Here is a 90,067-nt window from a genome sequence, read left to right on the forward strand (position 1 = left end):
GTGCGATCCGGCCTGGATCACCACCGGCGTGAGTGCGGCCGCGGTGCCAGCCGTGTCGCCCTCGGCGCGACGGCTGAGCTTGCCCATGGTCGAGCCGCTGTCGGGCATGTTGCTGGTCGCCGAATCGCGTGCGCTGCGATACGCCGCGGCCGGGTCGTAGGTCACGCCGATGGAGAAGCCGCTGGACTTGCTCGACTGATTGGACTGGTTGTCCACCGTGTCCTGGGCCGCGAGCAACGCGATGTCCTTGGCCGCCAGGGTCAGATCCTTGCCGGCGGCGACGTCGGAGGCACCGATGGTCAGTTGATCGCCGGCACTGATCAGCAGATTGCCGTTCTTGGCACCGACCGCCGAGGCCACCTGGGTCGTGCTCTCGGTACTGCTGTCGCTGCTGCTGCGCGACTTGCCATAGCCGAGGCTAGCCACGCCGCCGGAGAAGCTGGCGCTGAAGCCGGACTTCTTCTGGGCGCTGCTGTGCGCCTCGCCGCTCTGGTCCTGCGCCGAGACGATGGCCACGTCGTTGCCTGCCACCAGGCGCGCGTCCTGCTGGGCCAGCACGGTCGAGCCGACCACGGCGATGTCGTTGCCTGCCTTGATCTGCACGCTGCCAGCGTCCAGCGAGGTGCCGACGGCCAGGCTGTCGTGCCACTCGTCATGCGTGGTCGTGGTCTTGCTGGACAGGAAGCCCTTTTTCTTTTTCTGCATGTCCTGCACGGCATCGTGCTGCTCCTGCTCGGCGAGCAGGTTGACGTCGTTGCCGGCGGACAAAGCCAGTGCGCCCTTGTCAGTGAATGCATTGACCGCAGTCAGGTTCAAGTCGTGGCCGGCGCTGAGCACCAAGTTGCCGCCGGCGATAAGCGTCTGCTGGTCGATGTTCTGGGTCGTGGTGGTCGTGACGACCTTGGTCTTGCCCTGGTGGGTCTGGTCGGCGACGGTGCGGCTTCGTCTAGCACCTCTAAAGCACTGTGCTACCTAAAACCGAGAAGGCATCAATAACAGCGATAATGCACGCGCGCATTTAAAATGGATTTTCAGCACCTCAAGACCTAAAGCGGTCAAATCGAGGAGAAGTACGCCAATCTATGGATATGTTAATCAGCCACACGCGGATCCGTGGCTCGTACAGATACCACCCCTAATCTGCGACAGTTACATCAAATACACCATCGCCATTTTTTATTTCATAAGCATGCCTAAATGATCCATCTGGATAATATACGATATAGCTACCTGTAGCCATTTCAACATCCATAATGTAGTCCCCGATTACGACTTCTGTTTTTAGAGCGCTAGAAATGCGAGAGGCGAACTCCCCAAGTGACTCGCCGTACAAATCAACGCAGCAGACGCCATTAATTAAAGTTTTGTAACCAATACTAGAGTATATAACCTCAATCCCAACTGAAATTTCTTGCTCCTCCAGGGAAAGAGAAAAAAATGAATCATAGTCGACCGTGGATTTTACGTTTCCGCCCATGCAGGCCAATACAACTGAGCCCACTTCCGTAAAATTAAATATTTCTCTTAGGGAAATTTCGAAAAGGGAAATGCTCATTTCTTACTCCCAAATAATTCAGCAAGCTTTTCTTCAGAAAATTCATCACCCCCCTTGTTCCCAGCTTTCAAAGTAGCCTGGAGACACTCCGGGAAGTAAGCCAAACCAGAGTTATCGATGTCAGTACCCCTAGGCACGTCCGATTCATCTTTCTATTTTAAAAATTCCTTGGTAGTCACCGAATTCAGAAAATTTCTCGTAGTTTTTATCAGGATTGAATTTTGAATTCGCAACCTCAGACTCGCGAGGATTGAACTTATCCCGCCTAATAAAAAGATCACCTTCTGGTTTAAAAATATAAGTGTCAGCAGCCGTAATTTCCTGTGCTTCGGCAATATAGTTTCTATAAACCGCCATTACCAAGAACCAACACCCCCCTTCAATGAGCTTGAATTGATACGAGATATATTCCCTAAGTAAATTGTCCAGAAAGCCGACGCAAACAAATCCTTTTTTTAAAAAAATCTCTGCAAACGCTGACGGAGAGGAAGCCGAATTGACCAGCACTGTGTATGGCTCACGTTGCTCATGCCGACTTTCGGCGACTTCCTTCGAATAAATTTCCAAAGGAATTTTTTCAGATTTAGACCAAGCACGGGAGTAATATAAATTCACTTGTACACCTTTGCCCAGCGGCGCGCCGTCGCCGCAGACCACCTGCGGCAGCACCTGCCGTCGGCTTTACGCGACTTGGCTACTGCGCTTGGTAGCAGCATATGACGCCCAATTACCTTAGTCGCTGACCCAGCTTAAGTTCGGCGTTGTTCTGCCAAAAAACTGCTTTATCGCAGATTTCACCAAATCAATGGAAACAACCATATTTTTGTCGTATTCGCCAAACTGCCCACCAGCACAAATTTCTACAAGACCGCCCTTTTTTTCTCCATTTTCAAGATGGAAATTTTTGAAGTCAGAGGAAGTCATAGTCACGATATATTTTCCCGCTCCTCCTCCGACTAACATCTGAGACCCATCTGACTTTTCGATAGAAACCAGCGTATGCCTATTACCATCCAGTCGATCTACCAGTTCAAAAACTTTTTCAAAATCCTCCGTTTCAAAGATATTCTCATTATTCATTGTTCCATTTCTAGAGTCGATTGAGATAATCATGTCACGGCCTTATAATAACAATTCCATCAGGGCCCACAACTTTCAGTTCAGAAAGACCCAGCTGCCTAACCATAGATCGAATGCCCCCATTTTGTCCACAAGCCGTAAATGGTTGTCTATCGACGTACAAAGTTAGGCTCTGACCGCTGACATCAATCTTCATAGTTTTTATCTGGTTTAAAGCATCAATCTCCGCATGAGTTTTTGATATTGAATTAACACCACTAACTTCCGTACCATGGGCATTTATTCCATATATTTTCTTTCCGTCAACCTCGATAACGGCAAGAGTACTCCTGTCAGCGGCAGAGCCGGACTTAGGCAACCCTATATCTTCTCTAAAATTCGCCAAATCTAAAACAGCACTTTCGTGATCTGCTATGTGTATTGAGTTATCGGATGGATATATTTTTCCAGACGAACTCTGTATTACAACTTCGCCATCGGCATTGACAATGCGCCTAAATCCATCAGGCAACCCACCCGTTTCATTCGCGGCCGCTCCTCCAGACTTCAACGTACTGTAGCCAGCAGGCACTTCAGGGAAGCCAGCCAAACCAGAGGTATCGATTCCATTACCTCTGGGCACATCCACCACGCTGTTCGGGTTAGGCGCCTCTGGCTTCAACAACGCCACTTCAGTGAGTACATCCCCGTGGTACCAGTCGTTGCAGTCTCCTTCACCACCAACGGCAGCACTGAATCAGAAGCGCCCTTGGTTGAATTCAACGCTTCCTTGATGATGGTGACAGCCTTGCCGGCAACGATTCCGCCCAACTCACCGACCTTGGACGGCACCACGGCGCCAGCGACCGCACTGAGAGCGCCCTTTGCATCTCCCGTCGCCAGCTTGTGCGTTACATCCGCGACGAACCCAACATCGCCAGTGAAGGTCGTCCCGATGGCCCATGCGTCTCGGTTCAAGACACCATGGACATAGTCATCCGTCCAGCCAGCATCCGTGCGGTTAAGCGCCTGCAGCAAGTGGCGCTGGTCGTCCTGACTAGTTGCCGTGCGCAGCACTGCGCCGTAAACCTGATCAAGCGCTGGTGTACCGCGCAAGGCGTCGGCGAACATCGAGTGATCGTTGTACTGCGCCCAGTCGGCAGAGAAATCTGTGTAGCCGGGCTTACTCTGCTTGAGAGCGTCTAGGAAACTGAGCGCGTTTCCATCCTGGGCGACTAACCCGCCCATGCCAAGGATGTCGTTCCAACGGCTGTCCGTTTGACGCATGGCCTGGACGATCAGGCGCTGTCGTGCGGCTTCCACCTGTTGTGGTGTGCATGCATCGCCACATTCCATCGCTGCGAACGTGCCAGCATTGGCATTGATCTTCTTCAGCTCGTCCGGATGCAGCTGCCGGTTGAAGTTCTCTCCATCCACAGCAACGCCGGCACCAGTCTCGCCACCGGCGACTCCGCCGACCAACGCGCTGACCAGGTTCTGCACAAGTTTCGATTCACCCTCGGTAAGAGGGCGCGCAAGTTCTGCGGCGCCCGCACCTAGCGCGCCTTGCATCGCGTTTCCGCCACCAAGGCTCGCAGCGACCGCACCCGCCACGGCGTGCATCAGCGTCTTGCCGGTTCCGCCGTCCTTCCAGAGATCGTTTTGCTCCTGGTACGCCGCCATGGTGGCTTTGGCAGTGTCCAGGTTCTGCTGGATTAGGGCACGCTGCTCCGGAGTCAGGTCGTCACGCTTCAATTGCCTTTTAGCGCCATCCGCAACGAGTGCGGCGTCCTTGTATTTGCTGGTCAGCGCATCTCCAATGGCTCCAACCGTGCGGAAGCCAACCTCCCCCGCGACCTTGGCCATCTCCATTTGATCTTGGACTTTACGTTCGTCGAAGATCTGCTTCAGACCCGACTGCTGCAGCTCAGTCGCGTTACGATCCAGGTTTGCGACCGCCGAGTCGTCTCCGTTGCGAACTTCGATCGTCCCTGCGGAGACGCTGCTCTTGGTGACGCTGGTGGTGTTGCCGTTCTGACCTCCAGCCAGACTCAGGGCGGCTCCAAGCGCTGCCTTCGTCGCACTGGACGCCATGTCCGAGCTAACACCGACGCTGCTGGCTTGGTACTCCGCCTTGTTCTGCACGTCCTGGACCGTCAGGCTATTGGTGGTCAGGCGGTTCTTCTCGGCATCGGCCGTGCTGGCGATGGCGCCGCCGATCAGGTGCGTGTCGCCGCCAACGGTCACGTCAAACCCACCGTTACCAGCCTGGATGCCGCTCTGCTCCTTGACGCTGGTGTAGCTGCTGTCGATCTTCTGCTGACTGTAATAGCCGCTGGCGTTGCCCCCGGTGCTATAGCCGTAGACCAATTGCACGCCTGCCTGCTGCTGCTTGCTCTTGTAGTCGTTGGTATCCTGCTCGCTCTGGATCAGCAGGTCGCCGCCGACCTTGGCCAGTACTTTGTCGCCGATCGCCTGTGCGCCTTTGATCGTTGTGTCGTTGCCGCTGGCCAGGATCAGCGTGTCCTTGGCCGTGACCACACTTTCGGTATGCAGTTCGCTATTGCCCTTGGCACTGCCCTTGCCGGCGTATGCAGTCAGGTAGACGCCAGTGGTGGTGCCAACGCTCACATCGATCTCGCCGCCGGCGTTCCGCGGTCAGGTTCACGTCTTGGCCGGACTGCAGGGCGATGTCGCCGCCGGCGGTGAACTCGGTGCCTTGGACGGTCTCATCGCGGGTGCTGGTGGTCTGCTTGAAGCGCTTGCGCGTTTCTACGGTGGTACTTGTATCGACCGTGGTCAGGCTGGTGCTGTTGAGGTCGTTGCCGGCGACCACGGCCAGGCCATTGCCGGCGTCGAGCTTGGCGATCAGCCGCTAGATTTTTTGCGACCCGGCCAGCTATTTTTTCAAATAACTTCCGGAGAACTGAATTTATGCATCAGCCTAAACTATCGACCAAGACCGCAACTACGCCATTTTTTGCGCGAAACATTGCTCACAGGCATGGATTTTCCCGTTCCTAGCTGATAATTATGGATGCTAATTTTATCTTATATACAACGACTGAAAGCCAGTCGCAGACCGGCGCCGATCTCGCCCGGCGTGGCATCATCATTCAATGTTACACAATCATTATCAGATATCCCCTCGCCGCTCCACCCTTCAAGTTTTTCGTGCTTACTTGGAGTGATTGATATTTTATGATCGAATTTTTCAATGTCACAATTTTTCATGCCCTTAAATAGTGACTTCCGATTTTTATAATTAAACATCTCGCTCATATTTTTAACCCAATTTTCATAGTGTTGTTTTATGTGTTGAATGTCATATAGTTTTTTGTCAAATTCAACTTCCGGTCGGACAAATAACCCTTCTCGCGGCTCTGCCAGAACAAATCTACTTTTTGAAAGCGCGCCGACAACTGCCTCACCCAATTCCACGTCGCCGACATCCGGCGATAACACATAGATATTGCCCTTGTAATCTGCCCGAGCGCTACGATATCCCGAGTAAGTCTCAATGGAAATGAATTCATTATTTATTTTTGCATTTGCTCTAAATATTATCTTAACATCACTCATTTTACTTTACCTCAAATATTTTTACTATTACACCATTGTTTTTCCCATATTCAATAGCTCTGCTTATTTCAGTCCACTGCTCCGCAGTTGTATTGGAAGGTATGGCCACTTGCAATTCGCGAGTCGCTATTTGGCTCGATTTCAGCGAAACGCCACTTAGCCCATATTTACTAAAATCCTTGATTGCATCAATGTTTGACTTAAGAGAAGAATAAACCTGTGCTGGATTCGCGACCTTCGCAGCTGTTGTCGTATCTAGCGTTTTGGCACTCATAGCAAACCCGGTGACATCGTCAAAGAAGTCAAATGTCTTGAAGTTCTGAGGGAGCCGTGATTCTGCAGGCAGTTGAGTCGCGAGATAATTCTCCCAAGGCATACCCTGCCCTTTAATTCCTTTACCCCACTCGATCCCGGTCTCCGCGCGGCTCAGCGTACTACCAATTGTCCTTCCAATGCCCTCTTCAACAACGGTCGCTACGCCGCCAGATGGAAGAACCGGAGTGAGGCTATGGCCCCCCGTTGCGCCACCTGAAGCTATCTCCACGGCTCCGATACCCATCAAGTTGCAGGCATATGGATTACTGAGGCAGGCAGTCACCAGGGCAGGTACGGCTTCAACCGCAACACCTAACAGCATTCCTGCCCCCGGAACAGCTAGCGCACCCCGCCCTGACGCCCCGATCTGCGTCTGCGCAAACGTCAGCAATTCGGGGTTGTAGTTCGCCTGCAGGGTATCCTTGCGAATACCGGCCTGGTAGAGGCTGTTGTAGACCGTGAGGAAGTTGTCCGGACTGGATGCCAGCTCGTTTCCGTAAAAATGGAAGTTGTTGTATTCGGCGTCGGTCGCCTGGAACGCACGCTCCCCAGCATAATCGTTGGTATTGGTACTGAGGAATGCTTGCGCACTCTCATCGACATTGGTGTTGCCAATAAGCCCGTTGATCTTTGCATCCACGCGCGCTGCCGCTTCCACCGTCAGGCGACGCTTCGCTTCCTCCTCGCTGATTCCTTCCTGGAACGCGAATGCCGCAGCGTTCTGACGGATCCAGGTCACCTCTTCCGGATGCAACTGTCGATTGAATCGATCGCCCGATAGCGCCGTGTTGGCTCCGTCCTGTCGACCCAACACACCGCCGATCGCCGCGCTGCCCAACTCCATTAAGGCGTTGTACGTTTCCTTGTCCGTCACCCCGTGGGCGACCAGATAGTCCGACATCGCGCTCTTGGCAGCTTCAGCGCCAGCAGCGGCTGCAGCACCTTGCAGCGCGCCGTCACCGCCCAGTGCAGCGACGGCGGCGCCCGTCAAGCCATGCAGCAGTATCTTGTTCGCTCCCCCATCGCTCCACGACTCAAGACGGGCTTGCGCCGCTTTTCGCGTCTCCTCGTCCGGCGCATTGATCAAATCCTGCTGCGCCTTAAGTTGCATCGCCGACGCAACATCGCCAGCAGCACGGAACCCGACCTCGCCCGCCACGGCGGCCAACTCCTTCTGCTCTGCCAGCTTCTTCTCGTCGAAGATTTCCTTCAGGCCCGACTGCTGCAACTCGGTGGCCTTGCGGTCCAGGCCAGACAGCGCTGCGGTATCGCCGTTGCGCACCTCCACCGTGCCAGCGGCGATGTCACTCTTGGTGGTGCTACTGCTGCTGTCGCTGCTGTTACCCAGCATGCTCAGCCCGGTACGCGCGGCAACACTGACCATGCTGCTTCCGGTCCCACCGCCGACCGACACGCCACTGCTCTTGTACTCGGCCTTGTTCTGCAGGTCCTCCACCGTCAAACCGTTGGTGGACAGACGGTTCTTGTCAGCGTCGGCGGCACTGGCGATTGCGGCGCCAATGAGATGGGTGTCGCCGCCGACGGTGATATCGAATCCGCCATTGCCCGCCTGGATGCCACTTTGCTCCTTGACGCTGGTATAGCTGCTGTTGACCTTCTGCTGGCTGTAGCTGCCACCACTCCCGGAGCCGGTCGCCAGGGTCAGGCTGGCCTGCTGCTGCTTGCTCTTGTAGTCGTTGGTGTCCTGCTCGCTCTGGATCAGCAAGTCGCCGCCGACCTTGGCCAGCACGGTGTCGCCGATCGCCTGCGCACCCTTGATCGTGGTGTCGTTGCCGCTGGCCAAGGTCAGCGTGTCGTTGGCCGTGACCACGCTTTCGGTGTGGAGGTTGCTGTTGCCCTTGGCGTTGCCCTTGCCGGCCGACACGGTCAGGTAGTAGCCGGTCGTTGCGCCGACGCTGACACCGATCTCGCCGCCGGCGTTCTTGTTTTCCGACCTGGTCGTGTTGGTTTCCTGCTGACTCAGCAGGTTCAGGTTGTTCGCCGCCGCCAATGCGACGTTGTCGCCGGCGATCTTGCTGCCGATGACGTTGAGATCGCCGCCCGTGGCCGCGATGGTCACATTGCCGTCGCTGAGGATGCGGCTGCCGCCGGTGGTCTCTTCGTGGGTCGTCGTCTTGCTGGACGAGCTGCTGGCACCGATGCCGATGCGCAGGCTCACGCCGGTGGCATTGGCCGCTCCCTGGGCACCATCGGCTGACGCCTCTCCGGTTTTCGTCATGTTGCCGGCAACTGCTTCGCCGTTGTAACCCTTCAGGCCGTTGCTGGCCAGACCAGCCGCATCGCCGATCGCGTAACCGGCCTTCGCCGCGTAAAGCGCCTTGAGCCGATCGTCGTCTACGTCCGAGCCACGCTTGACCGCCCCATACGCGGTTTGCGCCGCATCGACCAAGCCACCGGTCAATCCAAGGGTGATCCCCGCACTCTGCTGCTTGGACGTTTGCACCGTATCCACGCGGTTCTCGACCGCGGCAATGGTGACGTCCTTGCCGACGATGGCGGTGCCTGCCTTGCTCAGAACGTCGCTGCCAGTGATCGCCACGGCATTGCCGGCGGTGAGCGTGACCGAACCGTCGGTGCTGCCCACCAGGCTACCGCTCTGGCTCACCTCGGTGGTGTCGAGCGTGTTGGTCTGCTTGCTCGCACCCAGGGTGACGCTGAAGCCGCCGCCGCTATACAGACCGGTCTTCTTGACCTTCTTGTCGTGCTCCTCGCTATGCGTGTTCTGCGCCGTCTCCAGCGTCAGGTCGTTGCCGGCGGCCACCACCACGTTGCCGGTGCCGGCAACCTGCGCACCTTGCGAGAGCAGATCGTGGCCGGCGGCGATCTGCACGGTGTCGCCGCTGAGCGTGGTCGCCACGGCGGTGCTGTCGTGCCACTCGTCATGCGTGGTCGTGGTCTTGCTGGACAGGAAGCCGGTTTTCTTCTTCTGCATGTCCTGCACGGCGTCGTGCTGCTCCTGCTCGGCAAGCAGATTGACGTCGTTGCCGGCGGACACGGCCAGCGCACCGGTCTCGGTGAACGCCTTGGCCGCGGTCAGGTTCACGTCGTGGCCGGACTGCAGGGCGATGTCGCCGCCAGCGGTGAACTCACTGCCGTGGACGGTCTCGTCGCGGGTGCGGGTGGTCTGCTTGAAGCGCTTGCGCGTCTCCAGGGTGGTGCTGCTGTCGACCGTGGTCAGCGTGGTGCTGTTGAGGTCGTTGCCGGCGACCACGGCCAGACCATTGCCGGCGTCGAGCTTGGCAGCGGTCAGGTTGACGTCGTGGCCGGCGCTGAGCACCAGGTTGCCGCCAGCGGTGAGCGCCTGCTGGTCGATGTCCTGGGTGGTCGTGGTGGTGACGACCCTGGTCTTGCCCTGGCGGGTCTGGTCGGTGACGCTGCGGCTGTCGCCCAGCACCGAGGTCACGTTGAGGTCGTGCCCGGCCGCGGCGATCAGGTTGCCATCGGCCTTCACCTGCGCTTGGCGGATGGTGAGGTCGTTGCCGGCGGCCAGTTGCAGGCTGCCGCCGGTGGCGATGCTGGTGCGCACCGTGGCCTTGCCGTTGGCGTCGGTGACCGGGGTCAGCGACAGGTCGTGGCCGGCCTGCAGTGCGGCGTCGCCGCCGGCAGCGATCGCCACACCGTGCAGTTGCAGGTCGTTGCCGGCCTGCAGGGACAGGTTGTTGCCGACGGTCAGGCTGGTGCCATCGCCGCCGCGCATCAACCCGCCTTCGTTGCGCAGGGCGGTCGGCTGCAACGTGAGGTTGTTGCCCGCCAGCAGCGCCGCGCTGTTGCCCGCCTGCACGGTGGTGCCGGTGAGGCTGAGGTCGCGGCCGGCCTGCAGCAGCAGGTTGTTGCCGGCGGTGATGCCCGAACGCAGGTCGCCGCCGGCGAGGGCGTCGCGGGTGGTGCTGGTCAGGTCGCGACCGGCACTGAGCAGCACGTCGCGGCCGGCGATCTGGCCGCCGAGGTTGAGCAGGTCCTGATTGGCCTGCAACTGCACGGTGCCGCTGGACACGATGCGGCCCTGGTTGAGCAAGTTGCCGACGTTGGCGCTGACATTGGCGCCGCTGATGGTGCCGGTGTTGCTCAGGCCGGCCGTAGCGTTGAGGGAGACGTCGCCGTTGTCGCTGGCCAGCAGCGCGCCATCGCTGCGCAGGGTCAGCGCGGTCTTCGACGACAGGTACACCACCGGCACCAGCACCTTCTGGCCCTGGTACTCCTGTTCGACCATCCACACGATGTCGTGGGTCAGCGCGGCGACCTGATCGGCGGTCAGCGCCACGCCCACGCTCAGGTGCAGGGTGCCGGCCTCGGCCACGCCGCCATCGAGCAGTGCGCGGTACTGGGCCACGCCGTCGGCGTAGTTGCCCAGGTAGCGGCGGCCGGTGAGCTGGGTGATCTGGTCCAGCACCAGGCGCTGTTCGTAGAAACCGTCGCCCAGACGGGTCTGGGTCCATTGCGGATCGACGCCGAGCTTGTCCAACAGGTAGTCGCTGCTGATGAAGTTGTCGTAGTCGACGAAGCGCGGATCGGTCTCGATCAGATAGCGGCGGCCGGGGGCGCTGGTGTTGGCCTTGACTCCGCCCAGGCCGTTGGCGGCCCGGCCCAGCGTGTTGACGCTGGCGCCGTTGCTGCCGACCAGGCGGTAAAGCCCGCCCATCGGCAGCACGATGTTGCCCAGCGGCGCGCCGACGCCACCGACCACCTGCGGCACCTGGCCGGTGCCCGGGTCGATCTGCTGGTACTGGGTGGGAACGCTGCCGGCGGTCAGCACCGCCTGCGCGGTGCCGGCCTGAACCTGGCTGCGGCTGCCGCTGCCGGCACCGCCGAGTTGGGCCTGCACGCCGCTGGCCTGGACCTGGGATGCATTGGCGTTGCTGCCGCCGGCCAGGGTGGCCTGGCCGTCGTCGATGCGGATGGCACCCAGGCTGGCGGTGGCGATGTGGTTGCCGACGTTGGCTTTGGTGGGCGTCGCAGCGGTCTGCGCCTGCACGGCGATACCACCAGCGCTGTCGGCGCTCATCGTGCCGTACCGGTTCAGGGCCCCGCCCTGAGTGGCGTTGAAGGACGCGCCGCCGATACTGCGGCCGTCGCTGCCGACCGCGCCGTTGCTGATGGTGGCGCCGCTGATCGCCACGCCCTGGCCGCCGGTCATGTTGGCGGCGAGGGCGATGTAGCTGGAGTCGACCGTCGTCGAGGAAATCGGCTTTTCTTCGGTGTCGTAGTAACACACCATGCGCTTGCCGTTGGAAGTCTGCGCGCAGTCGTCGACCACGCCTTTGACGACGTACTCCACGTCCGACTGCTTCACCACCTGCTTGAGCGCCAGCGCCTGGTTCGCCACGGACTCGCCGCCCGTGATCATGCCGTCGGCCATGCCGCCGACACCGCGCTGATTGACCATCAACGCACCTGCAGCGGCGATAGTCGACACGTTGTTGGTCACGCTGCCGGACAGGGCGATATTGCCGCCCGCCACGATACGACCCTCGGCGCTGGCAGCAAGCAGGCTCTCGCGCTCCTCCACCGAGTACTCGCGATAGACGCCCGGCTGCTTGCCCTGGTACGGGAAACGCGCCGAGGTATTGGCCGGCATCTTGATGCTGCGCGCTTCAATCAGCTCGCTCGGCATCGCCGCATTGGCCGCGGCCTTGTCCGCATCCGACAGCGGGCCGGTCTTGGTATTGAGTACCCGCCGCCGGTTATTGATCTGATTGGCCCCGATCAGGATGCTGCCATCGGCCTCGATGCTGCCGGACACGTTGTCCAGCGTGCCGGTGCGCGCGATGAGCGTGCCGCTGCCGTCGCGCGCGGCGCCGATGGCGATGTTGCCGAGGCTGAAGATCTTCGCGTCGCGGTTGACCAACTGGTCGCGCACCAGCAGGGTCATGCCGCTGGTGGCGCCGATCAGCGCACTGCCATAGGTGGCGTTGTCGGTGGCGCCGCCCAGGTCGGCACCGTTGACCAGGGTGCCGGTATCCACCAGCACGTTGCCGCCGACCAGGCTACCGGTGTTTGCTACCGATCCGGCGGTGACCTGCAGGTTGCCGCTGGCGGAGATGTCGCCGGCGTTGCTGACGCTGCCGCCGGTGTTCAACTGCACGTTGCCCGAACGCATGCTGGCGCCGGCAAGATTGCTGATGTTGCTGGCGTTGACGCCGAGGCTGCGCCCGGCCTGCAGGGTCGAGGCGTTGACGAAGTTGCCGCCCACCGCCAGGCGGAAGTCGCCGTTGCTACTGATGTCGGCACCGGCGCGGTGGGTGTAGTCGCTGCGGATGGTGAGGTCGAGCAGGTTCTGGCCGAGGATGCTGCCGCCGCCGTCGAAGCCGACGGTGTCGATGACCACATCGCCCGCGCCGCCAGCGCTGCTGCCGGCGCCGATCTGGCCGCCGCTGTTGCTCAGGCTCTGCAAGTTCAGGCGCACCGCCTGCTCGGCCTTGATCTTGCCGTTGCGGTTGTCGAGCGTGGCGCCGCCCCGCTGCAGCAGCATGCTGCCGCCGGCGTAGACGCTGCCGCCCTGGTTGTCGAGCGCATTGGTGTTGGCGATCAGGTCGCCGCCGGCCACCAGTTGCCCGCTGCCGTTGGCGATGCTGGCGGCGTCGAGCACCACGCTGCCGCGCCCGCCCAGGCTGCCGCCGACGTTGCGCAAGTCGCCGCCGGTGGTGAGCCGGATCAGGCCGCCGCCGTTGTTGACGATGCTGCCCTGGCTGTTGTCGATGCGGCCACCGGACAGGGTCATGGCGTTGCCGCTGTCGAGCTGGCCGCCGCTGTTGAGCAGCGCGCCGGTGACGGCGACGCTGAGATCGCGGGCGGCACCGATGCGGCCGCTCTGGTGGTTGTCGAGCTGGCCGCGCGCGGTCAGCGCGAGGTCGCGACCGGCCTGCACGGTGCCGGCGGCGTTACTGACGTTCTCTGCGCCGAGGGTGAGATCGCTGCTGGCGCCGAGCAGGCCGCCGTCATTGGTCAGCGCATGCGCCAGATCGGCGCGCAGGTCGCCACCGGCACCGTTGACGCTCACCGCCTGCAGCGTGCCGCCGCGGTTGTCGACGCTGTCGGCGCGCAGCACGAGGCTGCCACCAGCGGCCTGCAGCACACCGCTGCGGTTGTCGAGCGCGCCGCTGCCCAGTTGCAGGTTCAGCCCACGGGCGGAAACGCTGCCGCCGACGTTGCCCAGGCCGGCCGCGGTGACACTGGCATCGCCGGCCGCCGCGATGACGCCGCCCTGGTTGTCGAGCGTGTTGCCGGTGCTGAGCTGCAGCTGGCCCTGGGTAAGGATGCGACCGCCGGCATTGCCGAGGGCGCCGCTGCTGCTGACCGTGAGCGTGCCGCTACCGGCGTGTTCGATGCGCCCTTGCGCGTTGTTGATCGACGCCGCGCCCAGTTGCAGGTCACTGCCGTTGCTGACCAGGCGGCCGCTGCCGTTGTCGAACGCACCGGTGACGGCGATGCGGGTGGTGCCGCTTCCGCTCTGCACCAGGCTGCCGCTGCCGTTGCGCAACGTGGCTGCGCCCAGGTCCAGGCCCGCCGCCTGCAGCGTGCCGCCGACGCCGTTGAGCGCGCTGTTGTCCAGCGCGCCACCGGCGCGCACGGTGAGCAGGCCGCCGGCCAGCAGGTCGGCGCCGCGGTGATCCACGTCGCCGCTCGCGGTCAGCGCGACGTCGCCGCCGACGCGGGCGGTGCTGCCGGCCAGCGCGAGTTGCGTGGCATCGGCGGCGAGGTTGCCGGCGGCGATCAGACGGCCGCTGGCGCTGAGCGTGCCATCGGCATGCAGGGTCAGCACGCCGCTGTTGCCGAGGCTGCCATCGGCGCGCACGCCCGCCGCCGCCACACCGCCGATGGCGACGTTGTCGCCGCTCAGGCGCAGGTTGCCGCTGGACAGAGTCTGCCCGGCGTTGTCGATGCGCTGGCCCTGCAGCGCGATGTCCGCACCGCTGACGGTGCCTTGCTGCAGCACGCCGGCGTCGCTGCCGAGCAGGACTTGGTTGGCGTTGAGGGTGCCAGCCACGGTCAGGTCGCCATGCGCCTGCAGTTGCAGCGTGGTCGCCGCGCTCAAGGCGCCGCTCTGGTTGAGCGCGCCGCCGGCCTGTGCGCTGAAGGCGCCGGCCGAGGCCAGGGTGCCGCCGAGATTCAGATCGCCCTGGCTGACCAGGGCCACGTCGCCGGTTTCGCTGCCGAGTTGGCCGCTGCTGGCGACGCTGGCCGCCTGCACGCGCAGGGCGCTGCCGGCAATCAGATCGCCGCGGTTGTCGACGGCGCCATTGGCGGTCAGCGCCAGGCGCTGCACGCCGTAGCTGCGGCCGGTCTGCTGCAGCGAACCCACGTCCAGTTGCAGGCGCTGGCGCGCACGCAGCGCGCCGGCGTTGCTGAGCAGGCCGCTCACGGTGAAGGTGCCGTTGCCCAGGGCGGCGAGCAGGCCGCTGCCGCTGTTGGTGGCACTGGCGGCGGTGAGGCTCAGGTCGCTGCCGGCGACCACCTGGGCGGCGTTGTCGAAGGCGCCGGTGGCGCGGAGGTCGAGCGTTGAAGCGGACTGCACCAAGCCGCCGAGAGCGAGATCGCCCGTGCTGGTCATCGCCAGGGTGGTGCCGGCGTCGACGGTGCCCTGGCTGTCGATGGCCGCGCCGTTCAGGCGCAGCGCGCCGGCGCTGTGCAGCACGCTCTGGCTGCCGCCGCGCAGGGCGCCGCCGGCTTGCAGGGTGGCGTCCTGGCCGGCGCTGACGCTGGCGTTCACCTGCAGGTCGCGCTGCGCCTGCGCCTGCAGGCCTTGCGTCGTGGCGAGCTGGCCGCCCAGGGTCAGATCGCGGCCGGCGCGCAGGTCCAGTGCCTGCGCGCTGAGCGTGCCGGTCTGCAGCAGATCGCCCTGCGCCTGCGCGCTGAGCTGGGTGGCCGCGGCCACCGTGCCGCCCAGCGTCAGGTCGCCCTGGCTGGTCAGTGTCACCTGGCCGCTCTGGCTGCCGAGTTGGCCGGTGCTGGCGATGCGCGCGGCGTCGAGCTGCAGGTCGTGCCTGGCGATCAGTTCGCCCTGGCTGTCGATGGCGCCGCTGGCGCGCAGGCTCAGGGTGTCGCCGGCGTAGGCCTGGCCGCTGTGCTGCAGATCGCCGACCTGCAGGGTCATGGCCTGGCCGGACTGCAAGGTGCCGGCGTTGGCGAGGGTGCCGGCGGTGGTCAGGGCCAGCGCACCCTTCGCGGCGAGGCTGCCGCCTTGGGCATTGGCGATGCCGGCGGCATTGATGGTGAGATCGCGCCCGGCCAGCACCTGCGCGGCATTGGCCAGTTGGGTGCCCGCGGCGAGCGCGACGTCGCGCCCAGCCTGGGCCACGCCGGCCACGGCCAGGGCACCATCGCTGCGCAGGGCCAGATCGGTGGCGGCGTCGAGCGTGCCGCGGCTGTCGAGGCTGCCGCCTTGCAGGGTGATGGCGCCGGCCGCGCTCTGCAGTACCGCCGCGTTGCCGGTGGCGACGCTGGCGCCCTGCAATTGCAGATCGCCGGTGGTCAGGGCCTGGCCGTCGACGCGCAGCGCGCGTTGCGCCTGCAGCGTCGCGCTGGTCGCGCTCTGCAACGCACCGGCGACGCCGACATCGCGCCCGCTCAGGGCGATCGCGCGCGCCTTGGCCACGCCGTCCAGGCGCAGGTCGCCCAGCGCGGTGGCATTCAATGCCTGCGCGGCGATCACGCTGCCGCCCAGCTGCAGGTCGCCCTGGCTGGTGAGCGTGACCTGACCGTTCTGGCTGCCGAGCTGGCCGCTGTTGTTGAGGTTGCCCACGTCCACCAGCAGGTCGCCACCGGCGATCACGTTGCCGCGGTTATCGACCGCGCCGCTGCTGCGCAGCGTCAGCGCCTGGCCGGTGGAGAGCGTGCCGCTTTGCTGCAGGCTGCCGGCCTGCAGGGTCAGCGCCTGCTCGCCGCGCAGCAGGCCGGCGTTGTCGAGCAATCCATCGACGTGCAGATCCAGCCCGCGGCCGGCGGCCAGCGTGCCGGCAACGCGGTTGACCGCGCTGCCCGCCTGCACCTGCAGATCGCGTCCGGCCACCACACGGGCTCTGTTGTCGAACGCCCCCGCGGCGCTCAGCAGCACGTCGTTGCCAGCCTGGGCGATGCCGGCCAGGCGCAACGCGCCCTGACTGTGCAGGGTCAGGTCGGTACCGGCGTCGAGCGCACCCTGGCTGTCGATGCTGCCGCCGTCCACGGCGATGTCCGCGGTGCTCTGCAGCACCGCGGCGCTGCCGGTGCCGACGCTGGCAGCGCGCAACTGCACGCTACCGCCGGCCAGCGCCTGCCCGTCCAGTTGCAGCGTGCGCAGCGCCTGCGCCTGCAGGGTCGACGCACTTTGCACCGTGCCGGCCATGCTCAGATCGCGTCCTGCATCCAGTTGCACGGACTGCGCCTTGCTGGTGCCGCCGAGCAGCAGATCGCCCGCCGCCTGCACGCGCAGCGCGGTGCCGGCGATCTGGATGCCGGTCACTTGCAGATCGCCGGCGCTGACGACGCCGAGCTGTCCATCCTGGCTGCCGAGCTGGCCGCTGCTGGTCACGCTGCCGGCGGTGATCGCCACATCGTGCTTGCCGATCAGGTCGCCGCTGTTGGTCAGTGCGTTGGCCGCCTGCACGGTCAACGCGTCGCCGGCATAGGTGCGGCCACTCTGCTGCAGGCTGCCCACGGTCAGGGTCGCGGCCTGGCCGGCCTGCACCAGACCGGCGTTGTCGAAGATGCCCCGCACGTTGGCGTCGAGCGTCGTCTGCGCGAGCCACTGGCCTTGCGCCTGGTTGCTGGCGCTGGCCGCGGTGAGCTGCAGCGCGCGCCCGGCGAACACCTTGGCCTGGTTGGCGAGGGTGCCATCGGCCAGCACCGCGACGTCGCGCCCGGCCTGGGCCAGGCCAGCCAGGTGCATGTCGCCCGTGCTGTGCAGGCGTAGATCGGTGCCCGCGTCCAGCGTGCCCTGGCTGTCCAGCGCGGCGGTGTCCAGCTGCAGGGCGGTCGCACTCTGCACGATGGCGCCACTGCCCAGCGCGACGCTGGCGGCGTTGACGTCGACCGCGCCGCTCGCGCTGGCCTGGCCGTCCACGCGCAGCGCACGTTGCGCCTGCAGTTGCAGGCTGTCGGTGCTCTGCACGGTGCCGGCTACGCCCAGGTCGCCCCCGGCAGCGAGTTGTACGCCGGCCGCACGCAGGCTGCCACGCTGCTGCAGATCCCCCAGCGCCTGCGCGTTCAAGGCGCCGGCGGCCACGACCACGCCATCGAGTTGCACGTCGCCGCGGCTGTTCAGCACGACCTGTCCGCGCTGGCTGCCGAGCTGGCCGCTGCTGGCGAGACTGCCGGCATCGAGCCGCACATCGTCACCGCCGACCAGATCGCCCTGGTTGGCGACGGCGCCATCGACGTTCACCGTCAGCGTCGTGCCGGCATTGGCCGAGCCGGTCTGCGCGAGGCTGCCGGCGCGCAGGCCGAGCGCGCCACCGGCGTACAGGTGGCCGTCGTTGGAAAGCACGGTCGCGCTGCTCAGGCTGGCATCGCCCAGGGCCGACAGGCTGGCGCCGGCGGCGTTACTCAGATTGCCGGCACTGACGCTGAGCGCGCCGCCGGCTACGACCTGCGCCTGGTTCTGCAGCGCCCCGGCGCTGCTCAGTGCGAGGTCGCCACGCGACTGCACCGTGCCGGCCAGCGACAGGTCGCCGGCGCTGCGCAGGGCCAGGGTCGTGCCTGCGTCGAGTACGCCGGCCTCGGCGATGCTGGCGCCGTCCAGCGCCAGTGCGCCGCCGGTCTGCACCTGCCCGCTCTGCAGCAACGCACCCTGCGCGTGCAGCGTGGCGTTGCCGCCGGCCGCCAGGGTGGCGCTGCTGCGCAGCTGGCCATCGGCGCTCAACTGCAGATCGCCATCGGTGCGGATCACACCGTCCAGCGTGGCGTCGCCGACCGCCTGCAGTTGCGCGCTGCCTGCGCCCAGGGTGCCCGATTGCAGCAGCGCGCCGCCAGCCTGCGCGGTCAGCGCGCCCTTCGCCGCAACCTGCCCGGCCAGGGCCAGGTCGCCGCGGCTGCGCAGGGCGACGTTGCCGCCCTGGCTGCCGAGTTCGCCGCTGCTGAGGAGTTGCGCCGCGTCCACGCTCAGCGCCGCGCCGGCCACCAGGCTGCCGCTGTTGCGCAGCGTCGCAGTGGTGGCGAGCGTGGCGTTGCGCCCGGCGTAGCTGCCACCGGTGTTGCCGACGCTGGCCGCGTCGATGCGCAGGTCGCGTCCGGCATACAGGGTGCCGGCGTTGTCGAGCGCGCCCGGCGTCGCCAGCGCGACGTCGCCGCCGGCCGAGACCACCGCACCGGCCGCATTGCCGATCGCCGCCGCGCCCAGGTCCAGGCGCCCGCCGGCGCTGAGCTGGCCGAGCGTGTCCAGGCGTCCGCCGGCCTGCACGCTGGCGTCCTGCCAGGATTGGGCAAGGCCGGACAGGCGCATGTCGGCATCGCTGCGCAGGCTGAGGCCGGCGCCGGCGTCGAGCACACCGGCGGCCTCGATCCGCGCCGCCTGCACCGCCAGGCTGCCGGCGCTCTGCACGGTGCCGCCGCGCTGCAGCCAGGCCGCGCCAGCCTGCAGTTGCGCCGCGCCGCCGGCGTAGGCGCTGCCGCTGCTGCGCAACTCGCCGCTGGCGCTCAACGCCAGATCGCCGCCGCTGTAGAGGCTGCCGCCGGCGTCCAGTTCCGAACCGAACAGGGTGATGGCGCCGGCGCTGCTGCGCCCGCTGTGCGCCAGCGCGCCGCCGGCGGCGGCGTCGAGCAGGCCATGCGCGATGGTGTCGCCGCTCAGCGCCAGTTGCGCGGCGCGCAGGCGCACGCCTGCCTGCTGCGAGCCGAGGACGCCTTGCTGGCTCAGCGTACCGGCCGCGCGCAGGTCGACGTCGTCGCGGGCCACCGCGGTGCCGCCCAGGCTGAGCTGGCCGGCGCTGTCGATCTGCAGACTGCCGCTCTGCGCGGACAGGGTGCCGCGGCTGACCACGCCCACCCCGGCCTCGGTGGCGATCAGGCGGATGCGGTCGGCATACATGCCGCCCAGGTACGCCACGTCGATGCCGATCGCCGGCGGTGCACCGTCGCTGCCGGGCAGCACCTCCAGCAGCATGCCGTCGTAGCCGATGCGCTGCGCACCGGCGCTGGCCAGCAGGTCCTTGGCCCACACCGAGCCATTCACGCTCAACTGCCGCGACAGCAGATCCAGGCGGTCGACGTTGTACGCGTCCAGGCCGTTGCTGCCGATGCTCAGCGCGCCGCCGGTGATGGAGAAGCCGTTCAAGGCGCCATCGGCGCCGAGCAGCGGGGTGCCGGTGGCCAGGGTGACGCGCGAGGTGTTGAGGAAGCCGCAGCCGTCGCAGACGATGCCGTTGGGGTTGGCGATCACCAACTGCGCCTTGGCGCCGGCGATTTCGGTATAGCCCTGCAGGCGGCTGGTGGTGGAGGTGACTTCGTTGAGGATCAGCGTGGCCGCGCCGCTGTTCTTCAGGTTGTCGTTGCCGGCGATATAGCCGCCCAGCTCGGTCTTGGAGATCTGCGCGCTGTTGTTGAGGATCAGGCCGTTGCTGCCGACGTCGAAGCGCGAGTAGCGGTTGTGCGAGACGCCGCGTGCGTTGGGAGCGACGATGTCGACCACCGGCACGCCGTTGGCGGCGGCCTGCTGTCCGGGCTGGCGTCCGTCCGGATTGGCGACCGGTGCGACCTGCGCGTACAGCGGCAGCGAGGTCCAGGTGACGGTGCAGCACAACAGCGCGGCCAGGCTGCGCTTGAGCGGCTCGAGCAGGCGGTGGCGGCGGTCGTCGGTACGGTCCATGTGCATCGTCGTCTCTCTCGTGCCGCGCACCGCGGCAAAAACCCATCGCGTTGCCTGCCGCCGGACGGCGACAGGACGTGTCAGAACTGGTAGATCAGGCGCACGCCGTAGGCCGGCTGCGCGCTATGGAAGCCGCGCGGCGCGTGCAGGTCCCAGCCGGCGAAGCCATCCCAACTGAGCCCGCCATGCGTACCGCGCACGCCGACGAAGCCACCGACCAGGCTGCGCCCGGCCTGGCCGGCGGCGCTGGGCCCGGCAATGCGGCCGGCATCCACGCCCAGGTACGGGGTGATGCCCAGCCGCTGCACCGGCAGGTTGAGGCTGTTGCGCCAGTACGCGCCGCGTTCGGCGCCGAGGGTGCGTTCACCGTCGAAGCCGCGCACGCTGTAGCGCCCGCCCAGGGTGATGAACTCCGAGCCCAGCAGCAGCTGCGGGGAGGTCTGCGCGTGCAGGCTGCTGTCCCAGCTCATCGCCACCGGGCCCAGCGCGAACGGCAGGCCGGCGCTGACGTCCAGGGTGGTGACGCCGTAGCGGTAGCCGGGGAAACCAACGGCTGGGTCGTAGCCGGTCCACTGCCCGTCGAACCACGGCGTGCCACGGCGGTGGCCCAGCCGCGTGTCCAGCTGCAGCTTGCCCAGGTAATGGCGATGGCTGAGGTAGAGCTCGGCGCTGGTGGTGTGGCGGCGCTGGATGCCGATCTCCACACCGTCCAGGTAGCTGCGTGCCGCGCGCTTGGCCACCACCATGCCCAGCGTGGTCTTGCTGGTGCCGGTGCGGTGGATCACCCGCTGCAGATCCAGTTGCGCGCTGTCGGAGCTGCCGCTGGACTGGAAGCTCTGGCGGAACCCGTCCACCTGCTGGTGGTAGCGGTAGGACGACAGCGACAGCGAGGCCGTCCACCAGCCCCAGGGCACGCTGTAGGACAGGCTGTTGCCGCGGGTGCCGCGCGCGGCGCCGTCGTCGACCAGATCGTGGTTGTAGCCGATCGAGAGCAGGTCGTTGACGCCCAGCGGCGCATCCAGGGCGAAGTCGACGCCGCCCTGGTAACGCCCGGTCGCCTGCACGCCCGAGTCGTCGGCGTTGAGCACCGCGCGCCAGCGCTTGCTGCGCTGCACGGTGATCAGCAGGTCCGACTCGCCCGGCTGCTCGCCCGGGGCGATGTCGATCTTGGCGTCCTGCGACGGCACCCGCTTGAACTGCTCCACGCCCTGTTCGATGGCACGCAGGTCGAGCACGTCGCCCGGGCGCAGCGGCAGCGCCCCGCGCCAGAACACGCGGCCGTCCGCCGACTGCACGCGCACCTGGCGCAGGCGCCCGGGCAGCAGTTCGAAGCGCAGCTCGCCGCGGGACAGGTCCTGCGCGGGCACGCCGAGGCGGGTGGTGACGAAGCCGCGCGCGACCAGTTGGTCCAGCGCACGGCGGCGGATCAGGTCGATGCCGGCCGTGCCGATGCAGCGGCCTTCGTAGCGACGCAGCGACTGCCACAGCCAGGAAAAACGCGCCGCGTCCGGGCCACCGCCGTTGAGGCGGACGCGCTGGATCGGGAAGCACAGGGCTTCGGTCGGCAGACTGGTGCTGCGCATGTCGGCCGGCGCTTCGGCCTCGCGCGGGCCCACGAACGGCGCCTGCCGATCCTGCTCCTGTTGCCGCTGCACCTGCTCGGCCTGGCGCAGTTGTTCCTGGCGGTCGAGCGTGCTTGGCGGTTCCTGCGCCTGCGCTTGCGCCATGGGCACGCCGCCAAGCAGGCACGCAGCCAGCACAATGCGAGAAGCTCCTTTTCTCCAGCGATCCACTGCAACGTCCCTTGTGACGCGTCCCGCGTTTGCCTGCAGGTGCAGGCGCGATCGCGCTGCAGCGCACCAGGCGCCGCGTCGCGCGGTTTTCCGTACTGGGAAGTGTGGTGCAAACCACAGCGCAGCGACATCCGGAGGCTCCCCACATGCTGTCGGGAAATTCCCTGCAAAACAGACACTTACGTGAATCGCGTCACTTTCACAAAGGATGCACGTCACAACTGGCGCGCCATCCGCCGCGACTGCCACACTCGCGGCTCACACCTCGAAGGCCTCGCATGCTGCCGCTCCTCCTCCTGCTGGCCCTGGCCTCGCCCGCTGCGTCCGGCGCCGTGCCAACCCATGCCGCCGCGACGCCAACGCCGACGGACTGCCGCGCGGCAGCGGCCACCCCGGCCGATGCCGACGTCTGCGATCCACGCCGCGGCCTGCTGCATCTTGCCTATCGCGCCGGCCGCGTCGTGCTGCAGCTGCCGGGACGCGCGCCGACCGTGCTGGAGACCATCCCGCGCGCCTACGCACCGGAACTGATCGGCACCGAGCACGCCATCCGCCTGCTGCCGACCGCATTGCAGCCGTATCTGGGGCACGACCGCCTGCTGTACCTGTCCGTGCGCCGGTCCTCGCCCGGGGACGGACAGGGCTATTGCGGCGCCGGTGCGGAGATGGCGCTGACCGTGGTCGACCTGCACGGCACGCCTTCGATCCTGGCACGGGTGCCGGTGTCCAGTTGCCTGGACAACATCGACCTGGACGCACCCGACCTCGGCGACCCGCATCCCTACACCGTGCGCGATGGCCGCCTGCGCATCCGCTTCAGCACCTATGCCGGCCAGGACAGTGCCGGCCCGGTCGAGGCGGTGCTCGCCCCGGATCTGCGCGCACTGACGTTCGTGCCCTGAGCGCGGCGGCCTGCCTGCGCCGCGCCCGTCATCGCAACCGGCTAAAATCCGTGGTTCATTTGCCCAGGTTCCCACGCCCGATGACGCCGATCGCCCGCACCGCACTGGCCTGCGCCGTGCTTGCCCTGTCCGCCTGCAAGCCGCAGGCGCAGGTCGCCGACCCCGCCGCCAAGCCGGCTGCCACCGCCACTGCCGCGTCGACCGCGTCCGCTGCCGCTCCGGGCGCCGCCGACGACAACCTCAACGCGGTGCTGTGGATGCAGCGCTCGGCCGAGTACCAGGCCCTGGCCGAGCAGACCTATCGCGCCGCCGCCGACCGCCTGGATGCGGCGCTGAAGGAGCCGAACTGGGACGCGCTGGTGCCGGAGGAGCGCGGCAACGCCGCCACCGGATTGAAGCCGGCGGTAGTGATGGACGTGGACGAAACCGTGCTGGACAACTCGCCGTACCAGGCGCGGCTGATCCGCAACGGCAAGGAATACGACGAGGTCACCTGGGACCAGTGGGTGGCCGAGAAGAAGGCCAAGCCGATTCCCGGCGTGGTCGATTTCGCCAAGGCCGCCACCGCCAAGGGCATCACCGTGCTGTACGTGACCAATCGCGCCGTGCACCTGACCGACGCGACCCTGGCCAACCTGCGCAGCGCCGGCCTGCCGGTGGCCGACAACAGCGTGCTGCTGGGCCTGGGCACGGTGGTCAAGGATTGCGAGCAGAACGGCTCGGAGAAGAACTGCCGGCGCAAGCTGGTCGGCCAGCAGTACCGCGTGCTGATGCAGTTCGGCGACCAGCTCGGCGACTTCGCGCAGGTGGTGGCCAACACCCCGGAAGGCCGCGCGCAGTTGCTGCAGCAGTACCACGACTGGTTCGGCGAGCGCTGGTGGATGCTGCCCAACCCCAGCTACGGGTCCTGGGAACCGGCGCTGTTCAACAACGACTTCACCCAGTCGCGCGCCGCCCGCCACCAGGCCAAGGTGCAGGCGCTGGAGCTGGCGCAGTGAGCCGCGCGCCGCTGGCGCTGGCGCCGCACGAGCGCCTGATCTTCGCCCTCGACGTGCCCGGGCGCAGTGAGGCGCTGGAGTGGATCGAGCGGCTCGGCGATGCGGTGGCCTTCTACAAGATCGGCATGGAGCTGCTGGCCTCGGGCGAATACTTCGACGTGCTGGACACGCTGGCCGGGCGCGGCAAGCGCGTGTTCGTGGACCTGAAGTTCTTCGACATCCCGGCCACGGTGGGCGGGGTGATCCGGCGGCTGTCGCAGTGGCCGGTGGACTACTGCACCATCCATGGCTGGCACCCGCCGATGATGCAGGCCGCAGCCGAGGCCAACGGCAGCGACATGCGCCTGCTGGCGGTGACCGTGCTGACCTCGATGGGCCGCGCCGACCTGGCGTCGATGGGCATCGACCGCGCACCTGAGGACGTGGTGGTGGAGCGCGCGCTGGCTGCGCAGGCGGCGGGCATCGATGGCGTGATCGCCTCCGGCCAGGAAGCGGCGCCGATCCGCCGCGCCACCGGCGCCGGCTTCTCCATCGTCTGCCCCGGCATCCGCCCCGGCGGCCCGGTCGGCGACGACCAGCAGCGCACCGTGGACGTGGCCCAGGCCTTCGCCGACGGCGCCGATGCGATCGTGGTCGGCCGGCCGATCCGCCAGGCGGCCGATCCGCGCGCTGCGGCCGAGGCAATTCAGCGGGAGATCGCGCTGTCATTGTCTGGTGACGCTGTTCGCTGATTTTAAATCAATGACTTAGCTGACAACTTCTAACGTATTGCTTTAGCTTCGGCATGCCGGTAGCATGCCCAGCGTCCGGCCCTGCCGGAGATGTGCCATACCGTTCTCCGGCTTCGGTCGGATTTGAAGAGGCCCGCGCCTGGTGCGCGTGGCCTCTTTTTTTGTGCCCGCGTCGCGCTCAGGCGGCCCGGGCCGCGCAATAGCGGTCGATGAAAGCCTGGTGCGGCGGCATCGCGTCGGCGCAATGGCCGATGGTCTGCTCGACGCTGGCCATGAAGCGCTCCAGGTCGGCCTGCGGCACCTGGTCCACCAGCGGGTGGTAGGCGCGCGGCAGGATGCCCTGCCCGACCAGCACCTGTACCCAGCTGATCTCGGCGAACATCTCATCGCCATTGCGGTAGAAGCGGCCGCTGTCGCGGAACAGCTCCAGCGTCTCCTGCAGTTCCGGGGTGATCGGCATGTGGCGGCAGTGCCGCCAGAACGCACTGTCGTCGCGCTCGGTGGCGTGGTAGTGCAGCAGCAGGAAATCGCGGATGCGGTCGAACTCGAAGGCGATTCGTTCGTTGTAGCGCCGCACCAGCACCGGGCTGGTGCCCTCGCGCGGGAACAGCTCCAGCAGCTTGGAGATGCCGGACTGGACCAGGTGGATGCTGGTCGATTCCAGCGGTTCCATGAAGCCGCTGGCCAGGCCCAGCGCGACCACGTTGCGGTTCCACACCTGCTTGCGGCGGCCGGTGACGAAGCGCAGCGGGCGCGGATCAGCCAGGGCCTGGCCGTCGAGGTTGGCCAGCAGCGTGGCCGCGGCCTCGTCGTCGCTGATGTGCGCGCTGCAGTACACGTAGCCGTTGCCGGTGCGGTGCTGCAGCGGGATGCGCCACTGCCAGCCGGCCGCGCGCGCGGTGGCGCGGGTGTACGGCGTGGGCGGGCCGACCTTGGCGCAGGGCACCGCCAGCGCACGGTCGCACGGCAGCCAGTGGCTGAAATCGTGGTAGCCGGTATGCAGCGCCTGCTCGATCAGCAGGCCGCGGAAGCCGGAGCAATCGATGAACAGGTCGCCGGCGATCGCCTCGCCCGAGGCCAGGCGCACCGCGCGCACGTCGCCCGATTCCGGATGCAGCTGCACCTCCTCGACGATGCCCTCGCGCCGGGTCACCCCGCGCTGCTCGGCGTAGCCGCGCAGGAAGCCCGCGTACAGCGCCGCATCGAAATGGTAGGCGTAGGCGATGTTGGCCAGCGGCGAATTCGGCGGCACGTCGGTGGCCGAGGTCATGAACCGGTCGCGCTTGGCGGCGACGGTGTTGAGCGTATAGGCACCCAGCGGCTTCGCCTTGCCGGCCAGCGCCTGCTTGAACCAGTACTGCTGGAACGGCAGCAGCCCGAGCGGATGCCCGATCTCGGTGCCGAAGCCGTGCACGTAGGACGTCCCCGGGCGCTGCCAGTCGGCGAACTCGATGCCGAGCTTGAAGCTGCCCTGGGTGTGGCGCACGAACTCGGCCTCGTTGATGCCGAGCAGATTGTTGAAGGCCTTGATGTGCGGCACGGTGGCCTCTCCGACGCCGACGATGCCGATCTGCTCGGACTCGATCAAGGTGATGCGGTAGTCGGGGCCCAGCACACGCGCCAGCGCGGCAGCGGCCATCCAGCCGGCGGTGCCGCCGCCGACGATGACCAGGTTGCGAAGAGGGGCGGCGATCATGCGTGCGTGGTCCTGTACCGAAGAAAGGGGCGACCGCAAACGCGGACGGGGCCACGCGGCCCCGTCCGTTGAAACCCCACGCGCGCCGGTCGGGCACGCGCGTGGGTCATGCAGTGGATCAGAACTTGGCGCCGATCTCGAAGGTCACGGTGCGCGGCACGTACATGATGTCGCCGGTCTTGTTGATGCTGATGTTGGGATCGTACCGGCCGTTGCTGCCGAAGTCGTTGTAGACGTACGTGTTGTAGTTCTTGAAGTTGAAGGCGTTGAGCAGATTCACGCGCGCCGACAGCTTGAAGTCCTTGTACACGGTGAAGTCCTTCGACGCCTGGAAGTCGACCGTGCGATAGCCCCAGATCTTGCCGCCGACCAGGAACTTGCCATTGCCCGGCGGAATCGCCGCGACCTGCTGGCAGGTCGCACCGTCGGGATCGGTCTTGCCGTAGCACGCGATGGTGTTGATCGGTTCCGGCGTCGCCAGCACCACCTTGGCGCCGAAGGTCATGCCCCACGGGCCGTCGATCGAGCCGGAGGCGACGAAACGGTGGCCCGCCACGGCGTCGGACTTCACGAACGGATAGTCGTGGATGGTGGCCTTGTCGAAGCCGAAGGGCTCGTCGATGTTGCGGTTCTGACGCGCATTGGTGTGCGTGTAGGACAGGGTCAGGCCCCAGCCCGATTCCTTGGTGTAGGGCTTCTCCGCCGACAGCAGCACCTGGGTGGTGCGCTGCTCCAGGCCGTTCATGCCGATGATGGTGTTCTTGTAGCCCGGCACCGGCTGACCCCACGGCGCGCTACCGGTCGCATCGAAGTAGGAACCGTCCGGATAGCGGTTGATCAGCGACATGGCGAAACCGTCGTAGCTCAGGTTGCGCTGCACGGTCACGTCGGTCAGCCAGTCGCCGACCTGGTTGCTGATACCGATGCTGTACTGGTCGCTGTACGGGGTCTTCAGGTGATTGTTGAACATGAACAGCTCGCCGCTGCCGCTGACGCCGGCGATCGCATTGAGGTTGTCCATGCCGTTGAGGTACTTCGTATCCCACGGCACGCACACGCGGTCGCTGCGATAGCACTGGCCGGTGACCGGGTTCTGGAAGAACACCGCAACCGGCGACAGCGCCGCCTTGCTGGTCTCGTACGCCATCTGCTCGAACAGATTGCGGTCGTACGACCGCCCGGCACCGCCGTGCAGCACCGCGGACTGATCGCCGAAGAAGTCATAGGAGAAGCCCAGGCGCGGCTGCCAGGCATCCTTGAAGTTCTTGCGGTTGTGGCCGTTGCTGATGTAGTCGGCGGCGTTGACGCCGCTCGGCAGCAGGCGATCGGCCCAGGGATGGCCGGGGTTCGCCGGATCGTCGGAGTACAGCGCCTGCACGAAGGCGGCCGAGGTGACGAAGTCGGTGTAGGCCGGGTTGTCCTCGTAGTCCCAACGCATGCCGATATTGAGCATCAGCTTGTCGTTGACCGCCCAGTCGTCCTGCAAGTAGATGCCGTACTGCTTGGCCTTGGTGGACACCACCGCGCTCTGACCCGGGGTGGCATACGGCGAATAGAAGTCAACGCGGTAGGGCGTGGAGGCCACGCCGTTGGCGTCGACCGAGTAGCTGAACTGCGGGTTCAAGGACGCGGCATCCTGCGCCGTCAGCTTGATGTCCTTGTAGTTCACGCCCATCTTGATGGTGTGGTCGCCATGCCATTGGAAGCTGGTGAAGGTCAGGTCGTTCTGCAGCGACCAACCCTCCTGCTGACGCTTCTGCACGCTGGCGCCACCGGCCGGTCCCGTGGACAGGAAGTTGTACTCGCCGATGTTCGGATCGGTGTAATCCAGGTAGTTGTAGATCACGCCGTTGCCGGTGCTCATCGGCAGCGGATCGTTGCGGCCGTCCTCGCGGCTGACGATCAACTCGTTGTACCAGGCATCGGCGCTGTGCGCCCAGCGCAGCGCGACACGCTTGTCCTTGTTGATCTTGTCCAGGCCGTGATCGGTCGCGTTCTGCCCACCGACGTTGTCGGTCTGGGTCTCGTCGCGGACCTGTGCGCTCAGTTCGAAACGGTCGCGGTCGGTCGGCTCGAAATCGATCTTGCCGAAGTACAGGTCTTCGGTGAACGGCAGGTTGGCCGCGCCGTACTGGCTCGACAGGTTCGCCGGCAGGAAGCCGACATACGGCGCCGCCTTGGCATCGGGATAGATCGTGCGCGGCACGACGTTGTCCTTGCCTTCGTAGGCGAAGAAGAAGTGCATGCGATCCTGCAGGATCGGGCCGCCGATCGCGAAGCCGTATTCCTTGGTCTGCGAGTCCACCTTGTTGCCGGTCGCTTCCTCGGCCGGGCTCTTGTCGCGCAGATCCTGGTCGGTGTAGCGGTAGAACACCTCGCCGTGGAACTCGTTGGTGCCGGACTTGGTGGCCGCGGTGACCGCCGCGCCGCTCACCTGGCCGAACTCGGCCTTGTAGTTGGAGGTGATGACCTTGTACTCGCCGATCGCCAGCTGCGGGAACGGGTTGCCCTGGCTGTCGTTCTGGCCGGCGATACCGCCCTTGGCCACGTAGCTCTTCTGGCTGACGCCGTCGATGTACAGATTGCCGGCGCTGCTGTTGGAGGCGCCACCGCGCAGCGTGGTGTGACCCTGCGAATCGATCTGGAACACCATGCCCGGCACGGTGTCGGCGAACTCCAGGAAGTTGCGGGTGGCCTGCGGCAGCTGCTCGATCTGGTGCAGCGACACCACGTTGCCGACTTCCGAGGTCTTGACGTCCTTCAGCAGCGGGGCGCTGACAGTGATCGTGTCCAGAGTGGTCGCGTTGCCGCCGGCGGCCGGGGTCGCGGCGTCGAGATCGACGGTGGACGAGGACGCCACCTGCAGGGTCACGGTCTTGGTGATGCCGTTGGCCTCGACCTTGTAGGTGCCCGGCGGCAGGCCGACCACGGTGTAGCTGCCGTTGGCGGCGACCGGCGCGCGGCGCACCGAGCCGGTGGCGATGTTGGTGACGGTAACCTCGGTGCCGGCCTGGGCGGCGGCGACCTGACCACGCAGCGTGGCGTTGCTGGACTGGGCCATCGCCGGCATCGTGGCGAACAGGCAGGTGGCCAGCGCGCAGCACAGCAGGCTGCGTGCGGGCAGGTTGGAGGCGGAACGCGGTTTCTTCATGACGAAAGCCCTCCCAGGGCGGTCAACGGGATCATTGTTGTGTTCTTCTAGGTGCTGCAGAAAACGACATCGGTGCTGCATGCGTCGGTGTCAGTCCATGGCGGTCCCTCGCTGGGCACTGGAAGCACGAACGATGAGTTGCGGGGCGATCGCGCCAGCCGACGCTGCCGACACCGCCGGAGCGGCGTGCGGCTCCAGTGCGGCGAGCAGCAACTGCATGGCGCGGGCGCCGAAGCCGGCGATGTCCACGCGCATGGTCGTCAGGGCCGGATGCACGTAGCGTGCCATCGGCACGTCGTCGAAGCCGGCCAGGGCGATGTCCTCGGGCACGCGCAGCCCGGCATGGGTGAAGGCGAACAGGCAGCCCAGCGCCATCATGTCGTTGGCGGCGAACACCACGTCCGGCCGTTGGCCCTGCAGCAGGGCTTCGCCGGCGCGGTAGCCGGAGGCCTCGTCGAAGGCGCCAGGGAGCACCAGCGGCGCCACCTGCGGGCAGCGCTCGCGCAATTCGTCGCGGTAGCCGCGCAGGCGCTCGCGCGCGTCGAAGTTGTCGTCCGGCCCGGCGATGAAGGCGATGCGGCGATGGCCTACGTCCAGCAGGTGGCGGGTCATGGCGCGCGCGCCGCCGTAGTTGTCGACGTTGAGCACCTGCGCCTCGCCGATGCGCTCGGCGCAGTTCATCAGCACCGCCGGCAGCGTGCCGGGCAGCATGTCGGCCGGATCCTCGGTATCGCTGGCCAGGGACGGCGACATGATCAGCAAGCCGTCGACGCGCCCGGGCATGCGCCGTACCGCCAGCCGCTGCTGCTCCGGTTCGCCGTGGTAGCTGGACACCAGCAGGTGCAGGCCGCGCTCACGCGCCACCGTATCGATGCCGCGGATCAGTTCGGAGAAGAACTCGCCGTGCAGGTCCGGCAGCACCACGCCGATGGTGTGGGTGCGGCGGCTGCTCAGGCTGCGCGCCGCGTGATGCGGCACGTAGTGCAGGGTGCGCGCGGCTTCCAGCACGCGCGCGCGCACCGACTCGGCCACGTGCTGGTGGCCGTTCATGGTGCGCGACACCGTGGCCACCGACACGTTGGCCAGGCGCGCCACGTCCTTGATGGTGATGTTGGCGCGCTGGTCCGGCGCCATGACGGGGGGCGGGCTCACCAGCGTGCCTCCAGGGTCCGGAACGGCTTGGACAGGGTCACGCCGCCGGCGTCGTAGTGGTCGATCCGGCGGCCGTCCACGCGTACCTGGGTCGGCCGCATGCGCGTCGGCCAGACCACGCGCACGGCGGTGCCGGCGCGCAGGCCGCTGTCGAGTTCGACCCGCAGCCGCCCGTCGCGCTGGCGCGCGCGCAGGCCGAGCGTGCCGTAGGCGGTGGGCAGGCGCTGCACGGCCAGGCCGTCGTCGGCCAGCCAGGCCGGCGGCACGCCGGGCAGCAGCACCAGCGCATCGTCGCCCTCGTGCATGAGCATGCCGAACAGCGTGCGCGCGTACTCGGCGCCGATCCAGGTATGCGGCATGTCGCCCAGGTAGCGCGGGAAGCGCAGCCGCGATTGCACCACCTCGGCCAGCACCTGCCATTCGAACGGGCGACGGTCGCGCAGCAGGTCCTGCAGCAGTTCGTCGGCCACCTGCGGCTGGTCCAGGTGCACGTAGGTCAGCACGTTGCGCATCTCGTACGGGGTGTAGGCCCACAGCGCATTGGGTTGCTTGCGCTGGCGCACGTCCTCCAGATAACGCGCGAAGGTGGTGCGCAGCGCCGCCTCCGGCAGCAGGTCTTGCTGGCCGGTGGGATCCAGCGCGATCGAGACGCTGGTCGGATCGCCGTCGCCCAGGTCGGCCGCAGCGGGAATGGTGTCCGCGCCCTTCCACGCCATGGTGGCGCGGATGGACGCGGCCAGCGAGGTGCGCAGCGCACCGTACTGTTCGCGCGCCCACGCGGCGGTGGCGGCATCGCCCAGCGATGCGGCCAGCCAGGCGCCGTCGTGCCAGCCCTTCAGCGCCCAGTAGTCGTCCCAGTAGCTGTGGGTGGGGCTGGAATAGCCTTCGTGGCTGATCGACGGGGCGAGGATGCCGCGGAAGCGTTCCGGCGCCGGCTGCTCGGCCATGTAGCCCGGGACCAGGGTGCGCTCGCGCAGCTCCTGCAGGAACTGCATCGCCAGCTTCACCTTCGGCAGGTAGGCGCGCACGCTTTCCGGGCCGCCGTCCAGCCGCGCCACGTCGGCGACCAGGGTGATGTACTCGCCCTGGCTGTCGTACTCCAGGTCCGAGCCGAAGCCGTCGTTGACGCTGCCGTCGTCGTTGAGGATCGGCGAGACCAACCCGTTCGGGTGCACCGCGTGGTCGCTGTACCACTGCAGGTAGTCGCGCGCGACCTGCGCCTGGCCCATGCGCAGCAGGATCGCCGAGGTGGCCATGCCGTCGCGGATGAAGGAGCGGTTGTAGTTGCGCGGTCCCGGCTGCATCGCCGGGCCGGTCTGGTTGATCAGCATGTACGCGGCCTGCGCGCGCAGCATGTCCACCAGGCTGGCGTCGGGCAGGCGCAGGCCGACGTTGCCCAGGCGCTGTTGCCAGTGCGCGGAGACCTGCTCGGCCAGCGCGTCGAAGCTGCGGCCCGCATCGCCGCGGCCGGCGGCGAGCAGCGCGTCGCGGTGCAGCGGCGGCGCCGGCGGCAGGCGGCCCTGGGCGTCGGCGCTGGCGGTGCCCAGCGGGAACGCCAGCACCACGTCCTGTTGCGCACCCGGCGCCAGGCGCACCGTGTAGTTCAGCATCGCCGCGGCCAGGCCGTCGGCGTCGTGCGCCTGGCGCTGCGTCGGCAGCGTGCCGGCGGCGACATGGCGGGTGATCTCGGTGGCGCCGTTCGCGCCGAACGCTTCGGCGCCGACCCCGCTGGGCGCGCTCAACGACGTCAGCAGCGCGCGGCCATTGACCTGCACGGTGCCGCCGTCGACCGCGATATCGTGGATCGGCGACAGGCCGCCGTTCTGCCACGGCGGATTCATCTGCATCGGCCGCACCAGCAGCGACAGGGTGCCGCTGACCGGCGTGGTGCCGGTGTTGCGCAGGCGATGGCGCAGCAGCGTCACCGGCTGGCCGTCGCGTTCGATCGCGAAGGTCTCGCTGCGCAGTTCCAGCCCCGGCTGCGGCGACCAGCGCACCGACGGCATCGGCTTCCAGCCGTCGCGCAGGGCGTGGCTCAGCGCATGGCCATCGGCGCCGGCGGCCGTGCCGGAGGCGTCGCGCCACAGCGGCTGCACCAGCGGCGCGCCCTTCCACGCCTCCAGGTTGCCGTACTCGTCGAAGATCGATTTCTGCCGGCCGGCGTGGATGCCGACCGCGGTCCAATAGGTCTGCTGCATGTGCAGCGAGGCCGGGAACAACGCGCGGGTGGCGCCGCGCTGCGCGGCGACCTGGTAGCGCTTCATCGGCGTCATCACCGCCTTCGGCCCCAGCAGACGCAGGCGCGACAGAGTCGGTACGACGCCACCGGGCGCGGTGTCGACGCGCAGGCGCAGCGCGCGAATCTGCAACGGCGCGGTGCCCGCCAGATAGGCGCTGTCGCTGTCGCCGGCCTGCGGGTCGTCGGCCAGCGTGCGCCAGCGGCCCGCGGCGTCCTGCGCCTGCAGCTGCGCCGGGCCATGCGCACCGGCGAACTCGACGATCAGGCCGGCGCTGTCGAACGCGCGCGGGAAGGCGATCTCCAGTTGCCGCGCCTGCGCGCCGGAGCCCGGCATCGCCACCGCGGCACCGCCCTGCCACAGCGCCGCGGCGTCTGCCGCGGACACGCCACGCAACTGCGCGGCGCTGGCACCCAGCGGCTCCATCTCGTAGATCGACACGCCCCAGTCGGCGCTGCGCGCGGGCGCAGCCAGGCGCAGGTAGCGGGCCAGCTGCGGCGCGAAGAACACGGTTTCGGTGCCGCCCAGCGAGTCGGCCATCGTGTAGACCGTGTCCCAGCGCTGGCCATCGCGCGAGGTCTGCAGCAGGAAGCCTTCCGGATTGGAGGTGTCCCACTGCAGGCGCACGCCGCCGACCTGCGCGGCACGGCCCAGGTCGATCTGGAACCAGTGGCCGGGACTGAAGGCGCCGGCGGTGCGGGTGCTGGCGTCGCCGTCGATCAGATAGCCGATCGCCTGCGCCTTGACCTGCTTGGAGGAACTGGCCGCCTGCCATTGCGCACGCGGCGGCAGGCGGCCTTCCTGCGCCTGCACCGGGGCCGTCATCGCAAGTCCGCACAGGACTGCAGACAACACCCAGGCGCAGCGGCGCGCGCCACCGTGACCGAGCACTCGGATGATCTCTGACGAATATCGCACTGGGTCCCCCGGCCAGCACCGCCTCAATCGAGGTGGGCGGACGTTAGCAGCAACTGCAAGCGGTTACATGATGCGTTGCAACATGTGCAATCCCCTGGCACGTCTGGTCATACGCCGACATGCCTGTCCCGACGGTCCCAAGCCGGGTCATGAAATGTCCTGCCGCGACAAGCCCAGCCCCCTGGATGCCTGCCAGTGCTCCCCGCCCCACACCCCCGCCCGGCTTGCCGGAATCGCCCGCGCCCAGCAAGATGCGGGACGTTTTGGGGAACGAGCCCGCACCGTATGCCGTCCTGCCCGACCCGGGTCATCTCCTCGCGCGCGCTGTGCGTCCTGCTGTTGGCGATGCTCGCCCTGGCCGTGGGCGGATGCAAGCGCACGCCCGCCGAACTGCCCGGCGCCAGCGCCGAGCCGGCCGCCGCGGTGCGCACGCTGGCGCGCGCGCTGCAGCGCAACGACCTGCTCGGCTACGCCCAGGCCGCGGTGCCGCCGGCCCAGTACCAGCGCCTGCAGCAGGCCTGGAGCGAGGACCGCAGCCGCTGGCCGCTGACCGAACTGCCGCTGGCCGAACGCCTGCCCGAGGTGCTCGACACCCTTGCCGCGCCGGACGCCGAGCGCCAGCTGCAGCGCGCCTTCGACGCGCAGTTCGGCGGCCAGGCGACGAGCCTGAAGCAGGCGGCGCACTCGCTGGGCCTGTTCGGCGTGCAGTTCCTGCGCAACCAGGGCCACTACACGCCCGAGCAGCGCGGCCATTACGTGCAGCTGGTGCAGGCGCTGAGCGCCTGGGCCGCGCGCGCGCCGCTGTCCGAGCGCAAGCGCGCGCAGGCGGCGCTCGCGCGGCTGTGCGCGGGCGCGCGCCGCACCGGCGTGCGCAGCGATGCCGACCTGCGCACCCTGGGCATGGACGAGAGCCTGCGCCGGCTGGGTCCGTTCCTGGCCGATCTCAAGGCGGTGCTGGCCGACTACGGCCTGGACCTGGACGCCAGCGCCGGCGCGCTGCGCACCGGTCTGGTCAACCAGCAGGGCGACCAGGCGGTGGTGCGCATCCAGTACCCGCTGGACGGCGAACAGATCGACACCACCGCGGTGCTGGTGCGCCGCGACGGGCACTGGTACCTGCGCGACACCCTCAGCGAGGTGGATGCGCTGCTGGCGGCCAGCGCCGGCACCGCCGCCCCGGCCGCGGCACCCGCCGCCGACCCCGCCCCGCCGGCTAAGCGATAATGGCCCCGATGCCAGAACAAAATCCCCTCCCCTTCCCCGACGACGCCGCGGCCCGTACGCCCGCCGACGCGTCCCCGGCCGATCCCGGCGCCGCGCCCTCTTCGACCGTCGTCCCCTCCACCCTGCCCGTGGCCGCGACCGCCGCGCGCCAGGGCAAGGGGCCGCTGTGGGCGCGCCTGCTCGGGCGCCTGGCCGACCCCTGGCTGGGCCTGAAGATCGAACCGGCCGAGCCCGGCCAGTACAACGATGGCCGGCCGGTGGTGTACGTGCTCGAGGACTACGGCCTGTCCAACGCGCTGATCCTGGACAAGGCCTGCCGCGAATCCGGCCTGCCGTCGCCGCTGGTGCCGCTGCCCGGCGACCCGCTGGGCCGCAAGCGCGCCTACCTGGCGCTGTCCCGGCGCAGCAGCAACCACGCGCTGCTGCCGGAGCAACGCGGCGCCAAGACCCACTCCGATTCGCTGGCCAAGCTGCTGCAGGCGCACCGCGAGCGCCCGGACCTGGACATCCACCTGGTGCCGGTGTCGATCTTCGTCGGCCGCGCCCCGGACAAGCAGAGCGGCTGGTTCGCCGTGCTGTTCTCGGAAAACTGGGCGCTGGTGGGCAGCTTCCGGCGCCTGCTCGGCGTGCTGCTCAACGGCCGCAGCACCATCGTGCGCTTCGCCCCGCCGGTGTCGATGCGGCAGACGGTGGAGGAAGGGCTGCCGCCCGAACGCACCGTGCGCAAGCTGCAGCGCGTGCTGCGCACCCACTTCCGGCGCATCCGCGAGGCGGTGATCGGCCCCGACCTGTCGACCCGGCGCCTGCTGGTGGACCAGGTGCTGGCCGCCGAGCCGGTACGCGAGGCGATCGCCGCGCAGGCCAAGCGCGACAACAGCAAGCCGGTGGACGCCTGGCGCAAGGCGCACGCCTACGCCTGGGAGATCGCCGCCGACTATTCCAGCCCGGTGGTGCGCTCGGCCAGCTTCCTGCTGACCCACGTGTGGAACCGCATCTATGCCGGCGTGCTGGTCCACCACCTGGACAAGCTCAAGGACGCCGCGCCCGGGCACGAAGTGATCTACGTGCCCAGCCACCGCAGCCACATGGACTACCTGCTGCTGTCCTACCTGCTGTACGAACGCGGCATCGTGCCGCCGCACATCGTGGCCGGCATCAACCTCAACCTGCCGGTGGTCGGTACCCTGCTGCGCAAGGGCGGCGCGTTCTTCATCCGCCGCTCGATCAAGGGCAACGCGCTGTACTCGGCGGTGCTCAGCGAATACGTGGCGCAGCTGGTGGCCGGCGGCTACTCGATCGAGTACTTCGTCGAAGGCGGGCGCTCGCGCACCGGCCGCCTGCTGCAGCCCAAGGGCGGCATGATCGCGATGACCCTGCGCGCGTTCCTGCGCCAGCCGCGCAAGCCGGTGCTGTTCCAGCCGATCTATGTCGGCTACGAGAAGCTGATGGAGGGCAACAGCTACCTCGACGAACTCAGCGGCCGGCCCAAGGAGAAGGAATCGATCTGGGCGCTGCTGTGGGGCATCCCCAAGGTGCTCAAGCAGAACTACGGGCAGGTGGTGGTGAACTTCGGCGAGCCGATCCCGCTGAGCCAGGTGCTGGCGCAGCGCGCGCCGGAATGGGACGGCCAGCCGCTGGGCGAGGACGAGAAGCCGGCCTGGTTGAACGGCACCGTCGATGCGCTGGCGCAGCAGATCCAGGTGCACATCAACGCCGCCGCCGACGTCAATCCGGTCAACCTGCTGGCGCTGGCGCTGCTGTCCACGCCCAAGCACGCCATGGGCGAGGCCGACCTGATCGCGCAGATCGAGCTGTGCAAGAAGCTGCTGGCGGAACTGCCGTACTCGGACCGGGTCACGGTGACCCCGCATTCGCCCGAGCGCATCATCGCCCACGCCGAAGAGATCAACGTGCTGACCCGCACGCCGCATCCGCTCGGCGACGTGCTCAGCGTCAACGGCGACAACGCGGTGTTGCTGAGCTACTTCCGCAACAACGTGCTGCACCTGTTCACCGCGTCCTCGTGGGTGGCGTGCTGTTTCCAGAACAACCGCCGCATGAGCCGCACCGGCCTGCTGCGGCTGGGCCGCACCGTGTACCCGTTCCTGCAGGCGGAACTGTTCCTGCCGTGGAGCGAGGACCAGTTCGCCGAACGCATCGAACGCACCATCGAGGTGTTCGTGCGCGAAGGCCTGCTGCTGCAGCTCAACGAGGACGACGGCAGCGTGCTGGCGCGCAACACCGGCCAGACCGACGAGGTGTTCCGTCTGCGCGCCATCGGCCACTCGCTGCAACAGGCGTTCGAGCGCTATTACATCGCCATCTCGGTGCTGGTGAAGAACGGCCCGGGCAAGCTCGGCGCCGGCGAACTGGAGAGCCTGTGCCAGCAGGCCGCGCAACGCCTGAGCCTGCTGTACGCACCGGCCGCGCCGGAGTTCTTCGACAAGACCCTGTTCCGCGGCTTCATCCAGAAGCTGCGCGAACTGAAGCTGGTGTGGCCGGACGAGAACAGCAAGCTGGTGTTCGACGAACGGCTGGATGCGTGGGCGAAGGATGCGAAGTTCATTCTTGGCCGCGAGTTGCGCCACACCATCGAACGGGTCAGCCCGGAGGCGGCCAAGGTGGAGGAGCCGCCGGTTCCGCAGGACTGAGGCAACGCCCACCTCCGACCGCCGTGCGGTGGCATTGTGGCGCGTGGCGACGCGCCATGCATAAAGGCGCCCCGCTATCACTAGCGCGTGGCGAAGCGCCGGACATCAGGTCGCCCCTGCGGCGCGGCGGGTGACGCCGCGGCACAGTGACTTCCGACACGCGACCCAGGGGCCGGTGCGGCCCGAGCATGTTTGAAACTCCCTGCTGCGGGTTCCGGCGATGCGCACAGCTCCTCTTTTCGCTCTGTTGCTGTTTGCCGCCTCCAGCGGGCCCGCGTGGGCCGACCAGGGCGACGACGCTGGCAAGCACGACCATCGGCCGCAGGTGTCCTCGCGCCAGTGCGGCCTGAGCACGCCGTTCAACGTGCTCGCCGACACTGGCGGCATCTGGCTGACCCGCAGCGATGGCGACGGGCCGCGCGAGATCTTCTTCCATGCCGGCGAATTGAGCGTGGATCGCCGGGTGCAGCAGATCGGCGCCGCCGATGCGCAACGGCTGCTGGAGATGGAACGCGAAACCCGCGCGCTGATGCCGCAGGTGGCCGACCTCTCGCACGAGGTGGTCGATCTCAGCTACGACGTGCTCGGCTCGGTGGTGGAGATGCTGACCGGCAGCGCCGGCAACGCGCGCAAGATCGAACGGCTGCGCATGCATGCCAACGCCTACGTCGACGGCACGCTCGGTAAGGGGCGCTGGGACCAGGAGGCGTTCGACGACCGGTTCGAGGACTACGTCGAGACGCAGACGGAGAGCTTCGTGGGCAGCATCACCCGTCACGTGCTCTGGCAGGTCGTGACGGGCCGCGCGGAGGCCATCGGCGAACGCGCCGACCGCATGGATGCCGCCCTGGAGGCACGGCTGGATGCGCGCAGCAAGGGGATCGAGAGCAAAGCGCAGGCGCTGTGCGCGCGGGTGGCGCGGCTGGATCAGCTGCAGCAGGCGCTGGAGTACCGCTATCGCGGCCAGCCCTTGCGCCTGCTCGCCGCCACCCAGGACGGTGCGCCGGGACAGAGCACCGCCACCCTCGTCGGCACCGACGATACGCCGCGGAGCAATGCGGTCGCGGTGCCAACGGTCCCGACGCATTGAGCTAGACGCCGCAGCTGGCGCGCGGCGACGCACCAGCCGCGCTGGCGGCCGGCGGCGACGGCAGCACCGCTCAGGCCTCGAACAGGTCCCCGGTGCGCGGTCCGGCATCCGCCGCATCCGACGGATAGACCAACTGCCCCTGCGCATCGCTGCGCGCGGCCGGGTTCAACGTGGCCGGTTCCTGGCGACCGACGTCGATCAGGTGCACCACCGGGTGGCCGTGGTGCAGCAGGTGGTCGCAGACGATCTGGCGGTGGCACTGCCGCCAGTAGGCCTCGGCGCACATCACCGCGCACGCGCCGTCCTCGCCGAAGGCCTGCAACTCGGTCAGGGCCTCGCCGAATTCGCTGCCCAGCGCGTAGTCGGCGTAGTTGTGGAAGCTGACGCTGCGCCAGTGGCCGTTGCGCTGCGGATCGACGCCCGGCTGCTTGCCGCGGCGCCCGCCCAGGGCGCGGAAGTGCCGGTAGGCGATGCCCGCGGCGGCCAGCGCCGGCGCCAGTGCGCTACCGTCGAACTGCGGGAACCGCCGCGAATACGGAAACGCCCGCACGTCGGCCAGGCGGGTGACGCCGGCGCCCTGCAGGATCTGCAGGAAGGTCTCCAGGCTGCGCGTGGAATGGCCGACGCTGAAGAAGGTCGCCGCGCTCACGCCGGTTCGTCGGGGATCAGCAGGTGCTCCAGGCGCATGATGCAGTCCTTCAGTTGCAGCTTGCGCTTCTTCAGCCGCTTGGCTTCCAGCTCGTCGTCCAGATTGGCCGGGATGCGCTGCAGCTGTTCGTCGAGCGCGCGGTGCTCGCGACGCAGGGCGTCGATGCGCAGGGAGATCTCGGCGGGCGTCAGGGTGTCCACGAGGTTCGAGCATACACAGGCCAGCGGTCCGCCGTCACCGTGCAACGCGCCGCTATCCCGGGCGCAGGCCAGCCGGCACAATGCGCGCGGGCGCCGCGGCGGAGGCGGCGCCCTCCCACCCTCGTGCCACCTGCGGCAGGATCGCCGCGCCGAAAGGAGTCAGCCATGCGTTCGTTCCGTTCCCCGTTCGTTCTCGCCCTCGCCCTGGCGGCAGCCTTGCCGCACCTGGCCGCGGCCGCCGATCCCAAGTTCTCCGGCTTCCTGTGCTGCAACATGCGCAGCGATGGCAGCTGGATCAGCGACAGCAACTACGCCGAAGACGGCAAGCAGGTGGTTCCGGCCGGCACGCCGGTGCAGGTGACCGGCTACGGTCGCTACCGCGTCAATGTGCTGATCGACGGCAAGAAGCAGTCGATCGGCAACGACTACAGCCGCGACCTGGGCAACGAGGCCTTCGCCCAGCGCTACGTGGTCGCGCAGGATCCCAAGGCGAAGCTGGCGGCGTACCCGCCGAAGATCCGCGAGGCGATCGCCGCCAACCGCGTGACCAAGGGCATGACCCGCGAACAGGTGCTGATGGCGCTGGGCTATCCGATCACCAGCGAGAACCCGAGCCTGGACGCGCCGCTGTGGCGCTACTGGCTCGACAGCTTCAACGAGTTCCAGGTGTCCTTCGACGGCACCGGCAAGGTCGAGAAGGTCACCGCCGACCCGAAGACCCAGAACCTGGTCTGGCAGCCGTAAGACCAGCCCGCCCTGGCGCCGCACTCCCGACGCGACGGGAGGCGGCGCGAACGGTGCGCCCTGGCCGCGGCCTGCCGCGACCAGGGTCCAAGAAGGCGGCGGTACCGCGTGCGCACCGCCGCCCTGCTGCGCTCAGCGGCTCAGCACCTGCGGCGGATCGCTCCGCGTCGGGCCTTGTTGCGAGGCCTGCAGGGCCTGTTCCTGCTCCTGTGCCTGGCGCTGCGCCTGCCCCTGCTGCACTCCCAGTTGCTGCAGTTGCTGGTAGGTCTCCTGCGCCGGCCGCGCGATCGCCTCGCTGGTCGGCATGTGCGCGCGGTTGGCGTAGGGATCGGGCGAAAGATCGCCGCCGCTGCGGTACACGAACGCCAGTTCGCCGCCCTGATGGGAAGCGGTCGGTCGGTTGAAGCCCACCGCCAGCTGGTCGCGCTCGCTGAAGCCGTTCTGCCTGGCCAACAGGGTCAGGCTGGCGGTCATGCGCTCGCTGTTGTCGTCCCAGCCCTTGCCGATCGCCTGTTCGGCCTGGGCCACGCCGTTGCGGACCCGCTCGTGCAGGGCGCGGTCTGCGGCACCCGGCGCGGCGGTCGGCTCGCTGGCGCGCGGCGCAGGCGCTTCGGGTTGCGGCGCCGGTGCGGAACCGTCGCGGAATCCCGCCGGCAGCATATCGCGCGGCACCTGCGCGGCATCGATGCCGACCGCCTTCAGGTCGGCATGCACCACCGGCGGCGTGCGCTCGGGGTGCTGCGCCTGCGCCCGGTCCTCGGCATCGGCGATCTGCGCCAGCGCGCGTTCGCCATAGTTCTGCGGGTAGCCGCGCGCGTCGTAGAACAGCTTGCCCATCGCCTCCACGTTGCGCGGATTGTCGGCGTCGATCTTCAGATCCTTGCCGAAGCTCAGCCCGTCCTTGGGAGTGTAGGTGGCCTTGCTGCCCACGCCCTGCTTGTCGATGTAGCTCGCCATCTCGCTGCTGGCGTTGTACAGGTCCTTGAGCGTGGCCTTGGGATTGGTGCGGGTGACGTAGTCGGCCAGCGTGTTGACCCCGGCGATCTCGTCCTTGGCCTCGCGGGTGCGCTGTTCCTGCCCGTAGGCCTTGAGCGTGGCGGTGTAGTCGTGCGGCGAGGGCGAGGCGGCGATGCCGTCGACCTTGGCAGCGAACGCGGCATCGCTGCGGTCGATGGCGGCCTTGTTGATGGCATGGCCGATCTCGTGGCCCAGCACGATGCGGGCGGTGTTGGCCGAATCGTCGCGCGGCGCGTTCATCTTCGCCGTGGCCAGCACGTCCATCGGCAACTCGATCTGCCCGGTGCGCGGGCTGTACGAGCCGGTGCCCGCCTCCGGACTGGGCGCAAAGCCGGACAGCTGCTGTTGCCCGATCGCCTGCTCCACCCGCGAGCGCAGCTCCGGCGTGTTGTCCAGCATCTGCCGCAGCGCCTGGCCTTCCTTCGGATGCGCCTGCGCGAACGTGTCGACCATGCCCTTCAGGCGTTCGTCGTCGTGTGCCATCTCCGCTCTCCTTAGCCGTCGACCAGGATCTGCAGCATCTCCACGCACGCCTGCGCATCGTGCTCGCCGACGTCCTTGCCGACGAAGGCATACACGGCGACGGCGCCGCGTTCGAAATGCCAGCGGCCGGCGCTGCCCTGGCGCGGCGGCGCGATCCAGCGCGGCACGAAGCCGGCCGCGACCAGCGCCTGGCGATACGCGGCCAACGATTGCGTGCATTGCGCCGGCGCCGCGCCCGGCGCGGGGGTGAAGCGCAGGTCCAGCCGCGACGGCGGGGCATCGTCGGCATCGGCGACCGATTCCAGCGTGTAGCCGCCACCGCCGGCGAGCGTGCCGGACGCGCTGAACGCATGTCCGCCTTCGTCCTCGACCTGCAGACCGGTCTGCGCCGCGACCTGCGCGGCGACCAGATCCTGCCTGCCGCCGATCGCCAGGATCAACCGTACTACGCCTTGTGCCAGGTGCTCTGGCGTCATCTCCGACATGCTCCGCTCCGTGTGTGCAGGGGTGATCGAGGGGGAAGAGGAATGCGCGCCGGCACAGGCGGCCAGCAGCGCGGTGGCCAGCAGTAGGGCTGTGCGCCGCGCCAGGCGTGTGCCGGCGGCGCGCCGCGGCATGCGGCCATTGCGATGAAACATCCGCTCCATGAAACGCCTCTCCGTCGAGCGCCTGCCGCGCACCGCAGCGCGGCCAGGCTTGGGTGTGCGATTGTAGCCAGCGCACCAGCACCGCGCAGCCCGCCGCTGCGCCGGCGCGTCAGTCCCAGTCAGCGCGACGCTGCCAGACAAAGCCGGGCAGATCGAGACGCTTGCGCGGCGTGCCGTCCCAGTCCACGGTGAAGCCGGCCGCGCGCAACGCCGCGGCGACCTGCTGGCCGACCGCCAGATCCGCCTCCTCGCGCCCTTCGAGATCGCCGAACGCCAGCATCAGCCCGCCGCCGTCGATCGCGCGCTCCATGTCCTGGCCGTGATAGAAGCAGTAGCCGTGGTAGCGCCGGTCCGGCGCGTCGGCCACCGCCTGGTTCACTTCGACGTGACCGTCGGACATGGTGTAGCCGGCATTGGCCAGCGCGCAGATCCCGGCGTCGTGCAGCCGCTCGAACAGCGCATCGAGCCGGTCGCAATCGGTCTGCGCCGGCCAGGTCTGCTCCGCCTGCTGCTTGGCCTGCCACTGGCTGGCGACCGAGGCGCGCAGCATCGTCTCGTCGCAGTCGTCCTCAAGGATGTCCTCGATCATTTCCTGGATCTCGTCCTGGGAATAGAACCCGGACCAGACCCACTTGCGGATCTCGTCGTACACGTAGGCATCGGATTCGTTCACGGTCGCTCCTGCGGTCTTCGGCGCATGCCGCGCGCACTGTAGCAGGGCCGTCGATCTGCTCTACGCGTTCATCTTGACGCTGCTGTCGCTGCCGACCTTGGGATTAGACTGATGCCCGGGATCTTTCCAGGGAACGGCGCTTGATGAGGCCCGTCTTCGGCTGGTTGTCGCTCGTGTCCGGCAGTTGGCTACTGAGCGCCGTTCTGAACGAACTCGCATCGCGTCACGGCCTGATCGCGCTGGCCCACGATCGCCGTGGCGAATGGTCCGTGGTGACGACACCCATCATCGCGAGTGTCGGCGTGTTGTCGAGTTACTGCGGTGCGCGTTGGCTGATCCTGAAGCACACCTGCAGGCCATGGCACGTCGCCGGCGCTGCCGTTCTGGTGGTGATCATCTCATTCTGTTGGCTGACGTGGCGCTTCCACCACGCCGTCTGATGATGGACGTTCAACCGCCCACAGCGTGGCACCGGCGGAGGCGTTGGCGGCGGTGTCGTTGCGGACCACGATTCCGCGCTGCGAACGTACGCCGTGCCCCCTTCTCCCCGGGGAACCCGGGGAGAGGCGTGGCGAGCGCGCTGCGGTCAGCAGCGCGCGCCGTCTCTGCGTCCTTAGCAGGCGTGTTCGACCAGTAACGGCGCCAGCTGACGCGGACCACGCCGGGAGGTCGAGGTACCGGCAGTGCCAAAGGGCTTGGCCTGGCGCCGCGCCGTCAGGTCCCCGTTGCTGCCGGACAGGACGAATACCTTCACCGCATCGCTCAGCTGGATCGCCTGCTCCTCCATCGCCTGGGCCGCCGCCGAGGCTTCTTCCACCAGGGCGGCGTTCTGCTGGGTGGCCTGGTCCATGTGGGTGATTGTCTGGGTGACCTGTTCGATGCCGCTCGACTGCTCCTGCGAGGCGGCCGAGATCTCGGTCATGAAGTCGGTCACGCGCTGCACGCTGACGACGATCTCGTGCATGGTGCTGCCGGCGCTGTTGACCAGGACCGAGCCGGCGTCCACCTTGCTCACCGAGTCGTCGATCAGCTGCTTGATCTCCTTGGCCGCATCGGCCGAGCGCTGCGCCAGTACCCGCACTTCGCTGGCGACCACGGCAAAACCGCGGCCCTGCTCCCCAGCACGCGCCGCCTCCACCGCGGCGTTGAGCGCGAGGATGTTGGTCTGGAAGGCGATGCCGTCGATCACGCCGATGATGTCGGCGATCCGCCTGGACGAGGTCTGGATGCCGTTCATCGTGTCGATGACCTGCGCCACCACCGCGCCGCCTTGCGACGCCACCGCGGTCGCGCCGATGGCCAACTGATTGGCCTGGCTGGCGCGTTCGGCATTCTGGCGCACGGTGGAGGTCAGCTCTTCCATCGAGGCGGCGGTTTCCTCCAGGCTGGCGGCCTGCTGCTCGGTGCGGCGCGACAGATCGGCGTTGCCGGCAGCGATCTCGCCGGCGGCGCCGGTGATCTGCCCGGACGCATGCTGGATGCGGCCGACGATCCCGGTCAGCTGGGCCACGGTGGCATCGGCATCCTCGCGCATCTGCGCGAACACGCCCTGGAACTGCCCCTCCATGCGCGTGGTCAGGTCGCCGCTGGCGATGTCCTGCAGCAGCTTGGACAGGGCCTGCAGATTGCCGTCGGTGGTCGCCATCAACTGGTTCAAGCCGTCGACCATGTCGCGGAAGTCGTACTGGAAGCGCGCGGTGTCGCCGCGCACGGCGAAATCGCCGGCGGCCGCGGCGTCGACCAGTTGCCCGATCTCGGCATTCATCGCCGACAGATTGCGCTTGACCTGATCCATGGTCTCGGTGAGCGCGGCCTGCTCGCCAGGCAGCCGATCCATGTCCTGCGACAGATCACCGATCGCATAGCGTCCCATGATCTCGAGCAGGCGCTGCTGGAGGCGCACGTGCATGTCGAGCAACGCATTGCTCTCCCGCACCATGCGGGCGTATTCGCCGGGAAACGCCTGCTCGTCCATGCGCTGGCTGACGTCGCCGCGCTCGTGGTGCCTGGCCACCTGCGACTGCGCCGCCATCACCGCCTGCAGCTGCGCCTGCATGCGGTCCATGCTGGTCAGCAGTCGGCCGGTCTCGTCCTTGGGCTGCGGCGGGATCCGATGATCAAGCCGGCCCTGGGCGATGGATTCGGCGATTTCGGTCGCGCGCCCGAGCGGCCCGGCCAGGCTGCGGGTGATCAGCACGCTCAAGGTCGCGCCGAGCACCGCAGCCAGCAGGCCGAACCCGATCAAGGCGCGATTGCTGAAGACCAGGGCCGCCTGGATCTGCTCGGAGCTGAGCGCGTTCTGCCGGATCTGCAGATCGACCGCGTTCTGGATCACCTCCACGCGCCGCGCCAGCAACGGCGCGGCATCGCCGTACAGCAGTTGCCTGGCCGCCTCGATCTCGCCGGCACCGGCCAACGCCAACACCCGGCTGTTGACCGACCGTGCGGCCGCCTGCGCGGCATGGATCTGCTTGCGCATGGCCAGACCTTCCGGCGTGCCTGGCAGGGCGTCCAGGGCCTGGCGAAGGCGGTCGTTGTCGGCACGGATCTCCTGGATCTTGGCGGCGATCGCCGGACGCTTGTCGGCCGGCGACAGCATCATGTCGCGCAGGTAGCGCTCGGCGCTCATATTGTTGCGCAGCATGGTGTACAGCAGGCCGGTCTTCTGATTGTTTTCGTGGACGATCTTGTCGACCGCCTGGCGCACGTTGTGGAACTGATAGAGCGCCAAGGTAGAGGACGCGCCAAGCAGGACGATCAGCAGGCCGAACGACAGCGCAAGGCGTTGACTCACCTTGAAGGAGTGAAAGAAGTGCACGTGTGGGGGACTCGCAAGGGGGGGTACCTCTATCGGTCTCAGCCCCGCGAACTTGACCCCAAGCGAGCGACCCAGGTCCCAAATCCGGAAAGTCGCAGGCGCAGACGTCGCAGCGCTGCACCACCGCGCGGCGCAGCCGATGCCCAGGAAAGCAGATACGCCACCGTATCGTCCGCAGCGCGCGCGGCAGGCGCGAACGGCGTTGTCGGCGCACACCGCTACGCGCGTGATGCCTGCAACGGCGAGGTCCGCGCGACATCGGCCGCCGCCTGGCAGACGTCGTCAGGCGCACCGGACAAGCTGTGGCGCATGCAGAGCGCACGGTCGCGGCGCGATCGCTCGGCGTTGCGGCCGCATGCGACGCGGGCTGGTCTGCGGCACGACGGCAGCGTCGCGCCGCCCGTGCCGCATTGCCGTGCGCCTGACGACGGCAGATCGACTTACTTGACCTCCACCGCGCCCAGGTCGCACACCGCGGTGTTGCGGGGATTGCCGCGCTGGTCGATGGCGGTGCAGCCGCTGCCGGCATTCAACGCCGGGCTGTTGGCCGCAGGCAGTTGGGTGAGGGTCGGTCCGCCGTTGTTGGCCGGGGTCGACAGCAGCGGATCGGCCGCTTTCACGTTGCCCGCGGCCAGGCAGGCGTTCGGCCAGACCGCGCCCTTGGCCGAGTACTCGATGAGGTTGTTGCCGGTGTTGCTCTGGTTGTTGCAGAACACGCGTTCGGTCTTGGAATACAGGATGCTGTTGCGCAGATCGAACCTGTCGCCGAACAGCGTCACCCACGGCGTGTTCTCGGCGAAGGTGACGTTGTTGAAGCGCACGCTGGGGCTGCCCTGGTCGCCGTTGGCCGGCTGCCAGCCGACATGCTGGATGGCCGCGCCCACGCCTTTCGCATAGTTGCCGTAGAAGGTGCTGTTGCTGACGTCGCAGGCACCGTAGCAATCCAGGTACAACGCGCCGGCATTGCCCTGTTCGGCCTTATTGGACAGGAAGCTGGTCTCGGCGACGTTGATGGTGCCCGGCGTGGTGATGGCGGTACCGGCATGCGAGGTGTAGGTGAAGCCCATGCTGATGCGCGCGCCGCCGCCCGGGCCGCCGGTGGCGACGTTGTTGGCGAAGGTCGAGTACTTCACGTCGATGGTGTCCGGCGCGTACGCCCACAGCGTGGCGCCGCCGGAGCCGTTGGCGGCGACGTTGTTGCGGACCACGGTGCCGCACATCGCCAGCGTGCCGCCGCTGCCGACGCCGCCCTTCAGGTAACCGGTCAGGGACGCGCCGTCGGTGTCGATCGCGCCGCCGCCACCGAAGTTGCCGGCATCGGGGAACCCTTGCGGCGCATTGATCGCCTGGTTGTTGGCGAATTCCGAGCCGACGATGGTCAGCCGGCTGAGCTGGGTGTACAGCGCGCCGCCAAGCCAGGAACTGTTCTTGTAGAAGCCGCTGCGGACGATGGTCACCTCGGCGTCGCTGCCGGCGAAGATGGCGCCGCCGCCGATGCTGCTGCGGTTGGCCAGGAACTGGCTGTTGATGACTTCCAGCTTGCCGCGGTAGCCGACCTTGATCGCGCCGCCGCCCCAGGTGCCCGGATCGTAGGCCTGGTTGGATGCCGGCTGCACCGAGCTGCCGTTCTGCAGTTTCAGGTTGCGCACCGACAGTGCGCTGCCGGCGTTGACCAGCAGGATCCGGGCGGACTGGCGGCCATCCAGGGTGATCCTGCCCTGGCCGTCGATCACGGTGGGTGCCGCCGCCGCGATGACGATCGAACGGTCCACGGCGATGCTGGTCGGCTTGGTGCCGCAGTTGAAGGTGATGTAGCCGCCTTGCGCGGCAGCGGTAGCCAGCGCGCTGGCGGTGCAACTGGCCTGCGTGCCGTTGCCGACCACGGTGGTCGCGGCCGGCAGCGCCCAGGCCTGCGGCACGCTGCATTGTGGCGCCGCGGGGACGGCGGCGATCGCCGTGGCGGTGGGCATGAGGGCGAAGACACCCAGCGCGCGTGCGCCGGTGATGAGGGAGAACGTCGTGGTCATGATCATGCTCGATAGGGTTGCGGGGGAAACAACACGACGCGCGACCGTCATTCGACTGTCATCCGCGTCGCTGACACCTCGAGTGCAACCGGCAGCTGCGCCGACCGGCGGCACAGGGTGCTTGAGCGCGTGTGGAGCGACCACAACGCAGGTAGCAGATCGCGCAATTGCGCGTCGCCCCGATGCGACAGTGTGCCGATCCGCGGCGCACGGCACGGTCTGGATGCGTCGCAAGGCACGTTCCCGTGCCGCACCCGATCGCGGCGTGCATGCGCGAGGCACCCGGCCCGCGCTACAGCGTGTCCAGGCGTTCGCGCAACTGCTGCGCCTGCGTCCGCAGCGCCTGCAGTTGCGCGGCCGGCAGCTTGCGCAACTGGCGGTAGACCATGTCCAGGCGGCGATTGCGGCCCAGCGTGTCCTGGTGCCGCGCGAAGAAGTCCCAGTACAGCGCGTTGTACGGACACGCACGCGCGCCGGTCTTCTGCCTGCGGTCGTAGCGGCAGCCCTGGCAGTAATCGCTCATCCGGTCGATGTAGGCCGCGCTGCTGACGTAGGGCTTGGTCGCGAGCAGGCCGCCGTCGGCGAACTGGCTCATGCCGACGGTGTTGGGCAGCTCGACCCATTCGAACGCATCGATGTAGACGCCCAGGTACCAGCGATGCACCGCCGCCGGGTCCAGGCCGGCGAGCAGGGCGAAGTTGCCGATCACCATCAGCCGCTGGATATGGTGCGCGTACGCGTCCTGCAGAGACTGGCCGATGGCGTGCTGCAGGCAGCGCATGTGGGTCTCGCCGGTCCAGAACCAGGCCGGCAGCGGCGTGTCGTGGCCGAGCGCATTGCGCGCGGCATAACCGGGCATGTGCGCCCAGTAGATGCCGCGCACGTACTCGCGCCAGCCGAGGATCTGCCGCACGAAACCCTCCACCGCCGCCAGCGGCGCGGCGCCGGCGCCGTAGGCCGCCAGCGCGCGCTGCACCACTTCCTGGGGCCGCAACATCTTGGTGTTGAGGGCGAAGGAAAGCTGCGCATGGAACAGGCGCGGACTGCGCGTGCTCATCGCGTCCTCGTAGCGACCGAAATGCGGCAGGCCCTCCGCGATGAAGCGATCAAGGCAGGCCAGCGCCTCGGCCCGGTTCAGCGGCCAGCGCAGCGCCTGGGCCTGCGGCTGGCCGAAACTGTCCACGCCGGCGGCCTGGATGGTGCTCCACAACGCGCGGTGGTCGTGCGTGGGACGCATATCCGGCGGAGCGGGCGGCTCGCCATGCCAGGGCTGGCGATTGTCGTGGTCGTAGTTCCACTGCCCGCCCTCCGGCGTGCCGTCATCCGCCAGCAGGATCCGGTGGCGCTTGCGCATGTGCCGGTAGAAGTGCTCCATCAACCACTGCGGGCGCCCGCGGAAGACATCCGCCACCTCGCCGCGGCGCGTGTAGAAGTGCATGCTGTCCACCGCCTCGACGACGAAGGCCTGCGCCGCACCCCACTGCCGCAGTTGCTGGTCCAGGCGCCATTCGTCCGGGTCCTGGTACTGCAGGCGCTGCGCACCGTAGTGCGCCATCAGCGCACCGAGATTGGCGGGGATGGACTGGCGGTTGCTGGCATCGTCGATGGCCACATAGCGCACGCGGTGGCCGGCGCCGCGCAGGTGCCGGGCGAAGTCGCGCATCGCGGCGAACACCGCCAGGATCTTCTGCGCATGGTGCAGGACGTAGTCGGTCTCCTGCCGGACTTCCATCAGCACATGCACCACGCCGGGATCGCGCACGGCGAACCAGGCGTGTTCGGGATCGAGCTGGTCGCCGAGCACCAGGCGCAGGGTGTGGGCGGTGGAGAGCACCGGACTCATGCAGGGCGGCACGCCTGCGGGCATGCGGTGCGCCAGCGCACGGCCCGGCGACTCATGGCGCCTCCGGCGCGCGCACGCGCTTGCGCTCGCCACGGCAACGGTCGGAGCAGTACTTCACCTCGTCCCAGACCTTCTCCCACTTCTTGCGCCAACGGAACGGCCGGCCGCAGTGCAGGCAGGGCTTTTCCGGCAGATCGTGTTTCTTGCGCATGCGCGATCCGCAGTTCACTCAGAGTCGCTGTCGCTTACGGCTGCGCCGGCCACTCGCGGAACACCACGCAGACCGTGCTGGGGTCGAGCATCGCGAACTCGCGTGCGCCCCAGGGCTTGAGCGCGACGGTACGGCAATTCGGATGCAGCCACTGCGGCGCACGTGCGGACAACTCCGCATAGATCGTGTCGATGCTGTCGGTTTCGATGCCCAGTTCCGGCCGGTCCTTCGCCGCCCACTCGGCGTTTTCCACCAGATAGGCCTTGGCGCCGTCGCGTGCGATCACGGCCATCGTGGCGTCCTGGTACAGCACCTGGAATCCCAGGCCGCCGACGAAGAAGTCCAGCCCGTCCTGCATGCGCGCGTAGAAGATCTTGGGGATGAGGTTCTTGAACATGGGGCGACCTTGCGTCCGTGACCAGCGGCGAGTGTAGCGGGCCGGTCCCGGCGCGGCATGGCGACAAAAAAAGCAGGGTCGCCGGATGCGTGCCGCGCGCCGAGGCTGGCGATGCCGCAGGCGGCTACACTGGCCAGCCTCCTTTCCGCCTCGATCCCAGCCATGACGTTCCGCTTCACCTGCAGCGCCTGCGATCAAGTCCACGAAGGCATGCCCGGCTTCAGCGTGGCGGCGCCACTGAGCTATGCGCTGATTCCGGAGGAGCAGCGCGCCGCCCGCTGCGAGCTGGGCTCGGACGATTGCGTGATCGACGAGGCTCACTTCTTCGTCCGCGGCTGCATCGAGATTCCCGTGCATGGCCACGCCGAGCCGTTTTCCTGGGGCGTGTGGGTCTCGCTCAGCGAGGCCAGCTACCTGCAGTGGATCCGCTGTTCCGATCAGCCGCAGCGTGCGCATGTGGGGCCGTTCTTCGGCTGGTTGAACACCCGCCTGTCGCCGTATCCGGACACCGCCGGCCTCAAGACACAGGTCCATCTGCGCAACGACGGCATTCGCCCATGGATCGAACTGGAGGCGACCGCGCATCCGCTCGCGGTCGAACAGCGTGAAGGCATCTCCGCGCAGCGGGTGGCCGAACTGTATGCGCTGATGACGCACACATCCATCTCCGTCGCGACGAACCTGGGGACGACGCCATGACGCTGTCGGGCGACGTCGCACGCCGCATAGGCACCGCCCCGAATCGGAGCAACACATGGGACATGAGTATCGCCTGACGTTTGCCGGCGCCGATCCAGCAAAGACACGGCATGCCATCGGCCAGCTGCCGGGCCTGGAAGATGCCGAGTCACGCGATGCCGGCGCCGCCGCCGCGCCGGCACGACCGATGCCGGACGCGATGATGTGGTGCACGGCCGATGGCCTGCTCTTCTGCGCAAACACCAGCGAGGGACCGCGCTGCCTCGGCACCGTCATCGCCCGCCTGACCAGCACGTTCGGGACGGTCGAGGTGGCGGAATTGGAGTGACCCGCAACGCCGCCCGCGCGGTGCTGTGCCAGCCCCGCCGACTACACTACCGTCGATGACCTCGCCCCTGCCCCTGCCGCCGCTGCAGCCGCTCGCCGACCCCGCACCGCCTGCCGGCCGCAACCCCGCGGCACTGGGCAAGCGCCTGTGCCGGCAGGTCGGCCAGGCCATCGCCGATTTCGGCATGATCGGCGCCGGCGACAAGGTCATGGTGTGCCTGTCCGGCGGCAAGGACAGCTACACCCTGCTGGACATCCTGCTGCAGCTGCAGCGCAAGGCGCCGGTGCCGTTCGAGCTGGTGGCGGTGAACCTGGACCAGAAGCAGCCGGGCTTTCCCGCCGATGTGCTGCCGACCTACCTGCGCCAGCGCGGCGTGCCCTGGCATGTGATCGAGCAGGACACCTATTCGGTGGTCACCCGGGTGGTGCCGGAAGGCAAGACCCTGTGTTCGCTGTGCTCGCGGCTGCGCCGAGGCGCGCTGTACCGCTACGCGGCGGAGCACGGCTTCACCAAGATCGCGCTGGGCCACCACCGCGACGACATCGTCGCCACGTTCTTCATGAACCTGTTCTTCCACGCCAAGCTGGCGGCGATGGCCCCGGTGCTGCGCAGCGACGATGGCCGCCACGTGGTGATCCGGCCGCTGGCCTATGTGCGCGAGGCCGACATCGCCGCCTACGCGCAGGCGCAGGCCTTCCCGCTGATCCCGTGCACGCTGTGCGGCAGCCAGGAGACGCTGCAGCGCCGCCAGGTCGGGCAACTGCTGCAGCAATGGGACCGGGAGCATCCGGGGCGGGTGGAGCAGATCGCCCGCGCGCTGGGCAACGTGCATCCGGCGCAACTGGCCGACCGCGCGCTGTTCGACTTCGCCGCGCTCGGCGGCGCCGCCATGGCGCCGGCCGGCGCCTGGACGGACGAGGCGCCGGGCTGAGCCACCTCGCTGAACCGCCCGATGCGGTACCCGGGCGGGCACGATGCGACAATGGCCACCGCTCCCCGGCGCGCGCCGCCGGACCGTTCCGTTTCCTTCCGCTGGATGCTCGATGTTCTTTCGCAATCTGACCCTGTTCCGCTTTCCCGCCACGCTCGACTTCTCCGAGGTCGAAAAGCTCCTGCCGGAGGCCCAGCTCAAATCGGTCGGCCCGCTGGAAATGAGTTCGCGCGGCTTCATCTCCCCGTTCGGCCGCGACGAGCAGGAAGCGCTGTCGCACCGCATCGCCGATTTCCTGTGGCTGACCGTCGGCGGCGAGGACAAGATCCTGCCCGGCTCGGTGGTCAACGACCTGCTCGCGCGCAAGGTCGCCGAGATCGAGGAGAAGGAAGGCCGGCGCCCCGGCGGCCGCGCGCGCAAGCGGCTCAAGGACGACCTGATCCATGAACTGCTGCCGCGCGCCTTCGTCAAGTCCTCGCGCACCGACGCCATGCTCGACCTGCAGCACGGCTATGTCGCCGTGGACACCTCCAGCCGCAAGACCGGCGAGAACGTGATGTCTGAGATCCGCGGCCTGCTCGGCAGCTTCCCGGCGCTGCCGCTGAACGCCGAGGTGGCGCCGCGCTCGATCCTCACCGGCTGGATCGCCGGCGAACCGCTGCCCGAAGGCCTGAGCCTGGGCGAAGAATGCGAGATGAAGGATCCGATCGAAGGCGGCGCGGTGGTCAAGTGCCAGCACCAGGAACTGCGCTGCGACGAGATCGACAAGCACCTGGAAGCCGGCAAGCAGGTCACCAAGCTGGCGCTGGTGCTCGACGACCACGTGTCCTTCGTGCTCGGCGACGACCTGGTGATCCGCAAGCTGAAGTTCCTCGACGGTGCGCTGGACCAGCTCGAGCATGCCGACCAGGACGGCATGCGCGCCGAACTGGACGCGCGCTTCGCGCTGATGAGCGCCGAGGTGCGGCGCCTGTTCCTGCTGCTGGAAGCGGCGCTGAAGCTGAGCAAGGCCGACTGATGCCGCGGCGGAGGCGGCCGCACGCGGCTGTCACCGTGCGCACCCGCACCGGCGGTATGCTGTGCCCATGCCCGATCTGCTCCGTCGCCTGATCGCGCCGCCCCCGGCGGCCGTCGAACGCGACCTCGTCCGCTTCCGCCTGGACGAGCGCGATGTCGAGGTGCTGCGCGTGCGCGACCCGCGCGCGCGCCGCATCAAGCTCAGCGTGGACGAGCGCGGCGCGCGCCTGACCCTGCCGCTGCGCGCCAGCCTGGTCGCCGGCGAGCGCTTCCTGCTGGAGAACCGGCAGTGGCTGGCGCAGCAACTGTCGCGCTATGTCGCCGCCGAGACGCTGGCGCCGCTGCGCCCGGGCGAGGCTGGCGAACTGCCGCTGCGCGGGCAATCGCTGCCGGTGGCCTGGCACGACGCCCGCTACGCGCGCATCGCGCTCGTCGATGGCGTGGCCCAGGTGCACCTGCCGCCGCGCGGCGGCGATGCGGCGCTGCGCCGCGCGCTGCGCGATTTCTACGAAGCGCAGGCCCGCGCCGACGTCGGCCGCTGGCTGCCGCGCTACCTGCCGTCGCTGCCGCGCGCCCCGCGCGCGGTGCGCTACAAGGTGATGTCCTCGCAGTGGGGCTCGCTGGCGCCCGACGGCAGCATGGCGCTGGACCTGGCACTGGTGCTGGGGCGGCCCTCGGCGTTCGAGTACGTGCTGGTGCACGAGCTCTGCCACCTGATCCAGGCCAACCACTCGCCGGCGTTCTGGCACGAAGTGGAAGCGCGCTTCCCGGATTGGCGCGCCGAGCGCACCTGGTTCCACCAGCACGGCCGCCAGCTCAAGGCGCATCTGCGCTGGCTGCTGCGGCCGGAGCGCGACTGAAACGCGCATCCACGAACGGTGGGAAACGCGCCGTAGGAGCGGCTTCGGCCGCGACGGGCGTTCTCGGTAAGGCCCGTCGCGGCTGAAGCCGCTCCTACAAGCCAGGCTGCACACGACAGGCTTGGGCGAAAGCACGTTCTTCGGAGCGCTTGAAGACGCTGCGGCTGGTGTGCCCAGACCGCGGCTGAACACCGAACATCGCGGTGCGCGCGGCGTCAGCGGCGAGGGTGCGGTGGGGTCGCGAATCGGACAAGCATGCTGCGCTGCGGCACGAGATGGCGCGACGCGGATGCGAACAGGCGGGATACAGAAGGTGGGTCGGTGCGCCACTGCGGGCGCATCGCGGTGGGTTGGCCCAGCGCTGCGGAAGCAGAACTCCATGCAGCGCCCGGTAGGCCCCCTCTCCTCCCGCCTACCGCAAATCAGGCGCGACCTCCGGCGCCAGCGAGGCGGTACGGTCCGAGCGGCGCTACGCCGGCATGTCAGGACGCCGGGATCGAGCCGCGAACACAGGACGTATCGCGTCTACGCCTGTTGACGGCAGGCGCGGGCGCAACTTAAGCGAAAATTCTTTTACACACAAGCTTCACGATCAGTGTGTAGGGGGCGCCCCGACAGCGCTGTCCGCAGGCCCCTGACACGCGCGGATGCGAGGTGGCGATGGACGACCACGGGTCGCTGCCCGCGCTGCGCCCGACGTCCCGCTGACACCGCCGCATCAAGCGCTGCGCGCGTACTCGAAGCCGACCGGCGCAGGCTGGATTGCCAGCGCCGGCAGTTCCTCCTCCGCACGCAGCACCGACGGCGCAGTACCGGCCAGCCGGAACACCGCCACCGCTTCGCTCAGGCTGCCGGCCTGCTGCTCCAAGGCGTGCGACGCCGCAGTGGCCTGTTCCACCAACGCCAGGTTCTGCTGGGTGCTGCGGTCCATCTGCGCCATCGCCTGGCCCACTTCTTCGATGCCGGCGGCCTGTTCCTGCGAGGCCGCCGCGATCCCCGCCATCAACGCATTGACCTCGCTCACCGAGGCCAGCACGCGGCCCATGGTGCGGCCGGCGTCGTGCACCTGCGCCGAGGCCACCGCCACCTGGTCCACCGACGCCTCGATCAGGCGCTTGATCTCCTTGGCCGCATCGGCCGAGCGCTGCGCCAGCGCGCGCACCTCGCTGGCGACCACCGCGAAGCCGCGGCCCTGCTCGCCGGCGCGCGCGGCTTCCACCGCCGCATTGAGCGCGAGGATGTTGGTCTGGAAGGCGATGCCGTCGATCACCCCGATGATCTCGCCGATCTTGCGCGAGGCCGCTTCCACGCCCTGCATCGTACCGACCGCCGCATCGATCGACGCCCCGCCTTGGCCGGCCACGGTCGCCGCCGCATCGGCCAGCGCGTTGGCGTGGTGCGCATGCGTGGCGTTCTGGCGCACGGTCTCGGTCAGGCGCGCCGCGGCGCGTGCGGTGCGCTCCAGCGTGCCGGCCTGTTCGGCGCTGCGCTGCGACAGGTCCTGGTGGCCGCCGGCGATGGCGCCTGCCTCGGCGTCGATCGCCGCGGCCGCGTGCTGGATGCCGGCCACGATCGACGCCAGTTGGTCGGCGCTGGCGTTGGCGTCGTCGCGCATGTCGGCGAACACGCCGCGGAAGTCGCCGTGCATGCGCACACCCAGGTCGCCGCTGGCGATGGCGCGCAGCAACCCGGACAACTGGCCCAGGTTGCCATCCACCGTCGCCATCAGCTGGTTGAGGCTCTCGAGCATGATGCGGAAATCGTGCTGATGCGCGCCTAGGTCGGCGCGTGCGCTGAAGTCGCCGGCCGCGGCGGCCTCGGCCAGGTGCCAGATGTCGCGGCTGAGCGTGCCGAGGTTGGCCTTGATCGCATCCATCGCCTCGGAGATCGCGGCCTGCTCGCCGGGCAGGCGCGGCATGTCCTCGCTGAGATCGCCGATGGCGTAGCGCCGCATCAGCGCCACCATCGACTGCGCGGTGCCCACGTGCAGGTCGACCAGCGCATTGGCGTCGCGCAGCAACTGGCCGTAGTCGCCCGGGAACGCCGCCGCCTCGCCGCGGCAGGCGATGGCACCGTCGGCATGCCGTTGCGCCATCCGCCGCTGCTCCGCGAGCACGGCGCGCAGCTGGGTCTGCATGGTCTGCATGCTGCGCAGCAGGTCGGCGGCCTCGTCGTTGCCCTGTGCCGGCACCACGGCATCGAGTTGTCCGGCGGCGATGGCCGCGGCGACGCGGGTGCCTTCGCGCAGCGGCCGCACCAGGCTCTGGGTGATGCACCAGCCCAGCCAGGCGCTGACCGCCAGCAACAGGCCGCCGCCGAGCAGCAGCAACCAGCGCGCGCGGGCCATGGTGGTCACCGCCTGCGCATAGGAGCCGTCGCTGAGCGTGCGCAGGTGCGCCGCATTGCGCTGGATCGCCTGTTGCCACTGCGCCAGCAGCGGCTGCAGCGTGTACAGGTGCAGGGTCTGCGCATCCAGGTTCTGGTTGTCGGCGGCCAGGGCCAGCACCTGCGACTGGAACGGCTGCACCTGCACGTAGGCCTTGTCGATCGCCGCGCGCAGCTGCGCACCGGTGCGGTCGGCCGGGTCCAGGCGCAGCGCGAACAGTGTGCGCCGCGCCTGCGTGTAGTCGCGCTGGGCGTCGCCGATGGCGCGCACCACCGCCTGCTTCTCGTCGGGATTGGTCAGGATCACATCGTTGAGCAGGCCGATCTCCAGCCGCGCCTGCGCCGCGACCATGGCGTTGGACAGGCGGATCTTCTCCATCTTGTCCAGTGCGATGTCGTCGAGCTGCTGCCGCGCCAGCGCCATCGACGCCAGGCTGGCCACGATCAGGGCGCCGCAGATCAACAGCAGGGCAGCGAAGGCGAAGGTCAGGCGCGGGCCGACCCGGTAGCGGCGAAGGAGGTGGATCATGGGAAGCGCGGCGTAGGGCGGAAGGTGCGCGCTACGCTGTGCGCGGAAGTTTTCCGAACCGCGACGGCACGGCGACAACATGCCGAACTGTGACGCCGGAAAGCGCACGAGCGCGGCGGGCTGCACAGCGCCGGTGAGGCCTGCGTTGCAGTCCGCGTGCGCGGTGCGCGACGGAGCGATGGCGCCGCAGGCGCGCACTGCGGCGCGGCCGCCTCAGAGGAAGTCGTGCAGCAACGCGGCCACTGCCGCCGGTTGTTCCATGTGCAGGTGGTGGGTGCCGGGCAGCGTGTGCACCCGGCCGTCGCGCAGGCACGCGGCGCGCTGCAGGCGCAGCGGCTCGGGCAGCATGTCCTGGGCCGGATCGGCGAACACCACCGCGGTCGGGCATTCGATGCCGCGCAGCAGCGCCTGCATCTGCGACTCGGTCGCGCGGATCGCCGTCGGCAGGGTCAGGCGGCGGTCGCTGCGCCATACGTAGCCGCCGTCCACCGCGCGCACGCCGCGTTCCACCAGCAGCCGCGCCGCCGGCTCGCTGAGCTGGTTGGCCAGCATCCGCGCCCGTACCGGCGCGGCCAGGTCGGGGAACACGCGCAACGGCGTGGCGCTGGCGCGGCGCGTGCTGGCGACGCTGTTGCGCAGCCGCTCCACCGCGCCGGCCTCGCTCTCGGCCAGGCCGCCCAACATCTCGATCGCCACGAACTTGGCGATGCGCTGCGGCGCTGCGGCCGCGAGCAGGCTGGCGATGGCCGCGCCCATCGAGTGGCCGATCAGCACGAAGCGCTCCCAGCCCAGCGCATCGGCCGCGTCCAGCACCGGGTGCAGGGCGCTGGCCAGCAGGTACTCGGCGCCATCGGGCAGATCACTGCTGTGGCCGTGGCCGGGCAGGTCCAGCATCACCAGATCCCACTGCGGCAGGTGCCGGCTCAGCGGCACGAAGCTGGCGGCGTTGTCGAGCCAGCCGTGCAAGGCCAGCGCCTTCGGCCCCTGCGGATCGCCGCTGCGCAATCCGGCCAGCGCGCCCACCCGCGACGGGCAGGCGAAAGGGCGCACGCTCATGCGGCGCGGGCCGCCAGTTGCGCCAGCGCGCGCGCGTGCGCCGGGGCGTCGTTGAGGCAGGGGATGTAGCGCACCTGCATGCCGCGTTCGGCGCAGGTCTCGACGAAGCCCATCGCCACTTCTTCCAGAGTTTCCAGGCAATCGGTGGCGAAGCCGGGACAGAGCACGTCCACCTGCTTGACCCCCTGCGCGGCCAGTTCCCACAGCCGCGGCTCGGCATACGGGCGCAGCCAGCGCTCGGCGCCGAAGCGCGACTGGTAGCCCAGCTCCCACTGCCCGGCCCCCAGGCCCAGCGCGGCGGCGATCGCCTGCGCGCTGGCTTCGCAGCGCTGCGGGTAGGGATCGCCGTTGTTGGCCACGCGCTGCGGCAGGCCGTGGAAGGAGAAGAACAGGCGCTCGCCGCGGCCGTGCTGCGCCCAGTGCGCGCGCACGCTGTCGGCCACCGCGGCGACCCAGGCCGGATCGGTCGGGTAGTCCTCGATCAGGTGCACCGGCAGCTGCGGATGGCGCGCCTGCCAGGCCTGCACCACGTCCTCGATCGAGGCGGTGGTGGTGGTCGAATACTGCGGGTACAGCGGCAGCACCACGATCCGGCGCACGCCCGCCTCGCGCAGCGCGTCCAGGGCCGGCGCCAGCGCCGGCGCGCCGTAGCGCATCGCCCAGGCCACACGGTGCCCGGGCAACTCGCGCTGCATGCCCTCGGCCAGGCGCCGGGTATACACCGCCAGCGGCGAGCCGTCCGCCAGCCACACCTGCGCGTACTTCTCGGCCGACTTGGGCGAGCGCCGCGGCAGGATCACCCAGTGCAGCAACGGCCACCAGAACAGCCGCGGGATCGCGACCACGCGCTTGTCGCCGAGGAACTCGGCCAGGTAACGGGCGACCGCAGGCGCGGTGGGCGCCTCGGGCGTGCCTAGATTCACCACCAGGATGGCGGTCTCGGGTGCGTCGGACATGCGCGCATTGTGGCAGAGCGGGCGCGCCGCGGCGTGTCGATCCGCTCGATCGCGGCGATCGACGGCATCTGCATGCGGTGCCGGCACCACTCATTGCCGATTCATTGCCCTGTGACTAAGTTCAAGCACTTGCAGTATCTTGCTGCGGACCTACTTCGGAGCCCGCTATGCCCCTCCTGCCGCGCCTCGCCCTGTTGTTGAGCACCGTGTTGTTCGCTGGCCACGCCGTGGCCGGACCGGAAGAGGACGAGCGCGCCCGCAACGCGCTGCGCGTGCTGACCGACATCCAGCGGATCCCCGAACAGTCCATCCCCGACAAGCTGCTCGACGAGGGCCGCGCCATCGTGGTGATCCCGGACACGCTCAAGGCCGGGCTGGTGATCGGCGGGCGTCGCGGCCACGGCCTGATGTCGGTCAAGCGCCCCGACGGCACCTGGTCCAACCCGGTGTTCGTCAAGCTCACCGGCGGCAGCATCGGCTTCCAGGTCGGCGTGCAGTCCTCCGACGTGGTGCTGGTGTTCCGCAACGACCGCAGCCTGGACAACATCGTCAACGGCAAGTTCACCCTCGGCGCCGATGCCGGCGTCGCCGCCGGCCCGGTCGGGCGCAACGCCGCCGCCGCCACCGACGGCCAGCTCAAGGCCGAGATCTGGTCGTGGTCGCGCGCCCGCGGCCTGTTCGCCGGCGTCGCCCTCGACGGCGCCGCGCTGCAGATCGACGATGCCGCCGACCTCAATGCCTACGGCCCCAACACCACTCCGCGGATGATCTTCGAGGGCCGCACCGCGAACCGGCCGTCCAACGACATCGTCGCCTTCCGCGACAAGCTCGAGGAAGCCACCTACGCCGCGCGGCAGAGCCGTGGCACCGATGGCAGCGGCAACCCGGTCGCCGCCCCGGCACAGGCTGTTCCGGCGCCGCAGGCCACGCCGGAACCGACCGTCGCGCCCGACGCCGCCGCCAGCACCGTGCCCCTGCAGGGCCAGACGCAGCCGGCGCAGCAGGGCTTCCAGCCGGTGTCCGACGGCGAGATCCGCACCGAGAAGCTCGACGGCGATCGCTGAGCGCCGTTCCCAACGCCACCTGTCCATCCCGCCGTGCAGGCACGCCTGCATGGCAGGGAAAGGTAACGCGGCGCGGCGCGGTGCGTTATCCTGCGGGTTCCTTACGACTTTTCTGCGAGCGGATCATGGGCAGTCTTAGCATCTGGCACTGGCTGGTCGTGCTGGTGATCGTGCTGCTGGTGTTCGGCACCAAGCGGCTGACGAGCGGCGCCAAGGATCTGGGCAACGCGGTCAAGGAATTCAAGAAAGGCATGCGCGACGACGACAAGCCCGCCGGCCAGCTCGGCGACGAGACGCGCAGCAGCAGCGAGCCGTCCCGCCAGACCCAGGCCGAACGCGACCGCGACGCGCACTGACGGGACCCCGCCGGCGTGTTCGATATCGGATTCAGCGAACTGCTGGTGATCGCGGTGGTGGCCCTGGTGGTGCTGGGGCCCGAACGCCTGCCCAAGGCGGCGCGCTTCGCCGGGTTGTGGGTGCGCCGCGCCCGCGCGCAATGGGACTCGGTGAAGCAGGAACTGGAACGCGAACTGGAAGCCGAGGAACTCAAGCGCAGCCTGCACGACGTGCAGAGTTCCCTGCGCCAGGCCGAGACCGAACTGCGCGACAGCGGCCAGGAATTGCAGCGGCAGACCGAGGCGCTGCGCCGCGAGATCGATCCGAATCCTCCGGTGGCGCCTGCCGACACCACGCTGACGGTCGCGCCGGCAGCGGCCACGGCCACCGTCACGGCCGACAGCTCGATGCCGCACGCTGCCGACACGGCCACGTCCCTGCCGACGCCGCCGCCCGCGGTCGCGCCCGCAACGTCCGCCGTGCCGGCCGCCGCGCGCGGTGCGGCCGCACCGCATCCGGCGCCCACGCCCGCGACCGTGCAGACCGGCCAACCGCTCTCCGATGACCCGGAGGCGCCGCGATGAACGTCGAAGCCGAAAGCAGCCTGATCGAACACCTGATCGAACTGCGCGCGCGGCTGATGCGCGCGCTGATCGGCCTGGGCGTGGTGGTGGTGGCGCTGCTGCCCTTCTCCAAGCGCCTGTACTCCTGGCTGGCCGAGCCGATGCTGGCGCAGTTGCCGGTGGGCCAGAGCGTGATCGCCACGCACCCGGCCGGCGCGGTCATCGCCCCGCTGAAGCTGGCGTTCTTCCTGGCGCTGTTCCTGTCCGCACCGTGGCTGCTGTACCAGGCCTGGGCCTTCGTCGCCCCCGGCCTGTACCAGCGCGAGAAGCGCCTGGCGCTGCCGCTGCTCGCTTCGGCGGTGGTGCTGTTCTACCTCGGCTGCGGCTTCGCCTACTTTCTGGTGTTGCCGGCGGTGTTCCACTTCCTGACCACGTTCAAGCCGGACGTGATCCAGCTCACCCCCGATGCCGGCGCCTACCTGGACTTCGTGCTGGCGATCTTCTTCGCCTTCGGCGCCAGCTTCGAGTTGCCGGTCGCCCTGGTGATCCTGTCCCTGCTCGGCTGGGTCACGCCGCAGCAACTGCGCGAGGGCCGCGGCTACGCGGTGGTCGGCATCTTCGTGCTGGCCGCGGTGCTGACGCCACCGGACGTGGTCTCGCAACTGATGCTGGCGATCCCGATGTGCCTGCTGTACGAGCTGGGCATCCTGGCGTCGAGCTGGCTGGTGTCGAGCCAGGCGCGTACGCAGTAAGCGAATGCGGCGGTAGACCGCGCGAGCGCTTGCGGTGATCTGGGATGCGAATTACGGCACCACCGTAGCGGGTGACGTATAAAAGTCCCCACGGCCGGCTGCACGCCGTCGTTCCGAACACACCGCAACGGACGCCCCCCTCGGGGCCGCGAGTACGCCAAGGAAGGTGCCGCGTGCGAATGACTGCCGGTACACACGACCAAGACCATTCCCTTGCGCGCATGCCGATCGCGCATGCGCGGGTGCTGTCGCTTGCGCGACGACGTGGTCTGCGCATTCAGCGGTGCGATGCGCTACCACAGCGCGGCGCGGACCCCGTTACGGCGCGCCATGCGCAGCCATTTCGCCAACACCACGCCTGAGTAAGAGGGATGTGTTGTCGGCGCGTGCCGGCGCCGGATCGCGCGCTCCGCGCACACGGCGTCGGAGCCGTATCCGATCACAGGAGCATCGGCACCGGGCCGCATTCCGGCCCTGCCGACACGGTCATGGAAGACCGTATTCGTGGCGGTGCGCACTTCCACGCCGCCACACCCCCGGTCCCTAGCGGACGGGCAGGCCGGGAGCGCGCAGGAGGTCGCGTCGACCCGGCTTCTCTCGCAATGAAGCAGTATCCCAATGACCAAGGAGCACGTCATGAAACGTCTGGCTGCACTGGGATTTACCTTGCTGGTATCGACCGCGGCGACCGCGGGGACGCCATCGTTCCAGAAAATGGACGGGAAAGCGAAGTTCATCAACGGCGACAATCTGGTGACCGGCGTGTCCGCGGAAACGGCACCGCCGACGGACACGCGCTTGCAGAGCCCGCAACAGAAGGCCGCTGGCCTGAGCGCGGTGATGGTCACCCGCAATGGCGACCAGTACGCGTCGCCGGCAAGCGCGGAGGACGCGGCACTCTTCGAAGAGGCGATCAAGGCGATGGAACTGCTCGGCCGCATGCCGAACGCCGTGCCCGGCACGCCGCCGCTGCGTCCCACCGACCACGGTGACGGCCGCGCCGTCCCCAACGTGGTGATCGGGACCGACGAGCGGGCACAGGTGACCACCACCACCGCCGCGCCGTACTGGCACATCGGGCGCATCGCCATCGGCTGCACCGGAACGCTGATCGGGCCCAAGCACGTCCTGACCGCCGGCCACTGCGTGTCCAATGGCGCGGGCAGCTGGTATTCCAGCCTCGACTTCACGGTGGCCCAGAACGGCAGCTACCAGCCGTGGGGAACGGCGACGTGGGCGCGTGCCATCACCACGACGGCGTGGCTCAACAACGGCGACAGCAACTACGACTACGCGCTGATCGTCCTGAGCACGGCGCCCCATGGCGGCAATGCGGGCTGGGGCACCTACTCGGGAGGCACCCACACCATCACCGGATATCCGGGCGACAAGCCGTTCGGAACGATGTGGAGTGCGTCCGGGGGCGTCTCCACCAGCGGCTCCTACCGGCTCTGCTACACCATCGACACCAGCGGCGGCAACAGCGGGAGCGGCATCTACGACAGCGGCTACGTCGTCCGCGGCGTCCACACCACCGGCTCGTCGAGCCAGAACTGCGGGACGCGGCTGACCAGCACCGTCTTCAACACGCTGCAGAACTGGATCGCCGACAACCCGTGACGCGCACAAGGTCCCGATCCTGAGTGACAGCGCCGTGGTGCAGCGGGCGACTGCGCACCACGGCGTTGGCCGAACCCGCGATGCAGGAGGAGGTGGAGATGAGACAAGTGCTTGCCGCGACGCTGCTACTGCTGGCCGGCTGCAGCCTCGGCGGCAGCCCGGCCGCCGATCGCGAGCCGCTGGAGTCCGCGCTGATTGTCGGCAGCGCGCAATCCCCGGACCCCGTGCTGGCCCGGGTCATGGAACTGAAGGCGCGGGGCGTGGTGGAGGACGTCGTGGTGTACGAGTCGTTCCCCGTGCAGATCCGCCTGCGCGCATCCCGGCGGGTGATCGACGAACTGCAGGCGATTCCGCGGGCGGCCCAGCGCGCTCCCGGCGACGGCAGCGGCCGCCGCTGAGTCAGCCGCGATCAGGCTTCGATGACATTCGCTGGCGGCGCGACGGCTGCAGCATCGCCGGCGTGCACGAACATCTGCTTCCAGGCCACGTACACGATGCCGGCGATCGTCGGCGCCAGCACCGCCATCAGCAGCACCTGGATGATCAGGGCCGTCATCGTGGTGCCGACCAGCAACTGCAGCACCAGCATCACCACGGCCAGCGCGAAGTAGAACGCGAACATGGCGAGGAAGGCGAGCACGAAGAACACCAGCATCGCCGGCAGGTTGTGCAGGCAGGCGCGCAGGCCGTGACCGATGGCGGCCACGCCATTGCGGCCGTCGAACATCACCTGCGGCGCGAACAGGAACAGGGTCAGCGCCACACCCACCACACCCACCGCCACCAGCATCAGCCACAGCACGATGCGCAGCGCCGGCAGGGTCGCGATCAGCTCCTCCACCTGCTTCGGATCCGGCTGCGCGCCGGACTGGCCCAGTTCGTTGAGCTTGAGCATCACCGTGTTCAGCTGCATCAGCCCCTCCGGACGGATCACCACGACGGCGAGGATGGCCAACACCAATCCGGCGATCGCCTGCGGCAGCACCGCCACCAGCAGGTTCGGCGCGCGGCTGCCGTGCAGGCCCTGCAGCAGGTGCGCCGGCTCGGCGCTGCGGCCTTGGTCGACCTCGCGCACGGCCCACACCAGCCCGCCGAACAACAGCGGCCCGGCCAGCCCGATGAGCAGTTGCGCGAGCATGCCCAGGATCGGGTGGAGGGCGCTCAGGAACACCGCAAGCAGTGTCGCCAGGCCCCAGATCACCCCCAGCCGGCCCAGCGCCCACGGCGCCCGTCGCAGCAGGGACACACCACCCAACAGCCATTCCGCGCCGGCCGAGGCCGGCAGCTTGCGAATCTCGATCATTGCCAATCCGAAGTGGGAGACGCCGTACAGCGCGGCGACTGCACAGATTATCGCGGTTTTGCCTGGCCGCTGCTGTGCTGCCCGCGTGCGTGCTGAACGAAGCGCCGCAACAGTTTGCGCGCCAGCGGTGCGGCGCTGACCTCGCGGGCGATGGTACGGGCGCAGCGTCCGGCGCTGCGTAGACAGTCCGCGCGCGCCTGCACGTAGCCGCGCATGTGGTGGGTGGCGAACTCCGGATGGAACTGCACGCCCCAGGTCGCCTCGCCCCAGCGGAACGCGTGGCACTGGTCCTGCGCCGAGCGGGCCAGCACCGTGGCGCCGGCCGGGGCGCGCAGCACCGTCTGCAGATGCGTGGCATGCGCGGGGAAGCGCTCAGGCAGGCCGGCGAACAGCGGGTCTTCGGCCGCCGGCGGATGCAGTTCGATATGCACGGTGCCCGATTCGCGCCCGGCCGGGTTGTAGGCCACCTCCCCGCCCAGCGCGTGCGCCAGCAGCTGGTGGCCGTAGCAGATGCCCAGCAGCGGCGTGCCGTCCTCGGCGGCCGCGCGCAGCCAGTCGGCCGAGCGCTCGCTCCAGTCGGCGCGGTCGGTGACGAACGCCGCCGAGCCGGTGACGATCACCCCGGCGAAGTCGTCCCGCGCCGGCAAGGCTTCCCCGGCGGCGACATTGGCCACCACCGTGTCGCGCTCGGCCAGGCCGGCGGCGACGCGGATCCAGTGCGGGAAGCGTCCGTAGCGCCGCATCGTCGCCACCGGTTCGCCGGTTTCGAGGATCAGGAAGGGCGCAGCACGGCGACGGACGGGAGAAACGAACGGCATGGTGGGATTCTAGACGCCGTCGCCATGGATTGTTCAAGGCCGCGCGGCGGTGGCGGCATAGCCATATAACTGGCGATCATGAGGCGGGGAAGCCCCCTGCGCTCACTCCCGCGGCGGCAGCACCGACAGCACTTCCTCGATGGTGGTCAGCCCGGCGGCCACCTTTTCCAGGCCCGCACGGCGCAGGGTGCGCACACCCTCGGCCTGCGCGGCACGGCTGAAGCCGGCCAGGTCCATGTCGGCGCGGATCAGGGTGCGCAGGCGCGGGGTCACCGGCAACAGCTCGTACAGGCCGACCCGGCCCAGGTAGCCGGTGCGGCGGCACTCCAGGCAGCCGACCGGGGCGTAGGGTTGCGGCGTCTCGGGCAGGGCCTCGCCCGGCTCGCGCAGCGCGTCCCACTCGTGGGCGTCGAGGGTGTGCGGGCGCTTGCAGTGGCCGCACAGGGTGCGCACCAGGCGCTGCGCCAGCACGCCGTTGAGGGTGGAGGCGACCAGGTAGTGCGGCACGCCCAGGTCGAGCAGGCGGGTGATCGCCGAGGGCGCATCGTTGGTGTGCAGGGTCGACAGCACCAGGTGCCCGGTCAGCGAGGCCTGCACCGCCATCTGCGCGGTTTCCAGGTCGCGGATCTCGCCGATCATGATGATGTCCGGGTCCTGCCGCAGCAGGGTGCGCACGCCGCTGGCGAAATCCAGGTCGATGTTGGTCTGCACCTGCATCTGGTTGAACTCGGTGGCGATCATCTCGATCGGATCCTCCACGCTGCACACGTTCACGTCCGGCGTGGCCAGGCGCTTGAGCGTGGAGTACAGCGTGGTGGTCTTGCCCGAGCCGGTGGGGCCGGTGACCAGCACGATGCCGTGCGGGCGTTCCACCAGCGCGTTCCAGCCGGCCGCTTCCTGCGCGCTGAAGCCGAGCTGGTCCACGCTCTTGAACGCGGCGTCCGGGTCGAAGATGCGCATCACGCACTTCTCGCCGAAGGCGGTGGGCATGGTCGACAGGCGCATCTCGGTCTCGCGCCCGCCCGGCGAGCGGGTCTTGATGCGCCCGTCCTGCGGCCGCCGCCGCTCGGCCAGGTCCATGCGCCCAAGCACCTTGATGCGGCTGACGATGGCGGTCATCACCGCCGGCGGCACTTCCAGCACCTTGTGCAGCACCCCGTCGATGCGGAAGCGCATGCGTCCGGCCTCGCGCCGCGGCTCCAGGTGGATGTCGCTGGCCCGCTGCTCGTAGGCGTACTGCAGCAGCCAGTCGACGATGTGGACGATGTGGTGGTCGTCGGCGTTGACGTCGCCGCCGCGGCCCAGTTCCACCAGTTGCTCGAAGCTGGGCAGACCGCTGCTCTGTTCGGTGCGCCCGTCCTTGGCGCCGCGCACCGAGCGGGTCACCCCGAAGAACTCCATCGTGTAGCGATGCAGATCCAGCGGGTTGACCACCACCACCTCGATGCGGCGCCGCGCCAGGTGCTGCACGTCGCCCAGCCAGTCCAGCGCCAGCGGTTCGCTGGTGGCCACCAGCAGGCGCTCGGGCTGCAGGGCCAGCGGCAGGATGCGGTGGCGGCGCGCATAGGCGTGCGAAACCACGCCGGTGACCGCGGCCACGTCGACCCGGGTCGGGTCGATGCGCAGGTAGCGCAGGCCGCAGCGCTGCGCCAGCCATTCGGTCAGCCGTTCCAGGCTCAGCTCGCTGCCCGGCGGGCGGGTGGCGGCCAGTTTCAGGTTGGACAGCAGCACCAGCGGATGCACGTCGCTGACGGTGCGCGCGGTCTGCGCCGAGAACTGCACGCGACCACGTTCGGCCGGCGCGACCAGGCCGTCGGCGAGCAGTGCGGCGGCCACGCGCTCGAAGCTCAGCCGGCCCGGCGGCAACGCCACGGTGGGCTCGGCGGGCGACGACGCGGGGGGCGCGGCAGGGCGCGAATCCATGGTCCAGGTCCGGTGCGCGGAAGTCCCCGCGAGTCGGTCGTTATACTAGCGCACCCCTCAACCGGCCCCTGCTTGATGTCCGTCTCCCGGTCCGTACCGATCACGTTCCAGGGTCTGATCCAGACCCTCAACCAGTTCTGGGCGCAGCACGGCTGCGTGCTGATCCAATCGCTGGACCTGGAAGTGGGCGCCGGCACCTTCCATCCGTCCACGTTCCTGCGTGCGCTCGGACCGGAGCCGTGGAACGCGGCCTACGTGCAGCCGAGCCGCCGCCCCACCGACGGCCGCTACGGCGAGAACCCGAACCGCCTGCAGCGCTACTACCAGTACCAGGTGGCGATGAAGCCGAACCCGGACAACATCCAGCAGCTGTACCTGGATTCGCTCAAGGCGCTGGGCATCGACCCGCTGGTGCACGACCTGCGCTTCGTCGAAGACAACTGGGAATCGCCGACGCTCGGCGCTTGGGGCCTGGGCTGGGAGGTCTGGCTCAACGGCATGGAAGTCACTCAGTTCACCTACTTCCAGCAGGCCGGCGGCCTGGAGTGCAAGCCGGTGCTGGGCGAGATCACCTACGGTCTCGAGCGGCTGTGCATGTATCTGCAGAACTGCGACAACGTCTACGACCTGGTGTGGACCTACGGCCCGGACGGCACCCCGGTCACCTACGGCGACGTCTACCACCAGAACGAGGTGGAGCAGAGCGCGTACAACTTCGAGCACGCCAACGTGGCCGAGTTGTTCCACCGTTTCGACGCGTGCGAGCAGGAAGCGCAGGCGCTGGTCGAGGTCGGCCTGCCGCTGCCGGCCTACGAACAGGTGACCAAGGCCAGCCACGCCTTCAACCTGCTCGACGCGCGCCGCGCGATCTCGGTGACCGAGCGCCAGCGCTACATCCTGCGCGTGCGCGCGCTGGCGCAGGCGGTGGCCAAGGCCTACTACGCGCAGCGCGAGAAGCTGGGCTTCCCAGGCGTCAAGAAGTGATGCAAGCCCCTCTCCCCCCGGGAGAGGGGTTGGGGTGAGGGTACGCCGGCACGCACGGCCGGATGCTCCCGACTCCCCAGGCGCCCGCACCCTCATCCGCCCCTTCGGGGCACCTTCTCCCGCAGGGAGAAGGGAAAAACCGCTAGCAAGGTCCGACACATGAGCCAACACCTTCCCCTGCTGATCGAACTGGGCACCGAGGAACTGCCGGTCAAGGCATTGCCGGGCCTGGCCCAGGCGCTGTTCGACGGCGTGATCGCCGGGCTGGAGAAGCGCGGCATCGCGGTCGAGCGCGGCGACGCCAAGCCGCTGTCCACGCCGCGCCGGCTGGCGGTGCTGCTGCCGGGCGTGGCAGTCGAGCAGCCGGAGCAGCGCGCGGAAGTGCTCGGCCCCTACCTCAACATCGCGCTGGACGCCCACGGCCAGCCGACCAAGGCCTTGCAGGGTTTCGCCGCCAAGGCCGGGATCGACTGGACCGCGCTGGAGCGCACCAGCGACGCCAAGGGCGAGCGTTTCGTGCACCGCGCGGTGAACCCGGGCGCGCGCACCGCCACGCTGCTGCCGGAGATCCTGCGCGAGGCGATTGCGGCGATGCCGATCCCCAAGCCGATGCGCTGGGGCGATCACGACTACGGCTTCGCGCGGCCGGTGCAATGGCTGGTGCTGCTGTTCGGCAGCGAGGTGGTGCCGATGCCGCTGTTCGGCGTGGAGGCCGGCCGCGACAGCCGCGGCCACCGCTTCCTGCACGACGCGCCGGTGCCGCTGGCGCAGCCGGGCGACTACGTGGCCGCACTGCAGGCCGCGCAGGTGCTGGTGGACCCCGACGTGCGCCGCACGCGCATCGTCGCCGAGGTCGAACAGGCCGCGCGCGAAGCCGGCGGCAGCGCGCGCATCGCCGCCGACAACCTGGAGCAGGTGGTGAATCTGGTCGAATGGCCGTCGGCGGTGCTGTGCAAGTTCGAGCCGGCGTTCCTGGCGGTGCCGCAGGAAGCGCTGATCGAGACCATGGAGAGCAACCAGAAGTTCTTCCCGGTGCTGGACGACGGCGGCAGGCTCACCGAGCATTTCATCGGCATCGCCAACATCGTCTCGCGCGACGTGGCCGAAGTGGCCAAGGGCTACGAGCGGGTGATCCGCCCGCGCTTCGCCGACGCCAAGTTCTTCTTCGACGAAGACCTCAAGCAGGGCCTGGAGGCGATGGGTGCCGGCCTGGCCAGCGTCACCTACCAGGCCAAGCTCGGCAGCATCGCCGACAAGGTGCAGCGCGTGGCCGCGCTGGCCGAGGCGATCGCCGCGCAGGTCGGCGTGGACCCGGCGCAGGCGCGCCGCGCCGCCGAGCTGAGCAAGAACGACCTGCAGTCGCGCATGGTCAACGAATTCCCGGAACTGCAGGGCATCGCCGGCCGCCACTACGCCGTCGCCGCCGGCGAACCGAGCGAGATCGCCCTGGCGATCGACGAGGCCTACCAGCCGCGCTTCGCCGGCGACGACATCGCGCTGTCGCCGCTGGGCAAGGTGCTGGCGATCGCCGAACGGCTGGACACGCTCGCTGGCGGGTTCGCCGCTGGGTTGAAGCCGACCGGAAACAAGGATCCGTTCGCCCTGCGGCGCAATGCGCTGGGGTTGGCGCGGACGGTGATTGAAAGTGGATTTGATGTGGATGTGAAGACGCTCCTGTCGACGGCTGCGACCCAGGCGATGGAGGCAATTCGGCGTTCCGTCCTGCTGAAGAAGCTGGACGCAGCAGCAGAGGCGAAGCGCGAAGGCGCTGAGACTGCACCCGGGCAACATCAGGTGGGTACGATTTCGCTGGAGCAGGTCGAAGAGATCTTCGACTTCATCCTCGACCGCCTGCGCGGCTACTACGCCGACAAGGGCGTGCCGGCGACGCAGTTCAATGCAGTGGCCGCGTTGTTCTCGGTCGCGGCTGAAGCCGCTCCTACGACGGCGTCCCCAACCGCGGCGCTCGGCTCGCTGTACGACTTCGACCGCCGCATCGACGCGATCGGTACCTTCGCCGCGTTGCCGGAGGCCGAGGCCCTGGCCGCGGCCAACAAGCGCATCCGCAACATCCTGCGCAAGGCCGAGGGCGAGATTCCGGCACAGGTCGACGCGGGCCTGCTGCGCGAGCCGGCCGAGCGCGCGCTGGCCGAGGCGGTGGAAGCGGCGATCGCCGAGACCGACGGCGCCCTGCGCCAGCACGACTACGTGACCGTGCTGAACTTCCTGGCGCGGCTGCGCCCTCAGGTGGATGCGTTCTTCGATGGCGTGATGGTCAATGCCGACGACCCGGCGCTGCGCCGCAATCGCCTGGCACTGCTCAAACGCCTGGGCGACCGCCTCGGCAGCGTCGCGGCGATCGAACACCTGTCGGCGTAAGCAGCAGAAGCGTCGAACCGGAGACGGGCCGCCTTGCGCGGCCCGTTCTCGTTTCAGCGAGATGGCTGCCGCTGCGATGTGCGGCGTCCCACTGGCTTCGGCACACTGCACTGCGTCGGGACTGAAGTCCCTCCCACAGTGCAATCTCACTGCTGTCCGCAAGCCCCTGCAGGCACGTTTGCTTGCGTTCCCAACACGCGTGGACGCGTCCGCATCAAGCCCCTCTCCCTTCGGGAGAGGGGTTGGGGTGAGGGTACGGCGCGAAGCGACGCGCGGAGTAGAGTTCACGAGGCTTCGCCCCTACCCTCATCCGCCCCTTCGGGGCACCTTCTCCCGAGGGGAGAAGGAACAGCCGACTAGCTCCTCTGCGTGGTCCCGAGGGGAGAAGGGAGCGGCGCGACGCACCCCGCCGTGACGAATCCCCAATCCCAACTCCCCAATCCCGGCTCTCAATCAAACAACGCCTGGATCGCCGCCAACCCGGCATTGGCGCGCTCCTTCTTGCGCGCCGCGTCGGCCACCGGGTCGGCGCCGTCGCGCTGCATTTCCTCGGCCGGGATCTCGTCGAAGAAGCGGCTGGGCTTGAGCCGGATGTGCTCGCCGAACTTGCGCGTGAGCTTGCTGTAGCTCATCCACAGCTGCTCCTTGGCGCGGGTGATGCCCACGTACAGCAGGCGCCGCTCCTCCTGCAGGTTGCCCTCTTCCAGACTGACCTCGTGCGGCAGCACGCCGTCCTCGCAGCCGACGATGAACACGTAGCGGAACTCCAGGCCCTTGGAGGCGTGCATGGTCATCATCCGCACCTGGTTGCCGCCATCGTCCTTGTCGTTGCGCGACAGCAGCGCCAGCTGCGCGGCCAGGTCGCCGACGGTGGCGCCGCGTGGGCCGCCCTCGAACCACTTGGCCAGTTCCTCCAGGTTGCCGCGGCGGCGCTGGAAGCTCGCTTCGTCCTTGCACTGGCTGCGCAGTTCGCGGATCAGCCCCGACTGCTCGGCGAGTTGGCGCACCACGTCGGCCGAGGACAGCGTGGTCGAGGCCGCGCGCAGTTCGTGCAGGATGTCGACGAAGTCGCTCAGGCCGTTGGCCGCGCGCGGCGGCAGCTGCTGCAGCGCGCCCACCGACTCGGCCGCACGCGACATCGGCAGGTGCTTGGCCGAGGCCAGCTCGGCGAGCTTGGCCAGCGAGGTCGCACCGACCTCGCGCTTGGGCGCCTGCACCGCGCGCAGGAACGCCGCGTCGTCGTCGGGATTGACCAGCAGGCGCAGCCAGGACAGCACGTCCTTGACCTCCTGCCGCTCCAGGAACGCGGTGCCGCCGGTGATGTGGTACGGCACGCTGGCCATCTGCAGCGCCTTTTCCAGCGGCCGCGACTGGAAGTTGCCGCGGAACAGGATGCAGAAGTCGCTCCACGGCACCTGCTTGGCGGTGCCCAGGTAGGCGATCTCGGCGGCCACCTTCTCCGCCTCGTGCTCGCTGTCGCGGCACTCCCACACACGGATGCGCTCGCCGTCGGCCTGGTCGCTCCACAGCGTCTTCAGGTGCTCGTGCGGGTTGTGCGCGATCAACGCATTGGCCGCGCGCAGCACGCGGTTGGAGCAGCGGTAGTTCTGCTCCAGCTTGATGATCTGCAGGGCCGGGTAGTCGCGGCCCATCTGCATCAGGTTTTCCGGGTTGGCGCCGCGCCAGGCGTAGATGCTCTGGTCGTCGTCGCCCACGCAGGTGAAGTTGCCGCGCGGGCCGGCCAGCATCTTCAGCAGCCGATACTGCGCGTCGTTGGTGTCCTGGCTTTCGTCCACCAGCAGGTAGCCGATGCGTTCGCGCCAGGCCATCACGATGTCCTCGTTCTCCTCCAGCACCTGCACCGGCAGGCGGATCAGGTCGTCGAAGTCCACCGCGTTGAAGGTGCTCAGCCGTGCCTGGTAGCGCTCGTACAGGCTGGCCGCTTCCTGCTCGCGATTGCTGCGCGCCGCCGCCATCGCCTGCTCCGGCGACAGCCCGGCGTTCTTGGCGCGCGAGATCAGGTTCTTGGCGTCCTCGATCGCATCGGGCTTGGCCCCAGGCATCAGGTCCTTGATCTGCGCGGCGGCATCGTCGGCGTCGAAGATCGAGAAGCCGCGCTTCAGGCCCACTGCGGCGTGTTCGATCTGCAGGAACTTCAGGCCCAGGGCGTGGAAGGTACAGATGGTCAGGCCGTCGGCGGCCTCGCTGCGGATGCGCTTGGCCACGCGCTCGCGCATTTCCTTGGCCGACTTGTTGGTGAAGGTGATCGCGGCGATGCGCTTGGCCGGGTAGCGGCCGCTGGCGATCAGATGCGCGATCTTTTCCACGATCACGCGGGTCTTGCCGCTGCCGGCGCCGGCCAGCACCAGCAACGGACCCTCGCAATGCAGGACCGCGGCGCGTTGGGGAGGATTGAGACCGTGCATGAAGACTTCCCTTGGCCGCCTATTGTACCGGGCGTCCGCCGGCGGCGACGTCCCCGCCGTGCCCCTGCGCTGAACCGGTTCGCGAAGCGCAGGCCGGCCGGGGCGGGCGGCCCCCGCGCTAGAATCGGCGGCATGGCGAAACTGTATTTCTACTATTCGGCGATGAACGCCGGCAAGACCACCACGCTGCTGCAGTCGGCGCACAACTACCGCGAGCGCGGCATGCGCACGGCGATCCTGACGCCGCGGCTGGACCATCGCGCCGGCAGCGGCGTGGTCGCCTCGCGCATCGGCCTGCGCGCCGACGGCATGCCCTTTGTCGCCGACACCGATCTGCTGGCCACCATCGAGGCCGACATCGCCAGCCACGGGCCGCTGCATTGCGTGCTGGTGGACGAGGCGCAGTTCCTCAGCCGTGCGCAGGTCTGGCAGCTCAGCGAAGTGGTCGACCGGCTGCGCATCCCGGTGCTCTGTTACGGCCTGCGCACCGATTTCCGCGGCGAACTGTTCGAGGGCAGCCAGTACCTGCTGGCCTGGGCCGACGAACTGCAGGAGATCAAGACCATCTGCCACACCGGCAGCAAGGCGACGATGACCGTGCGTGTGGACGAACACGGCCACGCAGTACAGGACGGCCCGCAGGTGGAGATCGGCGGCAACGAGCGCTACGTGTCGGTCAGCCGCCCGGAGTTCAAGAAGATCATGCGCGGCGAAGGGCGCATCGATCCGCTGCAGATCGCGTTGCCGCTGTAACCCGAATGTCACCGCTGACGCACCGAGGCCGACGCCGCCGCGCCTGCGCCATCAATTTGTGGATTGCGCCGGGTAGCATCCCTGGAACCACGCCGGCCACCGGCTTCGGGACGGCTCGCCGTGTACGGCGACCAGGTCGCCAAGCCGCGCCAGGAAGCGGTCCTGCGGCGCGAGGCGATGCGCAGCACCGGGCGGCCTGCTCGGCCCCCCCCCCCGGCGCGTCGGACCGCTGTCGATCAACGGCCCGCGCGGCGCGCAGCATCGACCCGGAAGTGTTCTACGCCAAGCAGTTCTGCGAGCCGAGCGCGTACTGAAAGCTGCAGGACAGGTGTGGGACGGCCGTACCCCGGGCCGGGTCGTCATCGGCGATGTCGAGGACATCAGCACGGAAGCCGCACCGCAAAATCCACCGCAGGATCCGACCAAGCACTGAACGCAGAGCCATTTCGGCGTCGGGACTGAAGTCCCTCCCGCAGCACCACATTGCCGGGACCACGCACCCTTGTAGGAGCGGCTTCAGCCGCGACACGCGATGCGCGCCACGCTCGCACACCCGGCTGCGCCGGGAATGAAATGCGAGCGCAATGCCCGATCCAACCCCACGCGCGATGCGGCAGGCACCGCGCGCGATCGCGCCTCAATACAGCTTGCGCTCGGCCGCCGGCGGCGGCGTCCACTGGTACAGCCAGGTTTCGGTGAGCGGGCGCTCGCCGCTGCGCAGGTACAGGCGGATATCGATCTGCTCGGTGCCGTCGTCCGGCGGCACCACGTCGAACATCGCGCGGTAGCCGGAGATCTCGTGCAATGGCCGCGCCGAGACGATCTCGGTGCGGCCGCGGTTGAGCTGCAGCACCGCCTCGACCTTGGCGTCCTTCTCCTTGCCCAGCTTGGCCAGTTCGCCACCGGCGAAATCCACTGCGAAGCGCCACGAGAAATAGTGCCGCTTCTGCCCGACCACGCCGCCCAGGCCGGTGCGCGTGGCCACGCAATGCGCCAGCGGCGAGGAGGCCGGCGCCTGCGCGCCCCAGTACAGGCGATAGCCGAACAACAGTTCCTGGCCGGGCTGCGGCTTGTCCTGCGGATTCCAGAACGCGACGATGTTGTCGAAGGTCTCGTCGACGGTGGGGATCTCCACCAGTTGCACCGAGCCCTTGCCCCAGCCCTGCTTCGGTTCCACCCACAGGCACGGGCGCTTCTCGTAGAACACGCCGTCGTCCTGGTAGTGATCGAAGTTGCGGTCGCGCTGCAGCAGGCCGAAACCGCGCGGGTTGTCGTCGACGAACATGTTGAAGCGCAGGTGCGGCGGATTGCACAGCGGCCGCCAGATCCACTCGCCGCCGCCGGTCCACATCGCCAGGCCGTCGGTGTCGTGGATCTCCGGGCGCCAGTCCCAATCCATGCGGCGGTCGTTCTCGCCGACCTGGTACATGCTGGTGCATGGCCCCAGGCCCAGGCGCTCGATGGTCTTGCGCGGATACAGCGCGCTGTCGATGTCCATCAGCAGCACGTCGCCGTTGGTGATCGCGAAGCGGTAGGCGCCGGCCACGCTGGGCGAATCCAGCAGCGCGTACACCACCACCGTGTCCGAGCCGGCCTTGGGCTGCTCCAGCCAGTAGGCGATGAAGTCCGGGAATTCCTCCGGGCCGCCGGTGCCGGTATCGATCGCCAGCCCGCGTGCCGACTGGCCGTACTGGCCCTCCTTGCCCACCGCACGGAAATAGCTGGCGCCGAGGAACGCGGCGAAGTCGCGCTCGGTGTCCTGCTTGGTGTTGAGGCGGAAGCCGGCGAATCCCAGCTCCTTGGGCAGGTGCGCGCCCTTCAGCCCGCTGCTGCCGTAGTCGAACGCCGCGCTGTCGTAGGCCAGTTCCTGCGCCTGCCCGTCGACCAGGTCGAACATGTGCACCGGGGTCTTGAAGTACAGGCCGAGGTGGAAGAACTTGGCCTGGAACTTCGGGCCCTGCTCGGCGGCCCACAACGCGTGATCCTGGCGGTAGCGGATCGACTGGTACTGGTCCCAGGTCAATCCTTCCACCGGCGCCGGCAGCACCCGCTTGTGGCTCTGGTACGGCGCGTTGGCCATGGCCCGCGCGTGGCCCTTGAGCCAGGCGTAGTCGAACGGCTGCGGCTTGCCCAGGCGGCGCAGGCCCACCGCGGGGGCCGCCTGGCCGAGCATCGGCATCGCCGGCAAGCCCATGGCGGCGAAGGCGGCGGCGGCGTTCTTCAGGAAATCGCGTCGTTGCATGGCCGGGATCGAAACGGAAAAGGACGCTCATCATAGACAAGCGACGCCGAAGGTGGCGGTGATGGTGCCCGTGCGGAGGAATCCACGGTCGCAGGCACGCCAGATCGCCGAGACCTCAGGCGTGCGACGTATCTTTTGGCAGCGGGGAACAGGCAAGCCGGCTACGTCCGCCGAGCCGCTGCCTCATCGACGCGCCACGGCGAGCACCACCATCGCTCAGCGCTGGCAGTGGCCGCACCAGACGCTGGCGCGCTGGCCGATGCTGGCGTGGCGCAAGGTGCGCCCGCAGCGCTTGCAGGCCTCGCCCTCGCGGCCGTAGACCGACAGTTCCTGCTCGAAGTAGCCCGGCGCCCCATCCGGACTGATGAAGTCGCGCAAGGTCGTGCCGCCGCGCTGGATCGCATAGCCCAGGATTGCCTTGGCCGCCTCGGCCAGGCGCGCGTAGCGGGCGCGCGAGACCTCGCCAGCCTCGCGCAGCGGACTGATGCCGGCCTGGAACAGGCTCTCGGCCGCGTAGATGTTGCCCACCCCGACCACGATGCGCTGATCCATCAGGAAGGTCTTGACCGGCGCGGTGCGGCCGCGGCTGAGCCGGAACAGATGATCGCCGTCGAACGCATCCGACAGCGGCTCCGGCCCCAGCTCGGCGAGCAGCGGATGGGTCTCGCCCGGCGCCTGCCACAGCAGGCAACCGAACCGGCGCGGGTCGTTGAAGCGCAACACCCGACCGTCTTCCAGGCTGATGTCGACGTGGTCGTGCGCCCGCGGCGGCGTATCGCCGGGCAGCACGCGCAAGCTGCCGGACATGCCCAGATGCAGCAGTGCACTGCCGACCGCGGTGTCCAGCAACAAGTACTTCGCGCGCCGGCGGATGCCGTCGATGCGCTGGCCGGGCAACCGCTCCGCCACCTCCGGCGGAATCGGCCAGCGCAGATCCGGCCGCCGCAGGATCACCCCATGGATGCGCCGCCCCGACAGATGCGGCTCCAGGCCGCGCCGGGTGGTTTCGACTTCAGGGAGTTCGGGCATGATGGTACGGTCGCGGCGAGTCGATAGCGGGAGTCGGAAACTGTAACACCAGGGTGATGTCGCTCTTGTTTGTGAGCAGGTAGGCACTGGTCGTCGTGCAGGTCGCCGGCAGCTCCACCGGAGACCCGCGCCCCTGGCAAGGAAACCCAATTTTCAAGGAGACGAATCCAATGCCCCAGATGACGTATCGCCTGTTGTCGGCGCTGCTGTTTTTTGCTTCTGCGACGGTTTCTGCGCTCGCCTGTGCTGAAGAGATGGAGGAACGCACCGCAATTTTCGAAGGTGCAAAATCCGCCATGAAGAGTGGCGACATCGCGGCGCTCGAACGGCAAGCGGCGGTCTATCGAACGAAGCAGTCCAGGACCTCCAGTGGCGTCTGGAAGTTGAGCCTGCTGCATAGCGGCGTCGGTCGCTACTTCCGGACTGGGTCATACAGCGAGGCGACGTGGACGGAAAAGGAGAGCGTCGCCAAGCGTTGGATCGCGGCATATCCGAAGTCTCCCAGCGCACGAATCGCCTATGCAACATGGCTCTCCAGCCGCGCCTGGAGCCATCGCGGCAATGGCTATGCCAATACGGTCCGTCCGCAGGACTGGGCGCCGTTCAAGGCCGGCATCGAAGCGACCCGGCAGTATCTTGAAGACAACAAGCAGATCGCGTCGTTGGATCCTGAGTGGTACATCGAGATGGAAGGCGTTGCCAAGGTGCAGCAATGGGACGATGACAGGTTCCAGGCGCTGATCGACGAGGCGATGGCGCGATACCCTGCGTATTACGAGATCTACTTCCAGGCGATCGAGTTCTATTCGCCCAAATGGGGAGGCAACGCCGCCGACATCGAACGCTTCGCCGCGATGGCGATGGAGCGAACGCGGGCACGTGAGGGCAAGGGACTGTACGCACGCATCTATTGGTACGCCTCGCAATCGATCTACGACGAACGCTTGTTCACCGAATCGCTGGCGCGCTGGTCGACCATGCGTGCCGGCATCGACGACGTGCTCAAGGTCTATGCGGACGAATGGAATTTGCAGAACTTTGCCCGCTTCGCCTGCCTGGCGCGCGATCGGGAGAAAGCCTTGGAACTGATCGGACGCGTGCGTGGACCCACCTACACCGAGGTCTGGAAAGGGGAAGAGAATTTCCAGCGCTGCAAGGCCTGGGTCTTGGAAGGCGTCACCTGATGCGCGCATGCGCTTGGACCCCTGATAGCGAGGCGGCGTCGCGCTGATGCGGATAAAAGCCGTCACCATGCTGCCGTCCATGCACCGCAAGCTTGCGGCGATGTATTGCCTGCTCGCCTGGGTGATGGTCTGTCTGCAGACGCATGCGACCGCCGTTGCCTTTCTTTCGGTCGCGCTGCTGCACCTGGCTTCTGCTCGCAGACTCGCCTCGGCACCGGACATCGCAGCGCCAGCCCCGGAATCGGCGAGCACAGCGCCCGCCGGATCGGCGTCCCCTACTGCGGCGGCGCCGCCAACTCCCGCGCGCTGAGGTAGCCGTCGCCGTTGGTGTCCTGCTTGCGGAAGCGGGCGGTCAGGGTGGCGAGGTGCTGTGCGCGGGTGATCGACGGGCCGCGGCCGCCCGGCAGTTCGGCGGCGCTGAGGACGCCGTCGTGGTCGAGGTCGCGCGCGTCGAAGGCGTAGCTCATCCAGGCCAGGTATTCGTCCAGGCTGACGCGGCCGTCGCCGTCGCGATCCATGCGCTGCAGGTAGCTGGTGGTGCTGTCGATGGGCTGCGCATGAGCGCTGACAATGCCGCCGGCAAACAGGGCGCAGACGATGCGCAGCGTCGGTCCGGCCAGTAACGACGAACGCCGCGCAAGGCGGCGTTCGTGCGACCGGGTGCGCGGTGCGCTGCGGCTCATGCCAGGGCGTAGCCCTTCAGCCGCGCGGCGTAGGCCTGCAGCGCGGCGATGCCGCTGGCTTCGGCGTCGTGGCACCAGGCCTGCAGGTGCTTGAGGCGTTCGCTGGCGTCGTGGGTACGCGCTTCCAGCAGGGCCGCCAGGCGGGCGCGGTGCTCGACCAGCGTGCGCATGCGCGGGCGCTGCGCCACCCAGTGCTGCAGCTGTTCGCGCGCGTCGGGCTTGAGCCAGCGGCCGTCGTCGACCAGGCCCTTGCGCAGGCGCCGCGGCAGCAGCTTGCGCAGCTTGGCGCCGGCCTGGGCGGCTTCTTCCTTGAGCGCGGGCGTGAACACGTTGCGCTGGTAATCGGTCATCGCCTGGAAGCGATGCGACAGCAGCGCGCGCAACGTGTCGGCATCGGGCACGGCGATGTTCGGGCGCACGTCCAGGGTCGGCGCCACGCGCAGGATCTTGGCCAGGCGCAGGGCGGCCAGCGCGCGGATCGCGATCCAGCCGATGTCCAGTTCCCAGCGGCGCATCGAGAAGCGCGCCGAGCTCGGGAAGGCATGGTGGTTGTTGTGCAGTTCTTCGCCACCGATCCACAGCGCCCACGGCGTCAGATTGGTCGAGGTGTCGGCGGACTCGAAGTTGCGGTAGCCCCACCAGTGGCCCAGGCCGTTGATCACGCCGGCGGCCCAGAACGGGATCCATGCCATCTGCAGCGCCCACAGCGCGATGCCGGGCAGGCCGAACAGCGCGAAGTTGACCACGAACAGCGCCACCGGCCCCAGGTTCGCGTACGGGGTGTACAGGTGCCGCTCGATCCAGTCGTCCGGCGCGCCCTTGCCGTACTGTTCGATGTCGCCGCGCTGGGTGCGCGCTTCGCGGTACAGCTCCACGCCGCGCCAGAACACGCGGGCGATGCCCTTGGTCTGCGGGCTGTGCGGGTCTTCTTCGGTCTCGACCTTGGCGTGGTGCTTGCGATGGATCGCCACCCACTCCTTGGTGATCATCGAGGTGGTGAACCACGTCCAGAAGCGGAAGAAGTGCGACAGCAGCGGATGGAAATCCACGCCGCGGTGCGCCTGGCTGCGGTGCAGGTACAGCGTCACCGCGAAAATGGTGAGCTGGGTGAACAGCAGCAGCACGGCCAGCATGCCCCACCAGCCGACGCCGAGCAGGCCGTTGCCGAGGAAGTCGAGGATCGCGTCGAACATTGCCAGAAGCTCCAGAGCGTAAGACGGCGTGAGGGATGACGACATGATGGGGGTTGTGCGGGCAAACTTCACCCGGCGCTCGCGTATGGTATTCAGCCGCCAAGCGCCTTCGATCACAGAACGGTGTCGGTTCCATGTCAGTCGTTTCTTCTCAAGCAACCCCTGTGCCAGCGGCGACGCCGTTGATCGAACTCGACCGCGCCAGCGTCGTCCGCGGCCAGGTCCGCGTGCTGCATGCGTTGAGCCTGCGCATCGCGCTCGGCCAGCACACCGCCATCCTGGGCCCGAACGGCTGCGGCAAATCCTCGTTCATCAAGCTCATCACCCGCGAGCTGTATCCGCTGGCGCGCGCCGGCGAGGAACCGGCGGTGCGGGTGCTCGGCCAGAGCCGCTGGCAGGTGGACCGGCTGCGCAGCCAGTTGGGCATCGTCACCGGCGATCTCAGCGTCAATCTCGCCGACATGCCCGGGCTGGATGTGGAGAGCGCGGTGCTGTCCGGGTTCTTCGCCAGCTATGTGGTGCCGCCGCACCGCGAGGTGAGCGACGCGATGCGCGACCGCGCGCGCGAGGCGCTGCAGGCGGCGCACGCGTTGCCGCTGTTGCGGCGTCCCTATGCCGAACTGTCGGCCGGCGAGACCCGACGCGTGCTGATCGCGCGCGCACTGGTCAATCGGCCGCAGGCCTTGCTGCTCGACGAACCGAGCACCGGGCTGGACCTGGTCGCACGCGAGCACCTGCTGGCGACGATGCGCGACCTCGCCCGCCAGGGCATCACCCTGGTGTTGGTCACCCACCACATCGAGGAGATCGTGCCGGAGATCGAACGCGTGATCCTCCTGCGCGAGGGCCAGGTCTACGCCGACGGCACGCGCGAGGAACTGCTGGCCGATGCGCCGCTGTCGGCGGTGTTCGGCGGACCGGTGCGGGTGCAGCGCGACGGCGACCGCTACGGCGCGCGGGTCGTTGCGGAGGGCTGATCGGCGGTTGACGAGTTCGGGCGTTCGGGGCCGTCGGGGTTGCGAGATGTCGCAGGTGATGCGGGTGATGCGGAAATGTCCGTAGGAGCGGCTTCAGCCGCGACGGGCTCTTCCGAGAACGCCAGGTCGCGGCTGAAGCCGCTCCTAAAGGACACATCAACCATGCGCGGCGCCCGCCGCCCGCGCCGGCGCATCGGCCTCGAACGCGGCGCGCGCGCCACGGATCTGCGCGTGGTGATCGGCGGCCCAGCGCACCAGCGGCGCCAGCACCACGCTCAGCGAGTGACCCAACGGGGTCAGCCGATACTCCACACCCGGCGGCACCGTCGGCAGCACCTCACGGGCCACCAACCCCTCACGCTGCAGGTCGCGCAGGGTCTGGGTCAGCATGCGCTGGGAGATGTCCGGCACCGCGCGGCGCAGTTCGCCGAAGCGGTGCGGGCGCTCGGCCAGCAGCATCACGAACAGGGTGCTCCACTTGTCGCCGATCTGCGCCAGCACGTCGCGCACCGGGCACTGGTCGATGGCCATGCCGACGCGCTGGTAGTCCTGCAGTTGCTGGCTCAGCGGCGGGTCGCAGGCGGCGACCGGTGGTACGACGATGTCCATGGCGGTTACCTCGAGGTAAGCAGGGGCGGAAAAAGTGCCGTCTTTACAGCCCGGCCAAGGTCTCTAGGATAGACCAAGTTCCTTTTCCAGACCATGGCGTCATGCGACGCCGCCCTTCCTCAGGAGACCTGCCATGTCCGCATCTTCCGATTCCCTGCTCGTTACCGGCGCCGGCGGCCACTTCGGCCAGCGCGTGCTCGCGCACGTGCTCGACACCCTCAAGGTGGCGCCGTCGCGGGTCGTGGCGATGACCCGCCAGCCCGAACGCCTGGCGGCCTGGGCCGCGCGCGGCGTGGACGTGCGCCACGGCGATTTCGACGACGCCGCTTCGCTGGACACCGCATTCCGTGGCGCCGGCCGCGTGCTGCTGATCAGCACCGACGCGCTGGACCGCCCCGGCCACCGCCTGCAGCAGCACCAGGCCGCGATCGTCGCGGCCGAGCGCGCCGGCGTCGGCCATCTGGTCTACACCTCCTGCCCGGAACCGCACGACTCGCCGCTGCTGCTGGCCCCGGACCATGCCGGCACCGAAGACAGCCTGGCCGCCAGCGCCCTGCCCGCCTGGACCGTGCTGCGCAACCACTGGTACTTCGAGAACCTGTTCATGAGCCTGCCGTCGGTGCTGGCCTCCGGCCACTGGTACAGCGCGGCCGGCGATGGCGGGATCGCCCACATCGCCCGCGACGACCTGGCACGCGCCGCCGCGGTGGCCCTGGCCAGCGGCGACGGCAAGCGCACGCTCACCCTCAGCGGCGGGCGCGCCTACACCACCGCCGAGGTCGCCGCGCTGGTCGCGCAGGTGCTGGACGTGCAGATCCAGGTCGTGCCGGTGCCTGTGGAGGGTCTGGTACAGGGCATGGTCGGCGCTGGCCTGCCGGAACCGGTCGCGCGCATCTATGCCTCGTTCGACACCAACACCGCCGCCGGCCGCGTCGCCACGGTCACTGGCGACTACCAGGCACTGACCGGGCAGGCGCCGCTGCCGTTCGAACAGTGGCTGCAGGACAATCGCGCGCAACTGGCGGCGTTGAAGCCGTAAGCGTATTCGGCGGCGCGACGCACTACTTGCCGATGCAGAAGCTGGAGAAGATCCGCCCAAGCAGGTCGTCGGCACTGAGCGTGCCGACGATCTCGCCAAGCGCGGCATGGGCCAGCCGCAGTTCCTCGGCGGCCAACTCCAGGCGTTCGTGCTGCAGTTCGGCGGCGGCCGTTTCGGCGTGGGCGGCGGCCCGCTGCAGCGCATCGACGTGGCGCGCGCGCGCGGAGAACTCGCCGTCGCTGCCCTCGCCGGCCGCGGCGCCGGCGAGCGCGCGCAGCTGCGCATGCAACTGCTCCAGGCCGCTGCCGGTAGCGGCGGAGACGTAGACGCGCTCGGCGCTGGCGGCAGGCACGGTAGCAAGCAGGTCGCTCTTGTTGTGGATCCACAGCCGCTGCGGCACGTCGGCGATGGCGTCGGCGATCGCCGCATGGCCGGCCTCGGCCTCGCGCGCATCGAGCACGACCAGCGCCAGGTCGGCGCGCTGCAGTTCCTGGCGCGCGCGGCGCATGCCCTCGCGCTCGATCGCATCGCCGCCCTCGCGCAGGCCGGCGGTGTCGACCAGGGTCAGTTCCACGCCGTCCAGGCGCACCGTCTCGTGCAAGGTATCGCGGGTGGTGCCGGCGATGTCGGTGACGATGGCGCGATCGCTGCCGGCCAGCGCGTTGAGCAGCGAACTCTTGCCGGCGTTGGGCGGGCCGACCAGCACCGCGTGCAGGCCATCGCGCAGGCGCCGACCGCGTTCGGCGTCGGCACGCAGCTGCGCCAGATCCGTGCGCGCCTGCGCCAGGCCGGCACGGACCTGCTCGCCGCCGAGGGTGTCCAGCGCCTCGTCGGCGAAATCGATCGCCGCTTCGATGTGGATGCGCAGGCGGATCAGCTGTTCGGCCAGGTCGTCGACGCGGCGCGAGAACACCCCGTCCAGCGAACGCCGTGCCGCGCGTGCCGCACGCAGGTCGCCGGCGGCGATCAGGTCGGCGATCGCCTCGGCCTGGGCCAGGTCGAGCTTGCGGTTGAGGAAGGCGCGCTCGCTGAATTCGCCCGGGCGCGCCGGACGCGCGCCGAGTTCGCAGCAGCGCGCCACCAGGTGCCGCAGCAGCACCGGGCTACCGTGCGCCTGCAGCTCCAGCACGTCCTCGCCGGTGAAGCTGCGCGGCGCCGGAAACCACAGCGCGATGCCGTCGTCCACGATCTCGCCATGCGCGTCGCGAAAACGCGCGTAGCGGGCAGTGCGCGGCACCAGCGTGCCCAGGCCCAGTCCATCGGCGATGGTCGCCGCCGCCGGACCCGACACGCGCACCACGCCGACACCACCCGCGCCGGGAGCGGTGGCAATGGCCGCGATGGTGTCGGTGGCGGAAGACGGCATGGCGAAGGCAACCGGTCGTTGGCGCAATGGACTACAGTGTCTGCAACTGGCCGCGTACGTAGGCGGCCGACGCGCCGTTGGGTTGCAGCTCCAGGTAGGTCTGGAACGCGCGCTTGGCCTTTGCGGCATCGCCCAACTGGCGATAGGCGTCGCCCAGGTTGACGTAGGCCACCGCGCGCGAGGGATCGATCTTCAGCGTGTTCTCCAGCCAGCGCACGGCCTGCGCGTACTTGCCCTGGCGATAGTAGATGAAGCCGAGGTTGTTGGCCGCCAGCGCGAAGTCAGGGCGCAGCTTCAGCGCCTCGGTGAACTGCGCCTCGGCCTCGTCGTAGCGCTTCTCCTTGTACAGCTGCAGGCCGCGGTCGTTGGCGCGCTGCGCACGTTGCCTGTCCGAGACCGGGCCGGCCGCGGCCGGCACCGCCAGCGGCCGCTCGCCGCCCTGCAGGTCCTTGACCACCACGGCCGGCTTGGCCGCAGCGGCCGGCGCGGCGGCGCTGCTGGCGCCCGCGTTCGGCGTCGCGGTCGACGCTGGCGCGGCCGCATCGACGCGGTCGTTCATCGCGATCGCCGCCGAGGACAGTTGCTGGGTGCTGGCAGTGAGGAATTCCTCGCCCTCCGGCACCTGCAGCACGAACTCGCCGCCCTGCGAACCCGGCAGGCTGCCGAACGCGGGCGTCTGCTGCGAGATGCTCGACACCGCCGGCGCCACGTAGGCCGCCAGCTCGGTGCCGGTGATCAGGCCATCGCCGTTGAGATCGGCCTTGCCCGACAGCGCCTGCAGCAGCACCCAGGTGAACACCGAATGGCCGTTGGGGCCGCTGTCGGCGACCTGCTGGTCGGCGCCGCCGGCGGTGAGCATCTGCCGGGCGATGCGCCGCGCGTTCTCGCGCAGGTAGGCGCTGGTGCCGCCGCCGCGGGTCAGGCCCAGGCCGCTGTAGCACGCGTCCATCACGAACAGCACGTGCTTGGCTTCCAGGCTTTCGGCGATGTCCTGGATCTCGGTCATCGGAATGGCGTCGGTGGCGAACTGCGCCGGGTCCGAGTCGGCCGGGATGATGTAACCCAGGTCGCGACCGGAGGCCAGCTTGCGGGTCGCGCCGTGGCCGGCGAAGAACACGAACACGCGGTCGTTCTTGCCGACGCCGCCATGCGCCAGCCGATCGTGGAAGGCGGCCAGGATGTTGTTGCGGGTGGCCTCCTGGTTCTTCAGCACGATCACCTGCGACGACGGGAAACCGAAGCTGCCGGTCAGCGTCTGCGCGATCGCCTGCGCATCGTTGGCCGCGTACTGCAGCTTGGGCCAGTGCGCGTAGTCGTCGATGCCGATGACGATGGCCCACGACTTGTCGTAGCCGCTGGTCACCGCCGGCGCGGCGGCGTTGCTGGCCGCGCGCGCCACGCTGAAGTCGCGCCCGTTCCAGGCGGCGAACTGGTAACCGTCGGCGCTGAGCCGGTCCAGGATCTGCGGCAGCGCCTTGACCGTGCGTTCGTGGATGTCGTGGAACAGCAGGATGCCGCGCTGCTCGCGGCCGACCTGCTCGAGCACGCGCTGCACGATCGATTCCGGCACCGGGTCGGCCCAGTCCAGCGAATCCACGTTCCACATCACCGACTTCAGGCCGGCCTCGCCGAGGATCTGCATGCCCTCGGCGTTGCGCGCGCCGTAGGGGAAGCGGAACAGCGGCGCACGCTTGGCGTCGACCGCGCGCAGCATGCGGTCGGTGTCCAGGATCTGGCTGCGCAGCGCGGCGCCGGTTTCCTTGGACAGCTGCGCATGGGTCAGGCTGTGGTTGCCGACGGTGTAGCCCTGCTCCATGAGGCTGCGGCTGACGCTGGCCAACGGCGACAGGTCCACCTTGCCATCCGGCTCCAGCTTGCCCAGGTTGCGGCCGACTTCGAAGAACGTGGCCGGCACGTCGTAGCGCTTGAGGATGGCGACGATCTCGTCGGTGTACTCGCGATGCGGGCCATCGTCGAAGCTCAGCACCACGGTCTTGGGCGGCAGGTCGCGGCCGAACACCTCGCGGTCGCTGTCCTGCATCGACATCGGGTACGGCGTGATCACGCCGTAGTCGCGCAGGATCGCCTCGCGCGTGTACAGCGTGCCCAGGTGGGCGACGTAGTCCTCCCACTTCTCGCGCTTCTGCACGATCGCGCGGGTGCGGTCGAAGCGGCTGAAGATCGCGGTGATCTCGCGGTTGTAGGTGCGCTCGATCTCGTCGAGCGCTTCCAGGTCCTCGCCGATGCGCTGGTGCAGCTTGATCGCCGGCAGCGAGGAATCCTTGCCGATGCGTAGCTGCCAGTCGGCGAGCATCTCGCGGAACGCGAGGCGGTCGGCGTCGTACAGGTCCGGCGCCGATTCGACGTAGTCGAGCAGGCTTCCGACCGCGGCGAAGCGTTGCGCGTCCGGCAGCGCCAGCAGCGCATCGAACTGTTTGGCCAATGCCTCGCGACGCTCCAGGCCCTCGTGGAACAGTTGCTGGCCGACGCTGCTGGAGGTCTGCCGGTCGGCCGGCGACTGCTTGGCCTCGTCGGCCAGCAACACGATGATCTTGCGCTGCGCGGCCAGCTGCGCCTGCAGGCCCTGCAGCAGCGTGGTCGCCTGAGATTGCAATGCAGGCGAACCGGGAATGGCGATCGCCGCTGCCTGTGCCGCGGACTTGGGTGTCGCAGTCTCGCTGCCAGCAGGCTGGCGCTGGCAGGCCGCCAGCGCCAACGCGAGCAAGCCGATCGCGACCCTGGACGACGACAACGGACGACGGCGCTTGCGCATGACCATGGACTCGCGAGCAAGGCGATGCGGAAAACGCATACGCCGGCGCCTTCCCCGGCCGCATGCGCAACGCCCGCCGGAGGGCGGGCGTTGTCGGGTTTACTTCTTGGCCTTGGCCGGCGGCTTGCCGCTGCCGCCACCACCGGCGGTCGCCGGTTCGCCGTGGCGCTTGGTCATCCACCACTGCTGCAGCAGACCCAGCGAACCGTTGGTGACCCAGTACAGCACCAGACCCGACGGCACGAAGGCCATCATCACGCCGAACACCAGCGGCATGAACTGCATCATCTTGGCCTGCACCGGATCCATGCCCGGCGATGGGGTCAGCTTCTGCGTCAGCCACATCACCGCCACGTTGATCACCGGCAGGATGAAGTACGGATCGCGCGCGGTCAGGTCCTGGATCCAGGCGAACCACGGCGCCTGGCGCAGTTCCACCGACTCCACCAGCACCCAGTACAGCGCGAAGAAGATCGGCATCTGGATCAGCACCGGCAGGCAGCCGCCCATCGGGTTGATCTTCTCCTTCTTGTACAGCTCCATCATCGCCGTCTGGAACTTCTGCTTGTCGTCGCCGTAGCGCTCCTTGAGCTGCTGGATGCGCGGCTGGAACTTGCGCATCTTGGCCATGCTCTTGTACTGCGCGGCCGACAGCGGATACAGCATCAGCTTCAGCAGCACCACCAGACCGACGATCGACCAGCCCCAGTTGCCGAGCAGGCTGTGCAGATGGCTGAGGATCCAGAACAGGCCCTGGCCGAGCAGCGCCATCACGGAGAACCGGCTGTAGTCGACCACACGGTCGAGGCCGCGCACGTTCTCCTTGGCGATCTGGCTGACCAGCTTCGGCCCGACCCACAGCCGCGCCTCGGTGCTGGCGGTGGCGCCCGGCGCCACGGTGAAGCCGGGGCCACGCGCTTCGATCACATGCCGCGGGCCATCGTTGGACAACACGTACAGCGCCTGCTGGTTGGCCTGCGGAATCCAGCCAGTGAAGAAGTGGTGCTGCAGCAGCGCGATCCAGCCGCCGGAGATGGTCTGGTTGAGCGGGCCATCGTCCAGATAGTCCTTGAACGCGCGGCGCTGGTAGCCGTCAGCCGGGCTGAACCAGGTGGCGCCATTGAAGCTGAAGGAATCCGGGTTGGTCATGCCACGGCTGACGATGGTCGGCACCCGGCTCAGCTTGCGAAACACGTAGCCCTGCCACGGCTTGCTGCCATGGTTGACGACCTCGTCGTGCACCTGCACGGCGTAATGCCCGCGCTGCAGGGTGTAGACGCGGCGAATGGTCACGCCGTCCGGACCGTTCCACACGAACGGCACCTGCAGGCTGTCCTGGCCCTTGGCCAGTACGTACTCCTGGCCAGGGTGTTCGGGGCGGAAGCCAGCCGGGCCCGGCGACGGCGAGTTGTGCTCGCCGACCCAGCCGCTGGTGGCGGTGTACGGATGCGCCGCGTCCTCGGTCAGCAGCTGCACCGGCGGGCTGCCGGGCTGCTTGGTCTGCGGGAACAGCAGCAGGTCGGCGTCGAACACGCTGCGGCCGTCCAGGGTCAGGCGCAGCACGTCGGTGGTGACGGTGACCCGCGGCGCGGCGCTGGCCGCAGCGGTCTCGGACGTGCTGCTGGCCGCCGGCGTGGTGCCCGGTACCGTGGCCTGCGGGATCGCCGGCGCATGCGTGGCGCCGGCATCGGCGTCCTGCGCCGGCGGCACCGTGGTCGCCGCCGCGACCGTCGCCGCATTGGCGTTCGGCGCGTGTTCCTTGTTCCATTCCATCCACAACAGCGCCGCGACCATCAGCCAGGCGAAAATCAGGAAAAGGCGGGTCTGGTTCATCGGACAGGCAAGCTCGGCTCAGCCAGAAGCGGGTTCTGACGTGGAGGTGGGGGAAGAAGGACGATCGGGCGGCGGCATTGTGCCGTCCGCGGCCGGGGCCGGCAATGCGCCGGCGCGACGCAGCAGACGCTCGTAGGCCTGGCGCAGTTGATCGCCGCTGGCCTGGGCGGCGGCGCTGCGCGCCACCACCACGTAATCGCCGGGCGCCAGCCACGGCAACAGCTGCCGCGTGGCCTCGCGCAGCACGCGCTTGATGCGATTGCGCACGACCGCACGCTTGTCGACCTTGCGCGACACCGCCAGGCCCAGCCGCGCCGGGTGCGGCGCACTGCGCCAGTGCAGGCTCATCAGCGGCTCGGAACAGCGGCGCGCGGCATCGAACACGACGCGGTATTCCGCAGACGTGCGAACCCGCGCAGAGCGAGGAAATCGCCTACGCGGGTCGGGATGATTCACGGTCCGGATTGCAGGCGCCGCCTGGGGCGGCGAAGCAATCAAGCGCTCAGGCGCTTGCGGCCCTTGGCGCGGCGACGGGCCAGGATCTTGCGGCCGTCGGCGGTGGCCATACGGGCACGGAAGCCGTGGTCGCGCTTGCGCTTGAGGTTGCTGGGCTGGAAGGTGCGCTTGGTGGCCATCGGGGCGCTCTGATCTGAATGGGGCGGAAAGAACCGGAAATTCTATAGGACCCCTCACGTCGCGGTCAACTCCCTGTCTCGCCGGGAACGGAGGACGGCAGCGCCCGGCCTGTGGATGGATCTGTGAATAGCCGTGGGAAAACCATTCCCGACCCTGCGCGCCGGTGGTAGTCTGATCCATCCGCTTTCCTCTCCCACCGGCCGAATGCGCCGCGCCCGAGCGCGCCCTTCATGCCCGGTCACTCGACGAATTTAGATCTG

Annotated in this window: 64 protein-coding genes and 2 pseudogenes (1 of these 66 only partly in view); 26 read left to right on the top strand and 40 right to left on the bottom strand. The window is 68.4% G+C overall.

Annotation, left to right across the window (positions count from 1 at the left end):
- The 6 genes and pseudogenes from PG878_RS20450 to PG878_RS20475 form a co-directional block, all read right to left on the bottom strand.
- On the bottom strand, positions 1 to 837 hold the 5' portion of the coding sequence (locus PG878_RS20450; RefSeq protein WP_311185998.1) for a hemagglutinin repeat-containing protein. It extends 666 nt beyond the left edge of the window; 837 of the gene's 1,503 nt are visible here — the first part of the coding sequence; the start codon lies at positions 835 to 837; its stop codon lies beyond the left edge, outside the window.
- A 298-nt stretch (positions 838 to 1,135) separates the two neighbouring features.
- Entirely contained in the window at positions 1,136 to 1,555 is a 420-nt protein-coding gene (locus PG878_RS20455; RefSeq protein WP_209030059.1) for a hypothetical protein, read from the bottom strand.
- Positions 1,556 to 1,699: 144 nt separating this feature from the next.
- Complete coding sequence (locus PG878_RS20460; protein WP_209030058.1) at positions 1,700 to 2,224, bottom strand: hypothetical protein; 525 nt, start codon at positions 2,222 to 2,224, stop codon at positions 1,700 to 1,702.
- Positions 2,225 to 2,287: 63 nt separating this feature from the next.
- The gene (locus PG878_RS20465) at positions 2,288 to 2,635 is read right to left on the bottom strand and encodes a hypothetical protein (protein WP_311185999.1); all 348 of its coding nucleotides are present in this window, start codon (positions 2,633 to 2,635) and stop codon (positions 2,288 to 2,290) included.
- 34 nt (positions 2,636 to 2,669) lie between these two features.
- Positions 2,670 to 3,305 carry a deaminase gene (locus PG878_RS20470; RefSeq protein WP_209030056.1) on the bottom strand — a complete coding sequence of 212 codons (636 nt, stop codon included), beginning with the start codon at positions 3,303 to 3,305 and terminating at the stop codon, positions 2,670 to 2,672.
- A pseudogene (locus PG878_RS20475) lies at positions 3,293 to 5,269 on the bottom strand (hemagglutinin repeat-containing protein); the annotation flags it as partial. The gene PG878_RS20470 and the pseudogene PG878_RS20475, both read right to left, overlap by 13 nt.
- A gap of 16 nt (positions 5,270 to 5,285) precedes the next feature.
- Between PG878_RS20475 and PG878_RS20480 the strand changes: the two are divergent.
- Positions 5,286 to 5,642 carry a hypothetical protein gene (locus PG878_RS20480; RefSeq protein WP_209030054.1) on the top strand — a complete coding sequence of 119 codons (357 nt, stop codon included), beginning with the start codon at positions 5,286 to 5,288 and terminating at the stop codon, positions 5,640 to 5,642.
- A 23-nt stretch (positions 5,643 to 5,665) separates the two neighbouring features.
- On the opposite strand, the gene PG878_RS20485 is transcribed toward PG878_RS20480, so the two are convergent.
- The 3 genes and pseudogenes from PG878_RS20485 to PG878_RS20495 all read right to left on the bottom strand — a co-directional run bounded on the left by PG878_RS20485 (position 5,666) and on the right by PG878_RS20495 (position 22,036).
- Positions 5,666 to 6,196: a contact-dependent growth inhibition system immunity protein gene (locus PG878_RS20485; protein WP_209030053.1), complete on the bottom strand. Its 531-nt coding sequence runs from the start codon at positions 6,194 to 6,196 to the stop codon at positions 5,666 to 5,668.
- Positions 6,197 to 6,272: 76 nt separating this feature from the next.
- Positions 6,273 to 20,309: pseudogene (locus tag PG878_RS20490) on the bottom strand (hemagglutinin repeat-containing protein); the annotation flags it as partial.
- A gap of 80 nt (positions 20,310 to 20,389) precedes the next feature.
- Positions 20,390 to 22,036 carry a ShlB/FhaC/HecB family hemolysin secretion/activation protein gene (locus tag PG878_RS20495; RefSeq protein ID WP_209030052.1) on the bottom strand — a complete coding sequence of 549 codons (1,647 nt, stop codon included), beginning with the start codon at positions 22,034 to 22,036 and terminating at the stop codon, positions 20,390 to 20,392.
- Positions 22,037 to 22,380: 344 nt separating this feature from the next.
- Between PG878_RS20495 and PG878_RS20500 the strand changes: the two genes are divergently transcribed.
- The 3 genes from PG878_RS20500 (at position 22,381) to pyrF (ending at position 24,733) form a co-directional block, all read left to right on the top strand.
- Positions 22,381 to 23,004 (top strand): hypothetical protein, encoded by a 624-nt coding sequence (locus PG878_RS20500; protein WP_209030051.1) that lies wholly within the window; start codon positions 22,381 to 22,383, stop codon positions 23,002 to 23,004.
- Positions 23,005 to 23,084: 80 nt separating this feature from the next.
- On the top strand, positions 23,085 to 24,002 hold the full coding sequence (locus tag PG878_RS20505) for a 5'-nucleotidase, lipoprotein e(P4) family (protein ID WP_209030050.1): 918 nt from the start codon (positions 23,085 to 23,087) through the stop codon (positions 24,000 to 24,002).
- A complete protein-coding gene (pyrF, locus tag PG878_RS20510; RefSeq protein WP_209030049.1) occupies positions 23,999 to 24,733 on the top strand; it encodes an orotidine-5'-phosphate decarboxylase in 735 nt (244 codons plus the stop codon). Before PG878_RS20505 ends, pyrF begins: the two co-directional genes overlap by 4 nt.
- Before the next feature lie 178 nt (positions 24,734 to 24,911).
- Here the strand turns inward: pyrF and PG878_RS20515 are convergent, their stop codons facing one another.
- The 4 genes from PG878_RS20515 to PG878_RS20530 all read right to left on the bottom strand — a co-directional run bounded on the left by PG878_RS20515 (position 24,912) and on the right by PG878_RS20530 (position 33,794).
- Positions 24,912 to 26,429, bottom strand: coding sequence for a tryptophan halogenase family protein (locus tag PG878_RS20515; protein ID WP_209030048.1), 1,518 nt, complete (start codon positions 26,427 to 26,429; stop codon positions 24,912 to 24,914).
- Positions 26,430 to 26,547: 118 nt separating this feature from the next.
- The gene (locus PG878_RS20520) at positions 26,548 to 29,580 is read right to left on the bottom strand and encodes a TonB-dependent receptor (protein WP_209030047.1); all 3,033 of its coding nucleotides are present in this window, start codon (positions 29,578 to 29,580) and stop codon (positions 26,548 to 26,550) included.
- A 90-nt stretch (positions 29,581 to 29,670) separates the two neighbouring features.
- Positions 29,671 to 30,714, bottom strand: coding sequence for a LacI family DNA-binding transcriptional regulator (locus tag PG878_RS20525; protein ID WP_209030282.1), 1,044 nt, complete (start codon positions 30,712 to 30,714; stop codon positions 29,671 to 29,673).
- A 14-nt stretch (positions 30,715 to 30,728) separates the two neighbouring features.
- On the bottom strand, positions 30,729 to 33,794 hold the full coding sequence (locus PG878_RS20530) for a galactose-binding domain-containing protein (protein WP_209030046.1): 3,066 nt from the start codon (positions 33,792 to 33,794) through the stop codon (positions 30,729 to 30,731).
- 378 nt (positions 33,795 to 34,172) lie between these two features.
- On the opposite strand from PG878_RS20530, the gene PG878_RS20535 reads away from it, so the two are divergent.
- The 3 genes from PG878_RS20535 to PG878_RS20545 all read left to right on the top strand — a co-directional run bounded on the left by PG878_RS20535 (position 34,173) and on the right by PG878_RS20545 (position 38,852).
- Complete coding sequence (locus tag PG878_RS20535) at positions 34,173 to 35,111, top strand: hypothetical protein (RefSeq protein WP_209030045.1); 939 nt, start codon at positions 34,173 to 34,175, stop codon at positions 35,109 to 35,111.
- Entirely contained in the window at positions 35,111 to 37,762 is a 2,652-nt protein-coding gene (gene plsB / locus PG878_RS20540; protein WP_209030044.1) for a glycerol-3-phosphate 1-O-acyltransferase PlsB, read from the top strand. Before PG878_RS20535 ends, plsB begins: the two co-directional genes overlap by 1 nt.
- 247 nt (positions 37,763 to 38,009) lie before the next feature.
- Positions 38,010 to 38,852, top strand: a complete 843-nt coding sequence (locus PG878_RS20545; RefSeq protein ID WP_209030281.1) for a DUF2884 family protein — start codon at positions 38,010 to 38,012, stop codon at positions 38,850 to 38,852.
- 70 nt (positions 38,853 to 38,922) lie between these two features.
- On the opposite strand, the gene PG878_RS20550 is transcribed toward PG878_RS20545, so the two are convergent.
- Positions 38,923 to 39,501 carry a DUF488 domain-containing protein gene (locus PG878_RS20550; protein WP_209030043.1) on the bottom strand — a complete coding sequence of 193 codons (579 nt, stop codon included), beginning with the start codon at positions 39,499 to 39,501 and terminating at the stop codon, positions 38,923 to 38,925.
- The gene (locus PG878_RS20555; protein ID WP_010342388.1) at positions 39,498 to 39,701 is read right to left on the bottom strand and encodes a YdcH family protein; all 204 of its coding nucleotides are present in this window, start codon (positions 39,699 to 39,701) and stop codon (positions 39,498 to 39,500) included. Before PG878_RS20555 ends, PG878_RS20550 begins: the two co-directional genes overlap by 4 nt.
- Positions 39,702 to 39,866: 165 nt before the next feature.
- On the opposite strand from PG878_RS20555, the gene bamE reads away from it, so the two are divergent.
- Positions 39,867 to 40,445 carry an outer membrane protein assembly factor BamE domain-containing protein gene (bamE, locus tag PG878_RS20560; RefSeq protein WP_209030042.1) on the top strand — a complete coding sequence of 193 codons (579 nt, stop codon included), beginning with the start codon at positions 39,867 to 39,869 and terminating at the stop codon, positions 40,443 to 40,445.
- Positions 40,446 to 40,577: 132 nt separating this feature from the next.
- Here bamE and PG878_RS20565 read toward each other — a convergent pair whose 3' ends face one another.
- From PG878_RS20565 to PG878_RS20575, 3 genes are all read right to left on the bottom strand, one after another.
- Complete coding sequence (locus tag PG878_RS20565) at positions 40,578 to 41,945, bottom strand: XVIPCD domain-containing protein (RefSeq protein ID WP_209030041.1); 1,368 nt, start codon at positions 41,943 to 41,945, stop codon at positions 40,578 to 40,580.
- Positions 41,946 to 41,956: 11 nt separating this feature from the next.
- The gene (locus PG878_RS20570; RefSeq protein WP_244663610.1) at positions 41,957 to 42,430 is read right to left on the bottom strand and encodes a hypothetical protein; all 474 of its coding nucleotides are present in this window, start codon (positions 42,428 to 42,430) and stop codon (positions 41,957 to 41,959) included.
- Between the two features lie 271 nt (positions 42,431 to 42,701).
- Positions 42,702 to 43,265, bottom strand: coding sequence for a DUF6891 domain-containing protein (locus PG878_RS20575; protein ID WP_209030039.1), 564 nt, complete (start codon positions 43,263 to 43,265; stop codon positions 42,702 to 42,704).
- A gap of 143 nt (positions 43,266 to 43,408) precedes the next feature.
- On the opposite strand from PG878_RS20575, the gene PG878_RS20580 reads away from it, so the two are divergent.
- Positions 43,409 to 43,705 carry a hypothetical protein gene (locus tag PG878_RS20580; protein ID WP_209030038.1) on the top strand — a complete coding sequence of 99 codons (297 nt, stop codon included), beginning with the start codon at positions 43,409 to 43,411 and terminating at the stop codon, positions 43,703 to 43,705.
- A 173-nt stretch (positions 43,706 to 43,878) separates the two neighbouring features.
- Here PG878_RS20580 and PG878_RS20585 read toward each other — a convergent pair whose 3' ends face one another.
- From PG878_RS20585 to PG878_RS20605, 5 genes are all read right to left on the bottom strand, one after another.
- A complete protein-coding gene (locus PG878_RS20585; protein WP_209030037.1) occupies positions 43,879 to 46,083 on the bottom strand; it encodes a methyl-accepting chemotaxis protein in 2,205 nt (734 codons plus the stop codon).
- A gap of 440 nt (positions 46,084 to 46,523) precedes the next feature.
- Positions 46,524 to 48,116, bottom strand: coding sequence for a choice-of-anchor Q domain-containing protein (locus tag PG878_RS20590; RefSeq protein WP_209030036.1), 1,593 nt, complete (start codon positions 48,114 to 48,116; stop codon positions 46,524 to 46,526).
- Positions 48,117 to 48,402: 286 nt separating this feature from the next.
- Complete coding sequence (locus PG878_RS20595) at positions 48,403 to 49,953, bottom strand: cryptochrome/photolyase family protein (RefSeq protein WP_209030035.1); 1,551 nt, start codon at positions 49,951 to 49,953, stop codon at positions 48,403 to 48,405.
- Between the two features lie 52 nt (positions 49,954 to 50,005).
- A complete protein-coding gene (locus tag PG878_RS20600; RefSeq protein WP_017907947.1) occupies positions 50,006 to 50,164 on the bottom strand; it encodes a DUF2256 domain-containing protein in 159 nt (52 codons plus the stop codon).
- A gap of 34 nt (positions 50,165 to 50,198) precedes the next feature.
- A complete protein-coding gene (locus PG878_RS20605; RefSeq protein WP_209030034.1) occupies positions 50,199 to 50,561 on the bottom strand; it encodes a VOC family protein in 363 nt (120 codons plus the stop codon).
- Between the two features lie 162 nt (positions 50,562 to 50,723).
- Between PG878_RS20605 and PG878_RS20610 the strand changes: the two genes are divergently transcribed.
- From PG878_RS20610 to PG878_RS20630, 5 genes are all read left to right on the top strand, one after another.
- Positions 50,724 to 51,260 (top strand): DUF2199 domain-containing protein, encoded by a 537-nt coding sequence (locus PG878_RS20610; protein WP_209030033.1) that lies wholly within the window; start codon positions 50,724 to 50,726, stop codon positions 51,258 to 51,260.
- Positions 51,261 to 51,315: 55 nt separating this feature from the next.
- Complete coding sequence (locus PG878_RS20615) at positions 51,316 to 51,588, top strand: hypothetical protein (protein ID WP_244672488.1); 273 nt, start codon at positions 51,316 to 51,318, stop codon at positions 51,586 to 51,588.
- Positions 51,589 to 51,643: 55 nt separating this feature from the next.
- The gene (gene ttcA, locus PG878_RS20620; protein WP_209030032.1) at positions 51,644 to 52,519 is read left to right on the top strand and encodes a tRNA 2-thiocytidine(32) synthetase TtcA; all 876 of its coding nucleotides are present in this window, start codon (positions 51,644 to 51,646) and stop codon (positions 52,517 to 52,519) included.
- Between the two features lie 112 nt (positions 52,520 to 52,631).
- Positions 52,632 to 53,537 (top strand): recombination-associated protein RdgC, encoded by a 906-nt coding sequence (locus PG878_RS20625; protein WP_209030031.1) that lies wholly within the window; start codon positions 52,632 to 52,634, stop codon positions 53,535 to 53,537.
- A gap of 67 nt (positions 53,538 to 53,604) precedes the next feature.
- The gene (locus tag PG878_RS20630) at positions 53,605 to 54,396 is read left to right on the top strand and encodes a YgjP family zinc-dependent metalloprotease (RefSeq protein ID WP_209030030.1); all 792 of its coding nucleotides are present in this window, start codon (positions 53,605 to 53,607) and stop codon (positions 54,394 to 54,396) included.
- A 718-nt stretch (positions 54,397 to 55,114) separates the two neighbouring features.
- Here the strand turns inward: PG878_RS20630 and PG878_RS20635 are convergent.
- From PG878_RS20635 to hemH, 3 genes are all read right to left on the bottom strand, one after another.
- Positions 55,115 to 57,310 carry a methyl-accepting chemotaxis protein gene (locus PG878_RS20635; protein ID WP_209030029.1) on the bottom strand — a complete coding sequence of 732 codons (2,196 nt, stop codon included), beginning with the start codon at positions 57,308 to 57,310 and terminating at the stop codon, positions 55,115 to 55,117.
- 213 nt (positions 57,311 to 57,523) lie between these two features.
- Positions 57,524 to 58,366, bottom strand: a complete 843-nt coding sequence (locus PG878_RS20640; RefSeq protein ID WP_209030028.1) for an alpha/beta fold hydrolase — start codon at positions 58,364 to 58,366, stop codon at positions 57,524 to 57,526.
- Positions 58,363 to 59,322, bottom strand: coding sequence for a ferrochelatase (gene hemH / locus PG878_RS20645; RefSeq protein ID WP_209030027.1), 960 nt, complete (start codon positions 59,320 to 59,322; stop codon positions 58,363 to 58,365). The genes PG878_RS20640 and hemH overlap by 4 nt, the downstream gene beginning before the upstream one ends.
- Positions 59,323 to 59,489: 167 nt before the next feature.
- On the opposite strand from hemH, the gene PG878_RS20650 reads away from it, so the two are divergent.
- From PG878_RS20650 to PG878_RS20675, 6 genes are all read left to right on the top strand, one after another.
- Complete coding sequence (locus tag PG878_RS20650) at positions 59,490 to 60,386, top strand: lipid-binding SYLF domain-containing protein (protein WP_209030026.1); 897 nt, start codon at positions 59,490 to 59,492, stop codon at positions 60,384 to 60,386.
- A 125-nt stretch (positions 60,387 to 60,511) separates the two neighbouring features.
- On the top strand, positions 60,512 to 60,742 hold the full coding sequence (gene tatA / locus PG878_RS20655; RefSeq protein ID WP_010340619.1) for a Sec-independent protein translocase subunit TatA: 231 nt from the start codon (positions 60,512 to 60,514) through the stop codon (positions 60,740 to 60,742).
- 15 nt (positions 60,743 to 60,757) lie between these two features.
- Positions 60,758 to 61,306 (top strand): Sec-independent protein translocase protein TatB, encoded by a 549-nt coding sequence (gene tatB / locus PG878_RS20660; RefSeq protein WP_209030025.1) that lies wholly within the window; start codon positions 60,758 to 60,760, stop codon positions 61,304 to 61,306.
- On the top strand, positions 61,303 to 62,037 hold the full coding sequence (gene tatC, locus PG878_RS20665; RefSeq protein ID WP_209030024.1) for a twin-arginine translocase subunit TatC: 735 nt from the start codon (positions 61,303 to 61,305) through the stop codon (positions 62,035 to 62,037). The genes tatB and tatC overlap by 4 nt, the downstream gene beginning before the upstream one ends.
- Positions 62,038 to 62,673: 636 nt before the next feature.
- Complete coding sequence (locus PG878_RS20670) at positions 62,674 to 63,657, top strand: trypsin-like serine peptidase (RefSeq protein WP_244672487.1); 984 nt, start codon at positions 62,674 to 62,676, stop codon at positions 63,655 to 63,657.
- A gap of 98 nt (positions 63,658 to 63,755) precedes the next feature.
- Positions 63,756 to 64,055, top strand: coding sequence for a hypothetical protein (locus tag PG878_RS20675; protein ID WP_209030022.1), 300 nt, complete (start codon positions 63,756 to 63,758; stop codon positions 64,053 to 64,055).
- Positions 64,056 to 64,066: 11 nt separating this feature from the next.
- Here PG878_RS20675 and PG878_RS20680 read toward each other — a convergent pair whose 3' ends face one another.
- The 3 genes from PG878_RS20680 to PG878_RS20690 form a co-directional block, all read right to left on the bottom strand.
- The gene (locus tag PG878_RS20680; RefSeq protein WP_209030021.1) at positions 64,067 to 64,960 is read right to left on the bottom strand and encodes a BPSS1780 family membrane protein; all 894 of its coding nucleotides are present in this window, start codon (positions 64,958 to 64,960) and stop codon (positions 64,067 to 64,069) included.
- A gap of 47 nt (positions 64,961 to 65,007) precedes the next feature.
- Positions 65,008 to 65,778 carry a glutamine amidotransferase gene (locus tag PG878_RS20685; protein WP_209030020.1) on the bottom strand — a complete coding sequence of 257 codons (771 nt, stop codon included), beginning with the start codon at positions 65,776 to 65,778 and terminating at the stop codon, positions 65,008 to 65,010.
- 102 nt (positions 65,779 to 65,880) lie between these two features.
- Positions 65,881 to 67,701, bottom strand: coding sequence for a GspE/PulE family protein (locus tag PG878_RS20690; protein ID WP_209030019.1), 1,821 nt, complete (start codon positions 67,699 to 67,701; stop codon positions 65,881 to 65,883).
- A 75-nt stretch (positions 67,702 to 67,776) separates the two neighbouring features.
- Here PG878_RS20690 and glyQ point away from each other — a divergent pair, with 75 nt between their 5' ends.
- The gene (glyQ, locus tag PG878_RS20695; RefSeq protein ID WP_048491716.1) at positions 67,777 to 68,685 is read left to right on the top strand and encodes a glycine--tRNA ligase subunit alpha; all 909 of its coding nucleotides are present in this window, start codon (positions 67,777 to 67,779) and stop codon (positions 68,683 to 68,685) included.
- A gap of 159 nt (positions 68,686 to 68,844) precedes the next feature.
- Positions 68,845 to 71,064, top strand: a complete 2,220-nt coding sequence (gene glyS, locus PG878_RS20700) for a glycine--tRNA ligase subunit beta (protein WP_209030018.1) — start codon at positions 68,845 to 68,847, stop codon at positions 71,062 to 71,064.
- Positions 71,065 to 71,513: 449 nt separating this feature from the next.
- On the opposite strand, the gene rep is transcribed toward glyS, so the two are convergent.
- A complete protein-coding gene (rep, locus tag PG878_RS20705; protein ID WP_010340793.1) occupies positions 71,514 to 73,490 on the bottom strand; it encodes a DNA helicase Rep in 1,977 nt (658 codons plus the stop codon).
- 132 nt (positions 73,491 to 73,622) lie between these two features.
- Here rep and PG878_RS20710 point away from each other — a divergent pair, with 132 nt between their 5' ends.
- Positions 73,623 to 74,243: a thymidine kinase gene (locus PG878_RS20710; RefSeq protein ID WP_209030017.1), complete on the top strand. Its 621-nt coding sequence runs from the start codon at positions 73,623 to 73,625 to the stop codon at positions 74,241 to 74,243.
- A gap of 637 nt (positions 74,244 to 74,880) precedes the next feature.
- On the opposite strand, the gene PG878_RS20715 is transcribed toward PG878_RS20710, so the two are convergent.
- Both PG878_RS20715 and mutM read right to left on the bottom strand, forming a co-directional pair.
- Complete coding sequence (locus PG878_RS20715) at positions 74,881 to 76,485, bottom strand: OpgD/OpgG family glucan biosynthesis protein (RefSeq protein WP_209030016.1); 1,605 nt, start codon at positions 76,483 to 76,485, stop codon at positions 74,881 to 74,883.
- A gap of 216 nt (positions 76,486 to 76,701) precedes the next feature.
- Entirely contained in the window at positions 76,702 to 77,514 is an 813-nt protein-coding gene (gene mutM / locus PG878_RS20720; RefSeq protein ID WP_209030015.1) for a bifunctional DNA-formamidopyrimidine glycosylase/DNA-(apurinic or apyrimidinic site) lyase, read from the bottom strand.
- A 170-nt stretch (positions 77,515 to 77,684) separates the two neighbouring features.
- Between mutM and PG878_RS20725 the strand changes: the two genes are divergently transcribed.
- Positions 77,685 to 78,698, top strand: coding sequence for a cytoplasmic protein (locus tag PG878_RS20725; protein WP_209030014.1), 1,014 nt, complete (start codon positions 77,685 to 77,687; stop codon positions 78,696 to 78,698).
- A gap of 275 nt (positions 78,699 to 78,973) precedes the next feature.
- Here the strand turns inward: PG878_RS20725 and PG878_RS20730 are convergent, their stop codons facing one another.
- A complete protein-coding gene (locus tag PG878_RS20730) occupies positions 78,974 to 79,381 on the bottom strand; it encodes an EF-hand domain-containing protein (protein ID WP_209030013.1) in 408 nt (135 codons plus the stop codon).
- Positions 79,378 to 80,574 (bottom strand): DesA family fatty acid desaturase, encoded by a 1,197-nt coding sequence (locus PG878_RS20735; RefSeq protein WP_209030012.1) that lies wholly within the window; start codon positions 80,572 to 80,574, stop codon positions 79,378 to 79,380. Before PG878_RS20735 ends, PG878_RS20730 begins: the two co-directional genes overlap by 4 nt.
- A gap of 134 nt (positions 80,575 to 80,708) precedes the next feature.
- On the opposite strand from PG878_RS20735, the gene PG878_RS20740 reads away from it, so the two are divergent.
- Positions 80,709 to 81,551 (top strand): ABC transporter ATP-binding protein, encoded by an 843-nt coding sequence (locus PG878_RS20740; RefSeq protein ID WP_209030011.1) that lies wholly within the window; start codon positions 80,709 to 80,711, stop codon positions 81,549 to 81,551.
- Between the two features lie 156 nt (positions 81,552 to 81,707).
- On the opposite strand, the gene PG878_RS20745 is transcribed toward PG878_RS20740, so the two are convergent.
- Positions 81,708 to 82,160, bottom strand: a complete 453-nt coding sequence (locus tag PG878_RS20745) for a winged helix-turn-helix transcriptional regulator (RefSeq protein WP_209030010.1) — start codon at positions 82,158 to 82,160, stop codon at positions 81,708 to 81,710.
- 133 nt (positions 82,161 to 82,293) lie between these two features.
- Here PG878_RS20745 and PG878_RS20750 point away from each other — a divergent pair, with 133 nt between their 5' ends.
- Positions 82,294 to 83,199: an NmrA family NAD(P)-binding protein gene (locus PG878_RS20750; protein ID WP_209030009.1), complete on the top strand. Its 906-nt coding sequence runs from the start codon at positions 82,294 to 82,296 to the stop codon at positions 83,197 to 83,199.
- 22 nt (positions 83,200 to 83,221) lie between these two features.
- On the opposite strand, the gene mnmE is transcribed toward PG878_RS20750, so the two are convergent.
- The 5 genes from mnmE to rpmH form a co-directional block, all read right to left on the bottom strand.
- Positions 83,222 to 84,565: a tRNA uridine-5-carboxymethylaminomethyl(34) synthesis GTPase MnmE gene (gene mnmE / locus PG878_RS20755; protein ID WP_209030008.1), complete on the bottom strand. Its 1,344-nt coding sequence runs from the start codon at positions 84,563 to 84,565 to the stop codon at positions 83,222 to 83,224.
- A 31-nt stretch (positions 84,566 to 84,596) separates the two neighbouring features.
- On the bottom strand, positions 84,597 to 87,338 hold the full coding sequence (locus PG878_RS20760; protein WP_209030007.1) for a polysaccharide deacetylase family protein: 2,742 nt from the start codon (positions 87,336 to 87,338) through the stop codon (positions 84,597 to 84,599).
- A gap of 99 nt (positions 87,339 to 87,437) precedes the next feature.
- Positions 87,438 to 89,171, bottom strand: coding sequence for a membrane protein insertase YidC (gene yidC, locus PG878_RS20765; RefSeq protein ID WP_209030006.1), 1,734 nt, complete (start codon positions 89,169 to 89,171; stop codon positions 87,438 to 87,440).
- A gap of 18 nt (positions 89,172 to 89,189) precedes the next feature.
- A complete protein-coding gene (rnpA, locus tag PG878_RS20770) occupies positions 89,190 to 89,627 on the bottom strand; it encodes a ribonuclease P protein component (protein ID WP_209030005.1) in 438 nt (145 codons plus the stop codon).
- A gap of 38 nt (positions 89,628 to 89,665) precedes the next feature.
- Positions 89,666 to 89,806 (bottom strand): 50S ribosomal protein L34, encoded by a 141-nt coding sequence (rpmH, locus tag PG878_RS20775; protein WP_003469983.1) that lies wholly within the window; start codon positions 89,804 to 89,806, stop codon positions 89,666 to 89,668.
- Between the last annotated feature and the right edge of the window lie 261 nt (positions 89,807 to 90,067).

The organism is Xanthomonas hawaiiensis (genome assembly GCF_031834635.1).
Lineage (GTDB): Bacteria > Pseudomonadota > Gammaproteobacteria > Xanthomonadales > Xanthomonadaceae > Xanthomonas_A > Xanthomonas_A sacchari.

What these genes read in the sequence shown, in the direction of transcription:
- plsB (WP_209030044.1), top strand. Translation starts at nt 35,111, where the DNA reads ATGGCCCCGATGCCAGAACAAAATCCCCTCCCCTTCCCCGACGACGCC.
- mnmE (WP_209030008.1), bottom strand. Translation starts at nt 84,565, where the DNA reads ATGCCGTCTTCCGCCACCGACACCATCGCGGCCATTGCCACCGCTCCC.
- PG878_RS20580 (WP_209030038.1), top strand. Translation starts at nt 43,409, where the DNA reads ATGAGGCCCGTCTTCGGCTGGTTGTCGCTCGTGTCCGGCAGTTGGCTA.
- bamE (WP_209030042.1), top strand. Translation starts at nt 39,867, where the DNA reads ATGCGTTCGTTCCGTTCCCCGTTCGTTCTCGCCCTCGCCCTGGCGGCA.
- PG878_RS20500 (WP_209030051.1), top strand. Translation starts at nt 22,381, where the DNA reads ATGCTGCCGCTCCTCCTCCTGCTGGCCCTGGCCTCGCCCGCTGCGTCC.
- PG878_RS20685 (WP_209030020.1), bottom strand. Translation starts at nt 65,778, where the DNA reads ATGCCGTTCGTTTCTCCCGTCCGTCGCCGTGCTGCGCCCTTCCTGATC.
- PG878_RS20525 (WP_209030282.1), bottom strand. Translation starts at nt 30,714, where the DNA reads ATGGCGCCGGACCAGCGCGCCAACATCACCATCAAGGACGTGGCGCGC.
- PG878_RS20535 (WP_209030045.1), top strand. Translation starts at nt 34,173, where the DNA reads ATGCCGTCCTGCCCGACCCGGGTCATCTCCTCGCGCGCGCTGTGCGTC.
- PG878_RS20680 (WP_209030021.1), bottom strand. Translation starts at nt 64,960, where the DNA reads ATGATCGAGATTCGCAAGCTGCCGGCCTCGGCCGGCGCGGAATGGCTG.
- PG878_RS20760 (WP_209030007.1), bottom strand. Translation starts at nt 87,338, where the DNA reads ATGCGCAAGCGCCGTCGTCCGTTGTCGTCGTCCAGGGTCGCGATCGGC.
- PG878_RS20640 (WP_209030028.1), bottom strand. Translation starts at nt 58,366, where the DNA reads ATGAGCGTGCGCCCTTTCGCCTGCCCGTCGCGGGTGGGCGCGCTGGCC.
- PG878_RS20465 (WP_311185999.1), bottom strand. Translation starts at nt 2,635, where the DNA reads ATGAATAATGAGAATATCTTTGAAACGGAGGATTTTGAAAAAGTTTTT.
- PG878_RS20670 (WP_244672487.1), top strand. Translation starts at nt 62,674, where the DNA reads ATGAAACGTCTGGCTGCACTGGGATTTACCTTGCTGGTATCGACCGCG.
- PG878_RS20600 (WP_017907947.1), bottom strand. Translation starts at nt 50,164, where the DNA reads ATGCGCAAGAAACACGATCTGCCGGAAAAGCCCTGCCTGCACTGCGGC.
- tatC (WP_209030024.1), top strand. Translation starts at nt 61,303, where the DNA reads ATGAACGTCGAAGCCGAAAGCAGCCTGATCGAACACCTGATCGAACTG.
- PG878_RS20520 (WP_209030047.1), bottom strand. Translation starts at nt 29,580, where the DNA reads ATGAAGAAACCGCGTTCCGCCTCCAACCTGCCCGCACGCAGCCTGCTG.
- PG878_RS20570 (WP_244663610.1), bottom strand. Translation starts at nt 42,430, where the DNA reads ATGTCGGAGATGACGCCAGAGCACCTGGCACAAGGCGTAGTACGGTTG.
- rep (WP_010340793.1), bottom strand. Translation starts at nt 73,490, where the DNA reads ATGCACGGTCTCAATCCTCCCCAACGCGCCGCGGTCCTGCATTGCGAG.
- PG878_RS20485 (WP_209030053.1), bottom strand. Translation starts at nt 6,196, where the DNA reads ATGAGTGATGTTAAGATAATATTTAGAGCAAATGCAAAAATAAATAAT.
- hemH (WP_209030027.1), bottom strand. Translation starts at nt 59,322, where the DNA reads ATGTCCGACGCACCCGAGACCGCCATCCTGGTGGTGAATCTAGGCACG.
- PG878_RS20710 (WP_209030017.1), top strand. Translation starts at nt 73,623, where the DNA reads ATGGCGAAACTGTATTTCTACTATTCGGCGATGAACGCCGGCAAGACC.
- PG878_RS20635 (WP_209030029.1), bottom strand. Translation starts at nt 57,310, where the DNA reads ATGATCCACCTCCTTCGCCGCTACCGGGTCGGCCCGCGCCTGACCTTC.
- PG878_RS20750 (WP_209030009.1), top strand. Translation starts at nt 82,294, where the DNA reads ATGTCCGCATCTTCCGATTCCCTGCTCGTTACCGGCGCCGGCGGCCAC.
- PG878_RS20505 (WP_209030050.1), top strand. Translation starts at nt 23,085, where the DNA reads ATGACGCCGATCGCCCGCACCGCACTGGCCTGCGCCGTGCTTGCCCTG.
- PG878_RS20650 (WP_209030026.1), top strand. Translation starts at nt 59,490, where the DNA reads ATGCCCCTCCTGCCGCGCCTCGCCCTGTTGTTGAGCACCGTGTTGTTC.
- PG878_RS20625 (WP_209030031.1), top strand. Translation starts at nt 52,632, where the DNA reads ATGTTCTTTCGCAATCTGACCCTGTTCCGCTTTCCCGCCACGCTCGAC.
- ttcA (WP_209030032.1), top strand. Translation starts at nt 51,644, where the DNA reads ATGACCTCGCCCCTGCCCCTGCCGCCGCTGCAGCCGCTCGCCGACCCC.
- PG878_RS20630 (WP_209030030.1), top strand. Translation starts at nt 53,605, where the DNA reads ATGCCCGATCTGCTCCGTCGCCTGATCGCGCCGCCCCCGGCGGCCGTC.
- PG878_RS20725 (WP_209030014.1), top strand. Translation starts at nt 77,685, where the DNA reads ATGCCCCAGATGACGTATCGCCTGTTGTCGGCGCTGCTGTTTTTTGCT.
- glyQ (WP_048491716.1), top strand. Translation starts at nt 67,777, where the DNA reads ATGTCCGTCTCCCGGTCCGTACCGATCACGTTCCAGGGTCTGATCCAG.
- PG878_RS20715 (WP_209030016.1), bottom strand. Translation starts at nt 76,485, where the DNA reads ATGCAACGACGCGATTTCCTGAAGAACGCCGCCGCCGCCTTCGCCGCC.
- PG878_RS20675 (WP_209030022.1), top strand. Translation starts at nt 63,756, where the DNA reads ATGAGACAAGTGCTTGCCGCGACGCTGCTACTGCTGGCCGGCTGCAGC.
- glyS (WP_209030018.1), top strand. Translation starts at nt 68,845, where the DNA reads ATGAGCCAACACCTTCCCCTGCTGATCGAACTGGGCACCGAGGAACTG.
- rpmH (WP_003469983.1), bottom strand. Translation starts at nt 89,806, where the DNA reads ATGGCCACCAAGCGCACCTTCCAGCCCAGCAACCTCAAGCGCAAGCGC.
- PG878_RS20565 (WP_209030041.1), bottom strand. Translation starts at nt 41,945, where the DNA reads ATGGCACACGACGACGAACGCCTGAAGGGCATGGTCGACACGTTCGCG.
- PG878_RS20590 (WP_209030036.1), bottom strand. Translation starts at nt 48,116, where the DNA reads ATGATCATGACCACGACGTTCTCCCTCATCACCGGCGCACGCGCGCTG.
- PG878_RS20495 (WP_209030052.1), bottom strand. Translation starts at nt 22,036, where the DNA reads ATGGCGCAAGCGCAGGCGCAGGAACCGCCAAGCACGCTCGACCGCCAG.
- PG878_RS20740 (WP_209030011.1), top strand. Translation starts at nt 80,709, where the DNA reads ATGTCAGTCGTTTCTTCTCAAGCAACCCCTGTGCCAGCGGCGACGCCG.
- PG878_RS20530 (WP_209030046.1), bottom strand. Translation starts at nt 33,794, where the DNA reads ATGACGGCCCCGGTGCAGGCGCAGGAAGGCCGCCTGCCGCCGCGTGCG.
- PG878_RS20455 (WP_209030059.1), bottom strand. Translation starts at nt 1,555, where the DNA reads ATGAGCATTTCCCTTTTCGAAATTTCCCTAAGAGAAATATTTAATTTT.
- PG878_RS20735 (WP_209030012.1), bottom strand. Translation starts at nt 80,574, where the DNA reads ATGTTCGACGCGATCCTCGACTTCCTCGGCAACGGCCTGCTCGGCGTC.
- PG878_RS20605 (WP_209030034.1), bottom strand. Translation starts at nt 50,561, where the DNA reads ATGTTCAAGAACCTCATCCCCAAGATCTTCTACGCGCGCATGCAGGAC.
- PG878_RS20615 (WP_244672488.1), top strand. Translation starts at nt 51,316, where the DNA reads ATGGGACATGAGTATCGCCTGACGTTTGCCGGCGCCGATCCAGCAAAG.
- PG878_RS20610 (WP_209030033.1), top strand. Translation starts at nt 50,724, where the DNA reads ATGACGTTCCGCTTCACCTGCAGCGCCTGCGATCAAGTCCACGAAGGC.
- PG878_RS20515 (WP_209030048.1), bottom strand. Translation starts at nt 26,429, where the DNA reads ATGATCGCCGCCCCTCTTCGCAACCTGGTCATCGTCGGCGGCGGCACC.
- yidC (WP_209030006.1), bottom strand. Translation starts at nt 89,171, where the DNA reads ATGAACCAGACCCGCCTTTTCCTGATTTTCGCCTGGCTGATGGTCGCG.
- PG878_RS20595 (WP_209030035.1), bottom strand. Translation starts at nt 49,953, where the DNA reads ATGAGTCCGGTGCTCTCCACCGCCCACACCCTGCGCCTGGTGCTCGGC.
- mutM (WP_209030015.1), bottom strand. Translation starts at nt 77,514, where the DNA reads ATGCCCGAACTCCCTGAAGTCGAAACCACCCGGCGCGGCCTGGAGCCG.
- PG878_RS20730 (WP_209030013.1), bottom strand. Translation starts at nt 79,381, where the DNA reads ATGAGCCGCAGCGCACCGCGCACCCGGTCGCACGAACGCCGCCTTGCG.
- PG878_RS20745 (WP_209030010.1), bottom strand. Translation starts at nt 82,160, where the DNA reads ATGGACATCGTCGTACCACCGGTCGCCGCCTGCGACCCGCCGCTGAGC.
- tatA (WP_010340619.1), top strand. Translation starts at nt 60,512, where the DNA reads ATGGGCAGTCTTAGCATCTGGCACTGGCTGGTCGTGCTGGTGATCGTG.
- PG878_RS20690 (WP_209030019.1), bottom strand. Translation starts at nt 67,701, where the DNA reads ATGGATTCGCGCCCTGCCGCGCCCCCCGCGTCGTCGCCCGCCGAGCCC.